The organism is Novosphingobium arvoryzae, from assembly GCF_014652615.1.
Classification (GTDB): Bacteria; Pseudomonadota; Alphaproteobacteria; order Sphingomonadales; family Sphingomonadaceae; genus Novosphingobium; species Novosphingobium arvoryzae.
Window position 1 is genome coordinate 1 of sequence record NZ_BMZD01000002.1, and the last position, 110,688, is coordinate 110,688.

Consider the following 110,688-nt stretch of genomic DNA (forward strand, 5'->3'; position numbering starts at 1 on the left):
CGCAACGAGCAATGCCCATGCGGCTCAGGCAAGAAGTACAAGCGCTGCTGCGCAGCAGCCTGACGCCGCGTCAACGCCGCCTTCCGTCGGCGCTTACCGCTGTTTTTTGGCGTGCACTTTGAAGAAGATGAGTTTTGTGGGTACGAGCAATGCGAGTGCTGCGAGACTGTGAGTGCTGTGTTTACAGTGGACAGGCACACGGACGAGCAAGGGCAAAACGTGCACTACTACATGAAAGTGAACGCAGAATACGTTGTTGAATGCGCATAACGTAACGCTGTGACAGCAGGCAGTGCTAGGCGTTGAGGCTTAGCACTGTTTTGCTGCCCACTCTCCACACACCCCTTGCCGCTGCCTCGCGCAGCTTTTTTTGTGCGCCCAGTTTGACGCCATTTAAGTAAGTTTTTGGGGCGCAGACAATGGCATCAAAAAATCCGTCATGACGTTCGTGCTGTCACTTTCCGACAGTGAACTCGAACACAAGGACGTACATTATATGAACATTATCAATTGCCTAAACCGCCCCATCATCACGCACTTCACCAAACTCGAAAACGTGCCACTCATCCTGCATGATTTTTGCATCACGCTTGAAGGCACTGAAATTGAAAACATCGTCAAGCAGACGCCTGACGATTGCAGTCCGGAGAAATTGCGGACCATGCGCGAGTACTGGGCGTTTATGAAACCACTGTACAAGAAGATCGGGCGCTATGTGTGGCTGACGGAAGAAAATCATGCACATTGCTCGAACGTGAGCACTTACGGCTTCACCTTCTACGCTGACGAAATCGGCGCAATGCCGTGGCCTGAAATGCGCAAGCGTGCGATCGCGAAGAAGGGCAAGCAGGCACGGCGCTACATCGACGTGCTTGAGGAAACCGCATTCGATGCAGGCGACAATGTGGAAAAGTGGTGGGTGTGCAGCGAAGCTGTGAAGCTGGACAACTGGCTGCACAAGAAGGACATTTGGACGCAGTACATTAACGTGTCTGAGCTTGTCACTCGCTGCAAGCACGCCGCCTAATCCGCGCTAAAACCACTCCTACAGCGCCCGCACAGGGCTTGCGCTGGCTTGGGTAGCGAGCACAAGCAGCGGGCGCTGTATGACGCTTAGATTTCGTGCATAGCCTGTCAGCCGCAAGCCCAGGCCGAATGCAGACAGCGAAAAAGCGCACGCGAAAGGTGCGAAAACCAGCGGTTTCGGCACCAAATTATCTCAAGCGCGGTGGCTGTGGACCGACTGGCTTGATGGCTTTGATAAGCTTGATGGGCTTTGGCTTGGTGGGTTTGCGGGCTGGCACGATCGGCTTTGGTGGCTGCTGACGCTGCGACGCCTTAAACGCCGCCTCCAATGCCAGCACCACGTTCAATATCCTGCGTATGTCCCTGACTGCTTCGTTGTTCATGCACATATTTATCAGGCCGAGTTAGACAGCATCAGTGCGGCCACGGTTCTACGCATCGCGTGAAAATTGCAGCGCAATTTTTTTGACCTAGCCGACGCCTTTTCGGCTGACACAATACCTCGCGAATATAATGTGTTATAATCGAAATCTGACCTGATTTTGCCAACCCCGACCCGTTTTCAACTGCCTTTGCCTGCCAAGGATAAATAGCTGCGAAGGAGAACGCAGCTATGACGTGGCTGACAGCAAAAAACAGTGCAGCTTGGGTCGATTGGATCACAGAACATGACTGGAACGTGTTTGGGACGATCAAATTCGCGCCCAACCGCAACCACGTGCACCCAGACCAAGCGCGAAGGTCATGGAGCAAATTCTGGAACAAGTGTGATCGGCTGACATATGGCCAGACTGGCAATCGCATCGAACGAGCCGTGTTCGAGCACTATGGCGCGAACGGGGACGACGCACACAGTCATTTCTTAGCCAAGCTGCCTGTCGATCCAAAGTTCGGCTGCGTCGCCATGAATGCGCTGTGGCGTTCAATGTTCACGCATGCAGCACCGCCCAGCATGAATGAAATTACGCCAATCATCTGCACCGGCGCGGCTGCGAACTATGGATTGCGCGAGGAATGGAAACTGGACAGCGACACGCTCAATCTCAAGCTGTCACACCTTAGCCAACCCGGCACACTTGCCAGCCTTGAAGCACGGCAGCGCCTATTGGCAGCAGCACAGCCACATTGGCTAGCAGATGCTCATAAAAGCCTGCCCAAGCACATTGCGGCAGCAGAGGAACGATACAAGCGACGGCACGGGTAGCGTCTTGCAGCGATGCTGCGACGACTGGATCGTTTGGTTTGAAATGGGTGAAAATGCGCTGACTATGAAAATTCAGCGCATGTCCTTGTTATATCGAAAATAGTTCAAAAAGCTTCGAACAGATAGACAGCACACTTTCAAACACAAACGACGCTTAGGAAAGCGTGACCGAATGTAAATAAGTGTATGACATTGCTTGAAAACACCTATCACATACTGAAAGAAGCAGAGCTGACAACGACATGCGAGGCGTTCAGCCGAGACTATGTAGCAAAAAGCCCAAACTGGTTTGCATGGCAGCGTCACACAGGACGTGATTTTAGCGCAGCAGCTGCCATCCAATGCCTACGCTCCATACGCTTGCAACGACAGCGTGGCCTAGCGTTGAATGGTGAGCAGCACGTGGCATTGGCATTGGCAGAACGACAGCTATTGCAGCACTTGAACGAACGCCACTTTGTTGCTGACGTGCTCTGCTAATCCGTCAATCGCCGTCCCTCACAGCCTTCAACAAATTCTCGACCGAGCGCAGCTTGGGAGCTTTTCCCTTTGCTTTCGCTTTGGCCAATTTGATCCCGGCAAGCTCGTTCTCGATTGCCATGATCTTCACGTCTCGCTTGTCCAACTTACCCTGCAAGATGCCGCCGCCCGGCGTTTTATTGAGGCGACTTTTGCTTGTGACGACCTGTGGAACGCTGTCAGGATCGGGCGCATTCATGCTCTGTAAGCCCCCTGCTGTGTCCCTATCGAACCACACACACAATCCGGGATCGGCAGCCGTGATTTCCTCAAGGCGTTCAAGCAGCCCTTCGTATTCCTTTTCCGCCTGTGCCATCAGCTTCCTCGCCGTCGCATGCTTGCCTTGCTGGCTGTAACGGTCGGCGCGGTTGTAGGTGAAGTTTGCACGCTTCAAGCGGCTTTCGTATTCGACGATCTCAGCAGGTTTATCGCGTAGCTCGTCACGCAACTCCTTTTGTGCAGCCCATTCCTGTTCGTAGTGCGCATATCCGTGTCTTTCGTCCACTCGCGCACAGTTTGGGCAATGAGGGCAAGCGATGGCACGACAAACAGCACACGCTTACCCTTGCCTGCGTAGTGCTCTGCGATCTTCAAAGCCGTGTAAGTCTTGCCCGTGCCACAAGCCATGAGCAGCTTGCCGCGATCATGCACAGCAAAGCCCTGCTCGACAGCTTCAAGAGCCTGCTTCTGGTGCTCAAGCAGCGACTTTTTGGGTTGCAGCTTGATTTCGGCAGTTGCTTCAAACGCTGCCCAGTCAATCGCGCTTTCCCGCAATGCCTCAAGGCCAATGCGAATTACGGGAATGTGCTGGTCGCGTATCGTGTCCTCTGCGTTGCCGCTCCAATCTACCTCTGTTGTGTCGATGAACACGCGGCGCTGGAATGGCGGCTTGGATGACGCAGACAGGAAGCTGTCGATGTCCTTTTTCTGGATAGCGTGCTTGGCTGAGAAGAACTTGCACTGAATAGCAGCAAAGCCATCCTCGCTGCGCAGCTTTGCTACCAAGTCTATGCCTGTGTCGCGCCCATCAACGCCGCGTTCCTTTGCCCAGTCGGCATACGACCAGACTTGGCTAAACTCCTGCGTCTGCACAGGGTCATTGCGCAAGTACGCCACTGCAAGCCGCTCAAAGTACGTCCCCTTCTCCCTCTCTGTCACAGCAGCATCACGATAGGAGGCAAGAAGACGATCAAGTGCGGACATGTAAGCTGCTCATTTCAGGATTTGATTGGCGGACAGGCTAACAGCGAAAAATCGTGCAATCCAGCCCAAAGCCAGCGCCATGCCGAGAATGTTATAGAACACACAATCTATAATATTTCTCCCAAAACCCACGCAACACCAAGACGTTAGCAAAACCAGACAATTCGGTTGCTCTACAAAATGTGTGAAAATATGCTGTCTAATAGTAAAACAGCACATTCGGGGCGAAAATGGCCAAACAAGCCAAGCTGCTGAACGACGCAGAGCAGAAGCGGCTTGCTGCCGTGATCGACAGCTTGCGCTACAGCACACGCAACCACACTGCCGTCGCGCTCAGTTTCTACGCTGGGCTGCGTGCTTGCGAAATGGCAGCACTGCGCATTGGCGACATTTTCGACGAGCAAGGCAAGGCACGCGACACAATCTATCTGGCAGCAGCGCAGACCAAGGGCAGCGAAACAGCGACGGTGCTGGTGAACAAGAAACTGCGCACACAGCTACAGCGTTATGCAGCTGCCTACCCCAAGCAGCTTGCCCAGCCCAACGCACCCTTGCTGTTCAGCGGCAAAGGCGCAGGCTTTACAGCGCAGACGGTGGTGAACATGTTTGCACGGCTGTACAAGCTGGCTGGTATACACGGCGCAAGCAGTCATAGCGGACGCAGGCAGTTTGTAACGGAATTGGCGGACAAGGGCGTGAACGCACGTGTCGTCCAAGCCCTTGCTCGCCACAAGCACCTGTCCACCACCCAACGCTATATCGACATCAACGACAGCAAACTACGCAAAGCGGTGGAGCTGATTTAGAATTATAAAACTTAATTACTTCTTTTCAAATTCAACCATCCAGCCTGGTTCGCTACCTTCGCAGAAAGTAGCTGCCAAGCCGGTCTCAATTTCGCCCATTTTCGTCTCGATGCAGCTTCTCAAACGGTCACTAACAGCACATTCATTTTTTGCTCGAACAAAGTTCGTGCATCTTCTCTTCCATGCGCGCCTAGTTGTTCCAAGACTATCCGTTTCATCATCTCTCGTGACAACAGATTTCTCACTCGATTTTTTTGGATGTGAGTCGATTTCATCACGCCGTCGCGCATCTGCAGCGGGGGCGTTTTCCACAGCAGGGTCTTTTTTTTCGGCCTCTTTCGGACTTTCTGCTGAAGCGGCAGCAAATATCAAAAACGGAAAAAACACCGCCGCTTTTGCGAATTTTTTATTTTCTGCAGAATTTATCTTTAAATAATTCTGAAACATAAATACCCCCCGCCAAGCCAAATGATATGGATATCATATCATATATATCAAAAATTCCTGGCAAAATATAAATCTGACCCAATTCTAGAAATAGGCAAAAAATGATACAAAGGTAAAAATTTAATTTTGAAAATAATGATTTTAATTCGAAATTATTCACCCAAATAACTGAAAAAATGAAGCTAAAGCACCACATCATCATTGGGCCGCTGTAAACAATCCAATAAATAAAGCTACCCTCATTATATTGCAGGTTAGCCGTCTCTCTTATTTTATTGTAAAATGTTGGATTTATAAACTCAAAAGCAATATTAATAAATACACTATCAGGCCTAAACAAAATATAAATTAAAAAACCTACGGATAATGGCGAGCAAACAATTGCTAGCGCAGATATATTTTTTATCCTCTCCTCTCTATTACACATTTTGGTCATATCAAAAACAGCATAAAAGCGTTTAACGTTATAGCTCAAGAACTCAAAAACAAATATAACGGGTAAACAATTTAGGTGGCAGAGAAAGAACTTTTATTGATGTGGTGACCGCCATTTTTTTGACTCAATCCTAGAAGTAACAATAAGCGCAACTTCGTCCTCTGCTTGATTGGCAGTCTAACTCCTTGGCACACGGCCATCAAATGATTCTCATCAAATTTGAAAGCTTCCGTTGACCGCCCAACCCATTGCGCATGCAATCGCGCAAGCCCATGCGAACTTGCACGCCATGGAAATCATAAGCAGCACAAGACGATGGCGCTAGTTAGATGGCGGAAAACTGCACATTTCTGCGCTGTCTGCTGCGCTCTACCAACTCATCCATCCAAAGCCGTCGCCAGCTCAACTGAGGTGGCGTGCTTGCCGTAGTAGCTTTCGATGATCTGCAATGTGTCGCCCATGCTCGCCACAAGCACCTGTCCACCACCCAACGCTATATCGACATCAACGACAGCAAACTACGCAAAGCGGTGGAATTAGTGACGGGTGCTTAAAACGGTTTTATTTCGGTTAGCACAACATTCGACGTGATATTCTCAAGACCGTTAGAGTCGGAAAAAAAGTAATAATGTTCATACATCTGATCTATTCCCGAAAATCTTACCCTTTGACCTTGCTTCATATTCACTAATGAGGAAATTTTTCTGTCTCTGGGATCAAAGTATCTTGTCTGAATCGTAATCTTATTATCAGGATCTATGTATATATGGACAGAGTTTTCAAATTTTTCCTTTATTGTCCCCACCCAATTATTCAGACCTATTCCCACAGCTATATTATTATTCATACTTTGATTCGAGTTAATCGTGCTGATCAAATCCTTTAAATTACGGTTTTTGAAAGCCTCTTCTACAGTGAGGCTCGGCACACCGGTTGGACGCGTTGACGCCAATTTCTTCGGCCCAAATAAGGCGTAAATTTGGTCTCGACCCTCTAGTCGGAGTGCATTTAGGGCCATTCTATCCGAAACGCCTTGTGCCTTTTCATTATATTTATCAAATATTCTTAGAAACGCCTTTTGATCACTCGGTGCAAGTTTGAAATCTGCTTCTGCAGCGCGTTTAATCTTTTCTGCCTTCAGAGCAATTTCCCGCTCCCGGCGAGTTTGTTCGACAGAGCAAGACCGAATTTGCCAAACCAAAAATAAAGCTATAGCAATAAAAATAAATGCTACGATTCTTGTGAAAATATTTTTTTTGCTATTTAATTGACCATTATGATAATTTAAGTTTTCATTTTCATCTAAATCAGATCCGCAGTGCTTACATTTTATAGCGTTTAATTTAATTTCCTCTGAGCAATATGGGCAGATTTTAAAATAATTTTCTTCCATAAAAAAATCCATTTTAATTTTGATGTTTAGTTTATTATTTTATGAAATTCTCATTTATTTTTAGTAATTATTTTCATAAAATACCGGGATTTAAAGCGCAATTTTTTCAATTGCTTATTCGTTCCATTAGAAATGATCGTACCATAGGGCGGATCTTGTTGGGAAGTGGAAAAACTGCACATTTTTTTCTGTCTTTCCACTACCAATGCTTATCCACCCAAAGCCGTCGCCAGCTCAACTGAGGTGGCGTGCTTGCCGTAGTAGCTTTCGATAATTGCTACCGTGCAGCCCATGTTTTTAGCCAGATCGTAAACGCCCAACCCACCGCAAAGCTTCTCGACCGCATATGTGTGCCGCAAGCTGTACAACGTGTAATGCGCGCCAGCCGCGTTCTGCTTCATGCCTGCCTCATTCAGCACAGCCGCAAACTGATCGACAAGAGAGATGATCTTGTTGCCATCGGCCATCCTAAACAGCCAGTTTCCATGCACGGCCTGCTTACGATTTGTTTGTTTTTTGGCTGTCTGTGCAGTCGCAGCCCATTGCTCTCGCATGGCAGCGTTTCGTTGCAGCACTCGATCAATCACAGGCGCAGCAGCAGCTGTTAAAATCACGTCCCGCTTGCCAGTCTTACCATCAACAGCGAGCCTGTAGTTGCGTCTACCCAACTTGTCCCGAAACTCTGTCAAATCCGTTTCGCGCAAGTTGTTCAACTCCCCAACGCGCACCCCGCTTTGATGCAGCACCAGCACGTAATCCAAAAGCATTTCCCGCATGTAGCGTTGCTTGGCAGTGGCTGCTGAAATGCGCTTTTGCAGCGTTTCGACAAGCTTGGCGAAATCGGCTTGGGTGAAGTGTGGACGTGCTGTGGTGCGATCAGCTTTGAAATAAATATCCAGCTTTTTGCTCTCGCTGACGTAGCCCCGTTCCGCTGCCCATTTCAGCACTGACAGCGCGAACACCGTTTCGTCCTGCAAGGTCTTGTCTGCTGGGTTGAGCTTATGGTTACGCGGACGCTGATCAGCAGGCATACGATGATAATAGTCGCGTCGCCAATCCACATAATCCCGCAGCAGCGCATTGGTGATCTTATGCATCTGCGTGCTGCCCATATACTCGTGCCAGAACCGGGCTTTGCGTTTGATCTGACGAAGATTGTGCTCACTGGTCTGTTGTCCGGCAGCTTTGCGCTTGCCCCGGACGTAGTTGCCGCGCTCATACTGCGCTTGCCGCATAGCCACATATTCGTTCAGCACGCGGCTGAATGTTGGGCTAACTAGCGGAATGTTGTTGGCTTTTTTGTAATCGGTTTCAGCTGCGAACTGCATTGCCTTCTGGCGTGCAACTTCAATATCGCGTGTTTTCATGCTCTTCCATACGTAGCCGCGCGTTCCTTCTCCTCTGTAAATGCGCGCATAGAAAATGCTGTTGCGAAGCTGAAGCTGCACCTTGCCGTCAAGCAAACGCTCTTCGTTGCTGTAGGTGTAACTTTGTTTCAACATGTGGTAATAATACCACAAAATTAACACAAACGCAAGAATAAAGTGTTGTTTTAGATCACTTTTTCTTGTCTAAGTAAGTATTATAGACAGATAAAAATCACACAGTTTGTCTAAAACGTAGCAACATCTGTCTAACAACTGCCAAACTGGCAGACATACGAAAACAGCGCGCTAGCCATTACTAACGCGCTGCTTTAGGTCAAAAACGTTCAATTATACGTTATTTTTCAATTATTTAAAGGCGCCATGGCAGTGCTTGTACTTCTCGCCGGAACCGCACGGGCACGGCGCATTGCGCGACAGGCCAAGGTGCGCATAGGGATCGCCCTCGCCCTGTGCCGGCAAGGACGCCGCTGCCGCACCGCCGCCCAGCGCGCCCATCATGGCTTCCGCGCCCGGCAGACGGCCCGCGTCGTTTTCGCCGGTGAAGGGATCGATGTGCGTGGTCAGGAAGTCCGGCAGATCCGGCAGTTGCACCGGCTCAGGCATGCGCAACTCGCTGTTGCACAGCACCCGCGTCACGTCCTCGCGGATCGCATCGAGCATCTTCTCGAACAGCCCGAACGCTTCCTGCTTGTATTCGTTGAGCGGCGTCTTCTGGGCATAGGCGCGCAGGAACACCACCTGGCGCAGCGCGTCGAGCGTGGCGAGATGCTCCTTCCAGTAGTGGTCCAGCCGCTCCAGCAGCACCTGCTTTTCGACCTGCCGCCAGATCGAAGCATCCTCGCCGATCTTGGCCGCCATCTTGTCGTCCACCAGGGCGGCGATGCGCTGTTCGATTTCCTCCGGCTCGATCCCGTCCTGCTCCAGCCAGTCCTGGATCGGAGCGTCGACGCCAGTCGTTTCCAGCACGCGCTGGCGCAGCCCGGCGATGTCCCACTGTTCCGGATAGGAGCCCGGCGGGCAGGCTTCTCCGACCAGCGTGTTGACGGTGTCATGGCGCATGTCGAGCACGACGTCGTCGATCGCTTCGGCATCCATGATGTCGGCGCGCTGCTCGTAGATGACCTTGCGCTGGTCGTTCATCACGTTGTCGTATTCGACCACCTGCTTGCGCACGTCATAGTTGCGCGCCTCGACCTTCTTCTGCGCGGTTTCGATCGCCTTCGACAGCCACTTCGATCCGATCGCCTCGCCATCGGCCAGGTTGCTGTTCATCATGCGGGCGAACAGCGTGTCCGGCCCAAAGATGCGCAGCAGGTCATCCTCTAGGCAGAGGTAGAACTTCGACAGGCCGGGGTCGCCTTGACGGCCCGAGCGGCCGCGCAGCTGGTTGTCGATGCGGCGGCTTTCGTGGCGCTCGGTCCCGATCACGCACAGGCCGCCGGCGGCCAGCACCTGTTCCTTTTCGGCGGCCACTTCGGCCTTGATCTTCGCGATCGCGGCCTCGCGCTCCGGCCCCTCGGGCATATCGGCCAGTTCCGCCTCGACCCGGAATTCGACGTTGCCGCCCAGCTGGATGTCAGTGCCGCGACCGGCCATGTTGGTGGCGATGGTCACTGCCCCCAGTCGCCCGGCCTGCGCCACGATGTGGGCTTCCATCTCGTGGAAGCGGGCATTCAGCACCGCGTGCTTGACCCCTTCCTTCTTCAGGTAGTCCGACAGCAGCTCCGACTTTTCGATGGACACCGTGCCCACCAGCACCGGCTGGCCGATCTCGCTCTTTTCGCGGATCAGCTTGGCAATCGCCTGGAACTTGTCGGTCGTGTTCTTGTAGAACTCGTCCTCCTCGTCCACGCGCTTGACCGGGATGTTGGTGGGGATGGTCACCACGTTCATCTTGTAGATGTCGTAGAATTCCGCCGCTTCGGTCGCCGCGGTGCCGGTCATCCCGGCCAGCTTGGGATACATGCGGAAATAGTTCTGGAACGTGATCGAGGCGAGCGTCTGGTTCTCCGGCTCGATCTTCTGGCCTTCCTTGGCCTCCACCGCCTGGTGGAGCCCGTTCGACCAGCGCCGCCCGTCCATCATGCGGCCGGTAAATTCGTCGATGATGACGACCTTGCCGTCCTTCACGATGTAATCGATGTCCCGCTTGAACATCACATTGGCCTTGAGCGCCTGGTCAAGGTGATGGACGACCTGGGTGTTCTCGATATCGTAGAGGTTGCTGCCGACCAGCAGGCCGGCTTCTTCCAGCAGGCGCTCGGCCTTCTCAACGCCGTCTTCGGTCAGGGTGATGTTCTTGGTCTTTTCGTCGGCCTCGTAATCCTCGGCCGTCAGCTGCTGCACGATGGCGTTGACCGAGATGTAGAGGTCCGACTTGTCATCGGTCGGCCCTGAAATGATCAGCGGCGTACGCGCCTCGTCGATCAGGATCGAGTCCACTTCGTCGACGATGGCGAAATTGAACGGGCGCTGCACCATTTCGCCACGCTCGCGCTTCATGTTGTCGCGCAGGTAGTCAAAGCCCAGCTCATTGTTGGTGGCATAGGTGATGTCCGCGTCATAGGCGGCGCGGCGCTCATGCTCGGGCATGTTCGGCACGATCACGCCCACGCTCAGGCCCAGGAAGCGGTAGATCTGCCCCATCCATTCCGCGTCGCGGCGGGCGAGGTAATCGTTGACCGTGACGACATGGACGCCCTTGCCCTCGATCGCGTTGAGATAGACCGCCAGCGTTGCCACCAGCGTCTTGCCCTCGCCCGTGCGCATTTCGGCGATTTCGCCCCGGTGCAGCACGATGCCGCCGATCATCTGCACGTCGAAGTGGCGCATCCCCAGCACGCGCTTGCCCGCCTCGCGCACGGTGGCGAAAGCTTCTGGCAGGATGTCGTCCAGGGTCTTGCCCGCTTCCAGCTGGTCGCGGAACTTCTGGGTCTGGGCGGTCAGCTCCGCATCGCTCAGTGCCTCGATCGGGCCTTCGAAGGCCGCGATCTGCTTGACGATCTTGTCGAGCGATTTGACGTAACGATCATTGGACGAGCCGAAAATGGCCTTGGCGATGGCGCCGAACATAAGCAGGTTCCTGAAACTGGAAGGTATGGGGATGCGCCGCGCGGGCGCAGCGCACCCGGCACGGCCGATACAGGGCAGAGACGGCGGTCGCGCTATTCCAGCGCGCGGTCAGGCCCGAACAGGACAGAAGGAATGAAAATGCGGCTGCGGGCCGGGCGAACGCGGGTCGCTTCGCGGTCGCGCTTTTCCTGCCGGGCCAATGGCGCGGCAATCGCCTGGGTCGCGGCAGCGGCCGGGCGGGCTGCGCCGCGCACAGTTTCCACTGCACCGATTTCCGTATCGGAACCGCCGCCCATCCGCGCCTGCGCGGGCGTGACTTGCGTCATCATGCCCGTCAGCAGGGCCAGCAAGGCAAGCAGAATGCGGTTCATTGCCAGCGGGATATAGGGTGCGCCAGCGCGCGCGTCCACCCTGCAAAGCACCGCCGGACGCGAAGTGCGCGCCACCATAACGCAAACGCCGCGCCTGCCCTGGGGCAAGCGCGGCATTCACTTGGCATAGCCGCGAGGCGAAGCGGCTGCCGCAGGGCTTAGTTGACGGCGTCCTTCAGGCCCTTGCCGGCCTTGAACTTCGGCTGCGACGAAGCCTTGATCTTCATCGGTTCGCCAGTGCGCGGGTTGCGCCCGGTCGACGCCTTGCGCTTGGCGACCGAGAACGTGCCGAAGCCGACGAGGCGAACTTCATCACCAGACTTGAGCGCACCGGTAATCGCATCGAACACGCCTTCGACCGCCTTGGTCGCGTCCGCCTTGGACAGCCCGCTCGATTCTGCCACGGCCCCGATCAGTTCGTTCTTGTTCATTCTGGAAACCCCCTACCTTTCGCAAATCCGTTGGTGCTTTGAATCGCCTCAAAACATGGGGCGGAATTGAGCGGCTTTTCCTGAACCTGTCAAAGCCAAAGCGCCGAAGAACCCCCTTGTTCCGGGGCTTTTTCCGCCATTTTCGACAAAGCGAGCGATTGTATCGGGCAAGCTGCGCGTTGCTGCATCGCAGCGAATCGGGCGGACCCCGAAATCGCTGCGATGCAGCATGAATCAGTGCGCGGTTGCGGTGGTCCCCACCGGGGTCTGGCCGTTGCCCGGCTGGCTGGCCAGGTCATCTTCCTCGGTCCAGGAAATCGGCTCCGGCATGGTCACCAGCGCGCGTTCCAGCACCTCGTCAACGTGGCTGACGGGGATGATTTCCAGCCCCTCGCGGATGTTGGTCGGGATCTCGACCAGGTCCTTGCGGTTCTCTTCCGGAATCAGCACCGTCTTGATCCCCCCGCGCAGCGCGGCGAGCAGCTTTTCCTTCAGCCCGCCAATCGCCAGCACGCGCCCGCGCAGCGTGACCTCACCAGTCATCGCCACGTCCTTGCGCACGGCAATTCCGGTCAGGGTGGAAACAATCGACGTCACCATGCCCACGCCCGCGCTCGGCCCGTCCTTGGGCACCGCGCCTTCGGGCAGATGGATGTGGATGTCCTTCTTCTGGATCAGCGACGGCTTGATGCCATAGGCGGGCGAACGGGCGCGCACAAAGCTGAAGGCCGCCTGCACGCTTTCGTTCATCACCTCGCCCAGCTTGCCCGTGGTCTTGACCATGCCCTTGCCGGGAACGGTGACGCTTTCAATGGTAAGCAGTTCGCCGCCCACCTCGGTCCAGGCCAGCCCGGTGACCGCGCCGACCTGATGCTCGTCCTCCGACACGCCATGGCGATACTTGCGCACGCCCGCGAAGTCGCCGAGGTTTTCCGGCGTGATGGTAACCGCCGTGGCCTTGCCCTCCAGGATCTGGCGCAGGCTCTTGCGCGCCAGCCGGGCGATTTCCCGCTCCAGCGTGCGCACCCCGGCTTCGCGGGTGTAATAGCGGATCAGGTCGCGCAGCGCGTCGCTTTGCAGCGTGAACTCGCCTGCCTTGAGGCCGTGCGCCTGCACCTGCTTGGCGATCAGGTGGCGTTCGGCGATCTCGACCTTCTCGTCCTCGGTATAGCCTTCCAGCCGGATGATCTCCATCCGGTCCAGCAGCGGCTGCGGCAGGTTGAGGCTGTTGGCCGTGCAGACGAACATCACGTCCGACAGGTCGTAATCCAGTTCCAGATAGTGATCCTGGAACTTGGCGTTCTGTTCCGGATCGAGCACTTCGAGCAGCGCCGAAGCCGGATCGCCCCGGAAGTCCTGACCCAGCTTGTCGATCTCATCCAGCAGGAACAGCGGATTGCTGGTCCCGGCCTTTTTCAGGTTGGAGATGATCTTGCCCGGCAGCGAGCCGATATAAGTGCGGCGGTGACCGCGAATTTCGGCTTCGTCGCGCACGCCGCCCAGCGACTGCCGGATGAATTCGCGCCCGGTCGCCTTGGCAATCGACTTGCCCAGCGAGGTCTTGCCCACGCCCGGCGGGCCGACGAGGCACAGGATCGGCCCCTTCAGCTTGTTGGTGCGGGCCTGCACGGCGAGGTATTCGACGATCCGGTCCTTGACCTTGTCGAGCGCGTAGTGATCGGCATCCAGCACGGCCTGCGCCGCGTGGATATCCTTCTTCAACTTGCTGCGCTTGCCCCACGGCAGGCCCAGCAGGACGTCGAGGTAGTTGCGAATGACAGTCGCTTCCGCGCTCATCGGCTGCATCGACTTCAGCTTCTTGAGCTCGGCATTGGCCTTGGCGCGGGCTTCCTTCGACAGCTTCAGCTTGTCGATCTTCTCCTGCAGTTCGGCGATCTCGTTGGCTTCCTCGCCATCGCCGCCCAGCTCCGACTGGATCGCCTTGAGCTGTTCGTTGAGGTAGTATTCGCGCTGGGTCTTTTCCATCTGGCGCTTCACGCGCCCCCGGATGCGGCGCTCGACCTGGAGCACGCCCAGTTCGCCTTCCATGATGGAATGGGCCATTTCCAGCCGCTTCAGTGGATCGGCTTCGGCCAGCATGGCCTGCTTGTCCGAGACCTTGGCCTGGATGTGCGCGGCGACGCTGTCGGCCAGCTGGCCGGCATCGACGATTTCGCCCAGGTTCTCGCCCGCGTCCTGCGGCAGCTTCTTGTTGAGCTTGGCATATTCGCCAAACGTGTCGACGACACTGCGCATCATGCCCGACACTTCGGTGCCCGACACCGTCACCGGGTCCAGCCGCTGCACTTGCGCGACCGCCATGTCGCCGGTTGCGGCATGCTCCAGCCGCACGGCTTCCAGCCGGGCGCGCTGCTTCGCCTCCACCAGTACGCGCACAGTGCCGTCCGGCAGCTTCAGCAGCTGCAGCACCGCTGCAATCACGCCGACATCGTAGAGGTCATCGCGATCCGGATCGTCACAGCCGGGGTCCAGTTGGGCGAGCAGGAAAATATCCTTGTCGCCCGCCATTGCCGCTTCCAGCGCGGCGACCGATTTTTCACGCCCCACGAACAGGGGCACGACCATGCCGGGGAACACGACAATGTCGCGCAGCGGCAGGAGGGGGAGCAGCGTAGTCATATCAATCCATCCAGTGCAGCGCGCGAATGACGCCGCGATCATAGGCGTTCCGGGTGAATCCCGGCTTTGACTGGGGATATGGGGGTCCCCTGCCCCGCGTGCAATGGGATGCGGGCGCATCGTTGTGGATGGGTGGCATGTCCTGTGCCTGCCCCATTGCGCCAGACGGCCTTTAGCCTAAGCAAAGGGCAAATCCGTTTCGAAAGGTTGCCCGATGAAGCCCGTCACCCTTGCCGCCACGCTTGGCCTGCTGGCACTGGCCGTTCCCGCCAGCGCGGAAACGGCCGACCAGCCGACCGTCATCACGGCTGAACGCTATCTCGATGTCGCCACCGGGCGCTATGTCGATCATCCGGCCATCCTCGTCGACAAGGACGGGCGGATCACCCAGATCGCCGATGCCCGCACCATCCGCCTCTCCGCCGACGTCAGGCGCATCGACCTGCCCGGCAAGACGCTGCTGCCGGGACTGATCGACATGCACGTCCACCTCGACTCCCCCGCCGACATCGGCGGCTTTCGCGGGCTGGAGTTTACTGACAGCTTCTTTGCCATGACGGCCGTTACCAACGGACAGGCGATGCTGAACGCAGGGTTCACGACCGTGCGCAACGTCGGGTCGAAGGACCGCAACGACATCGGTCTCGCCCAGGCAATCGCGCACGGCTATGTCACCGGGCCGCGCATTGTTGGCGCGGGCTATGCCCTGGGGGCAACCGGCGGGCACTGTGACGAGACCGGCCTGCCCCCGTCGATGGAACGACCCGGCAAGATGGAAGGCGTGGGGGATTCGCTGGACGAGCTGCGCTATCAGGTGCGCCGTCAGCGCAAGTATGGCGCGACCGTGATCAAGGTCTGCGCCACGGGCGGCGTCTTTTCGCACAACACCGCCGTCGGCCAGCAGCAAGTGACCGAGCCGGAACTGCGCGCGATTGCCGATGAGGCGCATATGTGGGGCCTGCGCGTTGCCGCCCATGCCCACGGCGCCAGCGGGATCAACGCCGCGATCCGCGCCGGGATCGACACCATCGAACACGCCAGCCTGATCGATGACGAGGGGATCAAGCTGGCGCTCGCGCGCAAGCAGCCAGTGTGGCTGGCGATGGATATCTACAACACCGAATACACCCAGTCCGAAGGCAAGAAGAACGGCGTGCTGGAGGATAACCTGCGCAAGGACCGCGAAATCGCGCAGGCCCAGCGCGACAATTTCCGCAAGGCCTACAAGGCCGGGGTGCGGATGGTGTTCGCCTCGGATGCGGGGGTGATGCCGCACGGGCAGGTTGGCCGCCAGTTCGCGACGATGGTGGAATACGGGATGACCCCGCTCGACGCGATCCGCGCCGCGACGCTGAACGCCGCGCAGGCGCTTGGTCAGGAAGGGGACGTCGGCCAGATCGCCACGGGCCGTTATGCCGATATCGTCGCGGTAGACGGCGATCCGTTGAAGGACGTGCGGCTGCTCGAACAGGTCAGCGCGGTGGTCAAGGGCGGGCAGCAGGTGCGCTGAGCGCGCCTGCCAACCGCCCTCGCACCAGACTTACATACCCGGCAGCTTGAACCCCGGCGGCAGGCCCATGCCGGACTGCATGCGGGCCATTTCCTGACCGGCCACTTCATCGGCCTTAGCGCGCGCGTCGTTGAAGGCAGCGGCGATCAGGTCTTCGAGAATGCCCTTTTCGGACGGCTGCATCAGGCTGTCGTCGATGGCGACGCCGATGATCCGGCCCTTGGCCGAGCAGCGGATCTTCACCAGCCCGCCGCCGGCCGCGCCTTCAACCTCGATCCCGTCCAGCTTGGACTGGCTTTCGGTCATCTGCTTCTGGATGGTCTCGGCGGCAGCCTGGGCGGCCTTGATCATCTCTTCCATCGACTTCACGCTCTGTTTCTCCACTTGTTGCCACCGCCGCGCGCATCGCGGTCTTCGGCGGTATCCTGAACTTGCACCGCATCCGGGAACGCGGCGAGCGTCGCCTGCACCAGCGGCAGGTTCATCATCGCCGCGCGGGCCGCGTTCTTTTCGGCCTCGGCAGCCTCGCGCAGCGTCGGCTGCGCCTCTCCCTCGCCGCGCGTCAGCTGCCAGCGCTCACCCGTGGCGCGCAGCAGCGCATCGCGAATTTCGGGCGCGGGATCGGCCGGATAGCCCGGCGCGACCGAGAAAATCAGCTCACCCGGCTTCAGCGCGATCACGCGGATCCAGTCGCGCATGACCTGCGCCACCCGCAGTTGCCCGGATTGGTCGACCCGGTCGGCCAGCACCGACCAGTCCTGCATCATCCGGTCCGGCCCGCCCGCAGCGGCGGGCGCAGCCGCAACCGGCGCCGCGCCTTCACCACCGCCGCCCGGCGCGCCAGTCGAAACCGCCACCACCCCGCGCGCGGCCATGTCGTCCAGCTTGCGCATCAGCGTACCGGGATCGGGCATGTCGGCAGCGTGCATCACCCGCAGCAAGGCCATCCGCGCCGCCACCAGCGGGTCGGGCGCGGACTTCACCTCGTCATGGCCTTTGAGCAGCAATTGCCACAGCCGGTGCAGCTGCCCGGCGGACAGACCGCCCGCCCATTCCTCGATCGCGGCGCGTTCCTCGGCGGAAATCGCGGCCTCGTCGCTCTTGCCCAGCTGGGCCACGGTGATCCGGTGGGTCAGTTCCAGCGCGCCGCGCAGCAGCGCCATCGGATCGACGCCCAGCGCGTATTGCTGGTCCAGCAGGTCCAGCAGCCCGCCCCCGTCACCCGCCAGCAGCGCCGCGAAAATCCGCCGCTGGGCGGACTTGTCGGCCAGCCCCAGCATGTCGCGCACCTGATCCGCGCTGACTTTGCCGTCTCCGCCAAGGTCGGCATGGGCAATCGCCTGATCGAGGATCGAGAGGCCATCGCGCACCGATCCCTCGGCCGCGGCGGCGATCATGCTCAGCGCCTCCGGCTCTGCCGTCACGCCTTCCTTCACGCAGATGCCGGCGAAGTGTTCGGCCAGCAGGGCGGCGGGAATGCGCTTCAGGTCGAACCGCTGGCACCGGCTGAGCACGGTGACCGGCAGCTTGTCCACCTCGGTCGTGGCGAACAGGAACTTCACGTGCGCGGGCGGTTCCTCCAGCGTCTTGAGCAGCGCGTTGAACGCGTTGCGCGACAGCATGTGGACTTCGTCGATGATGTAGATCTTGTAGCGCGCGGATACGGCGGCGTAGCGCACCGCCTCGATGATCTCGCGCACGTCGTCGACGCCGGTGTGGCTGGCGGCGTCCATCTCGATCACGTCGATGTGCCGCCCCTCGGCAATCGCCACGCAGGGTTCGCACTGGCCGCACGGGTCGATGGTCGGCCCGCCCTGCCCGTCCGGTCCGACGCAGTTCAGCGCCTTGGCGATCAGGCGCGCGGTGGAGGTCTTGCCCACCCCGCGAATGCCGGTCATCAGGAAGGCATGAGCCAGCCGGTCGCGCCGGATCGCATTGGCCAGCGTCTGGACCATCGCGTCCTGCCCGATCAGCTCGGCAAAAGTCTGCGAACGATACTTGCGCGCCAGCACGCGATAGGGCTGCGCTGCCGCTGCAGCCGCCACCGGCGCGGGAGCCGGGGCGGGAGTGGCTACCGGCGGCGGCGACAGATCGCCGAACATGGCCGACTGGCCAGCCGCCTCCAGCTCTGCCGCAGTGGGCGAATCGTCATCGCGGTCGGGCTCGTCGCCAAAAATGTCGGGTGAATCGTCCATTGCTGCCTAGGTAGGCGCTGGCGCGAAAATTGTCAGGAAAAAAGGAGCCGGGCGACCCGCCGCAATCCGTTGTGGCTGCTTCCTTCCGGACCTGACCAAGTTGGCGGACGCAAACGTCCGCCCGGACTCCCGCCGCGCATATGGCGGCGCTGTCGCGTTTGCGCAAGCCCATGTGTGCGATTCGGGTTACGCAGCTGCCATGCCGCAGCTCCGGCAGCGGCGAACAGACCCTCTCCCTCCCCTGGGTAAAGGGTCGGAACGGGCGGGCCGGTTGCTTTACAGCGCGACCCAGGCAACCGGCCCGCCCGTTCCAGTTCTCCGCTCCAGCGGATTATCTGACAACAGAGATCGCCCCGTCACCCTGGCGAGTGCGGTGACAGCAGGCAGGATTGCAATGAAAGCGCGGCGGTGCGCGCCGTCAGCTTAGCGGAAGTTGTCCGCGTAAGCCTGCAACTTCAGGCGGCGCGGCGGCGTGGCATGCACTTCGGCCGCGATGCCGTGCTTGTCGGCATAGGCCTGCGCTTCGGCCTGGGTGTTGAACTTCAGCACGACCTGCACTTGCGTGTCACCCGAGCCGGTCCAGCCCATCAGCGGATCGGGCCGCCGCGCTTCGGCCGGCGCGAATTCAAGGATCCACTGGCCAAGCAGGGCCTTGCCAGACTGCATGGCGTTCTTCGGGCGCTGATAGATACGTGCGGACATGGGCAGCAGCCCTGCGTCGAATCGCGGCTGGAATCAAGTCCGGTTGTATCAGCCCGCGCGGCGATTGAGCGTTTTTACAGCCGCAGCCGCGTCAGCGGCTCTGCGGCCTGGCAAGGAACGCATTCTTGGTTTTCAGGCTGGCCACCTCGTCCCACGGCGCATCGGGCCAGCGGTGCTTGGGATAGCGGCCCTTCATGTCCTTCACCACGTCGCGCCACGATCCGCGCCAGAACGCGGGCAGATCGCGCGTGGTCTGGACCGGCTTGCCGCCCGGATCGGTCAGCTTGAGCAACAGGGGCTGCGGCGGCTGGCCGAACGTGGGGTGCCGATCCAGCCCGAACAGGGCCTGCACGCGCAGTTCCACGCTGGGGCCGCCCGGATCGTCATAGTCGATCGCATGGGTCGTGCCCGCCGCGCTGGTGAACTGCGCCGGGGCGAGCTTTTCAAGCGCCTGCTGCCCCGCATAATCCAGCCGCGCGCGCAGGGCCTCGTGCACTTTGCCGGAATCGAGCTGATCCAGCCGCCGCGTCAGCAGCGGTCCCAGCCAGTCGTCAAGCTCGGCCAGCAAGGCTTCCTCGCCAAGCGCCGCGACACCGGCAAAACGGGCGCGGCGCAGCAGGTTCTCGCTGGCGCGGGACAGCGGGACCAGTCCCAGCCCATCAGCCCGGATCCGGTCCACCAGGAACGCGCGGATCGCTTGCGCATCGGGCGCGGGATCGGGGCCGCGCGTCAGCGTGACCGCGCCCAGCCGTGCTTCCAGCAGCGCTTCGACCCGCCTGTCATCCGCCACCCAGCGCAGCGCGGTGCGGCGTTCGATCCGGTGGGCCAGCCAGCGCGTGACTTCCGCCTCGTCCAGAGCAATCGCCCCGGTGATGCGCGCGCCGGTGGCCGCCCCTTGCGCATCGCCGACCGCCAGCCATTCGGCGCGGGCCAGCGGGGAAGCGGGATCGAGCCGCAGCCCCCTGCCCCCCGCCGTCAGCCACTCCTCGCCAGAGGGAGAGCGGCGGCGGGCGATATTGTCGGGGAAGCCTTCGGCAAGCAGGATGCCAGGCGGCGGCACATCGGCACTTGTCCGCTCCACCAGTCCCTTGGCCTGCCGTGCCCAGCGCTCGGCCAGCTGGCGCGATGCCTCGGCGCGCGCCGAGCGGTCCGCGTTCCAGCGGTCCAGCCGCGCGGCCAGATCTTCCCCCCGCCCGCCAAGGCCCCGCTCCTGGAGCAGCAGCGCCAGCCGCGCGCCCTCTACCGCCGCGCCATGCTGCGCAGCATAGAGCAGCATATGTGCCTCGCGCGGGGCCATCGGCAGCGCCGCCATCTTGCGCCCGTGCGGCGTGATCCGCCCCGCCGCATCGAGCGCGCCGAGCGATTGCAGCACGCCCCGCGCCGCAGCCAGTGCAGCGGCGGGTGGCGGATCGATCCATGCCATCGCCGCCGGATCGCCCGCGCTCCACTGCGCCAGCCCCAGCAGCAACGGGGCGAGATCGGATGTCAGCATTTCCGGCGGATCGAACGGCGCGCGGCCCGGATGCGCGGCCTCTTCCCACAGGCGGTACGCCACACCCGGCCCCTGCCGCGCGGCGCGACCCGCGCGCTGCGCGGCGGCCGCCTGACTGGCGCGGTGCGTGACCAGCCGGGTGACGCCCGCCGCCTTGTCATACTCCGCCCGGCGCGAGAGGCCTGCATCGACCACCACCGAAACCCCGTCCAGCGTCAGCGAGGTTTCGGCGATGGCAGTGGCCAGCACGATCCGCCGCCGCCCCTGCGGATCGCGCCGGATCGCCGCGCGCTGCGCTGCCGGTTCGCACTGCCCGTGCAGCGGCAGCACCAGCGCGGCGGGCAGCTTGTCCGCCAGCCGCTCGCGCACCCGCTCGATCTCGCCCACGCCGGGCAGGAAGGCCAGGATGTCACCCGTCTCTTCGCGCCAGGCGGTCAGGATCGCGCTGGTCATTGCCTCTTCAATTCTGAGGTCCGGCCGCGCGCCCAGCCAGCGGATGGTCAGCGGATGGACCTTGCCCTCGCTCTCCACCACCGGTGCATCGCCGAGCAGGCCGGCGAAGCGCGCACCGTCGATCGTGGCGGACATCACAACCAGCCGCAATTCGGGGCGCAGCAACTGCTGGCTCTCAATCGCCAGTGCGAGGCCAAGGTCGGAATCGAGGTGCCGCTCGTGCGCTTCGTCAAACAACACCGCCGACACGCCCGAGAGCTCCGGGTCGTTCAGAATGGTGGAGACAAAGATCGCCTCGGTCATCACCAGCACACGGGTGCGCGCGCTGCGCTTGCTGTCCAGGCGAGTGAGATAGCCGACCGTCTCACCCGGTGCCTCGCCCAGCAATTCGGCCATCCGCTCCGCCGCCGCACGGGCGGCGACCCGGCGCGGCGACAGCAGGAAGACGCTGCCACTGCACCACGGCTGGTCCAGCAGGGCCGTGGCCACCGAAGTCGTCTTGCCCGCCCCCGGCGGCGCGATCAGCACCGCGCTCGTCCCGCCACGCAGCGCGGCGAGCAGATCGGGCAGGACGGTATGGATCGGCAGGTCGGTCACAGCGGGGGCCTTAGCCGATCCTCCCCGCTCCGGGGAGGGACTTATCCCATCGGATACATGATCTCGCGGCTGACCTTGTCGATGGCTTTCATCACATCGCTCGGCAGCACCAGATCGGCGGCGGCGAAGATGTCGGGCAGATGCTCTTCCTTGCTGACCCCGACGATGGTGGAGGCCACGAAATCGTGCTGCTTCGACCATGCCACCGCCATGGTCGCCACGCTCATCCCCGCTTCGGCAGCGATGGCCATGAACCGTTCGGTCGAGGCGACGGACTTTTCGTTGACGAACCGCCGCCCCATCGCCGCCTGCCGCCCTTCCATTTCCAGATAGCGGGTAAAGCGCGCACCGGCAGGACGCGCACCCCCGGAATACTTGCCCGTCAGCACGCCCCCGCCAATCGGCGAATAGGGAATCAGGCTGACCCCTTCCTTGCGGCAGACCTGGGCGAGTTCGTCCTCGAACCGGCGGTTGTTCAGGCTGAAGTTGTTCTGGATCGTCTGGTAGCGCACGGTGCCAAGCCGCTGCGATGCTTCGATGGATTTCATCAGGCCCCAACTGGTTTCGTTGGAACAGCCGGTGATCCGCACCTTGCCCGCGCGGACCAGTTCACCCAGCACTTCCATCGTTTCGTCATAGGGCGTGTCGTGATCGGGCCAGTGGGTCTGGTAGAGGTCGATATAGTCCGTCCCCAGCTTCTTCAGGCTGTCTTCCACCGCGACCATGATATTGTGCCGGTCCAGCGCGGTCATGCCATTGCGCTTGGGGCTGCGGAACCAGACGTGGCTGGGACCGGACACCTTGGTAGCCAGGATGATCGCATCGCGCGGCTTGGTTTTCAGCCACTTGCCGACGATTTCCTCGGTCCGGCCCACCCATTTGGGATCCGGCGGCACGGGATAGCCCTCCGCCGTGTCGTAGAAGTTGATGCCCTGGTCATAGCACTGGTCGAGGATGCGCAGCGATGTCGCCTCGTCCACCTGGCTGCCGAACGTCATCGTCCCCATGCAGATGTCGGATACGACAAGGGCGGATGTGCCGAGGCGACGATGCTGCATTATGCCAATTCTCCCGTTACGCTGTGTTTGCAGCAGCGTGACGGGTCAGCAGGGCCGGGTCAATACGGCCTGATCAGAACCGGCGGTAAACCGCGAACTCCGCCGCTTCCGCCATGGCCGAGCGGGCCGCGCCAGCCGGGAAGCCGGCAATCGCGTCAATCGCGCGCTGGGCGAAGTGGCGGGCGCGTTCGCGGGTAGCGTTGACGGTATCATGGCGGCCGATCAGTTCCACCGCATGGGCAAGGTCCGCATCGGACGTGCGGTGCCCGCCAATCGCGGCGCGCCAGAATTCACGCTCTTCCTCGGTCCCGCGGGCATAGGCCAGGATCACCGGCAGGGTCATCTTGCCTTCGCGGAAGTCGTCGCCCTTGCCCTTGCCCATTTCGCCGCTGTCGGAATCGTAATCCATCGCGTCGTCGACCAGCTGGAAGGCGATGCCCAGGTTGCGGCCATAATCTTCCAGTGCGCGCTCCTCCGCCTCGCTCTTTTCGGCGACGACGGCGGCAATCCGGGTGGCAGCGGCGAACAGCGCGGCGGTCTTGGCGCCGATGATCGAGAGATAGCGCTCTTCGCTCGTCTCGATCTGGCGCTGCGCGGTCAGCTGATCGACTTCGCCTTCGGAGATGACCGAGCTGGCGTTGGACAGGATCTTCAGCACTTTCAGGCTGCCGTCCTCGACCATCAGTTCAAAGCTGCGAGTAAACAGGAAATCGCCGACCAGCACGGTCGCCGGGTTGCCGAACACCATGTTGGCGGTCGCCTTGCCCCGGCGCAGTTCGCTGCCATCGACCACGTCATCATGCAGCAGGGTGGCGGTGTGGATGAATTCGACCGCTGCAGCCAGCTTGTAGTGGCGTGACCCCTGATAGCCGCACAGCGCCGCCCCGGCGAGCGTCAGCATCGGGCGCATCCGCTTGCCGCCACCCGCGATCAGGTGCCCGGCCAGCGCGGGGATCAGCGGAATGCGGCTTTGCATCCGGTCGAGAATCACGGAATTGACGGCGTTCATGCCGTCGGCGGTCAGCGCCAGCATCGGCTGCAGGGAAGGCTCTTCCGCGCGCGGGCGCAGGGGGATCACGTTGGCGCTCATCGGCTTCGGCCCTTGCCCCCCGGCGCGACCGAACGCAAGTGCATTCAGGGCCATGGAACTGTCCAAAATGACATGCTAACGGCGCAAATATGTCCGAACCGCAACCCGATCCCGTCCTCGCCGGTTTCCGCTCCAGCATCGACAACATTGATGCCGCGCTGATCCACATTCTGGCGGAGCGTTTCCGCATCACCAAGGCGGTCGGCGCCTACAAGGCCGAGCGGCAGTTGCCCGCATCCGATCCGGGCCGCGAGGAACGCCAGATTGCGCGCCTGCGCAAGCTGGCCGAGGATGCCCAGCTCGACCCGGAATTTTCCGAAAAGTTCCTGCGCTTCATCATTCAGGAAGTGATCCGCCACCACGAACAGGCGGCAGGGAAGTAAGCCCGCTCAGGGGGCGTAATCGCGCACCCAGCGGCTGGTGATGATGGCAAAACCGTCCCCGCCCGCAATCGCCTCGCTGCCCGCAGCGGCGCGGCGCAAGGCGGCAACGTCTTTCGCGGTGCAGCCCTCGCCCTTGATGGCCAGCCCCTTGAACGGCTTGTCGGTCACGAACCGGCTGCGCCCGGGTTTGTTCGCCTTGCGCGCCGGTTTCGGGCCGCACAGCACCGGCCAGCGGCGCAGGGCGGTGATGCGGCCTGCATCGTCCAGCGCGACCGGCTGGACTGCGGTATAGATGTAGAACGGCTTGCCTTCGTCCACGCCGTCAACCGGTGGACCGCTGGCGAGCACCGGGCCTTTCGATGCGATCTGGTCAATCTGCGGCCTGCCGTCGGCCAGCACGTGGGCAATCCTGTCCCAGCGCGCCGGATCCAGCCGCTGCGCCGGCGGAAGCTCATCGTCATCAGAGGCCGGGCCAAGGTATTCGCCGCCGCGCGCCAGCACCGGGCGTGCGCAATCGGGCCAGTCCGGCAGGGCGGCAGCGGGATCGACCACGCAGTCTTCGGTATCGACCATCGCCCAGATGCCGTCCTTAAGCTGCGGACCGGAGGCAGCATTGAACCACGGCCGCTCTGACACGACCATGTTGCACCCGCTGAGCCCAAGCGCCGCAAGTCCGGCCAGTAACGTGCGTGTGGCTCCGCCCATCACCCCGCCCCTCGTGCCCGTGGCAGGCGCAGCTTCACTAGCAGGCCGCCAAGGTCCTCGCTCTCTTCCAGCGCGACCGAACCGCCATAAATCTCGGCCACGTCGCGCACGATCGCCAGGCCCAGCCCGGTCCCCGGCTTGCCGGTATCCAGCCGCGCGCCGCGATCGAAGATGCGTTCGCGTTCTGCCTCCGGGATGCCCATGCCGTCGTCCTCGACCCAGATTTCGCACAGCTCGCTGCCCGGCACGGCGTCCAGCGTCACGAACACGCTGCCCCCGCCATACTTGGCCGCGTTCTCGATCAGGTTGCCCAGGATTTCGTCAAGGTCCTGCCGCTCGATCGCCACTTGCGCGTCGCGGTTGCCGTCAAGGTCGAAGCGGGTGCGTTCATAGAGCCGCGTGACCGCGCGCAGCACCGCCTCCACGCTCTCGGCCACGCTGGCGCGCGCCTGCCCCACCGCGCGGCGGCCAACCGCGCGGGCGCGGGCGAGGTGGTGGTCGACCTGGCGGCGCATCACCGCCGCCTCGCGGATCACGGTATCGGGCAAGTCCGGCGCGCGGGCCGTCGCGGCGTTCATCACCACGGTCAGCGGCGTTTTCAGCGCGTGGGCCAGATTGCCCGCATGGGTCCGCGCCTCTTCCGCCTGCTTTTCCGAATGGGCCAGCAGGGCGTTCAGCTCTTGCACCAGCGGCTGCACTTCCAGCGGCAGCGGATCGGTCACGCGGTTGGCCCCGGTGGTGCGCATTCGCTGGATCGCCAGCCGCACCCCGCGCAGCGGGCCAAGGCCATACCAGGTCTGCAGGACCGCCATCAGGAACAGCCCCAGCCCCAGCACCAGAAAGCTCCACGCCAGGATCGAGCGGATCCGGCGGATCTGGCCATCCAGTTCGGTGCGGCTTTCCGCGACCGTGAACCACCATTTCGTGTCGCTGCCCGGCAGGATGATCGAGCGCTCCATCACCCGCAGCGGCTCGCCCGGAAACTGATCGCTGTCATAGATGTGGGGGGCGTTGTCGAAATGGTCGGCGTGGACTTTCAGGCTGCGGTCCCACAGCGAGCGCGAGGGAAAATCCTCATGCCCCTTGCCACTGATCTGCCAGTAGAGACCGCTGTTCGGCTCCAGAAAGCGCTGGTCGCCAAGCGGGCGGTTGAAGAACACTTCCCCGTCCGGGCCGATTTCAGCCGAACCGATCATCGCGGTCAGCATATAGCCCAGCTGGTTGTCGAAATTGCGCGTGACGAGATTGGTCAGCGTCCGGTCGAGCGCGATCCCGCCCAGCAGCAGCAGGATCGCGATCCAGCCCGCCGCGATCACCATCATGCGGCGCGACAACGAACCGATATGGGACCGGGCGTTCGGAGTGTCGGCCACGCCCCTTCCCCGGCTTACCCGCGCGATTGGGCGGGATCGTCCAGGCTATAGCCCAGCCCGCGGATCGTGGTGATCACGTCGGCGCCCAGCTTCTTGCGAATGCGGGTAACGAACACTTCGATCGTGTTCGAATCCCGGTCGAAATCCTGATCGTAGATGTGCTCGATCAGCTCGGTGCGGCTGACGACCTTGCCCTTGTGGTGGAGCAGATAGGACAGCAGCTTGTATTCCTGCGCGGTCAGCTTCACCGGCTCACCGTTCAGCGTGACGCGGCCCGAGCGCGTATCCAGCCGCACGTCGCCCGCAATCAGTTCGCTGCTGGTGTTGCCCGATGCGCGGCGGATCAGCGCGCGCAGGCGGGCAATCAGTTCCTCGGTCTGGAACGGCTTTGCCAGATAATCGTCCGCGCCAGCGTCTAGCCCGGCGACCTTGTCCGACCAGCTATCGCGGGCGGTCAGCACCAGCACCGGGAACTTGCGGCCTTCCTTCCGCCACATCCCCAGCACGGTCAGCCCGTCGATTTCCGGCAGGCCCAGGTCAAGGATCACGGCGTCGTAATCCTCGGTCGAGCCCATGAAGTGCCCGTCCTCGCCATCGACCGACAGGTCGACCGCATAGCCATTGGCTTCAAGCGTGGACTTCAGCTGCTTGCCGAGAGTCGGTTCGTCCTCGACGATCAGGATGCGCATTGGAAATTCCCCTGTGGAAGGCCGATCAAATGGAGCCTAACCCCCATGGCGTCAAGCAATCTGCCCTGCCGCCGCGTCTAGCGCGACTGGCGCAGAATGTCGCCCGAACGGGCATCGATATCGACGAAAATCACCCGGCCTTCGCGGATGAACTTCAGGCGATAGACCATTACCGTCGGGTCGTATTCCGGCCCCAGATATTGCGCGCCGCCCATCATTGGCAGCACTTTCTGTTCCAGCTGGCGCAGCGGCAGGACATTGCCGGCGCGCGCTTCGCGCCGAACCTGCTTCTGCTCACCCGCTGGCTGGGCCACCGCCGGAACAGCCGGCACGGCAAGGGCGAGGAGGATGAGGGCTGTCAGCTTTCGCATAATGCTCGGGTGATAGGCTGCCGGGATTGAACGCGGTGTGAATGACTTAGCCACGCCGGAGCAAGGCTATGTAGCGGTCGCGGATTTCGCCGGTGAGCGGCCCCGGCGTGCCGGAACCGATGGGCTTGCCGTCCACTTCGACTACCGGCAGCACCAGCGATCCGGCGGCGGAAACGAACGCCTCGCGCGCGGCGAACAACTCGTCCGGGGTAAAGGGGCGCTCCTCCACCGCCAGTCCCATCTCCCGCGCGATGGCCAGCGCGTTGATCCGGGTCACGCCCGGCAGCACGCCCGTGTCCACCGGGTGCGACACCAGCACACCGCGCGCATCGATGATGTGGGCGTTGGCGCTGGTCTGTTCGGTAATCACGCCATTTTCCACCAGCCACGCATCGTCCACCCCGGCTTCGCGCGCCACTTCCTTGGCCAGCACGGCATAGAGCAATTGCGTGGTCTTGGCCGAGCGGATCGCCCAGCGTCCTTCGGGGTGCAGGATAATCTTCAGGCCGGTCTTCGCCTTGGGAATATCGACCAGCGCCGCGTCCTGGGTGAAGGCGAACCGCGTGGCCGGGACATTCGGCACGGGCGAGAGGAAATCACGGTCCTCCGGCGCGCCGCCGGTGATCTGGAGATAGACCCGCCCCTCGGTCAGGTTGTTGCGGGCAATCAACTCGGCCAGCACGGCGGGCCAGTCGGTATCGTCGCTGATCCGTGCGGTCGCCTTCGACCGTTCCAGCCGCGCGGCGTGATAGGGCCAGTTGCAATAGTGCCCGTCCAGCACCGGGGACACTTCATAGACCCCTTGGGCGAACAGCAGTCCGCGATCGAAAATCGATACCTTTGCCTCGGTTTCGGGCAGGAATTCACCGTTTAGCCAGACTGTTCGCATCCCCCATCCCTGCCCCCGGCGCTGGCGCCTTGTCAACTTGGCATCCGCCGCCTAGTTGCCGCGCATCATGGCAGCCGCACCGATCCTCAGCTGGGAAGGCCTCAGCCTGCAACAAGGCAATGGCTGGCTCTTCCGCGACCTCGACATTCATGTCGGCCCGCGCGACCGGCTGGCGCTGATCGGACGTAACGGCGCGGGCAAGACCACGCTGCTGAAGCTGCTGGCCGGCAGCATCGATGCCGACAAGGGCAAGCGCTCGGTCCAGCCGGGCACGCGGATCGTGGTGCTGGAGCAGGACCCGTTCTTCACCGGTTTCGCCACGCTGATGGACTTTGCCCTGCACGGCCCGGACGCCCCGCCCCGGCACGAGGTCGAGGCGATTGCCGGGCAACTGGGCATCGACATGAGCCGCGCGGCGGACAGCGCCAGTGGCGGGGAACGCCGCCGCGCCGCCCTTGCCCGCGCGCTGGCGTCGGAACCGGACCTGCTGCTGCTGGATGAACCGACCAACCACCTGGACCTCGCCGCGATCGACTGGCTGGAAGCATGGCTGAGCCGCTATAACGGCGCGTTCGTGGTGATCAGCCACGACCGTACTTTCCTGACCCGGCTGACCAAGGCGACGCTGTGGCTGGATCGCGGGTCGATCCGCCGCAAGGAAGTGGGCTTTGGCGGGTATGAGGCCTGGATGGAACAGGTCTATGCCGAAGAGGCCCGCGCCGCCGAAAAGCTGGACGCCAAGCTGAAGATCGAGGCGCACTGGCTGGAACGCGGCGTCACCGCGCGGCGCAAGCGCAACCAGGGCCGCCTTGAAAAGCTGTGGGAAATGCGCGCCCAGCGGGCCGCGATGCTATCCCCGCAAGGCACGGCCAAGCTGGGGCTGGCGGTGGACGATGCCAAGTCCAAGGCCGTGATCGTGGCCGACAAGGTCTGCAAGAACTTCGGCGATCGCCCGATCATCAAGGACTTTACGCTGCGGATCACACGCGGGGACCGGATCGGGATCGTCGGGTCGAACGGCGCGGGCAAGACCACGCTGCTGAAGCTGCTGACCGGCGAACTCGCGCCCGACAGCGGCACCGTGACGCTGGCAAAGACCCTTCAAGGGGTGCTGATCGACCAGCAACGCAGCCTGATGTCGCCCGAGAAACGCGTCCGCGACGTGCTGGCCGAAGGGGGCGACTGGATCGACGTGCGCGGGGTGCGCAAGCACATCCAGGGCTACCTGAAGGACTTCCTGTTCGACCCCGGCCTGGTCGAGGCGCGGGTCGGCACCCTCTCCGGCGGAGAGCGTTCGCGCCTGCTGCTGGCGCGCGAATTTGCGCGGCTGTCCAACCTGCTGGTGCTGGACGAGCCGACCAACGACCTCGACCTCGAAACGCTGGACCTGTTGCAGGAAGTGATCGCCGATTATGACGGCACCGTCCTGATCGTCAGCCACGACCGCGACTTCCTGGACCGGACCGTCACGATCACGCTGGGGCTGGACGGATCGGGCAAGGTCGATGTCGTCGCGGGCGGCTATGCCGACTGGGAAAAGCAGCGCCAGCAGCGCACTGTTTCGGGCAAGCCCAAGGCTGCGTCCGCGCCTTCCGCGCCGCCGCCCCCTCCCCCGCCACCGCGCAAGGGCAAGCTCTCCTACAAGGACCAGCGCGATTACGATCTGCTGCCCGGCCGGATCGAGGAGCTGCTGGCGCAAATCGCGCGCGACGAGGCCGCACTGGCCGACCCCGCGCTCTACACCCGCGACCCGGCGAAGTTCGCCGCGCTGACCAAGGCCATCGAAGCCGCCCGCGCAGAAAAGGACGCGGCGGAAGAACGCTGGCTGGAACTGGCCGAGCAGGTCGAGGGCTAATCGCTCAACCGATCCGGTAAAACCCGGCAACCCGGTCCAGCGCCAGTTTCAGCACCAGCTTGCCGCTGCGCACCGGCCAGGCCAGCGCGCGTTCGGCATCGGGCAGGGTTTCGCCCGCGCAGACCACGCGCCACAGCACGTCGGACAAGCCCGGCCCCGCCGCCGCGATGGCGCCGTCAAACCGCTGGCGGGCGGCGAGCTGGCGTTCGCCGGGGTTCAGGCCGCGTTCGCCCGTGCCGGTGATGCGCACCGCATCCCAGCGCATCGTCACCCCGGCGGACAGTTGCGCCCGTTCCCAGTCGCGGCGCAGTGCATCACCCGCGGCGAATTGCGCGTCGGACAAGTGGCCGCGCGCGTGGAGCCAGCCGAGCGGGCTTTCGGCCATGTTCACGGTCACGCTGCGGCGTCCAGCGCGCGGGGCGGTGCGCAGCGGGCCGCTGTCGGCCAGTTCCACTTCCTTCAGGATACGCGTCATGCAGGGTCCCTTTGCATCGTTCGAGTCGCGCAAAGACTTGCCAAAACGGCGTTATTGTAGGAAAGCTTTAAAACCATTCTGGTTAAAGGGCGTCCGCCATGATCAACCGTATCCGTGACATTCGCAAGGCGAAGAACCTGACGCTGGCCGACGTCGCCGCGCGCTGCACGCCCCCCACCACCGCGCAGACCATCGGGCGGCTGGAAACCGGGATGCGGCAATTGTCGCTCACCTGGATGAACCGCATTGCCGCCGCGCTGGAAGTGGAACCGGAACTGCTGGTCCGCACCAGCCATGACGGTACCCCGCGCTTCATCGCCCGGATGACCGAGGCCGGGGCCGAGCCGCTGACCGAACCGCGCGACGCGGTCCTGCCGACCGCGCTTGGAGGCGACGGGGCGCTGGTGGTGCTGGCGGTAGAGGCCAGCGCCGGGGAATACCGCGCCGGGGATCAGGTCTGGCTGCGGCAGGTCGGGCCGGAAGGCTTTGGCAGGCTGCTCAACCGCGATGTGCTCGCCCCGCGCGCGGGCGGGCGCTTTGCCTTTGGCCGCATGATCGACCGGGATGGCACGCGCATCGCGCTGTTGCCGCCGGGGCAAGGGACGCGGCAAGTGGTGATCGACCATCCGGCATGGCTGGCCGGCGCGGACATGCTGGTGCGCAAGCTGTGAGTCGTCCGCTGCGGGTGCTGTCGCTCAGCACGCTTTACCCCAATGACCACACCCCCAATTTCGGCGTGTTCGTGGAACGCCAGATGCAGGCCGTGGCGGCGCGCGGTGACGTGCAGCTGACGCTGATCAACCCGATCGGCCTGCCGCCCTTCCCGCTCTCGCTCCATCCGCGCTACCGCGCCCTTCGCGGCGTGGCGGCAGTAGAGCAGCGCGGCGGTGTGCCGGTGCTGCGCCCGCGGTTCACCCTGTTGCCGGGGATCGGCGGGCGCTTCAACGCCAGTGCGATTGCCCGCGCGGTCCTGCCCCTCGCGCGCCAGCTTCACGCCGATGCACCGTTAGATCTGGTCGATGCGCAGTTCTTCTATCCCGATGGCCCGGCAGCGGTACGGATCGGCAAGGCGCTGAACCTGCCGACCTCGATCAAGGCGCGCGGGGCGGACATTCACCACTGGGGCCATGCCCCCGGCACGGCGCGGCAAGTGCGTGAGGCAGGACTGGCCGCGACCGGATTGCTCGCCGTGGCAGGCGGGATCGCGGACGACATGGCCGCGCTGGGCATTCCGCGCGACAAGATCACGATCCACCGCACCGGGCTGGACCGCAGCGTGTTCCGCCCGCTGGACAGGGCCGAGGCGCGTGCGCGACTGAACCTGCCGGCCCATGCGCCGCTGCTGGCCACGGTCGGCGCACTGATCCCGCGCAAGGGGCAGACCTATGCCATCGAGGCGCTGGCGCAGCTGCCGGATGCGCACCTGCTGCTGGCCGGAGCCGGGGCGGACGAGGCCGCCTTACGCGCCCGCGCCGCCGCGCTGGGCCTGGCGGAGCGGGTCCATTTCCTCGGCGCGGTGCCGCATGGCGAATTGCCGTGGGTGCTTTCCGCCGCCGATGTGTTCGTGCTGCCCACCGCCAGCGAAGGCCTGGCCAATGCCTGGGTCGAGGCGCTGGCCTGCGGCACGCCGGTCGTCACCACGCCGATCCCCGGCGCGCAGGAGCTGCTGACCGATCCGGCCTGGGGCCGCATGACGGCGCGCGATGGCAACGCGATTGCCGCCGCCGTGCGGGACTTGCTGACCGTGCCCCCGGCCCGGGCCGAGGTGCTGCGCGGCGCAGCCCCGTTCAGTTGGGAAGCCAACGCCGCCGCACTGGTGGAACACTGGCGGCGGTTGGTCTCTGCGCCGCTGTCCGAACAGCACTGAACCAGACCACACCGCCGGCTGCGGCGATGTGGTCTGGTCACCTGATGCTGACGGCTTAGCGCGGGGCCATGCGGATGGCGCCGTCCAGGCGGATCGCCTGGCCGTTGAAATAGCTGTTGCGCACCAGCTCCATCGCCAGGCTGGCATATTCTTCCGGCTTGCCGAGGCGCTTGGGGAACGGCACCGACGCGTTGAGGCCGTCCAGCACTTTTTCCGGCAGGCGGCCAAGCAACGGCGTGCCGAAAATGCCCGGCATGATCGAATTCACGCGGATGCCCAGGTCCATCAGATCGCGCGCCATCGGCAGGACCAGCCCGTTCACGCCCGCCTTCAGCGAGCCATAGGCGACCTGCCCGATCTGCGCGTCCTGCGCCGCCACCGATGCGGTCAGGGTGATGCAGCCGCGCTCGCCATCTTCCAGCGGCTCAAGGCTGGCCATGCCCAGCGCGGAAAGCGACGCCACGCGATAGCTGGCGATCAGGATGCCTTGCGCGGCGAACTCGTAATCCTCGGTCGAGAAGCGGACGAACTCGCCCGTTTCCTTGTTGCGGCCCACGGTCTTGCCCTTGCGGTTGGCCATGGCGCAGTGCACCAGGATGCGCTCCTGACCGTGCGCCGCGCGCGCCTTGGCAAAGCCGGCGACGACCGAATCCTCGCTCATGATATCGACCTTGCAGAACAGCCCGCCGATGGCCTTGGCCACTTCGCTGCCCAGTTCCTCGTTGAGGTCGAAGATCGCGACCTTCACGCCGGCTGCCGCGAGCGCCTCGGCCGTCGCGCGGCCCAGCCCGGATGCCCCGCCGGTGACGACGGCGGCCGTGGTGTTGTCGATCTTCATGTCGTTCAGTCCTCTCTTCGCGCTCAGCCGATCATGCCGGCGAGTGGCTGGTTGATGATTTCGGTTCAGATTCGTTCGATGATGATGGCCGGGGCCATTCCGCCCGCCGCGCACATGGTGATCAGGCCATAGCGCCCGCCCGCCCGCTCCAGTTCATCCAGCGCCGTGCCGATCAGCATCGATCCGGTCGCGCCGATGGGATGGCCCAACGCAATCGAGCCGCCGTTGATGTTCACCTTGCTGCGGTCAAGGTCCAGGTCCCGCTGGAACTTCTCCGCGACGACCGCGAACGCTTCGTTGATTTCCCAGACGTCGATATCGTCCTTGGTCAGCCCGGCCTTGGCCAGCGCCTTTTTCGCCGCCGGAACCGGGGCGTTCAGCATCAGGGTCGGGCAATCGCCCTGGTTGACGCAGGTCACCACCCGTGCGCGCGGCTTCCAGCCGTTGCGGGCCACCGCATCGGCGGACGCCAGCAGGATCGCCGCCGCGCCATCGACCACGCCCGACGAATTGCCCGCATGGTGGATTGGTTCCCATTCGAGGCCGGGATACTTGCGCTGGATCGCCTCGGCAAACGTCTCGCCGCCTTCGACAATCGGCGAATGCATGATGCCGCCGAATGCCGGGCGCAGCGCCGCCAGCCCTTCGGCCGTGGTCTGCGGGCGCGGGTATTCGTCATGGTCCAGCGCCAGCGTGCCATCCTCGTGATAGACCGGCACCAGGCTGCGGGCGAAGCGCCCCTCCTGAATGGCCATGTCTGCGCGGCGCTGGCTTTCCAGCCCCAGCGCGTCGACATCGGCGCGGGTGATCCCCTCCAGCGCGGCAATCGCATCGGCGCAGACGCCCTGGTTGGACTGCGGATGCAGCGCATGCAGCGCCGGATTACCCATGTCACGCCCCATCCGGGGCAGGCCGCCGGCGGCCTCCATCGCGGTCAGGTGATCGCGGTAGGACATCATTTCCACCCCGCCCGCGATGATGATGTCTTCCAGGCCAGAGCCGATCTGCGCCGTCGCCAGCCCGACAGTCGTGATGCCGCCGCCGCAGAACCGGTCCAGCGTCATGCCCGACACCACCGGATCGAACCCGGCCAGCAGCGCCGACATCCGCCCGATATCCCCCGCCTGCTTGCCGCGCTGGGCCGAGGTAGAGAAGATCACGTCATCGATGGTCGCGGTATCGATGGCATTGCGCTCCGCCAGCGCCTTCAGCACGGTCGCGCCCAGGTGCTGGGGGTGCAGCTGGGTCAGCGCGCCCTTCTGCCACTTCCCGCCCCCGCGCGGCGTGCGCACGGCATCGATAATGAAAGCGTCCTGCATCCTCTGGTTCCCGGCTTCTGGTTAAACGGTGTGGGTTAACCGGCGCACCCTTGTCCGGTCCGGCCCGCACCGCAAGTCAGAAAGCGCACGAAAAGCAACGGCCAGACCAAGAGTGCCAGCGCCTGGGCCAATTCGCTTGTTTGTTCGGGAAAAGTGGTAGCGGAGGAGGGACTCGAACCCCCGACACGCGGATTATGATGCTAATGCTGGTCAAAAGCTGCTTTCATTTTCAATGACTTGCCCGACACATTTTCACACCGTGCGATATGCCGTGTGACTTTATCGTTTAATTTCAGGTGCTTGACCGTAAAAAGCGTGCCATATGGTTTGCCGGGCACAAAACAGCGTGGTTTAAGGGCCCTAAAGCAACCAAACGCCCCTGCCCGCTGCTCGACTGCGCTCACGCTGCTTTGAACGCAGCAAGGGCGGTTGCAGTGCTGATTTGACGCCATCACGAATGGTCGTTTGACACGACTGATGGCGAAGCTCCTCAATCACGTAGCTCACCCCTTGCGATCAGAAGCTCTCTCGCTTCAAACTCATTCTTTTGGGTAAGAACCGGGAAAAGGCCGTAACCGACATATTTGATCAGCCGCTTCGCCACACGCAGGTGCTTGTCCACGACTTTACCAGCCTCATGCCGCCAAACCCCATCGTCATTGTCATCGATATCATTAGGGACACCGGTTAATTCGAGCTCTCGGTATGCTTGGAATGCAGGCTTTTCCTCGATTTTACACAGCCGATAGGCTTCGTAATGGGTGTGGATTGCGCTCAATTCTGGTCTGGCGAAAACAGGGTATCGAGCCTTGCTGGCTTTACGGCCTGTAGGGCCATCAGGCGCATATTGTCTTAGAAGCTCGCGCACTTCGAACAAGGTTCTTTCAACGTCCCCAAGCCCCGTCATTCCTATTGGCACGGTCCACTGGCCATGCCGCAATCGATGCTTTACAAAGACAGCGGTAGGGGCTGGATTTCAGCCCAGAAGCTGAAGATGGGGGATTTGGTGTGAGCAATCGATGCATTCGCGCTGGAATGGCAGCGTTGACGTTGGCGACGTTTTCCAACCCCATCCTTGCCCATGCGCAAAATGCAGATAGCAAACCGACAACGCCAGCTGGCACTGAAAGCGCCTGCGCAATCCATATTGAAAATGATTTTGACATCAAGCGCAGGCTGGACGAGATTGGTTGCACGGCTGGCGACAGCTTGCTGATCTACAACTACTCGTCGCTGGCAAAATGGGAAGTGGTTCTCCCTGTTCGCGTGGCAGCCGCCATGGTTTGTGACATGAACAAGACTATCACGGACATTGGCTCGGTTGGCATGAAGCCCTACCAATCCGTCATATGCACCTATTCCGGCAAGGTTCGCAGGTTCAAATCCAACGATGAAAACCTCAAAGGCTGGGGGCAGGTTTTCTAACCTTGGTCATCGGTGGGCAAACTGTCCGGCAAAGTGTGGAAGTTAAGACACCCTGCGATAGTCCGGTGAGCACTCTTCCATTCAGGTCACGCAGCGTTACATCGACGTGAACCCAGACCAGCTCAGCGCGGCGGTGGAGCTGCTCTGACCGACGGCGAATGGTCGTGTCACACGACTGTTTTCAATGTCGTTGGCGAGGCGTGTCCGGCACGATCCTCCACAGCCGCACTGACGATAGTCCTCAACTGCGCCTCGAAAGCATCTGGAAGCGCCATCAAATCAATAGTCTTGGCTCTCATCGTGTGACCCTGAACCACCATCACTTCATCAACTGCCTCGCCCACTTGGGGATGCAGAAGGATGCCTTCCGAGCAGAGGCTTGCCTTGTCATCGAGACGCTCTTGCGTCCGCAGATAAGCATACATTTGATATAGATAGCCACTTTTCAGCATGGCATCACGATAATCTGACTTCGTGAAGATGCGTGTAAATTTGGTGTCGATGATGATCCTGCGGCCTTGACCGATATGGGTAAGCTCAATGTCCGTCTGCATTCCGGGCAAAATGGCTGCCATGCCTTGAGACAGGCCTTCGTAAGGCCATTGAATTCGTCGGCCTTGCTTTACGGCCCAGCCCAAGCCCGTCAGCTCTAACCGCAGCGCATTACCGACAGCCCTTTCGAACAAACGCCTTACAAGATGCTGCTGCTCCTCCGGTTGCGCACCAGACATGCTGCCCGCAGTTTGCGATGGGATCACCGCGTCAAAAACCATGGTCGCCAATGCGACCATAAACCTATCGGCAGTTTCATTTCTCCCGATCTGATCGACTGCCATCTCGGCACGCGATGGTCGAGAAGCGGACACACCCATCCGACCAAAATCGCCAGAGGCTGACCGGCATAGGTGGGCAACATCAGCGTTCGCAATTCGGCCAGCCAGATAACTGAGAGCAGCACGAACAAGCCGATTGCGGGGAGTGTCCATCGTATGCTCATCAAAGGAGCAAGCGATCTGCCCGCGATCCATCAGCTGTCGCGTTTCAGTCGTGAGCAGGTGAATCCTGCCCCGAACACGCGACAAGGTTGCCGAACGAACTCTATAACCTCGGCTCAAATTCCGACGCAGACGTTGGGCAACCACTGTGGTCAGCAACCGCCCTAGAAGCTCCGGCAAATCGCGGGCTTCTTCAACGTCATGATCAAACCGATCCCGTAGCTGGACCATATCGGCTGCATATAGGAAAAGCAGCCATATGTTCCGTAACGGAATTTGTGCGGCTCCAGACATCAAAATCCGGCCAACAGCCTTGCAGTTGCATCACGAGCACGATCGGGCGCATCGAACCAGTACTCGCTGAGCAGAGGCTCAATTTCCGTCAAAACAATGTCGCGGAACCACTCTTGTGGATTTTTGACAGCTAGCGGGGGCGTGACGAAAGAATGCCCAAAGCTGTCAATCATGGTCTGGTATTCGCCCTGGGTGAAATCCGGCCTGCGCTGCCCATTGCGGCCCTTGTTCATCAACACAGGCACATCGTTCCGAGCCAGCAAGCCACGCACCACAGCCTCATCAAACACCCGGTTCAATGCGCTGTTGTGGGTGTTGAGCGTGGAGCTTTTGGGCTCCCTACCCATCTTCTCACGCCGCCAAGCCCCGAACTTGAGCAACTCCTCGTACCTGATGGATTGGATCGGCAGCGTATCGAAATAGGGGATCAGGTAGCGGTTGATGACGATCTGGTAATCCCGGAACGACTTCTTCCCGACACCGTTCTCCGTTTCCTCCCGCATCCGGTCCATGGCCCACATGGCCACGGTCTTGAAGCTCTTGGTCAACGTGGGAAGACCGTGCTGCTCCATGTAGCGATATTTGTAGAACAGGTCGCGAGCAGCGATGGTGGCTTCTGCCATGTCATGATGGCCAGTGCTGACCCGCACCCAGCGCGATTTCAGCTTGAAGGTGGCTTGCCAGCGCCTGATCCCGGGCCGCTTGTAGAGTTTGAGATCGCCATCAAGCAGAAGGATCGTTGAAGGTTTTGGTCTTGAGCCCATCGCAAATCAGTCGTTTCACACGACTGCTTGCTGTCAGGTGGGGTAGCTGTCAAATACAACCAGACCGCCACTTAAAAAATGATCTAATATTTTCTATAAAATTGAATATTTAAATTTTAAAGACCAACACGCCGATAAAATATCAACCTACAAAAGTAAGATCGGTATTCCCACATTATTTAATGAAACGTGCGACACATTATCTTGAGGCCATAATAACTCCATACTGAGAGGCCTGTTTCTCGAACACAACATTGCCTGCGCGGTCAAAAATTCGAAGGCCTAGTTTCAAATTTCGATTTGAATTCTGTATTTTGATTGAATATGCTGTTCGCAATGGGATCTCGATACCCCGCCCCTGCTGAGGAAAGTTCCCGGCAATTTCGTGTGGCTTATATAGTCGATATGACCCGCCATTATTAATCTCGAGCTCCGTCGCCGCACCTGAGTTTGATCCAGCAAAACAAGCAAGCGTGTTAATGTTCTCCCAGCCTGTGAGGCCGCACGAAATTACTGCAACGAACGGGTACTCACGAGCTATCCTAACTTGCTCTACCTTGCGAGCAGCTGCATCAGCCGCATCTTGTCGTTGACGCTCCTGCTTTTGACGATCGATCGTGGCTAGTCGCTCTTTTCGTATATCCTGAACCGCCCTGCCAGTCCTTCGAGCCTCAACTTCATCCCGCAAGAACGTAACGACTGCTCCGTCGTACAACGAACCAAAGTAAAGCTCTTTCGGGTCAGACGGCGGGATTTGACCGCTAAGGCGCATTCTCTCAACAGCAGCTTTCAAATCAACTGTATTCAAGATTCCAAAATCGCGATAGGTTTCAACTAAACGACTAAGTGAAGAATCTGGAACGTTCAGACTACGAGCAATCGGGTCGCTTTTAAAAAAAATTGCAATACTATCTCTATTTTCGGGAGATACATCCTCTTTTCGGCACACGTTATTGAAAATTGCCTGATTTATACCGCCGTTTCCATCATTAACGGCGTCAACAACCCTTAGGCGTCCATCATATAGACCTAAGCGGCCGAGATACTTTGCGCCCTTGGCATTTGGCTCGTCGAACGCGGTCAGGCTAGCCCACGTTACAGTGCGACCTGAACAGTTTATCACCACTGACACGAGCATGGAAGAAACAGGTTCCTGTTCGCCTCCATGACCAATCCCCTTTTTCGCGAAATTTGCCAGCACAACCCTGTTAATTGATCCGTCAGCAAGAACCTTCTCAGTCGCTTCTGAAATTAACAGATAGGCCGTATAGATGTTGTCTTGATATATTTTTTGAACGGAAACTGCAGCCTTAGTGGTAGCCGCCGCTCTCGGGTAATCAGTTCGAGACGGCTGGACCGCCGATCCTTGCGCATATGACAAGTTTACTGTGGAATCAGCGGACAGCAACAGGGGCCAATTGACTGCAAACAACGCCAACGTCGCTGAGGTGGCTCTGATCATTTTTTTCATACAGCCCAACGTCCTACTAAGCCCTGCCTGACCCTCGGCCAAGTAAGTTCATTCGATGCCCGCGACGATGATCCACTTCCTTGCGCCACACTGCCCTCGCCCGTTGTGGTTGCGCCACAGAATATTTGCAAATTTGAAAATTCCTACCGGAGGCCGAGCGTTCGTTCAAGACAACCAAGAAACTTTTGATAACTCACCGCTCATCAATCATCACCCTTGGCTGCTTGGTGAGCTGCTCAACCCAACGTCTTCACGCTGTAACCACCGTCAAAACCCAAATTTCCAACTAGCGATGATCAGTCGTGTGACACGACCATTCCACAACCGGCGAAACGCCGGGCCGTACCGCCGCAGCACCGTGAGGCGCCTGTCTCCGCTACCAAGTTGCGAACACCTTTTTCACACCGCCACTCACATTGGCTCAGGGCGGAAAACCGGCTTACTGGGAAATGCAATCTCGCAAGCTGTCGTTTTTATTTAAGGAATAGCTTCCACGCAGTTTACTAAGCTTACTCCACTGAGGCAGAGCGATTTGAAGCGATCGTAATTAGTAACCCTCTTCATACGCTATATAGCCACTCAGCTGGTTAGCCCGATTGTTATTCTCTCGAGCCTGGCAATTCGCCTCTGCAGTCTTCTGTTCGGTCGGTTCGGTCGAATACTGCAAACCTTCGACACGGCACGCCGCGTCTTTCTGCTTAATCCATGCCCTTTGTTGCGCCAAAAGCTGCTTTCGCACATCGGCATCGATCGAGTTCCACACAACTCCGATCGCTTCTTGCGAGGCCTTACGCTGCGCTACAGCCGCCTCAAGTCCAGCATTGAGCATGGCCTGAACAGCCTCTTCTTCCTGCTTGCGGGCGAATTCAGCTTCTTGCTTTTCAACCCTTACTTTGTTCTCGATCCGGTCACGCAGGAGAGAAGCGGCAACCACCTCGCCGAATATCTCGAGCTTGCCATCCGAACCCTCGAACTCGGCGAAAACCTTTGCGCCATCATCGGTGGGCTGAACGCTATAGTCGAGCGATCCCTTCAAGTAGTCAGCCCCTTTTTCCAACTCTGCGCCATCAATCGCATTTGCGATCTTGGGCAGCCCAAGCAATTCGCGAGAGGCGTCCGCAGCCTTGAAGGTTTCGGGCGAAAACACGATCTTGAGGGTGCCCGTGCAGAAACGCTTGGTGCTGTCAGGGTCTTCTTTGGTGGTGCGGATATCCTCGAGGATCAACTTAACTTTAGCAATTGACGCCCGAACAGAAGATGAACTGATAAGATAGTTACCTTCGGCGTCTTGCGCCCGCTCAAGGGCCACTTTCTCAAGCCCTTCACGTATCGCATTTTCAAGCGCACCCTTGGAGGCTTCATCTGAACAACTGGTCTCAGAAAAAGCTGAGCAGGACGCAAGCGCAATCGACGCAACTGCTACCATAAACAGATATTTCGCCCGCAGTTCAACCATCGTTCACGCCCCCGTGAAAAATTTGTTCTCTGCTCAACAAGGCAGAGACCGGAAACATAGAGACACGAGGCTTACCGCTGTCAACAGCCAAACGCAGCTTTTCGGCTATCATAATCGGTCGTGTCGCACGACCATTCCAGACCCGCCAAAACACCGCCAAACCACCGCCAAACCACCGCCCCCCACCGTGTCCGCACAGCCCAAAACCGTGCGATAAACCGTGCGGATGGTTTTGCACTGCCCCGGAGGGGCTAAATTATTGATTTCATTGGAAGGAATGGTAGCGGAGGAGGGACTCGAACCCCCGACACGCGGATTATGATGCTAATGCTGGTCAAAAGCTGCGTTCACTTTCAATGACTTGCCCGACACATTTTCACACCGTGCGATATGCCGTGTGACTTTACCGTGTAATTTCAGATACTTGACTACAAAAACCGTGCCATATGGTTTGGCCGGGCACAAAACAGCGTGGTTTAAGGGCCCTAAAGCAGCCAAACGCCCCTGCCCGCTGCTCGACTGCGCTCACGCTGCTTTGAACGCAGCAAGGGCGGTTGCAGTGCTGATTTGACGCCATCACGAATGGTCGTTTGACACGACTGATGGCGAAGCTCCTCAATCACGTAGCTCAGCGTCTCCACGCTGTACAGCCCTGCAAACACGGACTTCCAGCCAATGGCAAAAAGTCGTGTGACACGACCACTCGAGACCGAGCCAAACGAGATTTTATTGTCGAAACCTATTCACCATTCCGGTGGACTGATATTGCCCAGCCGCATTGAAGGATCAGCGGGGCAGGCAGTGGCGGCGAATCAGTACGAGCGACACGGTAAGGCAAGGGCTGTCCTGAAGGCATTGTTCGCCCATCCCGAAAAAGTAAGCGTCATCCACTATTCCTGCGAGAGCTTCTACGATCTGCCAGAGGGCCGTTCGCCAAGGATCACGTCGATTGCGATACGTAAGCTGGACAACGGTCAGACCGAGTCCTTCTCGATCCATCAGATAGCGGAAATAAGTGCCACTGGTCTGTCTGCCGCCGACATCGAACCACATTATAACGCCTATGAGAAGGCTATGCTGGATGCGTATTTTAGCTTCCTCAAGATCAACAGTGAACGCACCTACGTCCACTGGAACATGCGAGATACCAACTATGGATTTCGAGCCATCGAACACCGCTATCGTGTATTGGGCGGCGATCCATACATTGTTCAGGACGACCGAAAGGTAGACCTCTCGCGACTACTCATTGATCTTTATGGCGTCGGCTATATCGGTCATCCGCGGTTGGAAAACCTGCTTGCGATGAACAACATCGCTGCATTGGATTTCATGACAGGAAAACAGGAAGCTGAAGCATTCGAGAACGGAAAATACGTCGATCTGCATCGCTCAACGCTGCGTAAGGTCGATGTTTTTTGCAATATTATTCAGCGGGCTTTCGATAAGTCCCTAAAAAATCACGCAACATGGAAAGAGGCCCACGGCATTTCGTGGAAAACAGCTCTGTATCTTGCAAAAAAGCATTGGATTTACACTACAGTCGTCGTCCTCGGCGGTATCGGCAGTGCCTCCTTCGGTCTGTTCCGTGGCTTCGACGTTCTGTCATCCGTACTCATGAACAAGCCCGGTTGAGAGCAAATCTCGCAAACGCTGCCCATCAACCAACGCAATGCCCTCAGCTTCACAATTTTTGCTTCGGCAGGATTGGCATATGCCCAGCGGCTCAAAAATAGCCCGTCGCCTTAAGCTTCTACTATCCAGTCGCCCTCAACCTATTCATCCTATGAAAATCCAGCCCGCACAGCGCCCCGAACGCTCGCCAGCTTCAAAGTAGCTCAGCTCAGCGTCTCCACGCTGTACAGCCCTGCAAATGCAGATTTGATGCCGAAGCCCGAGCCAGCCCAGATCAGTCGTGTGACACGACCATTCCGTAACCGGCGAAACACCATATCCCACCGTCTCGGCACAGCCCAAAACCGTGCGATAAACCGTGCGAATGGTTTCAGCCCCCGAGATGGAGCTTAGACCAATGATTTTAATGTGAAAAATGGTAGCGGAGGAGGGACTCGAACCCCCGACACGCGGATTATGATGCTAATGCTGGTCAAAAGCTGCGTTCACTTTCAATGACTTGCCCGACACATTTTCACACCGTGCGATATGCCGTGCGACTTTACCGTGCAATTTCAGATGGTTGGCCGTAAAAACCGTGCCATATGGTCGGGCCTGACGCAGCGCATTTTAAGCGCCCTACAGCAGCCAAACGCCCCTGCCCGCTGCTCGACTGTGCTGACGCTGCTTTGAACGCTGCAAGGCCGGTTGTAGCTTGAGTTTGACGCCATCACGAATGGTCGTGTCGCACGACTGATTGGGGTTGGGCACTCGACTGCTTTTTGGCCGCGATCTGAAATTTCCGGCGTGCAACCCACATCCGGTATTGCTCTTCCCAATCGGGCTGCACCGCGTGGGGGCATTTGGCGTAACTGGGAAACACGCCCCGGGCCGCATTTTCAGCGATCATCCGGCCACGATAGATAGCTCGGTTGGTCAGAAATTTAAGGGCAGCTCGGTCCTCCGTCTTTTCTCCGTGACCCGGTTTTTCGGAAGGTTGCAGTCGGCCACTGTAGGTGCTGCTGATATTGGTCAGCACGCCGATCCGCCATAGCCGCTCCTTTGGCAACTTCATTCTGGCCCATGTCACCATGAGATAGCGAAACAGGCTGTGCTTGTCCTGACGCTTGCCCGCCAAAACATATTTTGGCTTCGTGTATCGCAGGACACGCTTCTCGTCTGGGTAGGACGCTAAAAGCTTTTCGATTTGCTTGAAAATTTGCGGCTTGGGCAAGCCAGCGGGGATCGCCACGATCATCGTACGCTGCTGGCCTTGCTGTTGCCATGCTCCATCAATGTACTTGGCGGCTTTATCGGCAATGTCAGGTTTTCCATCCTTGCGGCGGAAAATTTTGGCGATCCCCTGCACCCTTGGCTTCTCACCTTGATAGCCAAACAGGTCGAAGGCCTTTTCGAGCCACCAATGGCGGAATAACCGACGCTGCACATCACCCAGGTCGCGATAGACCTCCAGAACCCGATCAAAGTCTGCCGGACGTTTTCGCTCATCCTCGTCGGTCCACACTCCTTCCACATAACGCCGCGCAAGTTCGTAGCTCGGGCTGATCGCCAAGAACTCGAACCACAGCAGACCGAATGCGACCTGAGCGTTCGGCGCGAACAAGCCGTCCTTCCCGAACATTTCAGCCGGACCTGCCTTTGTCCTGTAAGGGTCTCTCTCGCTCAAAACGTAGTACTCACTGTGAGATTTATACCAAGACAGACGCCATAAAGAGACCACGTAAGTTATGCCAGCGAAACCGGTGATGCACTCCATCGTCGGCCACGCAACAACAGCCGCAGGCTGCATATCGAGCAATGAAAGGTCATTTCTTATGTCGAATACCATCACCATCACCGACGCTCTCAACACCCTCGACGAGCTCGAAGCCGCGCAGGAGGCGTGGTCGGAAGGTTCCTACAAGAAGAGCAATGAGGAGCTCTATGCGATTCTCGACCGCTGCTTCACCCTGCACCAGCAGATCAGCGGCATGCAGGAAGGCAAGCGCAAGCTGATCAAGGCAATCAACCTGCGCCTCTCCGGCATGGGCATGAACCCCGACAAGATCCCCGATCTTGCAACAAAGATCGTGCGCTGCACCTTCAAGGACACTGGCAAGCGTGCCACTTCCTATGCCCGCGTGATCAAGTTCGCACTCACTGACAAGCCCGTGAGCCAGACGATGGCGACCTACATCACCAACATGGGCGGCATCGAAGAAATCCGTCGCACGCCCAAGCCCGGTGCCCTGACGCCGTCCGAGATCAAGGCCAAGCTGGTCGAAACGGCGGAAGCCGAGCTGGTCACTGCCCAACCGCTGATCGGAAAGCTCAAGCTGGTCGATGAACTCCAGCCTGCCAACGACAGCGAGTTTGATTTCTGTGCGGCACTGGTTCGCAAGAATGACGATGGCACCGGAGCCATTGTTTACGGCTCCACCACGACTTCCATCGTGAAGACGCTGTTGGCCGAAGCGGCAAAGAAGCTGGCTGAAGCCAAGGAAGAAGCTGAGGCATACGACAAGCTCGACGATGAGGCCAAGGCGCGGATCGCTGTGATCAAGGAAGCTGCTGCGCAGCGTGCCGCCTAACTCAGCATCAGGGGTGGGCGTGAAACCCGCCCCACCATTCTCGAAAGAACCATCATCATGAATTTCGCCAAGAAGTACGAACCCAAGACCATTGACGATCTGGTCATCGAAAACCAGGACACGTTTCAGCGCATTCGTGACTATGCTGATGGCGAGCGCGGCAGCAATCTGATCCTGTATGGCCCGCGCGGTACGGGAAAGTCGTCGGCTGCCCGTGTCATTTGCGAAACCCGCTGCGGCGATAACAGCCTTTTCAGCACCTACACTGGCGTGGACATCACTGAGGCAACGTTCGACAGCATCCTGAACAGCTGGCAGTGGCAGCAGATCAACGGCGTCGCACAGCCCACGGTCATCATTGACGAAATCGACCAGATTAAGCCGGCGGATCAGCACCGGATGAGCAGTTTCGTTGAGAAATACAAGTTCGGTTCGATCATCGGCACCACCAACAATCCGCACCGGATCGACGGCCCGCTGACTGATCGTTTCGATCAGGTCGAACTGCCGGTGGTCAGCACGGATGCATGGGCAAAGCGGGCAAGCTTCATCTTCACTGCCGAAGGCGTTTCACACACTCCGGCATTTGCACACGCCATTGTGGCCACCAACAATGGCAGCATCCGCGATACGATGCGGGCAATCGAAGACTACGTGATCGCCAAACGCCACGCAGAACAGTCGGTTTAAACGACCATTTCGCAGCGGCTGAAGGGTCGCTGCTCCCCAACAATCCCCGGCCTGCACACCCGCGAGCGAGACGCTTCTCGGGCACGGCGAAGCTTTGCCTGTGCAGGCCGGTCTTCACGAAAGGAAATCACCATGACCACCATCGCAAACGAAAACGATTTCTCCGATTTCACGGAGAAGACCATCGCCATCGAGTTCCTTTTCAAGTTCCTTTCGCCGGAACGTTGCTCTCACATTGCCCAAGTCATCAAGGACAACATCGAATATGGTGGGATCAATGGTTATTGGACTTATGACAACAAGGAAGGACTGACCTCTCTGAAGTCCAGTCACATGCCCCTTGTGTGGGATACCATGAACCCAGACACAGGAATGATGCTGAAGCGCATCAAGCGCGACATGAACCGCATCACCAAGACCTACAACAAGCTTTGCCGCACTGACATCGAGTACGACAGCTTCAAGGTCCACTTCTTCGACACGATGCGGTTTCCCGACATCGACTGACCCCGAAAGTTCCCGACCTGCGCTCTTCGGTCAGCACCCTGCTTTCCGAGGAACGGCGAAGCTTTGTCAGCGCAGGCCGGACAAAATTCAAAGGAATTTGATATGACTGACTTCAAGTATGCGCCCCAAGTCCCTTACATTTTTGGCATCGACTTTTTCTTTTCGAACGCAAGCGTGGGGCACATTCGTAATCTTTCACCGTCACTGAAAACACTGATCGCATATACCGATCTCCATTGCGCCACGTGGAAAATTTATTCGGATGAGTATGGCGTCACTGCAACTGCGATGCACGAACCACACTTTATTGATCCGTCAATTATTTTGCTCCTCGTGGACCTCGTAGCGATGGAAACCACTCGTTGCGTTTCTTTGTACAATCAGACGACGGGCACCCATATCGAAATGGACGGCATCGAGTTCTATTGTCGTAACATGACGGCAGAAGATGCGTTCGGCAGCGCCAACACGCATCAGATTTGGCCGTAAAAACATCACGCAAAACGCCGACATCACACAAAACCCGACCCGCGCAGATCAGTCGCCCCCCCTGCTTTCCGAAGCACGGCGAAGCTTTGCCTTGTGTGGGTCAGGGAAATTCAAAGGATTTAAACATGATCGACATTGATCCGAACCACCTCGAAGCAACGGTCGCTGCCGTCAAATTCGCGCTGCGCCACTTTGTGCCGGAGCGTCAATCCATCCTCCAAACCTATCTGGCCGCTGACATTGCAGACGTTAACTTCAGTTCCGCACTTTGGTCGGCCAAGACGGAGGATGGCCTGACCGTGCTGCAAGCCCGTGTCCGCCCGCTCTACATTCAGAAGGGCGCCATCTCGGCACTGCGCGATGAAATTTGGAAGCAAGGCGAGCGGGCCATTGATGAGTTCAACCGCGTCTGTCGGTATCGCTGCGAGCTCGTCGATGTTCGGCTGTTTGTCGATCTCGGTGACGGCCGCCTCGTGTTGATGCCGAAGAATGCTCCGATCGCTGCGCCCAGCTGCTGACCCCCACCCCTCACTTGTGGAGCTGCATGACAATGTGCAGCTCCACCAAGGAAACCATCATGTTTGACCCTGAAAGCTTGGCCGAAACCATTTCTGTCGTGGGCGTCGATCTCTGCTTTTCTGGCATTGACCCAAATTCGTTCTATGCAACCCGTCACTGCATCAAAGATCAAATTCGCTACACCGACCTTGAACAAGCAGATTGGTTCTGGGCCGGATACGGCCACACCGTCCACATCGTTGCCCTGCATGCCCCTATCGAGCTGCCAGTGACGCTGATCCGGGACTTGGAGGAAATGGTCTATGATGCAGGCATGGATATTGCCCATCTGATCGGCGCGATCCGCAGCACCCCAATGAAATGTGAAGGCATGGAGTTCTATTTCGAAGGTTGCGGGATCACTCATCCGCCAGCACGAATGCATCCCCTTCTGCCACCATGAAAGGCCTGATTTTCCGCCAATTTCGGTAGGAAGGCCATTCTCTCCGACACTACGCTGCCTTCATCAACAACGATGAAAGGCATTGAGATGTCCTCGCTCTCCAAGTTCACATTCAAGACGCTGGCCAAAGCGCAACCAGTCGAACCTATCCAACGACGCCGCGACAAGATCATTGCCGCTATCGAACAGCAGAAGCAGGTTCTGGTAGCTGCATTGAAGGGCGAAACCTTCACCATTCCAGCCAAAGCCGAAGGCAAGCCTGCCAAGGCAGTGCGAGCATGGTGGGTTGCGCAAGACAACGGCCTCTATGTGCAGTGTCGGTACGGCGCTCGGCCCTTGCTGCTCAATGCCACCAACAATTCCGTCTTCGTCAACAAGCTGGACGAAGTAGGCGCTGTCCTCACTGCCTTTGCCGCTGCCGCCAAAGCCGGTGAGCTTGATGCTGCAATGGCCGCCGTTGCCGAGCGCAAGAAGGGGTAATGGCCATGAAGCAGTATCGTCTTTGGGTTCGCGTTAGCCTGTACCAGACCACGCACACCATCATCACCGCCGACAACGACATGGCTGCCAAGCAGCTTGGTGAAGCGATGTTCGGGAAGGGTAATGTCCTGAACTACACGAGGGCCAGCTGATGACAGCGGCCCGGATTGCAGAACTCAACGATGCTGCCCGGACTTCGTTCATTGGCTGCCGTGTCGTGATCACCAAGGGCATTGCAGCCATGGACGATCTCGACGGTCTGTATGCTAAGGTCCGCGCCTTCAACGATTTCACCGACCGCAACGATCCCTATGGCGAGCACGACTTGGGCAGTGTCGAGCACGAGGGACAGACCGTGTTCTGGAAATTTGACTATTACGATGCTGACCTGCTCATGCATTCACCCGACGCCAGCGATCTTGCTGTGACCTGCCGTGTGCTGACGATCATGCTGGCTGAGGAATACTGATCGTCTCAGGCGATAAATACCTCATGAGATTTGTAGAATTTGCCATCAAACCCATCAAGCCCATGACACTGGCACAGGCCCGCATCGCCTCACTCAAGCGTCAGGTGGATCAATCCAAAACAGCCCTGAAGCGCGAACGTGATGCACAGCGGCTGCAAAAAGACCGGGAACGGCAGCGAAAGCAACTCAGCAATCGCGCATAGCCTGTCGCCGCCGCACATGGTCGTGTCGCACGACTGATTATCGCGGGCCAAACCAGCCATCTTTTGCAGCAAATTGCGTCGGAGGCAGTTGCCGCAAAAACTGCCATGGCCAGTTAGATGCAATCACCATTGGTGCGGTTCTCCATACCTGCGATTTTTTGCGCGGCGCAAATTTTACCCGCAGGAGACCCAAATCTTGTTGGCCTTATAAGTTTCTGAAGTTAATATGTTACAATGGAATTCTGACCTCTAAACACCAAGCCAGATCGCCTTGCTCTTAGCGTTGATCTGGGCATGGCATCGCTGGCTCAGGGACAGAAAGCGTCGACCAATCTCTCGGTGCCGGTCGTGCTGGACCAACTGATTGCCGTAGTGGTGCAGTTTGCTTGCGCAGATGGCGATGGTTGCCACACTTGGTTCGCCGCCTTTGAAACGCAAGGTGCGCAGATAGCATTCGCTGCGGCCAAGCCAGTCCCTGCTGAACTCGCTTTCGCTGTCCACGGCCTTGATCGCCTTCAGCAGATCAAAGACCTCATTTATAACCGTTTTCTCCATGTTTTTCCCTCATGTTGCTAAATAACAGTAGATGCAGCCCAGCTACCGACTGTGCTGTATTTATCTGCGCATAGGGCTCTATGTGTGCATCGAGACTGCCAGCTTTGCTGTTGCCGTCGGAAGTTTGCCCCGCCCAGTGCTGCTCCAGCAGAGGCAACACACCAAGCAAAGCCGCAACGGGCTTGGAAAAAACATTATGCGGTGGATCGGGATTGAGGCTGACAGTGGTCAGTACCCCGAATGTACCTGTCGGGCGGTGAGTGGCTCGGCAGGTATTGCGTTGCGATCAACTCCACGCACGTAAAGGCAACAGCGTAACCCTGCCTCCCAGCATTGCTGGTTGTGCGCACTCACTGGCGGACAAGCTCAAAGAATGTCCAGATGCCATCGAGAGCGCGGAAAGCCTCTCTATGGCATCTAAGTCTAAAGAATATCCCGAACAAAAAAACTTCGACGATGATTTCGCGAACCGATAGGAAGCGAAATCAGAAGGCGAAAATGAACGGCGAAGCTGTTCATCCCATGATACTTTCAATCATCCCACATGCCCCATCAATCCCGACAGCTACCTGACTGTTTCGATGATGGCTGTTGGCATCGTCTGGCTGATCGATCAAAACGTCGGTGATGTACCCCTTCAACGACATTGCCGATGACGACGCCGCACTTGCACATTCTCCCGTGCTCAGGGCTGCATTGCTGACATTCGAGTTCATTGCGACCAATGGACCGATTGAGCTGACCAAGGGCAAGGCGCTCAAGCGGTATTTCGTGACGTGGGCAGCCGAGGCATTCAACTGGCCCAACTTCACTGCCGAAGACCTCTATGCCGTCAATCGGGTTCTCAATGAGCAGGACTTTCCGCCATTGGTGATGGTCCACGACCTGCTGCTGAGCACGAAACTGGCGCGGCATTATCGGGGGACATTGCGTATGACAGCTTTGGCGCAGGAATTGCGGTCAAAACCCGGCGAGCTGTGGCGCTTGCTTGCCAATCACCTGCTCTTCGTCATGGATCACACCCGCTACAGCCGCTTTGAAGGGGCGTTTGCTGGCGATTGGCTCACGCACCTCGACGTAATCAATGTCGAAGCAGCCGTGGGCATTTCCGAAGCTGCGCTCTGCGTCAAACTATACGGCGGCGAGGAAGCCTACTACCGGCGCGAAGGCTATGAACGCGGGCTTGAGCTGTACTTGCATGTGCTGCGGCCATTGTGCTGGACGGGCTTGCTGGCAGAACTGGTCACTGGCCGAGGCTTACAGCGCAGCGAGCTCTTCGTAAAAACGCCCTTGTGGGCTGCGGCACTACGATTGCCTTCTGATGAGCACGTCGCGCGGCCCACCATCCAATAATGTCATGAAATTACACATTCATGAGATTTCGCGCTAACCAACTGAAATCATTGATGGCTTTGCAAGCGCCAAATCGGTTGCCCGCTCAATACCTCAGAAAATATACCCATATTATTGATAATATGAGGTTTTTGGGAAATGAAGCAGGCGCGAACGCTCAACGAGGCAGAACTGAAGCTGGTCATGGCGCACTGCGCTACGAGGCGACATGCAGCACGTGACCGGGCCATTGTCATGGTCAGCTTCCACCTCGGTTTGCGGGCCAAGGAGATTGCGGCCCTGACTGTCGGTGATGTGCGTGGGGATGACGGTCAAATTCGCGATCAGTTCACGCTGGACCGATCCCAGACCAAGGGCGGCGTGACGCGAACTGTGTACCTGAACCAGAAATTGCGCCGGGAATTGCGTTCATTTGTGCCTAAAACGGCGGCGGCCACTGATCCGCTGTTTCCCAGCCAAAAGGGCGGTCACTTCTCCGCCAACACCATGTGCCAGCTCTTCCTCGACATATACGGGCAATGCGGGCTCTCAGGTGCCAGCAGCCATTCCGGCAGGCGCTCGTTCATCACTCGGCTGGCCAACAAGGGCATCAATGTCAGGTTGCTTGCCGCCTTGGCCGGACACTCATCAATTCAGGTCACGCAGCGGTATATCGACGTGAACCCCGACCAGCTCAGCGCGGCTGTGGAGCTGCTCTGACTGCTCGCGAATGGTCGTGTCACACGACTGTTCGGTATGAGGTGGTGAAGACAAACAATCCCCCTCAGAGTGATTAGATTACTGACTTATATAGATAAAAAGCCAAATTCGCCGCTGAGAAGATCAACCCGATTATGGACAGGTTTATGATCAAACCAGCCATAAACCCTACCAAGCCCAAATGGTCGTTACTGCTGACGTATCTCAATGGAATCTTGTTTCAAAAACGAAAGCAATCTGCCATACAGTGCATAGAAAATTATGCAGGTGATTGCAGGGCCGCGAGTCGACAGGGGGCATGATGTCGGACAACAATCAATCTGGGCCGCATTCAGACATCAGCAGAGCTAAGGACCTAAGCAGAAGGGTGTTTAAGGTCGTGCTATACGCCATAATGGCTTTCATAGGATTGGTCGCGATTGCAGGAGTTTTAGGAGCGGAATATGCCGCTGGCATGGTCCTTGCTGCCCCTATCGGGTTGGCGGCGTTGTTTTTCCGCCATAAGTTGAACGCCTTTTACAAAACTGCTGCTGTCGTGGCGATGGTGCTCGTTGTTGGGCTAGGCGTATCGACCCAAAATCAGACCGAGAAAGCTTACTCGCTTGGCTTCATATCATCAGATGAGATGGAAGAAGCGGCAGAAGCAGGCTTCTCAGACAAGGCTTCATACGAAAAGCACCTCGCGAATATAGCAGCCACCGAAAAGGCTAAGGCTGATGCTGCTGCTGCCGCTGCCGCCAACCGAGCTAGAGCGAAAGCAGCTGCTGAGGCAGAAAAAGAACGGCGGGAGGCCGAAGATGAGAAGCGTCAATTGGCAGCCATGCTTAACGATGCAAAAGCATTAAATGAAAAATATGACTTTATAGCCGGTTCGCGCTGCGGAAGTGGGGCTGACGATTTCCTTAGATCCATTGCGGCGCATGATTTTGCATGGGACGACGATGCGAAGGGGTTATTCGGAAGAAAATTTCCAGACTACCTTGTACGAGTTGATGAACCCGGTGTTCTCACGATGGTTTCAGACTATGCGAAATTGCAAAATGGCTTCGGAGCCTTCACACGCATAAAGCTCTTTTGCAGATACGATACGCAAGCAGAAAAAGTTTTGGGATATACATTTTCGCAATGATTTCGGCCACACGGATATTTCAAAGATAGAAAAAGAGGGGCGATTTATGATCTCTAAGCGAATCCGCAAGCCTGTTGCCATTGCAGCATCTACGGCTTTTCTGGCATTTCTGGCGGCCTGCGGCCAATCAGCGGAAGAAGGTTTAGATCAACCTACCGAAAACGCAACGGAAGCCACAGCTGCAACTGTGAAACCGAGTTTTGATTGCTCAAAGGCTTCAAAGCCACAGGAGAAACTGATTTGTTCAGATAGTGAACTTGCCGAGCTAGATGTTAAGCTTGCGGACGCATACTCGGCAGCAACTCAAGCGGGTGATAAGGCGGCAATTTTGCAAGCCCAGCGTCAGTGGATTAGTCAGTCATTCAATGCCTGTTCGGATAAGCCTTGCTTGGTAGCTGCTTATCAAAAGCGCCTAACTGACATTAAGACCCCTGCTCCGGTTGCGCGGGACGACACAAGCAACTTGGACCAGTTATTTGAACTCTCTTTGATGTGTGCGTCGGCGACGAGCCTTACGGCGGGCGCACTCAAGGCTCAGGGGGATCCAGAAGGCGATACATACGAGACACTATCAAAGGTCATGGGATATGCCGCCTCTATCAGCGGCATAAAGATGGGTGTGAGTTATGACGAGAGCTCCGATCGTTATGTGCAAGCGTTAGACAATTACCGTAATTCTTTCACAAAAGCAGGACAGGCAGGTAAGGCCGACTTGGATGCATTTATGCGTGAGCATGGAAATATACAAAGCCGGTGCTCTGAACTCATCAAAAATCCTGGAAACTTCAAAAATCTTTCGGCTCTCTCATTCCGAGTCCATGATAATCAGATTGACTTCGACCAAGCTGCAGCTGAGCTTAATCTGCAATAAAATTTTATCATGCAGGTTTTCCTCATTAAATATCGATTTTCCACAGGGGCACAGTGATGGCTAAGAAGTGGTCTGAACGTAGTAAAGGATACAAAACATTTGCGATTTCCGCATGGATTGTAACTTTGATTTTCGTGATTTCTGTATTTTCTGCAACTAGTGAAGATAACGCGGCGAAGGAACAGCTTGATAAAGATGCGGTTGCTGCTGGATTTGCATCGCATGATGAGAAAGTTGCAGCTGAAAAGGCTGGATTTAAAGATAAGACTTCCTATGCAAAGTATCTTGCGGATATCGAGGCAAAGAAGGCTGAAGAACTAGCTGCTCAAGAGCGAGTGCGCCAAGAAGCTGAGAAAGCTTCCGAGGCGGAAAATAGTGCAGCAATAGCGCAGCCTCAGGCAGAGAAGCGTGTGGGGCGAGATCCTGGTACCGGACAAACGATGGATTATTGGCGAAATGCATGTGCGCAGTTTCAAACGTACAGGCAAGAGTGCGCTGTGGCAGATAACCAGGGGTCTTGCCTGGAAAGCAAGCTGGGCCAGCTTCCAGCCTTTCATCTTCACTGGTGCCAAGAAGGTAATTGGAATAATCCAGAACGTTACATATATTGATTTTACCCAGTCAGAGGGCTTGAAAGATACGTGCGTTAACGCCGTTGTCTGCCAATGTCGTGACAGCTATCGGCAAACCCGGCTATTTCTCGCCCACCACAAACAGTCGTGTCACACGACCATTCACGACCGCGTCCCGGCCAGCACATCCTTCCTAAGCCGGGGCGTGAGGTGGCTATAGTGCTTCTCAATCATCGCAATCGAGGTGCCCATCTGGCGGGCCAAAGTGTGAACATCCATGCCATCATTGAGCAAGGCCAGCGTGGCATAGGTATGGCGCAGGCTGTAAAGGGTGCGCTGCTGGCCAGTTCGTGGGCATTCCAGCAAACCCAAATCCGTCAGGAACGCCTTGAAGGTTTGGCGCAGGTTCAACGATACCGTGCCATCATCCAAACGAAACACCGGCAAATCCAGCTTGGCAGCCAACAGCGCATCGAACCTCATCACCGCAATGTCGGCGCAGCGGGCCTGAATGCGTTGCAGCACTTCAATGGTGCCTTCACGGCAAATCAGATCACGCCTGCCAGTTTTGCCTGACACTGACAGTTCGACATACCGGCGGCCAGTTTCCTCAAACACGGTGACATGCCGCCAGCACAGGTTCTGCGTTTCCGTGCCATGCCGCATTCCTGTGTTGGCCAGCATGACGACATAATCGAACAGCAGCTCTCGCATCTGCCGTGATTTGCCCACTCGCCCCTGCTCGATCCAAGCCGGAAAGCTGTCGAGCATCGTCTTGTATTCGCCCTGCGTGAAATCCGGCCTGCGCTGTCCATTGCGGCCCTTGTTCATCAAGACCGGCACATCTTTGCGGGCCAGCAATCCACGCACCACCGCTTCATCGAAAACTCGGTTCAATGCGCTGTTGTGGGTGTTCAGCGTGGAGTTTTTCGGCTCCCTGCCCATCTTTTCTCGCCGCCAAGCCCCGAATTTCAGCAGTTCCTCGTACCTGACCGACTGGATCGGCATGGTGTCGAAATAGGGGATCAGATAGCGGTTGATGACGATCTCGTAGTCCCGGAACGACTTCTTCCCGACGCCGTTAGCTGTTTCCTCCCGCATCCTGTCCATGGCCCACAGCGCCACAGTTTTGAAGCTCTTGGTCAACGTGGGCAGACCGTGCTGCTCCATGTAGCGGTATTTGTAGAACAGGTCGCGGGCAGCGATGGTCGCCTCCGCCATGTCGTGATGGCCAGTACTAACCCGCACCCAGCGCGATTTCAGCTTGAAGGTGGCTTGCCAGCGCCTGATCCCGGCCCGCCTATACAGTTTGAGATCGCCGTCGAGCAGCAGGATCGTTGAAGGTTTTGGTCTTGAGCCCATCGCAAATCAGTCGTTTCACACGACTGTTTGCTGTCAGGTCAGGGTGGCTGTCGACCGGAAAATTCCAACTTTACTGAACTTGCCACGATTTCATCGGCCGAAAACTCGACCTCACTCAGGGCGATATATGTAGGCCGGCCCTGCCGTTCTGCAACTTCATTTGACTTGGACCCGCGCGCGTTGCATCTTGAGGTTATGCAGGCTCAATCAGTTCTGGCACGACTTCGCATTCATGGAGGTCAGCTTCTCGCGGGCAATTAGCCCCGGATCCGGTGCGGCTTGCTCCGGGCTCGGGGCGAACGTTCACTCGTCACCGCGATTTTCCTCGCGGCTAAATTTGCACCTGCCGGAATTCCACAACCATGCCCCAGACCAAGGCCACCCGTCGGCCGCCGATCCACATGATCGACAGCGAAGCCGATGCACTCACCAATCTTGCACTTAGCGCACAGGGCCGAATGCCCGAAGTTAGCGAACAACTGCTCCAGGAAATAGCACGCGCCACCATCCACCCTGCCGACAGGATCTCGGCGGACGTAGTAACTATGCATTCGACCGTCGAATTCATCGACGAGGCCAGCGGCGCCGACCGCACAATTGAACTGGTCTATCCTCGCGAAGCCGACATTTCCGCCGGGCGGGTTTCGATCCTGACCCCGGTGGGCGCAGGGGTTATCGGATTGCGCACCGGCCAGTCGATCCTCTGGCCCGACCGAGATGGACGAGAGCGCAAGCTGACCATCGTCAAGGTGCGCCAGAAGAAGGTCGCAGCCTGATGGCCGGCATAGCGCCCGATATTACGCCCAGCGATTGGGACGCTGCATGATCGATCTGCGTTTCTGGCGCAGCAAGGCGCGCTTTGCCTTCGATTTCGGCACCGCCAACCTGCGCGTCGTATCGTCGGACGGTGGGCTTGTGCTGGAAGAGTCGTCAATCTGCTGTTTCCGGCGCGACCCGCTTGATCAGGCCCCAGTGGCGGTGGGCAGCACGGCCTGGCCGATGTTCGAACGCACACCGAAACAGTTGCACATGAAGCGCCCGCTGGACCGCGGCGTGCTGACCGATATGCAGGCGGCGCGGGCCCTGCTGGATCACGCGCGGCGCAGCATCGTGGGCAATCGCAAGTTGTCGGGACCGGTCCTGTTCGGCATACCATCCGATGCCACGCTGGTGGAGCGGCGCGCGCTCACCAATGCGGCCCATGAAGCGGGCATATACTCGGTCTCCCTCGTTGACGAGCCGATGGCCGCGGCGCTGGGCGCCGGCCTCGACGTCTCCGAACCCAGGGGATCGATGCTGGTCGAATGCGGCGCCGGTACGACCGAGATCGTGGTAATTTCCCTGGGCGGGATCAGCGTGAGCAGGACTGTGCGCATCGGCGGAAATACGCTGGATCAGGCCATCGCCGATTACCTGCATCTGCAGCACAAGTTCTTGGTCGGCGGACATACCGCCGAACGAATCAAGCTTGAACTCTCCGATCTGTCCCGTGCAAACGCCGATGGTATCGCCCCGCTCAGGATCCGTGGACGCGATCTCGTCACCGGGTTGCCCGGCACCCTGTCTCTGCCCCCAACCGCCTTTGACAAGGTGCTGCGCCGACACAACCGGCCGATCGTGAAAGCCGTTCAGGAAGCACTCGCCGCGACCTCGGCCGAACTGTCTTGCGATATCTTCGAACACGGCATCACCCTCACCGGCGGCAGTGCCCATGTGCCACTGCTGGCAGACATGATCGCGGACACCATCGGGCTTGCCGCAATAGTCGCCGACCAGAATGACCTTTGCGTTTCGCTGGGGCTGGAGACAATGCTGTTGTCGTGATGTCCGGGGGTAGCAGAGTGAGTAGCCTCTAGTTTTCTACCCGCCCACGGTCAGTCGTGTCACACGACCATTCCGCACCCGGCCAAACCGAGTCAACCGAGCAGAACCATCCAAAGTCCGCTCATCGGAACTGGTATCGCCAAGCAGTCTGGTGGCGTGATCAGTAGATGCTTGGCGGGGCCAGCTTTCGACAGGAACGGCGAAAGGTCGAACCTTAGCCCGACCTCTGGCTGTTTACCCAAGTAACACACAGCGCCCATAACGCTCAACAGCTTCAAGGATAGCTAATCCCAGCGTCTCCACGCTGTAGCCACTGCCAAAACCCAAATCCGAAGCAAACACCCGCCCCGCCGCGAACAGTCGTGCCGCACGACCATTCCGCAACCGGCGAACACCGCATCCCCACCGTCCCGCACAGCCCAAAACCGTGCGATAAACCGTGTGAATGGTTTCAAGCCCTCAATCTCAGGCTAACCAAATGATATCTTTGCGAAAAATGGTAGCGGAGGAGGGACTCGAACCCCCGACACGCGGATTATGATTCCGCTGCTCTAACCAGCTGAGCTACTCCGCCACACGGCCTGCGCCGGCCATTTCGCCGGGACAGGCGGCGCACATAGGGCCGGTTGCGCGGTTGGTCAACCACCCTCTTTGCCGCGAAAGCGCCAGGTTCCCTGCGCTTGCCAGTGCGGGTTGCAATAATGGTGCAGGCCCAGCCCGGTGAACCTGAAGCGCCGCGATTCGAGCGCCCGGCCAAGTTCGGCCTGCAGCGCCCGGGCCGCTTCGCGCGTGACCTTGTTCTGGATGGTGATGTGCAGGCGCGGCGGGTGCTGATCCTGCGCGGTCAGCGCGCCGTGGAAATGTTCGGCAATGCGCTCTCGAATTGCCAGCATGGGCGGGCTGGCGATGGCCAGCGCCGCCCCCTGCCCCAGATCCATCAGCCCGTCGATTCGCGCGGACGGCGCCGCGTGCTCCGCCGCGATGCGCGCCAGCAGCGCCGGCAACTCCCGGCGGAGCGAAGGCGCGAAGGAATGGAACAGCGTGACATGGGCCTGTAGCCAGTTGCGCTCTGGCGGAAAATGCGTGCGCCGCAGGGCGTCCGCCCACTTGAACAGATCGGGCGGAAGCTCTGCGGTGACGATGAACGGTTGGGAAGCCATGCTCCCCTGATAGTCGTGCGGGCGGCGAACCGGGAGGGGGGAGGGCAAATTGGCCCGCCGCCCGCAACCAAAGCCGGCCGTCAGGCCGCTTCGGTGAACTCTCCGGTCAGGGCGGCCAGCAGCTTTTCCGGCATGGTTTCGCCATAGGGATCGCTGTCCGCGCCGGTATCGTTGATGCCGGGTTCCTCGAACCAGTGGGTGATCGTGTTGTCATCGACGATCATCGCATAGCGCCAGCTGCGCATGCCGAAGCCCAGGTGGTCCTTGTTGATCAGCATGCCCATGCGGCGGGTGAAATCGCCCGAGCCGTCCGGCAGCAGCTTGACCTTTTCCAGGCCGAGGCTCTTGCCCCACTGGTACATCACGAACGCGTCGTTGACCGAGACGCAATAGACTTCATCGACGCCAGCGGCCTTGAACACGTCATAGAGGCGTTCGAAGTTCGGGCACTGCTCGTTGCTGCAGGTCGGCGTGAATGCGCCCGGCAGCGAAAAGACGACGACCTTCTTCCCGGCGAATTCGGCGCGGACCGACAGGTCCTGCCAGCGGAACGGGTTCGGACCGCCCACGGCTTCGTCGCGCACGCGGGTCTTCAGGGTGACATCGGGAATGGTACGGTTGATCACGGCTTGGCTCCTTCAAAAGCGTTGAGCGGCATCTAGGAGCGCCACCTCAATCGATCCAATTGGACAATCTGGACAGTTTGATCGGATTTAACCATCAAACAGCGCGTGACTTGCCAAGCGCCCGCCCGCCCCGCAAAGTGCCCGAAAACGGGAGGAGAGGACCGCACATGCACTGGAATCGTCGCTGCAAGGCCATGCTGGGGTTGATCGCAGCCACACCGCTGGTGCTGGCCAACACGGTCGGTCCGCTCGATCCCAAGCCGGCCTCGCCGGCCACGATCGCGGCCCAGCGCGCCGCAGCGCAGGCCCTGCCCGCAGACGATGGCCGCGACGGCGAATTCGCGGCGCGCGGCTTCATCGCCACGCTGGCCGATCCGGTCATCAAGGATGCCAAAGGCCGTCCGGTCTGGAACCTGGCGGCCTACGACTGGGTGGATGGCCCTGCCCCGGCTTCGGTCAACCCGTCGCTCTGGCGGCTGATGCGGCACCTCAAGCGGCATGGCCTGTTCAAGGTGGCCGATGGCGTGTGGCAGGTGCGCGGATTCGATCTGGCCAACATGACCGTGGTTCAGGGGCAGACCGGCTGGGTTCTGATCGATCCGCTGACCGCGCGCGAGACGGCTGCCGCCGCGCTGGCGCTGGTCAACCGCGAGCTGGGCGCACGGCCGGTCAGCGCGGTGATCTACAGCCACAGCCATGCCGATCATTACGGCGGCGTGCGCGGCGTGGTGGAACAGGCCGACGTCGCGGCGGGCAAGGTCGCAGTGATTGCCCCGGAACACTTCGTGGCCGAAGCCGCTTCCGAAAACGTCATGGCCGGTTCGGCGATGAGCCGCCGCGCGCAATATCAGTTCGGCGCAGGCCTCTCTCCCGGCCCGCAGGGGCAGATGGGCAGCGGTATCGGCATGGCGGTGGCTCCCGGTGAAATCACGCTGATCCAGCCGACCGACACCATCACCCGCAGCGGTGAAACCCGGGTGGTCGATGGCGTGCCGCTGGAATTCCAGATCGTGTCCGGCAGCGAGGCGCCGTCCGAGCTCAACGTGCTGATCCAGCCCAGCCGCGTGTTTCTCTCGGCCGAGATCTCGACCTGCACGATGCACAACATCCTGACCCCGCGCGGCGCGAAAGTGCGCGATGCCCATGCCTGGGCCGGGTTCCTTGACGAGGCCGCCACCCGCTTTGCCCCGCGCGCCGATGTCGTCGTGTCCAGCCACTGCTGGCCGACGTTCGGGCGCGATGCCGGCGTGGCGATGCTGGCGGGCCAGCGCGACAACTATCGTTATCTCCACGATCAGACGGTGCGCCTGATGAACCGGGGCGAGACGATGGTCGAGATCGCCGAGCAGGTCACCCAGCCCCCTGCCCTTGCCCGGCAATGGGATAACCACGGCTACTACGGCACCTTCAACCACAACGCGAAGGCGATCTACCAGTACTACCTCGGCTGGTATGATGCGGTGCCGGCCAATCTGAACCCGCACCCTCCGGTTGAGCGGGCGCGTCGCACGATCGCGCTGATGGGCGGCGCGAACAAGGCAATCGCCGCCGCGCGCAAGGCGATGAAGGCGGGCGATTATCGCTGGTCGTCCGATCTTCTGAGCCAGGTCGTGTTTGCCGATGCCGCCAACCAGACGGCCCGCGCTCTACTGGCCGACAGCTATGAACAGCAGGGCTATCAGGCCGAAAGCGCGATCTGGCGCAACCAGTTCCTGGCGGCGGCGCGTGAACTGCGCGCGGGGAAGATGGTGAACTTCAGCAACCAGAGCGCTGACATGATCGGCGCGATCCCCACCCGTCTGCTGCTCGATTCCGCCGCCACGCGGTTTGATCCGGCCAAGCTGGGCGGGCGCCAGCTGGCGATCAACCTGGTCATGCCCGACCGCCGCGAAACCGCCGGGGTAGAACTGACCGGCGTGACCATGCTGCCCCGGATGGAGGCCCATCCCGCCCCCGCCGCAACGCTCACCGGGCCGCGCCAGATGATGCTGGCGCTGCTGTTCATGAAAGTGCCGCTGGCCCAACTGGAGCAGCTTGGCCTGAAAGTCAGCGGGGATCGGGCCGCGGTGGAAGCCTGGCTGAATTCGATTGATCCGGTGGGCGCAACGTTCAATATCGCCGAACCCTAAGCGGCGCGCGATCCGGCGACAAGGAAGTCAGTTGATGCAACATCCCATTGGCCGCGTCCTGCTTGGCGCGGCCTCGGCCGCCGCGCTGCTGGGCGCGGGTTCTGCGCACGCCCAGACTGCCAGCGAGTTGTTCAATCCGGCGCAAGTGCTTCGCGCGGCACTTGCCGCCCCGGACAGCGGCATTACCGCCGCCACCGAAACCCGTACGAAGGATGGCAAGCCCGTCGTCCGTTTGGCTGGCGCCAATGGCCTGACAGTCTGGGTCCAGGGCGGCCATTGCACCGCGGCCGGGTGCCCTTCCGCATGGTTCTGGGTCAAAGTGACCCCGCCCGCCGGGACAGACCGGCAAGCGCTGGTCGATCGCTATAACGAAAGCCCGCGCTGGGCCTCGGCCCATGTCGCAGGCGACGCGGTCGAACTGCGCGGCGAGGTGATGCTTGCGGGCGGGATCAGCGACGCCAACCTGGCGCAGTATGTGCGCTCGATCACGCACCACGCGGCGCGGCTATCGGCGGGGCAGGCCTGATGCGGCGCGCGGCCCTGATCATCATCGCCATTGCGCTTGGCTGCACCGGCAGCGCACAGGCTAAACGCAAAACCGCACCCGCGCCCGCTCCGGTCGTGGTTGCCCCGCCGCCCCTCCCGACCAGCGTCGACCGCCTCGATTTTGAGCAAATGAAGGTGATCCTCAAAAGCTTTGGCTGGAACGCGGAATTCACCGGCGGCGGCAAGGACCCGTATCTGGGGGTCTGGAGCAAGCTTGGCATGCCCTACACCATTACCGGCGTGCAATGCCCTGACGATACGGGTCGCAATTGCGAGGCGATCCGGTTGTGGTATCGCAACCCGGTCCAGCACCCCGATGCGGCGGGCATTTCGCGGCGGATCAACCAGAGCCAGTTCTTCCTGCGCAGCCGCTTTCAGCCTTCGCACGATGGCAGTCCGCCCTATCTGTTTCCGGAACGAACCATCATCCTGAAAGGCGGGGTCACCCCCGCGCAGATCGCGGCCAACCTGATCGAATTCGACCGCTGGATCATCGATCTCGTGCCGAATGTCGGTTACGCGCTGCCTGCTTCCTATACCGGCCCCCGTACGGCGCCGGTCGCCCAGTCCGCCTCAGCCGCCCCCAGCGGCTCTGGCCTGGTGCCGGGGCGCTATCGCACCACGATCAACAACAGCAACGGCACCTTCAGCGAAGACATCTGCATGACTGCGTCCGATATGCGCGAGCCAATCCACAAGATCGCCGCGGATCTGACCAACGGCGGCAGTGGCTGTTCGATTTCGGGCGGCGGCGGCTCGGTCAGGATGCAGTGCACCGGACGGATCGTGGACGGCAATATTTCGGCCAGCGGGATGAGCACCAGCCTTCGCTGGTCCGGCAATGCCCTGATCAACACCGATGGTTTGGGCGGACGCGACCGCATCCAGTTTCAGGGCAGCGCCAGCCGGATTGGGGATTGCTAGCGCGAAGCGCTCAGAAATCCCCGCGCGCCTTGCGGATCGCGTACCAGCGTTCGACGTTGGCGTTATGCTCCGGCAGGGTTTCGGCGAACAGGTGGCCGCCCGTGCCATCCGCGACCATGTACAGTGCCCGCGTTTCCGCCGGGTTGAGCACGGCGGCGATGGATTCCTTGCCCGGATTGGTGATCGGTCCGCGCGGCAGGCCAACCATGCTGTAGGTGTTGTAGTCGTTCACCGCCTGAATCTCGCTCTGGCGAATGCGGCGGCCCAGCGGTTTGCCCTTGGTGATCGGATAGATGATCGTCGGGTCGGCCTGCAGCATGATCCCCTGCCGCAGCCGGTTGGAATAGAGCCCGGCCACCACGCGGCGCTCGGAAGGCTTGCCGGTTTCCTTCTCGACGATGGAGGCCAGCGTCAGCGCCTCCTCCGGGGTCTTGACCGCAATGTTGCTGCCCCGCCCGGCCCACAGTTCGGCCAGCGTGCGGCGCATCGCCGCCTGCATCCGCAGCAGCACGTCCTGCCGGGATTCCCCGCGCTTGATCTCATAGGTGTCAGGCAGGACCGAGCCTTCCTCGGGCACCGCGATGTCGCCGGTCAGCAGCGGCTGGGCCATCAGCCGCTCATAGACCATGATCGACGGCATCCCTTCCGGGATGGTCACGAACCGGCGCAGCACCGCATCGCCTTGCAGGATCGACAGGATCTTTGACGGGCTGGCGCCATGCGGCAGCAGGAATTCGCCCGCCTTGATCGGCGCGCCGCCGCCAAAGATGCGGGCGCGCAACCGGAACGATTCGGCCGAGGCAATCGCCCCTTCGTCTTCCAGCTTGTCCGCCACCGTGCTCAGGCTGGAGCCATCGGGCACGGTGAACGGCGTGTCCTTGACCAGCGGGCCAGAGCCGTACCAACCCGAAACGAACCAGCCCAGCAGCAGCAGGACCGCCAGGACGGCGGCCAGCGCGCCGCGACGGATCATCAGTCTTCCACCGCCTTCACGATGACGCTGGCATTGGTCCCGCCGAACCCGAAGCTGTTGTTCAGCGCCGCGCGCACGACGCGCTTGCGGGCAACGTGCGGCACCAGATCAACGCCTTCGGTGCCTTCGTCCGGGTTATCGAGGTTCAGCGTCGGCGGCACGATCTGGTCGCGGATCGCGAGGATGCAGAAGATCGTCTCCACCGCGCCCGCGCCGCCCAGCAGGTGGCCGATGGCGGACTTGGTGCTGCTCATCGAGGCGCCCGACAGGTCATCGCCCAGCACGCGCTTCACCGCCGCCAGTTCAATGGTGTCGGCCATGGTCGAGGTGCCGTGGGCGTTGACATAATCGATGTCGCCCGGGCCCATCCCGGCCTTCTTCAGCGCCATGCGCATGGCCAGTTCCGCGCCCTTGCCTTCAGGGTGCGGGGCGGTGACGTGATAGGCATCGCCCGACAGGCCATAGCCGACCACTTCGGCATAGATCTTCGCACCGCGCGCCTTGGCGTGCTCGTATTCTTCCAGCACGACCACGCCCGCACCTTCGCCCATGACGAACCCGTCGCGGTCCTTGTCATAGGGGCGGCTGGCCTGTTCCGGGCGGTCGTTGAAGCTGCAGTTGAGCGCGCGGGCCTGGGCAAACCCGGCGACGCCCAGCGGATTGATGGTGCCTTCCGCACCACCCGCCAGCATCACGTCGGCATCGCCGTCCTTGATCATGCGCGCGGCATCACCGATCGAATGCGCCCCGGTGGAGCACGCCGTGACGACCGCGTGGTTCGGCCCCATCAGGCCATACTTGATCGAAACCTGACCCGAAATCAGGTTGATCAGGCGGCCATGCACGAAGTGCGGCGACACGCGGCCCGGGCCCTTTTCATGCAGGACAATCGATTCGCTTTCGATCCCCGGCAGCCCGCCAATGCCCGAACCGATCGAGCAGCCGGTGCGCTGCTTCAGATCGTCGTCCATCTCGGCAAGGCCGGCGTCTTCGAGCGCCTGCCCGGCGGCGTCGATGCCATAGACGATGAACGGATCGACCTGGCGCTGGATCTTGTGGTCGACGCGCTTGTTGGGGTCGAAACCATATTCATGGTCGGCCGGCTTCACTTCGCAGGCGATGTGGCACTTCTGGTTGCTGGTATCGAACCGGGTGATCTTCCCCGCGCCCGACTTGCTGGCGAGGAGGTTCTTCCAAACCGTTTCGACATCCGCACCCAGCGGCGTGACAAGGCCCAGTCCGGTAACGACAACACGACGCATAGAAAGCTCCGAAAATCCAGCATTCAGGCCTGAAAGTGACCACGCCGGGACTGAAAACGCAACAGGCCCGGAAAACACAACAGGCCCAGTCCCTTGCGGGCTGAGCCTGTCGAAGCCCCGTCCTTCACTTCGCGCAAACCGGGAAGAAAGGGCAGCCCATCGACACGCTCAGGGCAAACGGGGAATGGTTGGGCTATACAGCCCGTGATCAGCCCTTGTGATCGTTGATGAACTTGATCGCGTCCGAGACGGTGGCGATCTTTTCAGCCGCATCGTCAGGGATTTCGACGCCAAATTCTTCTTCGAAGGCCATGACGAGTTCGACGATGTCGAGGCTGTCGGCACCCAGGTCGTCGATGAAGCTCGCGTCCTCAGTCACCTTTTCGGCTTCGACGCCGAGGTGCTCGACGACAATCTTCTTAACCCGATCAGCGGTGTCGCTCATTATTGTGCCCCTTCTCAAACGGAGGATGGAATATCGAAAGTCGCCCTAATGCCCGCATTGCCTGCTGGCAAGAGCAATGCGGCGCGGCGCATACCACTTCATGCAGCGTTATGCGCAGCTTTCAACGCGTTTGGCGCAATTCGGAACCGGTCGGCCGCAACGAGAACGCCCCCGGACTGTCCGTCCGGGGGCGTTGCCAAGCTTCAAGCTGGAATTGCCGCGCTTCACTGCGCCTTGGGCGGTTCCACCACGCGCAGGTGCAATTCGCGCAGCTGCTTGTTTTCCGGCACCGAAGGGGCGCCCATCAGCAGGTCTTCGGCGCGCTGGTTCATCGGGAACAGCGTGATTTCGCGCAGGTTCTGCGCGCCGCACAGCAGCATCACGATGCGGTCCACGCCCGCGGCCATCCCGCCATGCGGCGGTGCGCCGTACTGGAACGCGCGGTACAGGCCGCCAAAGCGTTCTTCCACGTCCTGCCGCGACAGGCCGGTCAGCTCGAACGCCTTGACCATCAGGTCCGGGTGCTGATTGCGGATCGAGCCGGAGGCGATTTCATAACCGTTGCAGACCAGATCGTACTGGTACGCCTTGATCGTCAGCGGGTCCTGGTTTTCCAGCGCATCCATTCCGCCTTGCGGCATCGAGAACGGGTTGTGCGCGAAATCGACCTTCTTGTTGTCCTCGTCCCATTCATAGAACGGGAAGTCGACGATCCAACACAGCTCGAACCGGTCCTTGTCGATCAGGTCCAGCTGCTCGCCCACGCGGATGCGGGCCGCACCGGCCAGCTTGGCGGCCTGCTCTTCCTTGCCGGCGGCAAAGAACGCCCCGTCGTCCGGGCCAAGGCCCAGCGCATCGAACAGCGCGGCCATCTTGTCCTCGCCGTGGTTCTTGGCGATCGGCCCGCCGAACACGCCGCCCTTGCGGGTGACATAGCCCAGCCCCGCATGGCCCTCGCTGCGCGCCCATTCGTTCATGTCGTCAAAGAACTTGCGGCTCTTGTCCGCGGTGTTCGGGGCCGGAATCAGCCGCACGACGCCGCCGGTGCCGACGATCTTCTCGAACAGGCCAAAGCCGGATGAGGTGAACTCGCTCGTCACATCGCGGATGATCAACGGGTTGCGCAGGTCCGGCTTGTCCGAACCGTAATCCAGCATCGCCTGGGCATGGGGAATGCGGCGGAAGCTGCCCGCCGGGGTCACGGGGCGGCCGTCGGCAAAGGCTTCGAACACGCCCGCCAGCACCGGCTCCATCGTTTCCCAGACTTCTTCCTGGGTGACGAAGCTCATCTCCAGGTCGAGCTGGTAGAACTCGCCGGGCAGCCGGTCGGCGCGCGGGTCTTCGTCGCGGAAGCACGGCGCAATCTGGAAATAACGGTCGAAACCGGCAACCATCAGCAGCTGCTTGTACTGCTGCGGCGCCTGCGGCAGCGCATAGAACTTGCCCGCGTGGATGCGGCTGGGCACCAGGAAGTCGCGCGCGCCTTCGGGGCTGGACGCGGTCAGAATCGGGGTCGAAAACTCGGTGAAGCCCACCCCTTCCATCCGGCGGCGCATGTCCGAGATGATCCTGGTGCGCTTGACGATGTTGGCGTGCAGCGTTTCCCGGCGCAGATCGAGGAAGCGATAGCGCAGGCGGATGTCTTCGGGGTATTCCTGTTCCCCGGCTACCGGCAGCGGCAGTTCCTCAGCCCGGCTGAGGACCGTGGCGGCGCGCGCGAACACTTCGATCTCGCCGGTCGGCAGGTTGGGATTGACGGTGGCGGCGCTGCGGGCCTTCACCTCGCCGTCGATGGTCACCACGCTTTCGACGCGCAGCGATTCGAGCACGGCCAGCGCCGGGCTGTCGCTGTCGGCAACGATCTGGGTAATCCCGTAATGGTCGCGCAAGTCGACGAACAGGACGCCGCCATGATCGCGCTTGCGATGGACCCAGCCCGACAGGCGGATGGTCTGGCCAACATCGGCTGCGCTGAGCGCGCCGCAGGTGTGCGAACGATAGAGGTGCATCGAAACTCTTTCCAATCGGCTGCCAATCAGGCAGGGGGAAGCCGCGGCTAACAGGCGATAGCCGCGTTTTTGTCAAGCCGCGGGCTCGCACGGGCCCACTTACAGAAAAGTCACATGAAGATACATCCACTGATTACGACGACCGATGCGCTGGCCGAGCTGTGCGAACGCCTGTCCATGGCGCAGTTCGTGTGCGTCGATACCGAGTTCATGCGCGAGAACACGTATTGGCCGGAACTCTGCCTGATCCAGATTGCCGACAATCAGGAAGCCGCTGCGATCGATCCGCTGGCCAAGGGCATCGACCTCTCGCCGCTGCTCGACCTGCTGGTCGATAACGAGGACGTGCTGAAAGTGTTCCATGCCGGCGGGCAGGACGTGGAAATCATCTACAACCTGACCGGCAAAACCCCGCACCCGATCTTCGACACGCAGATCGCGATGATGGCGGTCAGCCAGTCGGAACAGATCGGCTATTCCAACCTGGTCGAAGCCTGGCTGGGCCTGACCATCGACAAGGGCGCTCGCTTCACCGACTGGTCGCGCCGCCCGCTGACCGAGCGGCAGATCGAATATGCCATCGGCGACGTCACCCACCTGTCGAAGATCTTCCCCAAGCTGCTGGCCCGCCTGATCAAGACCGGACGCGGCGAATGGCTGGACATCGAGATGGAAAAGCTGGCCGATCCGGCGAACTATCGCAACGATCCCACCACCGCCTGGCAGCGGATCAAGGCGGCCGGGCGCAATCCCGCGATGCTTGGCCGCCTGAAGGCGATGGCCGCATGGCGCGAATACGAAGCGCAGGACAAGAACATCCCGCGCGGCCGGATCGCCCGCGACGAGACGCTGGCCGACCTTGCCTGTCATCCGCCCAGGCAGCAGGCCGATCTGGCCAAGGTGCGCGGCCTGTCTGCCGCCTGGAAGGACAACGAAATCGGCAAGCGCCTGATGGCGACGCTGGACGGCGCAAAGCCCCTGACCGATGCCGAGCTGCCCCCGCGCACCCCGCGCGGCGCGCCGCTGGGCAAGGAAGGCGCGCTGGTCGCCGACCTGCTCAAGCTGCTGCTGAAAATCCGCAGCCGCGAGATCGATGTCGCCGCGCGGCTGCTGGCCCGCAGCGAGGATCTGGAACTGCTGGCCGCCGGGGTGCGCCAGCTGCCCTTGCTGGAAGGCTGGCGGTTCGACCAGTTCGGCAAGGATGCGCTGGACCTCGTGGAGGGAAAGCTGGCCTTCGCCGTGGTAAACGGCAAGCTGAAGATGACCCACATCGACGACGCCCCCGCTCCGGCCGCCGCAAGCGCCGTCGCTGAAGCGGTGATCGCGGACGAACCCGTAGCGGAACCAGCCGAGGTAACCGAATGAGCACCTATCTGCCCACGCTCAAGCAGCTGCAATACCTCGTCACGCTGCACGAACATGGGCATTTCGGGCGCGCGGCGGATGCCTGCTTCGTTTCGCAATCCACGCTCTCGGCGGGGCTGCGCGACCTGGAAACGCTGCTGGGCGTGGTGCTGGTGGAACGGACCAAGCGCGCGGTGCGCTTTACCCCGCTCGGCAACGCCGTCGTCGCCAAGGCGCACCGCCTGCTGCGCGAGGCGGAGGAGCTGTCGGACATGGTCCAGTCCGCCGGGCAACCGCTCTCGGGCGAAGTGCGGATGAGCGTCATTCCCACCATCGCCCCGTTCCTGCTGCCCCGGATGCTGCCACGCCTGCGCCGCGAGCGCCCGGCGCTGAAGCTGTTCCTGCGCGAGGAGCCGAGCGGCGCGGCAATCGAATCGCTGCATCACGGCCGCTCGGACTGCGTGCTGCTCGCCCTGCCCTATGCCACCGGCGAGGTGGAAAAGGAGACGATCGAGCTGGACGCGCTGTTCGTGGCGTTCCCCAAGGACGATCCGCGCGATCCCCCGCTGGAAGTCTCGCCCGAACTGATCGACGAGAACCGCCTGCTACTGCTGGAAGACGGCCACTGCCTGAAGGAGCACGCGCTGGCCGCGTGCAACCGCCCGGAGCTGCGCGCCTCGGCCACCATGATCGGCACCAGCCTGCACACGCTGGTGCAGATGGTCGACAACGGCCTGGGACTGACGATGCTGCCGGAAATGGCACTGGATGCGGGCATTCTCAACGGCACCAACGTGGTCGCCCGCCCGCTGAAATCCGATACTGCCAACCGCGAGATTGCCCTCGTCTGGCGCAAGAACAGCCCGCGGGCCGAGGAATTCCGCCTGCTGGCCGAGGAACTGCGGGCGGGCTGATGCGCCCCCCCTTGCGCCTCAATCAGCGCCTCGATCTGCGCCTCAATCCATGTGCTTCAGGCCGACCCGCAGGTAATCCCAGCCGGTAATCACGGTCAGGATCGCTGCCGCCCACAGCGTGGTCAGGCCGACCGTGTGGGGGATGTTGATCACCTCGCCCAGCACTTCGACGTTCCAGCGCGGCAGGGCGCGGCCCAGGATCAGGGCGCCCAGTGCGACCATCTGGAACGTGGTCTTCCACTTCGCCAGCCGCGACACCGGCACCGACACTCGCAACCCGCCCAGGAATTCGCGCAGGCCCGACACCGCGATTTCGCGAATCAGGATCACCAGCCCCGCCACGACATGCAGGTCGCCCACGTAGGGCCCGGTCAGAATGCCCTTGGCTGCCAGTGCCAGGATCACCGCCGCGATCATGATCTTGTCGGCAATCGGATCCAGAAACTGGCCCAGTTTCGATACCGCGCCCTGCGAACGGGCCAGATAGCCATCGAAGTAGTCGGTAATGCCCATCAGGCAATAGAGCGCGAAGGCCCAGATATACCCCCCTTCCCAGCGCGGCCACCACAGCAGCGCGACAAGCAGGGGGACCGCGACGATGCGCGAAAGCGTAAGCAGGTTGGGCAACGTCAGCATGGCGCCCACGCATAACCGCCCTTGTGCCGTGGCAAAAGGGTCTGATTGGGGGTTGCTGCGTCATAATTCACGGCTAGGGTCCGCGCCGACATCGACGGCCACAAAAGCGAACGCATGACCTCCCAGACCCACCTGATCCGCAGCCGCCGGTTTCTGCCGCTGTTCATCACCCAGCTTTTGAATGCCTTCAACGACAACCTGTTCAAGAACGCGATGGTGCTGTTCGCGATCTACAGCATCTATGAGACCGAGGAGCAGGGCGCGGCGTTCAGCGCGCTGGCCTCGGCGGTGTTCATCCTGCCGTTCTTCCTGTTGTCGGCACTGGCCGGGCAACTGGCCGACGGCCGGGACAAGGCGCGGATCATCCGGATCGTGAAGGCCTGCGAAATCGCGATCATGGCCGTCGGCGGCGGCGGATTGCTGCTGGCCTGGATGGGCGTGGGCGTGGACCTGCTGGCGATGCCGCTGCTGATGCTGGCGCTGTTCGCGATGGGCGTGCACTCCACCTTCTTCGGCCCGATCAAGTATGCGATCCTGCCCCAGCACCTGCATCCGCAGGAAGTGCTGGCCGGCACCGGCCTGGTCGAAGCCGGCACCTACATAGCCATCCTGACCGGCACGATCCTGGCCGGCTGGCTGGAAGTGGAATGGGCAGCGCTGGCCGTGTTCGTCACGGCGATCGTCGGTTACCTCGTCAGCCGCCATGTGCCCGACGCTCCGCCGCTGGCCGTGCCGGAGCCGCTGGATTACAACGTCTGGCGCTCTTCCATCGCGCTGGTTCGCAACACGGTGCACGACCGCCGGGTATTCCTGGCAATCATGGCAATCAGCTTTTTCTGGACCATCGGTTCGGTGCTGTTCATCCAGTTCGGCCCGCTGGCCAAGAACGTGCTGACCGCCAGCAAGGAAGTGGCCAGCCTGTTCCTGGTCATTTTCTCGGTCGGGGTGGCGATCGGTTCGGTATCGGTCAACGCGCTGCTGAAAGGCACGGTTTCCGCGCGCTACTCGCCCGGATCTGTGATCGTCATGGGTCTGTTCGTGGTCGGCTTCTTCATGGTCTGCCGCCACTGGACGCCGCACCCGGACGGCGAACTGATGAACGCGGCCCGCTTCATGGCCGAACCGCTGGCCGCGCCACTGCTGCTGATGCTGCTGGGCATCGCGATTTCGGGGGGGATGTTCGTCGTGCCGCTCTATGCGTTCCTGACCACCTTCGTGGACAAATCGCAGACCGCGCGGACCGTCGCGGCGAACAACATCGTCAATTCGGGGGCCATGGTCGGTGGGTCGCTGCTGGCGTTCGGCCTGTCGGCAGCGGGCGTGGCGATCATCACGCAGCTGCTGCTCAGCGCGGCGATGTGCCTGGTATCGGCCTGGCTGGGCCACCTGCTGGTCAAGGCGGAGCGCGCGGCCGCCGCCTGAGGTGCGGATCAGGCGATGAACGCGCTGACCGCCACGAAGCAGGCGCAATAGGCAATCAGGAATTCGCGGACCGAATCCAGCGACAGCCAACGCGGGCGGCGCAGCAGCTGCAGCGGCTCCGTGCCGCGCCGCACGTGCGGGGGCAGGCTCGCCAGGAAAGGATGGCGGGCAGTTTCATCAGTAAGGACCAGCGACCGTCGTTTCATGTTTTTCATGGGGATGGCTTAAGAAGATATTTACCACCGTTCCACCCGCAAAATCGCGGTTAACGGGGCCCTTCCCGAACTGGGACAGTAACCATTCCTGTTGGTTAAACCCGCCCCCGCACGCGCCGCGCGTTGCCGAGCGCCAGCGGCGCGGCTAGCATCGCGGCATGACCGAACCCCAGACCATGACCGGCGGCCGCCTGCTGGTGGATTGCCTGATCGCGCAGGGCTGCGACCGCATCTTCACTGTCCCGGGCGAGAGCTTTCTTGCCGTACTCGACGCCCTGCACGATTCGCCCGAAATCGACACCGTTGTCTGCCGCCAGGAAGGCGGGGCGGCATTCATGGCCTGCGCCGACGGGACGATGACCGGCAAGCCCGGCGTCTGCTTCGTCACGCGCGGCCCCGGCGCGACGAACGCCAGCATCGGCGTCCACGTGGCGATGCAGGATTCGCAGCCGATGATCCTGTTCATCGGCGATGTCGATCGCGGGATGCGCGACCGCGAGGGCTTTCAGGAAGTCGATTTCCAGGCGATGTTCGCGCCGCTGTGCAAATGGGCCGCCCGGATCGACGACCCGGCCCGCATCCCCGAATATATCGCGCGGGCCTGGTCCACCGCGATTTCCGGCCGCCCCGGCCCGGTCGTGCTGGCCCTGCCCGAGGACATGCTGCTCGAAGCCGTGAGCGGCCAGACCCCGCGCCCCGCCGTGACCCGGCCCGCACAGGCCGTCTGCCCGGATGCCCTCGCCGCCGCGATCGACCTGATCGGCGATGCCGCCGCTCCCGTCGCGATCATCGGCGGCGCGGGCTGGAATGCCAAGGCCCGCGCGCATTTCACCCGGTTTGCCGAAAAGATCGGCCTGCCCGTGGCGGGCGCGTTCCGGCGGCAGGATGCGATTGCCAATTCCAGCAAGGTCTGGGCGGGGAATCTGGGTTATGGCCCCAACCCAAAACTGGTCGAGCGGATCAAGCTGGCCGACGTGGTGCTGGTGGTCGGTGCGCGACTGGGCGAGGCGACGACCGATGGCTACACCCTGATCACGCCCGACCATCCCGGCCAGACCCTGATTCACATCCACCCTGATCCGGAGGAACTGGGCCGCGTCTATCGCCCGGACCTGGCGATCTGCGCCGACATGGCCGAATTTGCCGAGGCCGCCGCGCTGTGGTGCGACGATGTGATCCCGTTCGATGCGGGCGAGCAGGCCCACGCCGAATGGCTGGAATGGACCACGGCCAAACCCGCGGATTTCCCGCTCGACATGGCCGCCTGCGTCACCGCGATGCGCGCGGCGCTGCCGGATGACAGCTTTATCTGCAACGGTGCGGGCAACTTTTCCGGCTGGTGGCACCGGTACTGGCACTACAACGGCTTTCCCTGCCAGTTGGCGCCAACTTCGGGCGCAATGGGCTATGGCGTCCCCGCCGCTGTCGCCGCCGCGCGCCGGTTCCCGGACCGCACGGTGGTCGCGCTGGCCGGGGACGGCGATTTCCTGATGAACGGACAGGAACTGGCCACCGCCGTGCAATATGGCTGCGACCTGCTGGTCGTGCTGGTGGATAACGGTGCCTATGGCACGATCCGGATGCACCAGGAGCGCGAGTTTCCGGAGCGCGTGTCTGCCACCACGCTGGCCAACCCGGACTTTGCCGCCCTCGCCCGCGCCTATGGCGGCTGGGCCGAGCGGGTCGAAACCACCGCCCAGTTCACCGCCGCCCTCGCCGAAGCCCAGGCCCGCAAGGGGCTGCGGCTGCTACACCTGGTGATCGACGTCGAACAGCTCAGCGCTGGCGGTGCGACGGTGTCAGGGCTGCGGGCGAAAGCGCGAAGTTAGCCCTCAGCCAGCTTCAGGATGTAGTCCCATTCCGACGGCTTTACGCCGCTGACGGAGAGCCGGAACTTGGTCAGCAGGTCCATGTCGGCCAGCGCGGGATCGGCCTTGATTTCCTTGAGCGTCACCGTGCGCTTCAGCTTGCGCACCGGCTTCAGCTTCACGGCGGACCAGCGGCCGGTGTCGTCGGTCGGGTCGGGTATGTTCGATTCGGTGATTTCCGCGATCCCGACGATCTCCACCCCGATGTTGGAATGATAGAAGAACACCTGATCGCCCGGCTGCATCGCGCGCATGTTGTTGCGCGCGGTATAGTTGCGCACCCCGTCCCAGGTGCCCTCGCCCTCGGCCACCAGGTCGTCCCAGCTGTAGACGTCGGGCTCTGATTTCATCAGCCAGTAGGAATTGATTTTGGTCATGCCAGCACTCGCGAAAACGACTATGGGCGGGCCATAGCCACAGATTTTCGGAAACGTCCACTTATGCCACTTACCACTTTGCCCGTCCTGTCGCTGGCCGACGATGCGACGGCGTTCTCGCAAGCGATCGGGGACAGCTTCAAGACTTTCGGCTTTGCCATGGTCAAGGATTTCAACATCGACCGCGCCCTGATCGACCGGGCGTGGAAACTGTCGGAAGAGTTCTTTGCCCTGCCTGAAGCCGAAAAGCGTTCATATCACGACCCCGCGATCGCCGGTGCGCGCGGCTACACCCCGTTCGGCACCGAAATCGCCAAGGGCGCCAAGGCGCATGACCTGAAGGAATTCTGGCACATCGGCCGCGATCTGCCCGCCGGCAGTCCGCTGGCCGATTCCATGCCGCCGAACGTCTGGCCGGCCCGCCCCGCGGGCTTCCAGGAGGTGTTTCAGGAACTCTACGCCCAGTTCGACCGCACCGGCGCCACGATCCTGTCGCGCATCGCCACCTATCTGGGGCTGGATGAACACTGGTTCGATGCCGGGATCGAGGATGGCAACTCGGTCATGCGGCTGCTGCACTATCCGCCGCTCGACATCACCGATGGCGAGGCAATCCGCGCCGGGGCGCATGGCGACATCAACCTGATCACCCTGCTGCTGGGGGCCGAGGAAGCCGGCCTGGAACTGCTGGGCAAGGATGGTGAATGGATCAGCGCCTCGCCGCCCGAAGGCGCGATGGTGATCAATGTTGGCGACATGCTGGAACGGCTGACCAACCACGTCCTGCCCAGCACGATCCACCGCGTGCGCAATCCCAACCCGGAACGCGCGCGGTTCAGCCGCTATTCGATGCCGTTCTTCCTGCACCTGCGCAGCGATTTTCCCATCGCCACGCTGCCCCAGTGCGTGACTGCGGAAAATCCGGATCGCTATCCCCAGTCGATCCTGGCCGACGACTTCCTGCAGCAGCGCCTGCGTGAAATCGGCCTGAAGAAGTAAGGAATTGAGCGGCCTGTCCTGCCCTCCACCCGGGCCGGACAGGCTGGATTCCGGGCATTAACGCAATCTTCAGCACGCTTTGCGAGTCTACCCCGGACCACTGGCTTGGGGGGTAACGCCAGCAATGCACGCGAAGGGGCCCAGTTCCGGCGAAACCAGCCGCCAGCGCAAGGTGCGCCTTGGCGCGGCGGAGCGGGATATCGTCACGCTGGGGATTGCCCTGGCCGCCATCCTGATGTTCGTCGGCACTGGCAGCGACGTGCTGCCCGATGTCATCCGCTCGTTCAACGGACACGGACACGGGCCAAACCAGACGCTGGTCACCGCCCTGCTGCTCAACATCGCGCTGATCATCTTCGGCTGGCGGCGCTACAACCAGCTGACCAGTGAAGTCAGTGAACGCCGCAAGGCTGAGGAGCAGGCGCGCATCCTGGCGGAAACCGATCCGCTGACCGGGTGCCTCAACCGGCGCAGCGTGGCGCCGGCCACCGACCGCCTGATCGCCCAGGCCCGCCAGCGCGGGCAGGCGATTGCGTTCGTGATGCTCGATCTCGACAACTTCAAGATGGTCAACGACCTGAACGGCCACGCCACCGGCGATGTCCTGCTGCGCGCGGCGGCGGAACGGATTGCCGCGCAAGTGCCCGCCGATGGCCTGCTGGCCCGGATCGGCGGCGACGAGTTCGCAGTGGTCGCCCCGTTCGATCCGGCCGATCCCGCCGTGGTGGACCGGCTTGCCACCCGCCTGATCGACGCCGTCGCGCAGGCCGTGTTCGTCAACTCGCTGGAAATCGAAAGCACCGTCTCGGTCGGGCTCAGCCGCAGCGACGACGATGACGCCCCGGTCGATGCCCAGACCCTGATGCACATGGCCGATATCGCCATGTACCACGCCAAAAAGCGCGGGCGGAACCGCTATTACTGGTTCGAGCATTCGATGGAGAGCGAACTGCGGTTCCGCAGCGAACTGGAATCGGGCATTCGCCGGGGCATTCCGGCAGGCGAATTCGTGCCCTATTACGAAAAGCAGATCGACCTCGCGACGGGTGAGATCGTCGGCTTCGAAATGCTGGCGCGATGGAATTCGCCCTCGCTGGGGCTGGTCAGCCCGGACCTTTTCATCCCGGTGGCCGAGGAAATCGGCGTGATCGCCGACCTGTCGGAAAGCGTGATCCGCCAGGCCTTGCTCGACGCGCGGCACTGGAACCCGAAACTCACGCTGTCGGTCAACATCTCGCCGGTCCAGCTGCGCGATCCGTGGTTCGCGCAAAAGCTACTGAAGCTGCTGGTCGAAGCCAACTTCCCGCCCAACCGGCTGGAAATCGAGATTACCGAGAACAGCCTGCACGAGAATATCGGGCTGGTCCGCTCGATGATCACCAGCCTGAAGAATCAGGGCATCCGGGTCAGCCTCGACGATTTCGGCACCGGCTACAGCTCGCTCTCGCAGCTGCGCACCCTGCCCTTTGACCGGATCAAGATCGACCGCAGCTTCATCACCACGCTGCCCGACAGCAAGGATTCCGCCACCATCGTCCAATCGATCGTCGCGCTGGGCGAAGGTCTCGGCCTGCCGATCACGGCAGAAGGCGTCGAAAGCGAGGAAGTCTTGCACGAGCTGCGTAAGTTCAGCGGGCTGAAGGCACAGGGTTACCTCTACGGGATGCCCGAAACCGCGCGCACCACGGCGGAGGAGCTGGCCCAACTGGACCTGCTGCTGGAACGCGCCGAGGCCGTGGCCGCAACCGCGCCGACCCCGCCGATCGCCCGCCGCCAGGCCTGACGCACAGGCTGGACCTGCCCCCGCGCAGGCCCTAAAGCGCGGCCATGCGCGTTCCGTTCGTCAAGATGCATGGCCTGGGCAACGATTTCATCGTGCTGGATGCGCGCGTTCAGGACGTGCCGCCGATGACTGCCGCACTGGCCGCCGCGCTGGCGGACCGGCACACCGGGATCGGCTGCGATCAGCTGGTCCTGCTGGAACCCTCCACCAGCGCCGATTTCCGCATGCGGATTTTCAATGCCGACGGCGGCGAAGTGGAAGCCTGCGGGAACGCTACCCGCGCGGTTGGCGTGCTGCACGGCGCGGCCGCCCGGATCGAGACGCTGGGCGGCGAATTGCAGGTTTCCCCGGCAGATGGCGGCATCGCGGTCGACATGGGCGTGCCCCGGTTCGAATGGGACCAGATCCCGCTGGCCTACCCGATGGACACGCACACGATGCCCGTCGCGTGGGAAGAGCTGGACCAGCCAACCGCCGTCAACGTCGGCAATCCGCACGTGATCTTTTTCGTGCCCGATACCGATGCCCTGGAACTGGACCGGCTGGGGCCGGAGATCGAGCATGACCCGCTGTTCCCCCAGCGCGTCAACGTCAACGCTGCCACGGTTGTCAGCCGCACGCACATCCGCCTGCGGGTGTGGGAACGCGGCGTCGGGCTGACCCGCGCTTGCGGCACCGGGGCTTGCGCCACCGCGATTGGCGCAATGCGGCGCGGTCTGGTAGAGCGCAGCGTCACCGTATCGCTGCCCGGCGGGGACCTGCGGATCGACTGGACCGACGAAGGCCGCATCCGCATGACCGGCCCGGCCGTGGAAAGCTTTCGCGGCACCTTCGATCCGGCCACCTATGGGACTGACGGGTGACGGTGGAAGTCATTTCGCTGGGTTGCCGGCTGAACCTCTCCGAAAGCGAGGACTTGCGCCGGCTGCTGGGGGCGGAACGCGATCTGGTCGTCGTCAATTCCTGCGCCGTCACTTCGGAAGCTGTGCGCCAGACGCGCCAGGCAATCCGCCGCGCCCGTAAGGCCCATCCTGCCGCGCGCCTGCTCGTGACCGGCTGCGCAGCGGATGTGGAGCGCGCAGCGCTGGGTGCGATGCCCGAAGTTGACGGGTTGATTGCCAATACCGCCAAACTCGATCCGCGCAGCTGGAACGTGCCGCCTGCTCCGGCTCCCGTTTCCAGCCAGCACACCCGCGCGTTCATCGCGGTGCAGAACGGCTGCGACCATGCCTGCACGTTCTGCGTGATCCCGCAGGGGCGCGGCCCCAGCCGCTCGGTCCCGGTGGCCGAAGTGCTGCACGATGCGGAACGGCATCTGGCGGGCGGCGTGCAGGAACTGGTGCTGACCGGCGTGGACCTGACCAGCTGGGGCCATGACCTGCCCGGCGCGCCGGGCCTGGGCGTGCTGGTCGCGGCGCTGCTCGATGCCTTTCCGGCCCTGCCCCGGCTGCGCCTGTCCTCGCTCGACGGGGTGGAGATCGACGCGCAACTGTTCGAATTGCTGGCGGGCGAGCCGCGCGTGATGCCGCACGTCCACTTGTCGCTCCAGCATGGCAACGACCTGATCCTCAAGCGGATGAAGCGCCGTCACAGCCGCGCCGATGCGGTGGATCTGGTCGCCCGGCTCAAGGCCCGCCGCCCGGACGTTGCGATCGGCGCAGACCTGATCGCGGGCTTTCCGACCGAGGATGAGGCCGCGCACGGCGACAACCTGTCGATCATCGCCGCGCTGGGCGTGGTCCACGGCCACGTGTTCCCCTACTCCCCCCGCCCCGGCACGCCCGCCGCGCGGATGCCGCAGCTGGACGCCGCCACGATCCGCGCCCGCGCCGCCGCTCTGCGCGCTGCCGTGGCCGACGAACGGGCGCGCTGGCTCTCCAGCCTGATCGATGTGCCGCAACAGGTGCTTGCGGAGCGCGACGGGACGGGCCATGCGCAAAACTTCGCAAGGGTGCGCCTCGCGCCCGATATCACAGCCGGAACCATCGTGACCGTAATTCCCCACCGCATTTCCGAAGGCCTGCTGGCATGAGCGCCGAAAGCTGGAGCGACCGCGTCTTTGGCGGCCTGCGCAAGACCTCCGAACGCCTGTCCGAAAACCTGGCCGGCATCGTCACCAAGGCGAAGCTGGACGATGCGCAGCTGGACGACATCGAGGACGCGCTGATCCTGTCCGACCTTGGCCCGCGCGCCGCGGCCCGCATTCGCGAGCGACTGGCGGGCGAGCGCTTCGAGCGCGGGGTAGATGAAGCCGCCGTCAAGGAAGCCGTAGCAGAGGAAATCGCCGCGATCCTGCGCCCCGTCGCCAAGCCGCTGGAAGTGGTCGCCTTTCCCCGCCCGCAAGTGGTGCTGGTGATCGGCGTGAACGGATCGGGCAAGACCACCACCATCGCCAAGCTGGCGCACCTGTTTCAGGAACAGGACTATTCGGTGATGCTGGTCGCGGGTGACACGTTCCGTGCCGCCGCCATCGGCCAGCTGGGCGTCTGGGCGGACCGGCTGGGCGTGCCGATCATCAAGGGACCGGAAGGCGGCGATCCTGCCAGCGTGGTGTTCGACGGGGTCAAGGCCGCGACCGACAAGGGCAGCGACGTGCTGATCGTCGACACCGCCGGACGGCTCCAGAACAAGCGCGAGCTGATGGACGAGTTGGCGAAGATCCGCCGCGTGCTGGGCCGCCTGAATGTCGAGGCGCCGCACGACGTGGTGCTGGTGCTGGATGCCACCAACGGCCAGAACGCGCTGCAGCAGATCGAGATTTTCAAGGAAGTCGCGGGCGTCACCGGCCTGATCATGACCAAGCTGGACGGCACCGCGCGCGGCGGCGTGCTGGTCGCGGCGGCGGAGCAATATGGCCTGCCGATCCACGCCATCGGCGTCGGCGAAAAGATTGACGACTTGCGCCCGTTCGATCCCGATCTGGTCGCGCGCGTGATTGCGGGAGTGGCCTGATGAGCGATGCGGAAACCACGCCGACTGCCGCCAGCAAGCCCAAGTCGGGCTGGCTCAACCTGGCGGTCGATTATGGCCCGGTGCTGGTGTTCTTTGCGGTCTACCGCATGAGCTCCCCCGCTGATCACAACAATTCGGTGGCCGAAGTGCTCGCGGTGATCAAGGGCACGGCCAGCTTCATGGTCGCCGCCGTGATCGCGCTGCTAGTGTCGAAGTGGAAGCTGGGCCGGATCTCGCCGATGCTGTGGCTTTCCACGGGGCTGATCGTGGTGTTCGGCGCGCTGACCATCCTGTTGCAAGACAAGGTGTTCATCCAAATCAAGCCGACCGCGATCTATCTGCTGTTCGGCGCGGCGTTGCTGATCGGGGCATGGCGCGGCAAGGCGCTGCTGAAGATCCTGCTGGAAGCCGCCTTCGAAGGGCTGAACAACGACGGCTGGATGAAGCTCTCGGTTCGCTGGGGCTGGTTCTTCCTGGCGCTGGCCGGGCTCAACGAAGTGCTGCGTCACACGCTGGAGTTCGGCGACTGGATCGCGGCCAAGCTTTGGCTGTTCCTGCCGCTGTCGTTCCTGTTCACGTTTGCGCAGCTGCCGATGCTGATGAAGCATGGACTGGCGCAGGAGGCCGAGGACGAAGTGCTGAGCGATCCGCCGCACGAGTAGTGACAATCGCTCGCAAAAGGGCAATAACCCGGTTGTCGGCCCGTTCGGGCTGGGGACCATTACGATAAAGACGCTTCAATAAAGGGGGAAGCAATGGCCAAATTTTTCGGAAACCTGCATCTGGTGCTCGTCGCCGGGCTCGTGTTCGCTATCGCAGTGATGATGCATTTCGGCGAAGCCGTTACGGTAGATACCAACTCGGTGTTTCGCTGGCTGCACGTGTTCTTCGGCATCCTGTGGATCGGGCTGCTCTATTACCTGAACTTCGTGCAAGTGCCGACCATGCCGGCCATTCCGGCCGAACAGAAGGGTGCGATCACCGGGCACATCGCGCCGAAGGTGTTCTTCTTCTTCCGCTACGCCGCGCTGCTGACGGTCATCACCGGCCTCGTCGTCGCCTATGTTGCGGGCTACGTTCACCAGGCGCTGGCATTCCAGGGTGAAGCCCAGGTCCAGCTGATCGGTCTTGGCATGTGGCTGGCGCTGATCATGGCTTTCAACGTGTGGTTCATCATCTGGCCCGCCCAGAAGAAGATCCTCGGCATCGTCGAAGCCACGGCTGAGGAAAAGGCTGCCGCTGCACCGCGCGCGCTCTATGCCAGCCGCACCAACACGCTGCTGTCGCTGCCGATGCTCTACGCGATGGTCAGCGCGAACCTCGGCTAAGCCGCACTTCGCGAACCAGACAAGCGCGGCGTCCCAACCGGAGCGCCGCGCTTTTCTTTTGGGCGCGCCGTGCTAACCCACCGCGCATGACCGCACAGATCGATCCGTTCTACGCCATCGCCGTTTCCGGCCTCGCCCACCGCCTCAAGGCCGAAGGGCGCTCGATCATCCACATGGAGTTCGGCCAGCCGTCAACCGGCGCCCCCGCCGCCGCCATTGCCGCCGCGCACCGCGTGCTGGACAATGACCCGATGGGATACTGGGAAAGCCCGGCGCTGAAGGCCCGGATTTGCCAGCACTACGCCGAAACGTACGGGGTCGAAGTGGACCCGTCCCGCATCCTGCTGACCTGCGGCGCATCCCCGGCGCTGGTGCTGGCGCTGAGCATGAGCTTTGCCCCCGGTGCGCGGGTTGCCATCGCCCGGCCCGGCTATGTCGCCTATCGCAACACGCTGAAGGCCATGCACATCGAGCCGGTCGAACTGCCCTGTGGCGAAGCGGAACGGTTCCAGCTCACCGCCGCGGCCCTGGCCGCGCTGGAACCGGCCCCGGATGGCGTCATCATCGCCAGCCCCGCCAACCCCACCGGCACGATCATCCCGCGTGACGAATTGCAGGCTATCGCCGACGTCTGCGCTGAGCGCGGGATCACGGTCATCTCCGACGAGATCTATCACGGCATCAGCTATGGCCAGCGCACGCCCTCGATGCTGGAAGTGCTGCCCGACGCGCTGATCGTGAACAGCTTTTCCAAGTATTTCAGCATGGCTGGCTGGCGGCTCGGCTGGCTGCTCGTCCCGCCATCGGGCATCGATGCGGCGCGGGCGCGGATGGGCAACCTGTTCCTGACCCCGCCCAGCCTGGCCCAGCACGCCGGGCTGGTGGCGATGGATTGCCGCGAGGAACTGGAAGGGCACTTGCAGACCTACGCCCGCAACCGCGAGCTGCTGCTGGCAGCGCTCCCGGGCATGGGCCTGGGCCGGATCGCTCCGCCCGACGGCGCATTCTATATCTACGCCGACATTTCCGAGTTTACCGACGACAGTCTGGAATTCTGCCAGCAACTGCTGCGCGATACGGGCGTTGCCACCGCACCGGGGATCGATTTCGACCCGGTGGAAGGCCGCCATTTCATGCGGATCAGCTTTGCCGTCTCCACCCCGGAAGTGGAGGACGCCATCCAGCGCATCGGCCCGTGGTTCGCCAGCCGCAACCGGCGACCATCGGCCTAGATCTCGACCTGGCTGCCCAGTTCGACCACGCGGTTGGTGGGCAGGCGGAAGAATTCCATCGCGCTGGCCGCATTGCGCAGCATCCACGCGAACAGCTTTTCCCGCCACAGCGCCATGCCCGGATTGCGCGCCGCGATCAGGGTCTGGCGGCTGAGGAAGAAGCTGGTCTTCATCACCTCGAACGGTTCGCCGCACATCTGCACGTTCTTGAGCGCGGTGGGGATGTCGGTTTCTTCCAGGAAGCCGAACTTCAACGTCAGGCGATAGAACCCCTGGCCCAGATCCTTGCCGCTGCACCGGTCGTTCGGATCGACGTAGGGCACGTCCTGGATCGCCACAGTCAGGATCACGACCCGTTCGTGCAGTACCTTGTTGTGCTTGATGTTGTGCAGCAGCGCCGACGGCACACCCTTGTTGGTCGAGGCCATGAACACCGCCGTTCCCGGCACCCGCGCCGCGCTGGAATGCGCGCTCTTGGCGAAGACTTCGATCGGGATCGAGCCTTCGGCCATGTTCGCCCGCATCAGCGCCCGCCCGCGCGACCAGGTGGTCAGCAGGGTGAAGATCGCCAGACCGATCACCAGCGGCACCCAGCCGCCGTCCGGCACCTTGATCAGGTTCGCGCCAAGGTAGGCCATGTCGACCACGATGAACGCAAGCACCAGCGGCACCGCGCGCCACAGCGGCCAGCGCCACAGCGTGATCAGCACCACGGCCAGCAGGATGGTGTCGATGAACATCGCCCCCGTCACCGCGATGCCATAGGCCGCCGCCAGCTTGCTCGACGACCCGAAGAACAGCACCAGGAACAGGACCATGATCATCAGGCCCCAGTTAACCGCGGGGATATAGATCTGCCCCGCCGCCGACGCGCTGGTATGCTTGATCTGCATCCGCGGCATGAAGCCCAGCTGGATCGCCTGCTGGGTCAGCGAGAAGGCGCCGGAAATCACCGCCTGGCTGGCGATGATCGTGGCGAACAGGGCCAGGATCACCACCGGAATGCGGACCACGTCCGGGATCATCAGGAAGAACGGATCCTTGATCAGCGCCGCCGCCGCTTCCGGACTGGCCTGCGAGAGCACCATCGCGCCCTGCCCCATGTAGTTGAGCATCAGCGCGGGCAGCACGAACGTCATCCAGCTGACGCCAATCGGCTTGCGCCCGAAATGCCCCATATCGGCATAGAGCGCCTCGGCCCCGGTCACCGCCAGCACGACGCTGCCCAGCGCCACGAACGCCCGGAACCCGTCAGTCACGAAAAAGTTCAGCGCGTTCAGCGGGTTCAGCGTTTCCAGGATGATCATCGGCATCCGGACCAGCTGCATCGTCCCCAGCACGGCCAGAGTGATGAAATAGACGATCATGATCGGCCCGAACAACCGGCCGACCTTGTCCGTGCCGCGCGCCTGGATCGAGAACAGGGCGACCAGAATGGCGACCGCAATCGGCACGATCCACTGCTTGAAGCCGGGATGCACGTATTGCAGACCTTCCGTGGCGGACAGCACCGACATGGCCGGCGTGATCATCGAATCGCCATAGAACAACGCCGTCGCAAAGACGCCGAGCAGCACGAACGGAGCGGTCCAGCGGGCGTTTTCGGACTTGCGGTTGATCAGGGCCAGCAGGGCAAGACTGCCCCCTTCGCCCTTGTTGTCAGCGCGCATGATGGTGAGCGCGTATTTGAACGTCACGACCATCATCATCGACCAGAACACCAGGCTCAGCACGCCGTGGATGTGGACCGGATCGACCTGGATGCCCGGCACGCCGTGGTGCGAGGCGAACGTTTCGCGGAAGGCGTAGAGCGGGCTGGTCCCGATATCGCCAAAGACCACGCCCACCGCGCCGATGGCCAGCGCGACAACCCCGGCCTTGCGATGGCCGTGATCGCCGTGGGCTGCCCCGCCCGCCTGACTCGGCTGATCGCCCCCGCCGTCGCTAACCGCTTGACTCATCAGACCCGGAGCCCCTCAAAATGGTCCACGGCGCGGCGATTAGCAGCGAAGCCGCGTGCCAGCAAACGAATCAGCGCGGCGGCATTGCCGTGGCTGGCTGGCCGTCCTGAGCCGCGATGAACGCGTCGAGCCGCTTCAGGCGTGCTTCCAGATCGGCCCGCCACGGCGCGTCCTTCGGCGCGCGCGCCAGCAGGTCCGCCCACATCGCGCGCCCTTCCGCCAGACGCCCGTTCTGCGCCAGCGCCAGCCCCATGAAAAAGCCCGGCCCCGGATGCAGCGGATCGGCCTCTGCCGCGCGGCGATAGGCATAGAGCGCGGCCGGGGAGAGAACGCCTTCGGTATGCCCCATCAGGTAATTGCCCAGCGCCAGCCAGGCATCGGCATTCTTCGGGTCCTTCTCGACCGCCCCCAGCACGACCCCGGCGGCATCGCTGTATTGCCCATTGCGGGCCAGCGCATCGCTGATCATCACCCAGCTGCTGGAATTGGCCCCGCCATCGCGGGCCAGTTCCTGCCGCGCGGCAACCAGCGCCGCTGCGCCTTCGCGGGTCTGCACCGCGGCTTCCTTGGGCGCGCCAGGCTGTGCCGGGCTGCCTTGCAGGGCATAGCCGGCAATACCCAGCATCAAGGCGGCGCCAATCGCTTCCCAGCCCTTGCGCGGGGCCTTGAACAGCCACGCCAGCGCCGCAAACGATGCCACTGCGAGCGCACCAACCAGAACCCAGCCCATCACGCGCTCCTTGCCGTCAGGCGCCGCCGCAGCACCAGGGCGATCACCACCAGCAGCAGCACCGGGATGGCGAACAGCGGCCAGGTCAGCTTGTTCACCACAGGCGCATAGCTGACATAATCACCATAACTTTCGATCAGTTGCTGGCGAATGGCCTCTGGCTCCTCACCCGCCTCGATCCGCGCCCGCACCTGATGGCGCATGTCCCCGGCAATCGGCGCGTCGGAATCGGCAATCGACTGGCCCTGGCACTGCAGGCAGCGCAGGGTCTGCATCAGCGCATGGGCCTTGGCCTCCTGCGCCGGATCGGCCAGCTGGCGATAGGCATAGGGTGCGGGCGGCAGCTTGTCCTGCGCGGTTGCCGGCAGGGCCAGCAGCGTGGCCAGCGCCAGTAGCAGCACACGAATCATCGGCCCGCCTCCTGCAACTTTTCAAGGATTACCGGCACATGCTCCGGCCGGATTTCGCCGATGTGCTGATAGCGGATCACGCCCTTGCCATCGATCACGAAGCTTTCCGGCACACCGGAAGAACCGATCGCGAACTGGATCGCGCTGACGTTGTCGGCCCCGATCCGGGCGAACGGGTTGCCGTGGCGGGCCAGGAACGCTTCCACGTCCTCGCGCTTGTCGCGGATCGCGACGCCATCGATCTGCACGCCGGCCTGCTTGAGCGCCAGCAACTGCGGCGCTTCGACCGCGCAGGGGATGCACCAGCTGGCAAAGATGTTGAGCAGGCGCGGCTGGCCGGTCGCCATGTCGGCGCGGGCGAAGCCGGGCCGGTCGGCAATGGCCGGTTGCAGCGAAAATTCGGGCAGCGGCTTGCCGATCATCTTGCTGCGCACTTCGCGCTCCGCCGGGCGCAGCAGCCCGAACAGCACCAGCACCACAAAGGCCCCGAACAGCACCAGCGGCAGCCACAGCGCCCAGCGCGCGGTCTTGACCTGCGCAGAGGTAACCGGATCGCTCATCGGCCCTGCCTGCTCTTGCGATAGGCGATCTTGTCGCGGGCGATGAAGCGCCGCAGATCGCTCGCCACCCGGCCAAGCAGCGCCAGCAGCCCGCCCAGCGCGATCAGGACGCCGCCATACCAGATCAGCGTCACGAACGGCTTCCACCACAGCCGCAACTGCCAGCGGCCATCCTCGGCGCGTTCGCCGAGCACAGCATAGAGCTGGCCGTTCCAGCGGGTTTCCAGTGCGGATTCGCTGGTCTGCTGCGGCGGGGTCCAGAAACTGCGCGCCTGCGGTTGCAGCTTGACTGCCGAGCCGCCGTCATAACGGGCCGACAGCGTGGCTTGCAGCGCGGTCCAGTTCGGTCCGGCCACCGGCTCGATCGCGACCAGATCGATCTGCCAAGGACCGACAGCCACGGTTTCGCCTTCACGCAGGGCGACCAGCTTTTCGGTGGTATAGGCACTGTCGCAGGCCATCCCGAACAAGGCCACCGCCACGCCGAAGTGGGCGACGACCATGCCCCACAACGGCAATTTCACCTGCCGCAGCTTGCGTCCGCGCAGCGGCAGCAGCGAAGCGACCACCAGCCCGGCGGCCAGCGCCATGCCCAGCACCGGCAGCACCGCAACGCCCTTCAACGCGAACGCCGCCCCGGTCAGCAGCATCAGCGCCAGCGGCACGATCACGCTCCACCGCACGCGCGCCAGCGAATCGCGCCGCCAGCGCAGCAACGGGCCGATTCCCATCACCACCAGCATCGGCACGACGAACACCGCGCTCATCGGGTTGAAATACGGCGGGCCGACCGAAACCTGCGCACCCAGCGCTTCGGCCAGCAGCGGATAGAGCGTGCCGAGCAGCACGATCCCCAGCGTGGCGGAGAGCAGGACGTTGTTGAACACCAGCGCGCCTTCACGGCTGGTCAGGGCAAAGCGTTCCCCCTCGGTCACGGTTCCGGCGCGCAGGCCGAACAGCGCCAGCGCGCCACCGATATTGATCAGCAGCAGCGCCAGGATGAAGCTGCCGCGTTCGGGATCGACCGCGAAGGCATGAACGCTGGTCAGGATGCCGGAGCGGACGAGGAACGTCCCCACCATCGACATCGAGAAGGCGACCACCCCCAGCATCACCGTCCAGGCCCGCAGCGCATTGCGCGCGGCCAGCACGCTGACCGAATGCAGCAGTGCCGTTGCCGCCAGCCAGGGCATCAGCGAAGCGTTTTCGACCGGGTCCCAGAACCACCAGCCGCCCCAGCCCAACTCGTAATAGGCCCAGTATGATCCGGCCACGATCCCCAGGGTCAGGAAGATCCATGAGCCCAGCACCCACGGCCGCATCGCGCGGGCGAAGGCCGGGCCGACTTCCCGCGTGACCAGCGCCCCGATCGCGAAGCTGAACGCCACCGACAGCCCGACATAGCCGATGTAGAGCGTGGGCGGATGGAACGCGAGGCCGGGGTCCTGCAACAGCGGGTTGAGCCCCTGCCCTTCCGGCGCGGCGGGGTTGAGCCGTTCGAACGGGTTGGAGGAAAACAGCAGGAAGGCATAGAAGCCGAGGCTGACGAACGCCTGCCCCGCCAGGGTCGCCAGCATCGTCGGTTCGGGCAGGCGGCGCTCCACCAGCGCCACGAAACTGCCAGCCAGGCCCATGACCATGACCCACAGCAGCATCGAGCCTTCGTGGTTCCCCCAGGTCCCCGCGAGCTTGTAAAGCAGCGGCTTGGCCGAATGCGAATTCATCGCCACCAGCTTCACCGACAGATCCGTCTGCCAGAACAGCACCATCAGTGCCAGGAACGACAGCAGCGTCAGCACGCCCTGCACCACGGCGAGCGGGCGCACGATCTGGCCCAGCTCGGCGCCGCGCGCGGTCAGGCCCAGCACCCCTGCCAGCAGCTGCAACGCCGCCAGCGCCGCCGCCAGCCACAGCGCGGCGAGTCCGAATTCCGCGATCACTGCGTTTCCGCCACGGCGGCGCGCGCCTGTGCCTCCGTCATGTCCTTCATTTCACGCGGCACGTACTTCTCGTCATGCTTGGCGAGCAGGTTATCGGCAATGAAAGTACCATCGGCGCCAAGCTTGCCTTCGGCGACCACGCCGGATCCTTCCTGGAACAGGTCCGGCGCGATGCCCTTGAACGACACCGGCACACGGGCCTTGCCATCGCCCACGACGAACTGGATGGTCACGCCGTCAGCCGCCGTCTTGATCGAGCCGCCTTCGACCATGCCGCCCAGCCGCACGGCCCGGTCGGGCGCGGGCGGGTCAGCGGCGATATCGGCCGGCAGGTAGAAATAGGATGCCTGGCTGCGCAAGGCCCAGGCGGCCAGCAATCCCGCCCCGATCAGGGCGACGACCGCGATCAGCACCAGCACCAGGCGCTGGTGCTTGGGCTTGACGAATTCACTCATTGCTCTCGGCTCCGGTCACGGCGGGCTTCTGCGCGGCGCATTCCCCACCACGACCACGCAACCAGCCCCAAGGTGCCGATCACGCCCATCGCATAGGCCGCGAAAACGAATGGCCAATGGTCCAGCCCCTCACGCATCGGCGGCCTCCATCGCGCGGCGGCGCAGACGGGCCTCGGCCTGGTTGTCGGCCAGGATCATCCGCATCCGGGCCAGAACCACACCGCCGAACAGCAGCGAGAAGCCGACCGTTGCGGCCAGCAGCGTCCAGAGAAACTCGGGCGCCATTTCAGACTTGCCCAGCGTGATGCTGGGGGGTTGGTGCAGGCTGTTCCACCACAGCACCGAATAATGAATGATCGGGATGTTAACCGCACCGACCAACCCGAAGATCGCCGGGATGCGCGACTGCCCGTCGCCATCCTTGCTCGCCGCGTCCGCCAGCGCGAGGTAGGACAGATAGAGGAAGAACAGCACCAGCATGCTGGTCAGGCGCCCGTCCCATACCCACCAGGTGCCCCATGCCGGACGCCCCCAGATCGAACCGGTCACCAGGCAGAGCAGCGCGAAGAACGCCCCCGGCACGGCAGCAGCGCGCGCGCCGATCCCGGCCAGCGGATGCCGCCACACCAGTTCGACAAAGCTGGCCACCGCAATCGCCGTCCATCCGCCCATGCCCAGCCAGGCGGCGGGGACGTGGATGAACAGGATTCGCACGGAATCGCCCTGCAGGCGCTCGGCCGGGGCATGGACCAGACCCCACCACAGCGATGCGGCCACCAGCAAGCCGCCCACGATCAACAGCGGAGCGGTCAGCGGCCGGGCCAGGCGAAGAAAACGGGCAGGATTTGCGAAGGCGTGCATGGGAGCCATCAAGCGAGTTCCCGCGCCCTTTGGCATTGCTTGCGAGCCGGAGCAAGGCAATTGCGCGGGCCACATCTGCAAACCGGCATCGGCAATCGGCAAACGCCACGAACGGCACCGCAGACCCGGCGGGACGCATGGCGATGTGCAGGAGATTTGGCAGTTCAGGAATGGGGCGACCGATGGGGTTCGAACCCACGACCTCCGGTACCACAAACCGGCGCTCTAACCAGCTGAGCTACGGTCGCCACATTCTGAAAGGCCGGATGCGATCCGCATCGCTGGCCGTGCAGCGGACCGGCGGCAAGCCGCGTTCCGTGCAGGCGCGGCCCTTTGCACAGGCCGCGCGGAATGGGAAGCGAAAATTGCGCGGCAAAGATGCCGGCGGCTGATTTCGACCCGGTTAAGGCCGAGTCGACGCGGCGCGAAATCATGGTTGAGATTCTTTTGCGCGGACGCGCCGCCACTGGCGAATCCTTAACCATCCCGCGTTACCCCTTGCGGAGAGACACCCAACGAGTCGCCAAGAAAATGCCAGCCAAAACAAAACAACAACAAAGACTTGCCGAAACCACCCGCCCCCTGACCCGCAAAGCGTCGCGGCGCCCCGCCCGCGGCGAGGTGGCCGTCCGTTCCTCGCATGGCGACCGGACCCAGGCCGGGCTGCATGACTTTTCGGCCTTCGGGTGCAACATCATCAGCGATGCGGCATGGCTGCGGCTCGGCTCGTTCGTGACGCTCACGCTGAGCGAGGACATTTCCACCCAGGCGATCGTGCGCTGGGTGCGCGACGGTTCGTGCGGAGTCGAGTTCCTGCGCCCGCTGCCCTACGCCGATGCGGAGCTGCTGGCCGCGCAGTTCTGACGCGGCCGATCTGGCAGCCGCCGCTATGCAAAACGAAAAAGGGCGGCCAAACGGCCGCCCTTTTGCATTGTGGCAGGTTGCCGCCGCTCACTTCTTGAGCGTGAGGCCACCAAAGCGCTTGTTGAACTGGGCAACGCGGCCACCCTGGTCAACCTGACGGGTGCCGCCGGTCCATGCCGGGTGCGACGCCGGGTCGATTTCCAGCGCCAGCGTGTCGCCTTCCTTGCCCCAGGTGGAGCGGGTTTCGAACACGGTGCCGTCGGTCATCTGCACCTTGATCATGTGGTAATCGGGATGGATATCGGCCTTCATCGTTCAACTCTTTCGCTAGGGCCGGTTCCGACCGGCCTGAAAAGGAAGCGGCGCGCATAACCGCGCCGCCGGGATTTGTCCAGCTTTCGCTGCGATCAGGCGTCCGCGATCATGGCGGTGAACTGCACGTCGCAGGTCACCTTGCCCTCGATCGAGGCCTTGCCCCAGAACTTGCAGACCCGTGCGCGCTTCTGCACGAAGCCAACTTCCAGGTCGAGCAGCACGCCAGGTTCCACCGGAGCGCGGAACTTCGCCTCGTCGATCGACATGAAATAGACCAGCTTGCCCGACCCGGCGAGGTCCAGCGATTCAATCGCCAGGATCGCCGCCGTCTGGGCCAGCGCCTCGATCTGCAAGACCCCCGGCATGATCGGGCGGCCCGGAAAGTGGCCCTGGAAGAACTGTTCGTTGAAGGTCACCGCCTTCACCGCGTGGATCTTCTCGCCCACTTCCAGCGCCTTCACCCGGTCCACCAGCAACAGTGGATACCGGTGCGGCAGCGCGTTCAGGATCTTGCGGATGTCATAGTCCAGCACGGCGGCCGCAGCCGCCGCGCTTTCACCTTGGGTCGTCTCGCTCATCGCTGCCCCCAACGATTTCGCTTAGCGGCCTTCGGGCTGCGGACCGGCCGGGGTCACCGGACGCGGGGCCGGAGCCGGAGTGCCAGCGGCAGGCGCGGCGGCAGCCGGAGCCGCACCGCCCTGTGCCGCAGCAGCCTGGGCAGCCTGCTGGGCGCGGGCTTCGCGCACCTGGCGCGGTTCCCACCCAGCCGGCGGAACCAGCTGCGCGCTGGGGATCAGCACGTTGAGTTCAGCCACGATTTCGTCGGTCAGGTCATAGCTGACCGAGCGGGCGATCACGGCGTTGGGCTGCAGCAGCAGCGAAACCTTCGCCTTGGTCATCGCCTGCTGCACGGCCTGATCCAGCTTGGCTTCGATCTGTTCGGCGACATAGGCTTCCGACAGCGCCACCGGCATCAGCTGCTGCTGGATTTCCTGCTTGCCGCGTTCCTGGATCTCCTGGATCACCTTGGCCTGCTGCTGCAGCGCAGGCACGTTCGGCTTGGCGGCGCGGCGATCGGCCTCGAACTTGTCGACCAGCGGCTTCAGCTGGTTTTCCAGCGCCTGACCGCGCGCGTTCGCGCCGTCGAAGTTCGGCTTGTAGGTCACCGGGCGCTGCTGTTCGGCCACGCGGAAAGCGTCCGAGTTGGCAATCGCGGCGTCCAGGCTGGCCACGGCGATACCCTGCACGGCCACCGGACCGGCGGCAGCGGCGGGGGCGGCTTCGTCGCCCTTCTTCTTGTCCTTGGCGGCGAGCGCCGGCTGCGCGGTGGCGGCGGCGATAAGGAGGCTGGCGACCAGCGCCGGCTTGCTGAACTTGGTCATCAGAATTGGGTTCCTACGTTAAAGGTAAAGCTCTTGGTGTCGTCGCCCGGCCGCTTCATCAGCACCTTGGCAAAGTCGATGCGGAACGGCCCGAACGGCGAGTTCCAGTTCACGCCGACGCCGACGGAAATGCGCGGCTTGATCGAATCGCCCACGAACACTTCCTGGAACGGCGAAACGCTGCTGCCCAGCGCGGTGTTGGCGTTGCCGGTCAGGCACGAAGGCGGATTGGGGTTGGTCGGGCTGGTCACCTGCGACGTCGAAGTGGCGTTGCAGCTGGCGTCGACCGCATCGATCTGCAGATAGAGCGGATTGCCGGCCGTATCGCGCGACGGGATGAAGATGCCGTTCGGGAACGGGCTGGACTGCAGCAGCGGCTTGCGCACGCCCCAGACCGAACCGATATCCATGAACACCGACGGGCGCAGACCCATTTCGCGCGCACCCGAGCCGAGCGGAATTTCCAGCTCGAAGTGCGTCAGGTAGTAGTACTTGCCGCCCAGCGCGTCATCGACCACCTGGTTGCGGTCGGTGATGACCACGGGGTTGCCCGCACCGTCATCGACGATCGGCTGACGGATCACGCGCGGGCCGACGCCGCGAATGTCGAAGCCGCGCATTTCCGGCTCGCCCAGGTAGAACCGGTCGGTCAGACGCACATCGTCGATGCCCGTCGCCGCGCCGCCCCGGTTTTCCAGCGACTTGATCGCGCCGGCTTCGCCGCGGATCGAGAAGATGAAGCCCTTGCCCAGCGGCCAGTACTGCGAGGCATTGGCGCGCAGGCGGGCATACTTCACCGACCCGCCCAGCCCGGCGAATTCCGCCGTGACCGACGCCGCCCGCCCGCGCGAGGGGCGCATGCGGTTGTCGAGCGTGTCATAGATCAGCGACATGCCCAGGATCGAGCTGGTCCGCTTGCCCAGCGCCTCGCAGAGATAGCGGCCCGCCAGCAGCGGATCGCATTCATTGAGGGTCGGGTTGACGCGGTTGGTGAAGAACTGGCTCTTGTCGAGCGAGATGTCGTCGATGTTGAACGTATAGCTACCCACCGCCGAGATATATTCGGTCAGCGGAATGCCCGCGCGGACCTGGAAGCCGGTGGTCGCCTGCTTGTAGGTCGTGTTGCGCGAATTGTTCAGGTAGTTGAACGAGTTGTAGTCACGCCGATAGACGTTGACGCCGAGCGAGATGTTGCGATCGAACACATAGGGTTCGGTGAAGCTGACTTCGGCGCTCTTCGAATAGTTCGAATACGACAGCGAGAGGCCGATGGTCTGCCCGCGCCCCCGGAAGTTGCGCTGCTGGATCGAGCCCTGGAAGATCAGCTTTTCAAGGCTGGAATAGCCGGCCGAGAGCTGAAGTTCGCCGGTCGGCTTTTCCTCGACGTTGGCTTCCAGCACGATCCGGTCGGGAGCGCTACCGCTCTTCTGCTCGACTTCGAACTTTTCCTGGAAATAGCCGAGCGAGTTGATGCGGTTGGTCGACCGCTTAACCTGCAGCGAGTTGAACGCATCGCCTTCGGCCAAACGGAATTCGCGGCGCACCACCTTGTCCTGGGTGAGCGTGTTGCCGTTGACGTCGATCTTCTCGACATAGACGCGCGGTGCTTCGGCGATCTGGAAGGTAATCCCCATCGTCAGGTCGTCCTTACTACGGTCGTAGCTGGGACGGACATCGGCGAAGGCGTAACCGAAAGTGCCGGCGGTTTCGTTCAGCTTGTCGATCGTGTCCTCGACCAGCTTGGCGTTGTACCAGTCACCCTTCTTCATCGGCAGCTGGCGAGCCAGCACTTCGCCGTCGAAATCGCGCAGCTGGCTTTCCACCTTGACGTCGGCGAACTTGTAGCGCTGCCCTTCCTCGACCACGTAGGTCAGGATGAAGTCCTTCTTGTCCGGCGTCAGCTCGGCCACGGCCGACACGATGCGGAAATCGGCATAGCCCTGCGTCAGGTAGAACTGGCGCAGCTTCTGCTGGTCGAACGCCATCCGGTCCGGGTCATAGCTGGTGCCGGAGCTGAAGATGCGGGTCAGCCCGGTTTCCTTGGTGACCATTTCATCCTTCAGATCGCCATCGTCGAAATTCTCGTTCCCGATGATGTTGATCTTGCGGACCTTGGACTTGGGGCCTTCGCTGATTTCATAGACGATATCGACGCGGTTCTGGTCGAGCTGGACCATCTTCGGTTCGACCAGCGCGGCGAACCGGCCCTGGCGCTTGTACAGCTCGATGATGCGGGCCACATCCGCGCGGACCTTGGAGCGGGTAAAGATCTGGCGCGGGGACAGCTTGATTTCGGGGAGGATCTTCTCCTCCTTCAGGCGCTTGTTCCCTTCCAGGATGATCCGGTTGACCACCGGGTTTTCCTTGACCTGAATGGTCACCGCGCCGCTGTTGTTGCTGATCTGAACGTCAGAGAACAGCTCGGTTGCGAACAGGTCCTTCAGCGCCATGTCGGCGGCGACCTGGGTATAGGGCTGGCCCAGCCGCAGCTTGATGTAGGAGCGGATCGTATCCGGCTCCAGCCGCTGCGAGCCGATCACGCTGATCGAGGTGATCGTTTCCACCACGGCGGGCGCTTCGGCGGGGGCAGCGGCGGGCGCAGGCGCCGCACCGGTCTGGGCCAGCGCCGCAGCGGGCAGGCCGGCCAGGATGGTCGTACCCAGCAAGGCCGCGGTCAGGCGGAAGTTGGCAGTGCAGTCCATAGGGCGTTGGTCTTTCGGCACGGCTGTTCCCGTCAATTGTGCATTTCGCCTGCCGCCCACCCCCGTGCGGGGCGCCAAGCGCACTGCAGACACGTCGCCGCCCTCTGCCCGATGCGTCACCGCCAATCAAGCAGGGTTGGCCAAACCGTCCGCAGTTAATTTCCCATCCAGTCCCGCCTACTTGCCGAAAATCGGCAACGAGGCGAGGTCGTTCAAAGTCACGAACAGCATCAGTCCCAGCACGAAGGCCAGTCCGGTGCGGAACGCCCGTTCCTGACTGCGCGCACCCAGCGGTTTACGGCGGACTGCTTCCGCGGCGTAGAAAACCAGGTGCCCACCGTCGAGCGTCGGGATTGGCAGGAGGTTGATGAATGCCAAGTTAATTGAAATCAGCGCCGCGAAGGACACGAATTCCAGCCAGCCGAGCGACAGCCGCTCGCCCGAATACTTGGCAATCTTGATAGGTCCGCCCAGCTCCTCGACCGAGCGTTCGCCGGTGATGATCTGGCGCAGGCCCTCCACCATCGTCCGCACGATCCCCAGCGACTGGTCGAACCCGGCCGTGACCGCGCCGACCGGCCCGACGTCCTCGAACTTCATGCCTGCAGACCGCACGCCGAGCAGCCCGCGCCGCAATTCGTTGCCGAACTGGTCATGCTGCACATCGGTCAGCAGCGTGATCGGCACCGAGGTTTCGATGCCGCCACGCTGATACGTCACCGTCACCGTCTTGCCGGGATTGAGCGTCACCCGCTCGGCAATGTCGAAGAACGTCTCGATCCGGTCGCCATCGATGGCAACGATCCGGTCGCCCTCTTTCAGCCCCGCAACTTTCGCGGGCGAGTTGTCGGAAAATCCGCCCACTTCGGGGCTGGCCGTGGGCACGCCGTAAGCGAGGTTGAACGCGGCGAAGATCGCCACCGCGACAAACAGGTTCATCAGCGGCCCGGCCAGCACGATCAGGCTGCGTTGCCACAGCTTCGCGCCCTGGAAGGTGCCGCGCAGTTCCTCGCGGCTGGCATCGGCCAGCGCCGGATCGGGCACCGAGGCCGCGTTCATGTCGCCCGCGAACTGGACATAGCCGCCCAGCGGCAAGGCGCAGAGTTTCCAGCGGGTGCCGCGCTTGTCGGTCCACCCGGCCAGTTCCTTGCCAAAGCCGACCGCGAACGCCTCTGCCCGCACGCCGAACAGGCGGCCGACCAGGTAGTGGCCCAGCTCGTGCAGCACCACCAGCGGCCCCAGCACCAGCAGGAACGCGCCCATCATCATCAGCACCGACGGGGAATTGTCCAAGTTACAGCGTCTCCAGCAATTCGCGCGCCCGCACCCGCGCCTGCGCATCGGCCGCGATCACCGCGTCGAGCGTCAGGGGCGCCGGCAGGGCAAGCTGCTCCAGCATCCGTTCCACCACTACGGGGATCCTGGTGAACCCGATCTGACCGGCGAGGAACGCGGCCACGGCCACTTCATTCGCGGCATTGAGCACCGCGGGGGCGGCCCCGCCCGCCTCTGCCGCCTGCCGCGCCAGGCGCGTGGCAGGAAAGCGCACTTCATCGGGCGCTCGGAAGGTCAGCTCGCCAATCGCGGCAAGGTCCAGCGGCGCACACGGCGTGTCCATCCGTGCGGGCCAGGCCAGCGTCGAGGCGATCGGCACGCGCATGTCGGACGGGCCAAGCTGCGCCAGCGTCGATCCGTCACGGTATTCCACCATCGAATGGATGACCGATTGCGGATGGACGATGATCCGCAGCCGCTCCAGCCCGACCGGGAACAAGTGCCAGGCCTCGATCAGTTCAAGGCCCTTGTTGAACATCGTCGCGCTATCGACGCTGATCTTCGCACCCATATCCCAGTTGGGATGCTTGATCGCCTGCGCGGGGGTGGCGGCGTGCAGCTGATCCAGCGACCAGTCGCGGAACGGACCGCCGCTGGCCGTCAGGGTAATCCAGCGCACATCGGCCAGATCGTTGCCCTGCAGACACTGGAAGATCGCGTTGTGTTCGGAATCGACCGGCAGCAGCGTGGCGCCGTGGCGCTCCACCGCCTGCATCATCACGTCCCCGGCGGAAACCAGCGCCTCCTTGTTGGCCAACGCGACGGTCTTGCCGCACTCGATCGCGGCCATCGCCGGGGCAAGGCCCGCGCAGCCGACAATTGCCGCCACGGTCACGTCCGCCCCGCGCGCTGCCGCCTCGACCAGCGCCGCCGCCCCGCCTGCCGCCGCGATGCCGGTTCCGGCCAGCGCCTCGCGCAGCGCGGGCAGGCTGGCCTCGTCTGCCACGACCGCGATTTCCGCGCCAAATTCGCGGGCCAGCCGGGCAAGGTCTGCGGCATTACCATTGGCCGTCAGCGCCACGACCCGCCAGTCCTGCGGCGCGCGCCGGATCAGGTCGAGCGTCGATGCGCCGATGGAGCCGGTTGCCCCAAGGACCGAGATCGTGCGCATCGGCCTCAGCCCCCGGTCCGGCCCAGGATCGATACCAGCGCCAGTGCGAACAGCACCGCCAGCAGGCCATCGACCCGGTCGAACAACCCGCCGTGGCCGGGGATCAGCCGCCCCGAATCCTTCACGCCCGCACGGCGCTTCATCCAGCTTTCAAAGAAGTCGCCCGCCTGCGCGATCACCGCCACGGCGGGGCCCGCCAGGATGATCAGCCGCCACGGGATCAGCAGTTCCGGCGCGGCCGAACTGACCGTCACGCCGTTCACCGTCGTCACCGCGATGTCGTCCGGCCCCAGCACGTCCGCGAATTTCCAGCTGAGCCAATAGGCCAGCGCCATACCCCCGCCCGCGCCCAGCATCCCGCCAGCCAAGCCGGTCCAGGTCTTGGACGGGCTGATCGCGGGCGCGATCTTCGGCCCGCCAAAAGTGCGCCCGGCAAAGTAGGCGCCAATATCGGTGCCGATCACCGCCAGCACCACCACCAGCACCGTCGCCACGCCATAATCGCCCAGCCGCAGGCCGAACAGCACCAGCGCCGCCATCCCGACATAGATGAACCCGCCCAGCAGCCATGCCGCCAGCCGCGTGCCGGTTGCCGCAAAGGCCTTGGCCAGCGTGGCAAATTCCCAGAACGTGCCGAGCGCGACCAGTGCCACGAACCCGGCCCAGACCGCCCCGCCCAGCCCCAGCGCCGTCCCCGCCACCGCGATCATCACCACGGCGGATGCGGCGCGCACCGGCAAGTCGGACTTCTTCACGTCAGCGTCCGCCATAGCGCCGCTCCCGGTTGGCAAACTGCGCCAGCGCCTCGGCCAGGTGGGCCGGCTTGAAATCGGGCCACAGCACGTCGGTGAACCACATTTCGGCATAGGCCGCCTGCCACAGCAGGAAATTCGACAGCCGCACTTCGCCCGAAGTGCGGATCATCAGGTCAAGCGGCGGCAGGCCCGCCGTGTCCAGCTCTGCCTCGATGGATTCGGGCGTGATCGGCCCCTTGGCAGCCGCTTTTGCAGCGGCACGGGCGATTTCATCCTGCGCGCCATAATTCAGCGCGATGACCAGCGTGGTGCCGTCATTGTGGGCAGTCTTGCCCAGCGCATCCTCGATCAGCGCGACCAGATCGGGCGCGAGGGCCTGATAGTTGCCGATGATCCGCAGCTTGACGTTGTTGGCCACGAATTCATCGAGGTCGGCGATGATGTAGCGCCGCAACAGCCCCATCAGCGCCGAGACTTCATCCTCTGGCCGCCGCCAGTTCTCGGTGCTGAAGGCATAGAGCGTCAGCGCCTCCAGCCCCATTTCCCGCGCCGCGCGGACCAGTTCGCGCACGGCCTCCACGCCCCGCTGATGGCCCACCACGCGCGGCAGGTGGCGCTGCTTGGCCCAGCGCCCGTTGCCATCCATGATGATCGCGACATGGCGCGCGAGCGGAGCCGGACTGGTCATGACGCCAACTGGGAAAGGCGGCCCGCAGGCCTCACTTGCCCAGGATTTCCTTTTCCTTGGCCGCCGCCGCCTCGTCACAGGCCTTGATCTGCTCGTCGGTCATCTTCTGGACTTCGGTTTCGCAGCGCTTGCGATCGTCTTCCGAGATTTCCTTCTTGGCCTCGTCCGCCTTCAGCGCTTCCATCCCGTCGCGGCGCACGTTGCGGATCGCGATGCGGGCGTTTTCGGCATACTTGCTGGCCAGCTTGGCCAGTTCCTTGCGGCGTTCCTCGGTCAGGTCGGGGATCGGCAGACGGATGTTGTTGCCGTCGTTGATCGGGTTCAGCCCCAGCCCGGCGGAGCGGATCGCCTTTTCCACCGGGGTCACGTTCGACTTGTCCCACACCTGCACCGACAGCAGCCGCGGTTCCGGCGCGGACACGGTCGCCACTTGGTTCAGCGGCATGTGCGCGCCGTACACTTCCACCACGATTGGATCGAGCAGCGCGGTGTTCGCGCGCCCGGTGCGCAGCCCGGCCAGATCGCCCTTCAGCGATTCCACCGCGCCCTTCATGCGGCGTTCCAGATCGGCCTTGTCGTACTTGGCCATGGCTCAGTTTCCTTTTGTCACAATGGTCTGCGTCCCCTCGCCCCGCAGCACACGGGCCAAGTTGCCCTGCTCGCGGATGGAGAAAACGACGATGGGAATCGAATTGTCGCGGCACAGCGCCACCGCGCTGGCATCCATCACCTTCAGGTTCTGGGCGAGCACTGTGTCGTAATCGACTGTATCGTAACGGATCGCGGCCGGATTGGTCTTGGGATCGCTGTCATAGACCCCGTCGACGCTGGTGCCCTTGAGCAGAGCATCGCAGCGCATTTCCGCCGCGCGCAGCGCCGCGCCGCTGTCAGTCGTGAAGTAGGGCGCACCCACGCCGGCGGCAAAGATCACCACACGGCCCTTTTCCAGATGGCGCTCGGCGCGGCGGCGGATCACCGGCTCGCAGACCTTGTCCATCTCGATCGCGGACTGCACGCGGGTCGGCACGCCGAGCTGTTCCAGCGCGTTCTGCATCGCCAGCGCGTTCATCACCGTGGCGAGCATGCCCATGTAGTCGGCCTGCGCGCGGTCCATCCCCTTGGCCGCGCCGGCCATCCCGCGAAAGATGTTGCCGCCGCCGATCACAAGGCAGATTTCCAGCCCGCTGTCCTTCGCCGCCTTCACTTCCTTCGCCAGTTCCGCGACGAATTCCGGGTCGATCCCGAACTGCTGGCCGCCCATCAGGACTTCTCCGGACAGTTTCAGCAGGACGCGCTTGAAGGGAGGCAGGCTCATGGGGTTTGTGATCGCTCTCGCAAGGGTTTGTGGGGCCTTATACCGATGCCCCGGCAATGCCAAGTATGGCCGGGCCAAGAACTGCACCGGAAATTCATGAGAAAAGGGCGCGAAGCTCTCGCCCCGCGCCCCTTATCCCTGAAGCGTCCCCCCTCCATTGCGGAGAGGATCAGGCCAATCAGTTCAGACCGGCAGCCGCCGCGACTTCTGCCGCGAAATCGGTTTCGGCCTTTTCGATGCCTTCGCCCAGCTGGAAGCGGACGTAGTCCTTCAGGACGATCTTGGTACCGGCAGCTTTGCCGGCCGCTTCGACGACCTGGGCGACCGGGGTCTTGTTGTCCATCACGAACAGCTGGCTGAGCAGCGCGTTTTCCTTGGCATACTTGGCCACGGCGCCGTCGACCATCTTGGCCTGCACTTCGGCGGGCTTGCCCGATTCCGCCGCCTTTTCAGCCGCGATCTTGCGTTCGCGGGCGATCAGTTCGGCATCGAGATCTTCGGCGGTCAGCGCCAGCGGGAAGGCAGCGGCGATGTGCATCGCCATCTGCTTGCCCAGCGGCTCCAGCACGTCAGCGCCAGCTTCGGATTCGAGCGCGACCAGCACGCCGATCTTGCCGAGGTTCGGCGCGGCGGCGTTGTGCATGTAGGGCACGACCAGGCCGCTGCTGACCGAAACGGTCTTCATGCGGCGGACCTGCTGGTTTTCACCAATGGTGGCAACGTTGCTGGTCAGCTTGTCGGCCACGGTGCCGCCATCCGGATAGGCAGCGCCCTTGAGCGCTTCGACGTCGTCCGAGGCGGCGCCCAGCGCGACTTCGGTGGTCTTGCGGACGAAATCCTGGAACTGTTCGTTCTTGGCAACGAAGTCCGTTTCCGAGTTCACTTCGACGGCAACGCCGCGAGTGCCCGAAACGGCCACGCCAACCAGCCCTTCGGCGGCGGTGCGGCTGGACTTCTTGGCGACAGCGGCCAGACCCTTGGCGCGCAGGGCGTCCACGGCGGCTTCGAAATCGCCGCCGGTTTCGTCCAGCGCCTTCTTGCAATCCATCATGCCGGCGCCGGTGCGCTCGCGCAGGTTCTTCACGTCAGTGGCGGTGTAGGCCATTGCGATGATCCTTTTTCTGTAAGGTGTGACGCGCCAGGCCCGTGGACCCGGCGCGTTACGCGTTTGTGACGGCAGGCCGTGGGGCCCGCGCGGCAATGCTTATTCGGCAGCGCCTTCGACGACGGCTTCTTCAGCCACCGGCTCGGCCATGGCGCCGATGTCGGCACCCGAATCGACGATCGCTTCGCGGCCGCCCTTCTGCGCGGCGGCAGCAACCGCTTCGCAGTAAAGGCGGATGGCGCGGCTGGCGTCGTCGTTCGCCGGGATCGGGAACGCGATGCCATCGGGCGAAACGTTGGAATCGAGGATCGCGACGACCGGGATACCCAGGACGTTGGCTTCCTTGATCGCCAGTTCTTCCTTGTTGGCGTCGATCACGAACATCACGTCCGGGATGCCGCCCATGTCGCGGATGCCGCCCAGCGACAGTTCCAGCTTGTCACGCTCACGCGTCAGCTGGAGCACTTCCTTCTTGGTCAGGCCGGTGGTGTCGCCCGCCAGCTGCTCTTCCAGCGCCTTGAAGCGCTTGATCGAACCCGAGATGGTCTTCCAGTTGGTGAGCATGCCGCCCAGCCAGCGGTGGTTGACATAGTGCTGGCCGCAAGCGCGCGCGGCCTGGGCGATCGGCTCCTGCGCCTGGCGCTTGGTGCCGACGAACAGCACCTTGCCGCCGCGCTGCACGGTGGCCGACACGAAGTCGAGCGCGCGGGCGAACAGCGGAACGGTCTGCGACAGGTCGAGGATGTGGATTCCGTTGCGGGCGCCGAAGATATACGGCTTCATCCGCGGGTTCCAGCGGTGGGTCTGGTGGCCGAAGTGGGCACCGGCTTCGATCAGCTGATTCATCGTGACGACAGGAGCCGCCATAGGTAATTCCTTTCCGGTTTGAACCTCTGGGAAGCAGGCACCGTGCGGCATCTCCGCTGCGGAACCGGTATGGGTGCTTCCCATGTGGATTTGCCCGGATCCCGGACCCGCACAGCGCGAATCCCTTTCCGGACGGGGCGGCCCCTAACCCATGAAAACCGGGAAATCCAGCCTTTAACGCTGCCCGGTCACGGCAAAAATCGCGCTGGTCGGAAAAAACCGCTTGACGCGGATAGAACAAAAAGAGAACATTGTCCTATCAAGCGAGTGGCTGAAACAATCTAAGCACAAAGCGAAGTTATCCACAAGCCCTCCACAGCGAGTTCACAGGTGTGCGAACACCCCTGCCAAGGATGCCAGCGTGATGACCGGACTGATGCTGATCGCCCTGTTTTCTGCCACTGCCCTGATCGTGGCCGGGGCCATGCGCGCCACCTGGCGCGCTCATGGCCGCCAGGCGCTGACCATCCGGGCGCAGCTGAACGCCTGCCCGGCCCGGCGCGAAGTGCGCTGGACGATCCGCAATGTCGGCGTGCCCAGCCGGATCAACGTGCTGGACTTCCCCGTCAGGCAGTCGGCGGTGCTGGCTCCGCAGCCGCGGCCCGCCGCCGCCTGACCCGGCCATACAGGATGATCGCAACCGGCAGCAGCGCCAGATAGACCGCACAGATCGCGATCAGGGTCCACCACGGTTCGGTGAGCAGCGCGGCGGCGACCAGCCCGAACAGCGCCAGCACTTCAAGGCGCACCGCGCGGCGCGGACGGAGCTTCCCCCAGGTCAGCGTCGGCAAGGCCGAAATGAGCAGGAAGCCCACGAACACCAGCCATCCGCCAACCAGCAGCGGATTGCGGAACACTTCGCTGTCGACCGCCGGCCAGGCAGCAGTCGCGGGCGCACCGCTGCCCGTCACGATCCACAGGTACATCGGCAGGAACGCCAGGCCCGCGCCCACCGGCGCGGGAACGCCGGTCAGGAAGCCAGCCGCCTTGCGCGGCTCGTCGGCCATGTCGATCCGGGCATTGAAACGCGCCAGTCGCAGGGCGCAGCCGATGGCAAAGGCCAGGGCGGCAAACCAGCCCAGGCGCGGCAGATCCTGCAACGACCACAGGAACAGGATCAGCGCCGGAGCGACGCCGAACGAGACATTGTCGGCCAGGCTGTCGAGCTCGGCCCCGAAGCGGGACTGGGCCTTGAGCAGCCGGGCAATCCGGCCATCGATCCCATCGAGCACGCCCGCGGCCACCACGGCCAGGATCGCCTTCTCCCACTCCCCCGTCACGGCAAAGCGGATGCCGGTCAGGCCCATGCACAGCGCGGCGGCGGTAATCGCGTTGGGCACCATTGCCCGCAGGGTCAGCCCGCCCGGCAGCGGGCCGGGTTCGGGCGACGGCGCGGTCACTGGCACACGCCCTCGATCAGCGGCTGCTGGCCGACTTCGGCCAGGATCGTTTCACCGGCCACGATCTTTTGCCCCATCAGCACTTTCGGCTCGGTCCCGGCGGGCAGATAGACGTCGACCCGGCTGCCGAACCGGATCAGGCCGACGCGCTGCCCGGCGGCGAGCAGGTCGCCCGGCTTCACGAACGGCACGATCCGGCGCGCGACCAGCCCGGCAATCTGGGTGAAGCCGATCTTGAGGCCATCCCCACGCTCGATCAGGAAGTGCTGGCGCTCGTTCTCCTCGCTCGCCTTGTCGAGATCGGCGTTGAGGAAGCGGCCCGGAATATAGACCACGCGGCGCACCGTCCCGCCAATCGGCGCGCGGTTGATGTGCACATCGAACACCGACATGAAGATCGAGATGCGCGTGACCGGCTCGGGCGACAGCCCGGCGGTGCCGCTGCCATCGTCGAACACCAGTTCGCGCGGCGGCTCGACCTTCTGGATCAGCGTGACCAGGCCATCGGCCGGCGCGACGATGAAGGCATCGCCCTGCGGCGTCACACGCTTGGGATCGCGGAAGAACGCCAGGATGCACAGCACCAGACCGGCGAGCGGCCAGGCCAGCGTTTCCCACGCGAAAGTTGCCGCCAGCCCGCTGAGGATCGCGGCAAGCGCGGCGAACTTGTGGCTTTCGGGATGGAACGCGGGCCAGTTCCAGCTCGCCTCGCCCCGTCCCCGGTTATCGAGCACTTCGTTCGCCATTACGCCACCTTCCGCACGAAAACGGTGCCGGCGGAATAGCCCGCACCGAACGAGCAGATCACGCCCGTATCACCGACGGCAAGGTCGGTATTGTTGAGATGAAAGGCAATGATCGACCCGGCGGACGACGTATTGCCATAAGTATCCAGCACGGTCGGACTTTCGTCCTCGTTCGCCTCGTGCCCCAGCACGCGCTGCGCGATCAGGCGGTTCATGCCCTGGTTGGCCTGGTGCAGCCACAGCCGCCGCAGCCCCGCCGGATTCAGTCCCAGGTCGCCCGCGTGCTCGACGATCATGGTCGCGACCATCGGCACCACTTCCTTGAACACCTTGCGCCCTTCCTGGACGAACAGCTTGTCCGGCGTGCCGATGGTTTCGGGCGTCGCGCAGTTCAGGAAGCCGAAGTTGTTGCGGATGTTGTTGGAAAACACCGTCTTGAGCCGCGTCCCGACGATTTCCCAGTGCGGGTGCGGCGCGACATCCTTCGCCTCCACCAGCACGGCTGTCGCCACGTCGCCGAAGATGAAGTGGCTGTCACGGTTGCGCATGTTGTTATGGCCGGTGCAGATCTCCGGGCTGACCACCAGCACCGAACGGGCATTGCCCGCGCGGATGAAATCCGCCGCTGTCTGGATGCCGAACGTGGCGGAGGAACAGGCGACGTTCATGTCAAAGGCGAACCCTTCGATCCCCAGCGCCTGCTGGATCTCGATCGCCATCGCCGGATAGGGACGCTGCATGTTCGATGCGGCGCACAGCACGGCATCGACATCCTTCACATCGCGCCCGGCCGCTGCCAGCGCTGCCTGGGCCGCTTTCACGCCCATTTCGGCCATGACCGACAGTTCCTCGTTCGGCCGCTCGGCCCAGCGCGGGGCCATCACGTCCGGATCGAGCAGCGACTCCTTGCTCATCACGAAGCGCGACTTGATCCCGCTAGCCTTCTCGATGAATTCGGCCGAGCTGGGAGCCAGTTCCGCCACGGTTCCCGCCGCGATTTCCGCTGCGTGCGCCGCGTTGAACCGCGCCACGTAGGCGTTGAAGCTTTCCACCAATTCATCGTTGGAGATCGAATCGGGCGGCGTGTAGAGGCCGGTGGCCGAAATGACGGGGATGATTTCGCTCATCGCCGCCGTCTAATGCCCAGCGCCGCGCGCGACAAGTCTGGATGGCGGCCCAGCCGGGTCGGGATCACCGCTGCGAAGGAAGTTGGTGGTGGACAGGGCTGGATTCGAACCAGCGTACGCTCTCGCGGGCAGATTTACAGTCTGCTGCCATTAACCACTCGGCCACCTGTCCACACCAGTTGCCGGTGCGGGGCGAACCCCGTTTGCATGGTCCCCGCGAAGGGACCGTCCGGCCGAGAGGCGGCCCCAATGGCGAAGGGAAATCACTCTGTCAACAGTTGCCTGAAATCCGCCCCGCTGGCAGGGGGGACGAATGCAACAGGAAATCATGTCATGACCCGCAAGAGCGATGGAAAACCGGCCAGGGCCCTGCGCGGACGCGCCGGGCGGATGCAGGGTGGGCGCGGTTCCGGCCGGGCCAGCACCGGTGCGGTGCGGCTGTGGGGCCGCCACGCGGTGGAAGCCGCGCTGAAGAACCCGGAACGCCGCCACCGCAAGCTGTGGGCCACGCGCGAAGGCGTCGCCTCGCTCGACGGCGAACTGCCACCCAACTTCCCCCTCGAATACGCCCAGGGCGCGGATCTGGCGCGACTCGTCGCCCGTGATGCCCCGCACCAGGGCCTGGTGCTGGAATGCGACGCGCTGGAAGACATCTTCCTGGAAGACGTGCTGGACGGTGACGCCGCGCGCCCGCTGGTCGTGCTCGATCAGGTAACCGATCCGCACAACGTCGGCGCGATCCTGCGTTCTGCCGCCGCGTTCAATGCCGCCGCGATCATCACGCAGGACCGCCACGCCCCGCCCGAATCGGGCACACTGGCAAAATCGGCCTCCGGCGCGCTGGAAGTGGTGCCGTGGGTGCGGGTGGTGAACCTGGCCCGCGCGCTCGACGAAATCGCCGAGGCCGGATACTGGCGGATCGGGCTGGACGGCGATGGCCCCTCCAACTTCGGCGACGCGCTGCCCACCGGCCCGGTCGCATTGGTGCTGGGCGCGGAAGGCGAAGGGATGCGCCACAACATCGCCCAGCATTGCGATGCGCTGGCGCGCCTGCCGATTTCCGATGCAATTGAAAGCCTTAACGTATCGAATGCCGCCGCGATTGCGCTATACGCCATCGCCACCCGTAACTGACCGCGCAGGAGATTCGTCCATGGCCACGCCCCGTTCCTTCCGTCGCATGGCCATGGCCGGCCTCGCTGCCGGGCTCAGCCTTCTGCTCAGCGCCTGCCTGATCTCGCCGGGCAAGTTTGCCTCGACCATCGACCTGCGCAAGGACGGGACGTTTGCTTACGGTTATCAGGGCGAAATCCACATGCTGGGGCTGAGCAAACTGGCGGAAATGGGCTCCAAGGCCAAGGCTAACGAGGAATTCGTCGCCGTGCCCTGCTACAAGGACGATGGCGATTTCGAGGAGCGCAAGTGCACCAAGGACGAGATCGCCCAGCAGAAGACCGACTGGGAAGCCGAACAGAAAGGCGCGGTTGAGCGCGACAAGAAGAACGCCGAAATGATGCGCGCGATGCTGGGTGGGATCGACCCGACCAGCCCGCAGGCAGCAGAGGAGCTGGCGGACCGGCTGCGCCGCCAGGCCGGCTGGAAAACCGTGACCTACAAGGGCAATGGCGTGTTCGTGGTCGATTTCCAGCTGGCGGGCCGGATCGACCATGACTTCATCTTCCCCACTATCGAACGCTTCCCCGCCGCCAATCCCTTCGTGATTCTCAACCGCCGCGCGGACGGCGCGGTGCGCATGGAAGCGCCCGGCTTCGGCCCCTCGTCGAGCGGCGGCGGGATGAGCAATTTTGCCCAGCTGATGGCGATGGGCGCGGCGATGGACGAGAAGAAGGACGGCGAAACCGCCCCCGAACTCCCCCAGCTGGAAGGCACGCTGACGCTGACCACGGACGGCGCGATCCTGGCCAACAACACTGATGAAGGCCCGGCCCCGACGACCACTGGGCAAAAGCTGGAATGGAAGATCACCCCCCGCAGCACCGCCGCGCCGACCGCGCTGGTCAAGCTGGGCAGCTGATCACATCACGGCGCGGACGGCGCGGGCGCGGCGATAGCTTCGGTCATCACTTCGATCCGCATGGTCACGCGCTTGCGTACGGGTTTGCCGTCCGGCCCCTTGTAGGGGTCCATTCGTGCCGTGCTGGCGCAGGTATTGCCCAGCTTCGACAGTTGCCGCGCGGTCGCGCCGGTCAGGTTGACACTGCAATCGCTGATGCTGCCATCCAGCTCGACAATGAAGGTGGTGAGCGCCGTGCCCGGCTCCGGCGGGGTAACTGCTGGCAAAACCCAGCGGATTCGGTTGGCGTATGTGCCTTCGATCGGGTTGTTCTGTTCATCGACCGCCGGGAAGAACCGCGCGCGTTGGGTGACCAGCCGGCAAGTCGCTTCATCGAGCGGGGCTGATCCGCTGCTGCTGGTGATGCGGCATTCCTTGACCCGCCCGGCTTTGTCCACAATCACCGAAAACGCGCTCGTCCCCTGTTCGTTCGCGCGCAGTGCCGCAACCGGATAGTCCGCTGTGGTGGTCCAGTTGCCCGGATAGTCCATCGGTCGTGCAGCGCCTTTCTGCACGGGCAGCGGGAACGGCGATGCAATGACGGGCGGCCCGGGCGGCGGAGCAACCGGCGCGGCGGAATCGACGGTCGCGGCCTGCGCCAGCAGGATAATTGACAAGCTGATCATACACTTAGGCATAACAGAGCAATCCATCCGCGCAATCCCCTGCGTTGCCGGACCTTGCCCCCTCGGCAAAGCGGACATAAGGCGTTCGCCATGTCTGACGCCGTTTCTCCGCTCGCCCGCCCCTTCCCCGCCATGCCCGCGATTGCCGGGGTCACGCTGCGCGTGGCGCGCGCGGGTTACAAGGACTGGGGCCGCTGCGACCTGACCTATGCCGAGTTCGCCGAGGGCACGGCCGTGGCCGGCGTGTTCACCCGCAACGTGTGCTGCTCGTCCGAGGTAGAACTGGGCCGTGCCAACGTGAAGCAGGGCCGCGCGCGGGCGCTGGTGGTCAATGCCGGAAACTCCAACGCCTTCACCGGCTATCGCGGGCGCGAGGCGGTTGACGCGATCATGGCGCAAGTATCCGCGCACATCGGCTGCCCGTCCGAGCAGGTGTTTGTCTCCTCCACCGGCGTGATCGGTGTGCCGCTGCCCAAGGACAAGGCCCGCGCCGGGATCGAAGCCGCGCTGGTGGCCGCCCCGTGCGGCTGGGAAGATGCCGCCAACACCATCGGCACGACCGATACTTTCGCCAAGGGCGCGATGGCGACCGCCGTGGTCGATGGCCGCACGATCACGCTGACCGCCATCATCAAGGGCAGCGGCATGATCGCGCCGGATATGGCGACGATGCTGGGCTATATCTTCACCGATTGCGCGATCGCGCCGGATTACCTGCAGGAACTGCTCTCCGCGGCGGCTGACAAGACCTTCAACTGCATCACGGTCGATAGCGACACGTCCACCAGCGACACCGTGCTGGCCTTTGCCACCGGCAAGGCCGGCAACCAGCAGATCAACTGCTCCGGCTGCCCCGGCGCGGATGCTTTCGCCGCCGCGCTGGAGGACGTCTGCCGCCAGCTCGCCCATCTGGTCGTGCGCGATGGCGAAGGCGCGCAGAAGTTCATCGCCGTCAGCGTCACCGGCGCGGTCAGCGATGCCAGCGCGCGGCGGATCGGCCTCGCCATTGCCAACTCGCCGCTGGTCAAGACGGCCATCGCGGGCGAGGACGCCAACTGGGGCCGCGTGGTGATGGCCGTGGGCAAGGCCGGGGAACCGGCCGACCGTGACAAGCTGTCGATCGGTTTCGGCGGCACCTGGGCTGCGCGCGATGGCCAGCCCCTGGCCGATTACGACGAAGCGCCGGTCGCTGCGCACCTCAAGGGGCAGGACATCACCATCGAAGTCGATCTGGGCCTGGGCGAAGGCCGCGCCACCGTGTGGACCTGCGACCTGACTCACGGCTACATCTCGATCAACGCCGACTACCGCTCATGAACCAGAGCCTGAGCCGCGCCGTCGGGGCGATCATGCGCGACGCGGCGCAGCGCGCGATCCTGCCGCATTACCAGACCCTGCGCAGCGACCAGATCGAGGCCAAGGCCGCAGACGATGCCGTAACCGTGGCCGATCACGCCGCCGAGGCCATCCTCTCCGAACGCCTCGCCCAGCTGCTGCCCGAAGCCGCCATTGTCGGCGAGGAAGCCGCCCATGCCGATCCCGCGGTGCTGGACCGGCTGGGCGATGCGCTGTGCTGGATCATCGACCCGCTGGACGGCACCAACAACTTTGCCAATGGCAAGCCGCCGTTCGGCATTCTGGTGGCGCTGGCCGAGCGCGGGGAAACCATCGGCGGCTGGATCTACGATCCGTTGCGCCAGCGGTTCTGCCATGCCGAGCGGGGCAGCGGCGCGTGGATCGGGGATGAGCGGATCACGGCGCGCGCCAGCGGGGCGAGCCCGCCGATTGCCGCGATCTCACTGGTGTTTGCCGATGCCGACAAGCGCGAGGCGCTGAAAACGCACATCGCCCCGCACTACACGCTGGTCGACATCCCGCGCTGTGCGGCGGAACAGTATCCGCGCATCGTGCTGGGTGAAAACGACATCACGATCTTCGAACGCACGCTGGCGTGGGATCACGCCGCCGGTGTGCTGTTTCTGAACGAGGCGGGCGGGAAAGTCTGCCGCCCGGATGGCTCGCCCTACCGCGTGGACGAACACATGCGCCCCAGCCTGATCGGCGCGGCAACTCCGGCGTTGTGGGACGAACTGGCGGAGCGGATGGCCGAAATCTGAGCCTCACCCGCGCGGGGCAAGGCTCAGATTTGTTGCCGGATTAAAGGACGCTTTCCAGCCAGCCCTTGAGCTGGCTTTTGGGCGCGGCGCCCAGCTTTTGCGCGACGGGTTCGCCGTTCTTGAACAGCACCATCAGCGGGATCGACTGCACGCCGAACTTGGCGGCGGTGTCGGTGCTATCCATGATGTCGACCTTGGCGATGGTAACCTTGTCGGCCAGTTCCTCGCTGATTTCTTCCAGCGCGGGGGCGATCATCTTGCACGGGCCGCACCAGTCAGCCCAGAAATCGACCAGCACGGGCTTGTCGGAATTGAGCACGTCGTCGGCAAAGCTGGCATCGGTTACGGCGATAGTGGCCATGGGAATCTCCTGTCTGTTGCTTGCCAATCTAGGACGCGCGGGCCGCTTGGCAATCGGGGCGCGTCAAAAGGATTCCTGCGGCGCGGTCAATGCCTGCTTGTGGACAGCCAGCAAATCCGCCGGGATCGCCAGCAGTTTCGGCACCTGCGTATAGAGCAGCGCGGCA

The 110,688-nt window shown here is 62.2% G+C and carries 115 protein-coding genes, 3 tRNA genes and 1 other RNA gene (1 of these 119 only partly in view); 49 read left to right on the forward strand and 70 right to left on the reverse strand.

The features are described 5' to 3' along the window. The 4 genes from IE113_RS16430 to IE113_RS16505 all read left to right on the forward strand — a co-directional run. The coding region (locus IE113_RS16430; protein WP_189539603.1) for an SEC-C metal-binding domain-containing protein at positions 1-63 on the forward strand (63 nt) is incomplete at its 5' end. A gap of 376 nt (positions 64-439) precedes the next feature. Beyond that, positions 440-1,027 carry a hypothetical protein gene (locus tag IE113_RS03205; RefSeq protein WP_189538996.1) on the forward strand — a complete coding sequence of 196 codons (588 nt, stop codon included), beginning with the start codon at positions 440-442 and terminating at the stop codon, positions 1,025-1,027. Between the two features lie 612 nt (positions 1,028-1,639). Further along, on the forward strand, positions 1,640-2,230 hold the full coding sequence (locus IE113_RS03210; RefSeq protein WP_189538997.1) for a hypothetical protein: 591 nt from the start codon (positions 1,640-1,642) through the stop codon (positions 2,228-2,230). Between the two features lie 186 nt (positions 2,231-2,416). Continuing rightward, a complete protein-coding gene (locus tag IE113_RS16505; protein WP_505822660.1) occupies positions 2,417-2,710 on the forward strand; it encodes a DUF6626 family protein in 294 nt (97 codons plus the stop codon). A gap of 4 nt (positions 2,711-2,714) precedes the next feature. Here IE113_RS16505 and IE113_RS03215 read toward each other — a convergent pair whose 3' ends face one another. Together IE113_RS03215 and IE113_RS03220 are read right to left on the reverse strand one after the other, a co-directional pair. Further along, entirely contained in the window at positions 2,715-3,143 is a 429-nt protein-coding gene (locus IE113_RS03215; protein ID WP_189538998.1) for a hypothetical protein, read from the reverse strand. After that, positions 3,140-3,952, reverse strand: a complete 813-nt coding sequence (locus IE113_RS03220) for a restriction endonuclease (RefSeq protein WP_189538999.1) — start codon at positions 3,950-3,952, stop codon at positions 3,140-3,142. Before IE113_RS03220 ends, IE113_RS03215 begins: the two co-directional genes overlap by 4 nt. Positions 3,953-4,182: 230 nt before the next feature. Here IE113_RS03220 and IE113_RS03225 point away from each other — a divergent pair, with 230 nt between their 5' ends. After that, on the forward strand, positions 4,183-4,758 hold the full coding sequence (locus IE113_RS03225) for a tyrosine-type recombinase/integrase (protein ID WP_189539000.1): 576 nt from the start codon (positions 4,183-4,185) through the stop codon (positions 4,756-4,758). 15 nt (positions 4,759-4,773) lie between these two features. Here IE113_RS03225 and IE113_RS03230 read toward each other — a convergent pair whose 3' ends face one another. The 7 genes from IE113_RS03230 to lon all read right to left on the reverse strand — a co-directional run bounded on the left by IE113_RS03230 (position 4,774) and on the right by lon (position 14,936). Beyond that, a complete protein-coding gene (locus IE113_RS03230) occupies positions 4,774-5,205 on the reverse strand; it encodes a hypothetical protein (protein WP_189539001.1) in 432 nt (143 codons plus the stop codon). 986 nt (positions 5,206-6,191) lie between these two features. Further along, positions 6,192-7,034, reverse strand: a complete 843-nt coding sequence (locus tag IE113_RS03235; RefSeq protein WP_189539002.1) for a hypothetical protein — start codon at positions 7,032-7,034, stop codon at positions 6,192-6,194. Between the two features lie 209 nt (positions 7,035-7,243). After that, positions 7,244-8,536, reverse strand: a complete 1,293-nt coding sequence (locus IE113_RS03240; RefSeq protein ID WP_189539003.1) for a site-specific integrase — start codon at positions 8,534-8,536, stop codon at positions 7,244-7,246. Positions 8,537-8,767: 231 nt separating this feature from the next. Then, positions 8,768-11,494 (reverse strand): preprotein translocase subunit SecA, encoded by a 2,727-nt coding sequence (gene secA / locus IE113_RS03245; RefSeq protein ID WP_189539004.1) that lies wholly within the window; start codon positions 11,492-11,494, stop codon positions 8,768-8,770. A gap of 92 nt (positions 11,495-11,586) precedes the next feature. Then, positions 11,587-11,865 (reverse strand): hypothetical protein, encoded by a 279-nt coding sequence (locus IE113_RS03250; RefSeq protein WP_189539005.1) that lies wholly within the window; start codon positions 11,863-11,865, stop codon positions 11,587-11,589. 158 nt (positions 11,866-12,023) lie between these two features. Then, entirely contained in the window at positions 12,024-12,296 is a 273-nt protein-coding gene (locus tag IE113_RS03255) for an HU family DNA-binding protein (protein WP_189539006.1), read from the reverse strand. Positions 12,297-12,530: 234 nt separating this feature from the next. After that, positions 12,531-14,936 carry an endopeptidase La gene (gene lon, locus IE113_RS03260; protein ID WP_189539007.1) on the reverse strand — a complete coding sequence of 802 codons (2,406 nt, stop codon included), beginning with the start codon at positions 14,934-14,936 and terminating at the stop codon, positions 12,531-12,533. A gap of 214 nt (positions 14,937-15,150) precedes the next feature. Between lon and IE113_RS03265 the strand changes: the two genes are divergently transcribed. Further along, a complete protein-coding gene (locus IE113_RS03265) occupies positions 15,151-16,446 on the forward strand; it encodes a Xaa-Pro dipeptidase (protein ID WP_189539008.1) in 1,296 nt (431 codons plus the stop codon). A gap of 30 nt (positions 16,447-16,476) precedes the next feature. On the opposite strand, the gene IE113_RS03270 is transcribed toward IE113_RS03265, so the two are convergent. From IE113_RS03270 to IE113_RS03300, 7 genes are all read right to left on the reverse strand, one after another. Further along, positions 16,477-16,815: a YbaB/EbfC family nucleoid-associated protein gene (locus IE113_RS03270; RefSeq protein ID WP_189539009.1), complete on the reverse strand. Its 339-nt coding sequence runs from the start codon at positions 16,813-16,815 to the stop codon at positions 16,477-16,479. After that, positions 16,812-18,641, reverse strand: coding sequence for a DNA polymerase III subunit gamma/tau (locus tag IE113_RS03275; protein ID WP_189539010.1), 1,830 nt, complete (start codon positions 18,639-18,641; stop codon positions 16,812-16,814). Before IE113_RS03275 ends, IE113_RS03270 begins: the two co-directional genes overlap by 4 nt. Before the next feature lie 37 nt (positions 18,642-18,678). Continuing rightward, positions 18,679-18,774: signal recognition particle sRNA small type (ffs, locus tag IE113_RS03280), an RNA gene on the reverse strand. Positions 18,775-19,064: 290 nt separating this feature from the next. Next, the gene (locus tag IE113_RS03285; protein WP_189539011.1) at positions 19,065-19,343 is read right to left on the reverse strand and encodes an ETC complex I subunit; all 279 of its coding nucleotides are present in this window, start codon (positions 19,341-19,343) and stop codon (positions 19,065-19,067) included. A gap of 91 nt (positions 19,344-19,434) precedes the next feature. Further along, positions 19,435-21,885 carry an ATP-dependent helicase HrpB gene (gene hrpB, locus IE113_RS03290; RefSeq protein WP_189539012.1) on the reverse strand — a complete coding sequence of 817 codons (2,451 nt, stop codon included), beginning with the start codon at positions 21,883-21,885 and terminating at the stop codon, positions 19,435-19,437. A 41-nt stretch (positions 21,886-21,926) separates the two neighbouring features. Next, the gene (locus tag IE113_RS03295) at positions 21,927-22,943 is read right to left on the reverse strand and encodes an aldo/keto reductase (protein ID WP_189539013.1); all 1,017 of its coding nucleotides are present in this window, start codon (positions 22,941-22,943) and stop codon (positions 21,927-21,929) included. A gap of 73 nt (positions 22,944-23,016) precedes the next feature. Further along, on the reverse strand, positions 23,017-24,033 hold the full coding sequence (locus IE113_RS03300) for a polyprenyl synthetase family protein (protein WP_189539014.1): 1,017 nt from the start codon (positions 24,031-24,033) through the stop codon (positions 23,017-23,019). Between the two features lie 89 nt (positions 24,034-24,122). Here IE113_RS03300 and IE113_RS03305 point away from each other — a divergent pair, with 89 nt between their 5' ends. Then, positions 24,123-24,416: a chorismate mutase gene (locus IE113_RS03305; RefSeq protein WP_189539015.1), complete on the forward strand. Its 294-nt coding sequence runs from the start codon at positions 24,123-24,125 to the stop codon at positions 24,414-24,416. Positions 24,417-24,422: 6 nt separating this feature from the next. Here IE113_RS03305 and IE113_RS03310 read toward each other — a convergent pair whose 3' ends face one another. The 5 genes from IE113_RS03310 to IE113_RS03330 all read right to left on the reverse strand — a co-directional run bounded on the left by IE113_RS03310 (position 24,423) and on the right by IE113_RS03330 (position 28,443). Beyond that, complete coding sequence (locus tag IE113_RS03310) at positions 24,423-25,121, reverse strand: hypothetical protein (RefSeq protein WP_189539016.1); 699 nt, start codon at positions 25,119-25,121, stop codon at positions 24,423-24,425. Further along, positions 25,121-26,443, reverse strand: coding sequence for a sensor histidine kinase (locus IE113_RS03315; protein WP_189539604.1), 1,323 nt, complete (start codon positions 26,441-26,443; stop codon positions 25,121-25,123). The genes IE113_RS03310 and IE113_RS03315 overlap by 1 nt, the downstream gene beginning before the upstream one ends. Before the next feature lie 65 nt (positions 26,444-26,508). Further along, positions 26,509-27,183: a response regulator transcription factor gene (locus tag IE113_RS03320; protein ID WP_189539017.1), complete on the reverse strand. Its 675-nt coding sequence runs from the start codon at positions 27,181-27,183 to the stop codon at positions 26,509-26,511. Positions 27,184-27,260: 77 nt separating this feature from the next. Continuing rightward, positions 27,261-27,497: a PepSY domain-containing protein gene (locus tag IE113_RS03325; protein WP_308430034.1), complete on the reverse strand. Its 237-nt coding sequence runs from the start codon at positions 27,495-27,497 to the stop codon at positions 27,261-27,263. A gap of 103 nt (positions 27,498-27,600) precedes the next feature. Beyond that, positions 27,601-28,443: an aminotransferase class IV gene (locus tag IE113_RS03330; RefSeq protein ID WP_189539019.1), complete on the reverse strand. Its 843-nt coding sequence runs from the start codon at positions 28,441-28,443 to the stop codon at positions 27,601-27,603. Between the two features lie 67 nt (positions 28,444-28,510). Between IE113_RS03330 and IE113_RS03335 the strand changes: the two genes are divergently transcribed. Beyond that, a complete protein-coding gene (locus IE113_RS03335) occupies positions 28,511-30,298 on the forward strand; it encodes an ABC-F family ATP-binding cassette domain-containing protein (protein ID WP_189539020.1) in 1,788 nt (595 codons plus the stop codon). A gap of 4 nt (positions 30,299-30,302) precedes the next feature. Here the strand turns inward: IE113_RS03335 and IE113_RS03340 are convergent, their stop codons facing one another. Next, complete coding sequence (locus tag IE113_RS03340) at positions 30,303-30,773, reverse strand: DUF6456 domain-containing protein (RefSeq protein ID WP_189539021.1); 471 nt, start codon at positions 30,771-30,773, stop codon at positions 30,303-30,305. A 98-nt stretch (positions 30,774-30,871) separates the two neighbouring features. On the opposite strand from IE113_RS03340, the gene IE113_RS03345 reads away from it, so the two are divergent. Next, complete coding sequence (locus tag IE113_RS03345; RefSeq protein WP_189539022.1) at positions 30,872-31,444, forward strand: helix-turn-helix domain-containing protein; 573 nt, start codon at positions 30,872-30,874, stop codon at positions 31,442-31,444. After that, positions 31,441-32,640 (forward strand): glycosyltransferase, encoded by a 1,200-nt coding sequence (locus tag IE113_RS03350; RefSeq protein WP_308430035.1) that lies wholly within the window; start codon positions 31,441-31,443, stop codon positions 32,638-32,640. Before IE113_RS03345 ends, IE113_RS03350 begins: the two co-directional genes overlap by 4 nt. 55 nt (positions 32,641-32,695) lie before the next feature. Here the strand turns inward: IE113_RS03350 and IE113_RS03355 are convergent, their stop codons facing one another. The 3 genes from IE113_RS03355 to IE113_RS03365 form a co-directional block, all read right to left on the reverse strand. Then, positions 32,696-33,478: an SDR family oxidoreductase gene (locus IE113_RS03355; RefSeq protein WP_189539024.1), complete on the reverse strand. Its 783-nt coding sequence runs from the start codon at positions 33,476-33,478 to the stop codon at positions 32,696-32,698. Positions 33,479-33,543: 65 nt separating this feature from the next. Continuing rightward, the gene (locus IE113_RS03360) at positions 33,544-34,797 is read right to left on the reverse strand and encodes an acetyl-CoA C-acetyltransferase (RefSeq protein ID WP_189539025.1); all 1,254 of its coding nucleotides are present in this window, start codon (positions 34,795-34,797) and stop codon (positions 33,544-33,546) included. A 490-nt stretch (positions 34,798-35,287) separates the two neighbouring features. Next, positions 35,288-35,704: a hypothetical protein gene (locus IE113_RS03365; RefSeq protein WP_189539026.1), complete on the reverse strand. Its 417-nt coding sequence runs from the start codon at positions 35,702-35,704 to the stop codon at positions 35,288-35,290. A 128-nt stretch (positions 35,705-35,832) separates the two neighbouring features. Here IE113_RS03365 and IE113_RS03370 point away from each other — a divergent pair, with 128 nt between their 5' ends. Then, entirely contained in the window at positions 35,833-36,222 is a 390-nt protein-coding gene (locus tag IE113_RS03370; RefSeq protein ID WP_189539027.1) for a hypothetical protein, read from the forward strand. A 167-nt stretch (positions 36,223-36,389) separates the two neighbouring features. Here the strand turns inward: IE113_RS03370 and mcrC are convergent, their stop codons facing one another. From mcrC to IE113_RS03390, 4 genes are all read right to left on the reverse strand, one after another. Then, positions 36,390-37,511, reverse strand: a complete 1,122-nt coding sequence (gene mcrC, locus IE113_RS03375) for a 5-methylcytosine-specific restriction endonuclease system specificity protein McrC (protein WP_189539028.1) — start codon at positions 37,509-37,511, stop codon at positions 36,390-36,392. Then, the gene (locus tag IE113_RS03380; protein WP_189539029.1) at positions 37,511-38,275 is read right to left on the reverse strand and encodes a 5-methylcytosine-specific restriction endonuclease subunit McrB; all 765 of its coding nucleotides are present in this window, start codon (positions 38,273-38,275) and stop codon (positions 37,511-37,513) included. Before IE113_RS03380 ends, mcrC begins: the two co-directional genes overlap by 1 nt. A 199-nt stretch (positions 38,276-38,474) precedes the next feature. Then, positions 38,475-39,746, reverse strand: a complete 1,272-nt coding sequence (locus tag IE113_RS03385) for a hypothetical protein (RefSeq protein WP_189539030.1) — start codon at positions 39,744-39,746, stop codon at positions 38,475-38,477. A gap of 547 nt (positions 39,747-40,293) precedes the next feature. Further along, positions 40,294-41,202, reverse strand: a complete 909-nt coding sequence (locus tag IE113_RS03390) for a lysozyme inhibitor LprI family protein (RefSeq protein ID WP_189539031.1) — start codon at positions 41,200-41,202, stop codon at positions 40,294-40,296. A gap of 675 nt (positions 41,203-41,877) precedes the next feature. Between IE113_RS03390 and IE113_RS03395 the strand changes: the two genes are divergently transcribed. Then, positions 41,878-42,837 carry a hypothetical protein gene (locus tag IE113_RS03395; protein WP_189539032.1) on the forward strand — a complete coding sequence of 320 codons (960 nt, stop codon included), beginning with the start codon at positions 41,878-41,880 and terminating at the stop codon, positions 42,835-42,837. Positions 42,838-43,546: 709 nt separating this feature from the next. On the opposite strand, the gene IE113_RS03400 is transcribed toward IE113_RS03395, so the two are convergent. Further along, positions 43,547-44,458, reverse strand: a complete 912-nt coding sequence (locus IE113_RS03400; RefSeq protein ID WP_189539033.1) for a hypothetical protein — start codon at positions 44,456-44,458, stop codon at positions 43,547-43,549. 124 nt (positions 44,459-44,582) lie between these two features. Here IE113_RS03400 and IE113_RS03405 point away from each other — a divergent pair, with 124 nt between their 5' ends. The 9 genes from IE113_RS03405 (at position 44,583) to IE113_RS03445 (ending at position 49,003) form a co-directional block, all read left to right on the forward strand. Continuing rightward, positions 44,583-45,407, forward strand: a complete 825-nt coding sequence (locus IE113_RS03405) for a hypothetical protein (protein ID WP_189539034.1) — start codon at positions 44,583-44,585, stop codon at positions 45,405-45,407. A 57-nt stretch (positions 45,408-45,464) separates the two neighbouring features. Next, positions 45,465-46,097, forward strand: coding sequence for an ATP-binding protein (locus tag IE113_RS03410; protein ID WP_189539035.1), 633 nt, complete (start codon positions 45,465-45,467; stop codon positions 46,095-46,097). A 132-nt stretch (positions 46,098-46,229) separates the two neighbouring features. Continuing rightward, positions 46,230-46,604, forward strand: coding sequence for a hypothetical protein (locus IE113_RS03415; protein ID WP_189539036.1), 375 nt, complete (start codon positions 46,230-46,232; stop codon positions 46,602-46,604). A gap of 102 nt (positions 46,605-46,706) precedes the next feature. Then, positions 46,707-47,093, forward strand: a complete 387-nt coding sequence (locus tag IE113_RS03420; protein ID WP_189539037.1) for a hypothetical protein — start codon at positions 46,707-46,709, stop codon at positions 47,091-47,093. A gap of 125 nt (positions 47,094-47,218) precedes the next feature. Next, positions 47,219-47,611, forward strand: coding sequence for a hypothetical protein (locus IE113_RS03425; protein ID WP_189539038.1), 393 nt, complete (start codon positions 47,219-47,221; stop codon positions 47,609-47,611). A gap of 59 nt (positions 47,612-47,670) precedes the next feature. Then, positions 47,671-48,054 (forward strand): hypothetical protein, encoded by a 384-nt coding sequence (locus tag IE113_RS03430; RefSeq protein WP_189539039.1) that lies wholly within the window; start codon positions 47,671-47,673, stop codon positions 48,052-48,054. Between the two features lie 72 nt (positions 48,055-48,126). Next, positions 48,127-48,534 (forward strand): hypothetical protein, encoded by a 408-nt coding sequence (locus tag IE113_RS16275; protein ID WP_229822129.1) that lies wholly within the window; start codon positions 48,127-48,129, stop codon positions 48,532-48,534. Positions 48,535-48,539: 5 nt separating this feature from the next. Next, entirely contained in the window at positions 48,540-48,686 is a 147-nt protein-coding gene (locus IE113_RS03440) for a hypothetical protein (protein WP_189539040.1), read from the forward strand. Further along, the gene (locus IE113_RS03445) at positions 48,686-49,003 is read left to right on the forward strand and encodes a DUF3768 domain-containing protein (RefSeq protein ID WP_189539041.1); all 318 of its coding nucleotides are present in this window, start codon (positions 48,686-48,688) and stop codon (positions 49,001-49,003) included. Before IE113_RS03440 ends, IE113_RS03445 begins: the two co-directional genes overlap by 1 nt. Before the next feature lie 89 nt (positions 49,004-49,092). On the opposite strand, the gene IE113_RS03450 is transcribed toward IE113_RS03445, so the two are convergent. Both IE113_RS03450 and IE113_RS03455 read right to left on the reverse strand, forming a co-directional pair. After that, complete coding sequence (locus IE113_RS03450) at positions 49,093-49,266, reverse strand: hypothetical protein (RefSeq protein ID WP_189539042.1); 174 nt, start codon at positions 49,264-49,266, stop codon at positions 49,093-49,095. A gap of 189 nt (positions 49,267-49,455) precedes the next feature. Further along, positions 49,456-49,761, reverse strand: coding sequence for a DUF6626 family protein (locus IE113_RS03455; RefSeq protein ID WP_189539043.1), 306 nt, complete (start codon positions 49,759-49,761; stop codon positions 49,456-49,458). A 627-nt stretch (positions 49,762-50,388) separates the two neighbouring features. Between IE113_RS03455 and IE113_RS03460 the strand changes: the two genes are divergently transcribed. From IE113_RS03460 to IE113_RS03480, 5 genes are all read left to right on the forward strand, one after another. Then, positions 50,389-51,114: a hypothetical protein gene (locus tag IE113_RS03460; RefSeq protein ID WP_189539044.1), complete on the forward strand. Its 726-nt coding sequence runs from the start codon at positions 50,389-50,391 to the stop codon at positions 51,112-51,114. A 138-nt stretch (positions 51,115-51,252) separates the two neighbouring features. Further along, a complete protein-coding gene (locus tag IE113_RS03465) occupies positions 51,253-51,813 on the forward strand; it encodes a tyrosine-type recombinase/integrase (protein ID WP_189539045.1) in 561 nt (186 codons plus the stop codon). Positions 51,814-52,267: 454 nt separating this feature from the next. After that, complete coding sequence (locus IE113_RS03470) at positions 52,268-52,942, forward strand: hypothetical protein (RefSeq protein WP_189539046.1); 675 nt, start codon at positions 52,268-52,270, stop codon at positions 52,940-52,942. 46 nt (positions 52,943-52,988) lie between these two features. Continuing rightward, positions 52,989-53,813, forward strand: coding sequence for a lysozyme inhibitor LprI family protein (locus tag IE113_RS03475; RefSeq protein WP_189539047.1), 825 nt, complete (start codon positions 52,989-52,991; stop codon positions 53,811-53,813). Positions 53,814-53,869: 56 nt separating this feature from the next. Beyond that, positions 53,870-54,424, forward strand: coding sequence for a hypothetical protein (locus IE113_RS03480; RefSeq protein ID WP_189539048.1), 555 nt, complete (start codon positions 53,870-53,872; stop codon positions 54,422-54,424). 123 nt (positions 54,425-54,547) lie between these two features. Here IE113_RS03480 and IE113_RS03485 read toward each other — a convergent pair whose 3' ends face one another. Beyond that, the gene (locus IE113_RS03485) at positions 54,548-55,747 is read right to left on the reverse strand and encodes a tyrosine-type recombinase/integrase (protein WP_189539049.1); all 1,200 of its coding nucleotides are present in this window, start codon (positions 55,745-55,747) and stop codon (positions 54,548-54,550) included. Between the two features lie 362 nt (positions 55,748-56,109). Here IE113_RS03485 and rnk point away from each other — a divergent pair, with 362 nt between their 5' ends. Next, positions 56,110-56,523, forward strand: a complete 414-nt coding sequence (gene rnk / locus IE113_RS03490; RefSeq protein WP_189539050.1) for a nucleoside diphosphate kinase regulator — start codon at positions 56,110-56,112, stop codon at positions 56,521-56,523. Between the two features lie 46 nt (positions 56,524-56,569). Then, on the forward strand, positions 56,570-57,571 hold the full coding sequence (locus IE113_RS03495; RefSeq protein ID WP_189539051.1) for a rod shape-determining protein: 1,002 nt from the start codon (positions 56,570-56,572) through the stop codon (positions 57,569-57,571). 497 nt (positions 57,572-58,068) lie between these two features. On the opposite strand, the gene IE113_RS03500 is transcribed toward IE113_RS03495, so the two are convergent. The 3 genes from IE113_RS03500 to IE113_RS03510 form a co-directional block, all read right to left on the reverse strand. Next, a tRNA-Met gene (locus tag IE113_RS03500) sits at positions 58,069-58,145 on the reverse strand. Between the two features lie 64 nt (positions 58,146-58,209). After that, complete coding sequence (locus IE113_RS03505) at positions 58,210-58,731, reverse strand: 2'-5' RNA ligase family protein (protein ID WP_189539052.1); 522 nt, start codon at positions 58,729-58,731, stop codon at positions 58,210-58,212. Between the two features lie 80 nt (positions 58,732-58,811). Further along, a complete protein-coding gene (locus tag IE113_RS03510; protein WP_189539053.1) occupies positions 58,812-59,357 on the reverse strand; it encodes a peroxiredoxin in 546 nt (181 codons plus the stop codon). 167 nt (positions 59,358-59,524) lie between these two features. Here IE113_RS03510 and IE113_RS03515 point away from each other — a divergent pair, with 167 nt between their 5' ends. Genes IE113_RS03515 through IE113_RS03525 form a run of 3 tightly spaced genes read left to right on the forward strand, consistent with a single transcriptional unit; the run spans position 59,525 to position 62,956 of the window. Continuing rightward, positions 59,525-61,486 (forward strand): alkyl/aryl-sulfatase, encoded by a 1,962-nt coding sequence (locus tag IE113_RS03515; RefSeq protein WP_189539054.1) that lies wholly within the window; start codon positions 59,525-59,527, stop codon positions 61,484-61,486. A gap of 34 nt (positions 61,487-61,520) precedes the next feature. Further along, positions 61,521-62,012 carry a YbjN domain-containing protein gene (locus IE113_RS03520; protein ID WP_189539055.1) on the forward strand — a complete coding sequence of 164 codons (492 nt, stop codon included), beginning with the start codon at positions 61,521-61,523 and terminating at the stop codon, positions 62,010-62,012. Further along, positions 62,012-62,956, forward strand: coding sequence for a type III secretion system chaperone family protein (locus IE113_RS03525; protein ID WP_189539056.1), 945 nt, complete (start codon positions 62,012-62,014; stop codon positions 62,954-62,956). The genes IE113_RS03520 and IE113_RS03525 overlap by 1 nt, the downstream gene beginning before the upstream one ends. A gap of 10 nt (positions 62,957-62,966) precedes the next feature. Here IE113_RS03525 and mltG read toward each other — a convergent pair whose 3' ends face one another. The 4 genes from mltG to aspS form a co-directional block, all read right to left on the reverse strand. After that, positions 62,967-63,929: an endolytic transglycosylase MltG gene (gene mltG / locus IE113_RS03530; RefSeq protein WP_189539057.1), complete on the reverse strand. Its 963-nt coding sequence runs from the start codon at positions 63,927-63,929 to the stop codon at positions 62,967-62,969. After that, on the reverse strand, positions 63,929-65,191 hold the full coding sequence (gene fabF, locus IE113_RS03535; RefSeq protein WP_189539058.1) for a beta-ketoacyl-ACP synthase II: 1,263 nt from the start codon (positions 65,189-65,191) through the stop codon (positions 63,929-63,931). The genes mltG and fabF overlap by 1 nt, the downstream gene beginning before the upstream one ends. 208 nt (positions 65,192-65,399) lie before the next feature. After that, on the reverse strand, positions 65,400-65,636 hold the full coding sequence (locus IE113_RS03540) for an acyl carrier protein (protein WP_189539059.1): 237 nt from the start codon (positions 65,634-65,636) through the stop codon (positions 65,400-65,402). 224 nt (positions 65,637-65,860) lie between these two features. Further along, complete coding sequence (gene aspS / locus IE113_RS03545; RefSeq protein WP_189539060.1) at positions 65,861-67,645, reverse strand: aspartate--tRNA ligase; 1,785 nt, start codon at positions 67,643-67,645, stop codon at positions 65,861-65,863. A gap of 114 nt (positions 67,646-67,759) precedes the next feature. Here aspS and rnd point away from each other — a divergent pair, with 114 nt between their 5' ends. Both rnd and IE113_RS03555 read left to right on the forward strand, forming a co-directional pair. Then, positions 67,760-69,010 carry a ribonuclease D gene (rnd, locus tag IE113_RS03550; RefSeq protein ID WP_189539061.1) on the forward strand — a complete coding sequence of 417 codons (1,251 nt, stop codon included), beginning with the start codon at positions 67,760-67,762 and terminating at the stop codon, positions 69,008-69,010. Continuing rightward, complete coding sequence (locus tag IE113_RS03555) at positions 69,007-69,903, forward strand: hydrogen peroxide-inducible genes activator (RefSeq protein WP_189539062.1); 897 nt, start codon at positions 69,007-69,009, stop codon at positions 69,901-69,903. The genes rnd and IE113_RS03555 overlap by 4 nt, the downstream gene beginning before the upstream one ends. 42 nt (positions 69,904-69,945) lie before the next feature. Here IE113_RS03555 and pgsA read toward each other — a convergent pair whose 3' ends face one another. Further along, complete coding sequence (gene pgsA / locus IE113_RS03560) at positions 69,946-70,539, reverse strand: CDP-diacylglycerol--glycerol-3-phosphate 3-phosphatidyltransferase (RefSeq protein WP_189539063.1); 594 nt, start codon at positions 70,537-70,539, stop codon at positions 69,946-69,948. Between the two features lie 114 nt (positions 70,540-70,653). Between pgsA and IE113_RS03565 the strand changes: the two genes are divergently transcribed. Continuing rightward, entirely contained in the window at positions 70,654-71,961 is a 1,308-nt protein-coding gene (locus IE113_RS03565; protein ID WP_189539064.1) for an MFS transporter, read from the forward strand. 8 nt (positions 71,962-71,969) lie between these two features. On the opposite strand, the gene IE113_RS03570 is transcribed toward IE113_RS03565, so the two are convergent. Then, positions 71,970-72,167: a hypothetical protein gene (locus IE113_RS03570; protein ID WP_229822130.1), complete on the reverse strand. Its 198-nt coding sequence runs from the start codon at positions 72,165-72,167 to the stop codon at positions 71,970-71,972. Positions 72,168-72,334: 167 nt separating this feature from the next. Here IE113_RS03570 and IE113_RS03575 point away from each other — a divergent pair, with 167 nt between their 5' ends. After that, positions 72,335-74,005, forward strand: coding sequence for a thiamine pyrophosphate-binding protein (locus IE113_RS03575; protein WP_189539066.1), 1,671 nt, complete (start codon positions 72,335-72,337; stop codon positions 74,003-74,005). On the opposite strand, the gene IE113_RS03580 is transcribed toward IE113_RS03575, so the two are convergent. Next, entirely contained in the window at positions 74,002-74,421 is a 420-nt protein-coding gene (locus IE113_RS03580) for an EVE domain-containing protein (protein ID WP_189539067.1), read from the reverse strand. The two genes, IE113_RS03575 and IE113_RS03580, sit on opposite strands and share 4 nt — an antisense overlap. A 63-nt stretch (positions 74,422-74,484) precedes the next feature. Here IE113_RS03580 and IE113_RS03585 point away from each other — a divergent pair, with 63 nt between their 5' ends. The 8 genes from IE113_RS03585 to IE113_RS03620 all read left to right on the forward strand — a co-directional run bounded on the left by IE113_RS03585 (position 74,485) and on the right by IE113_RS03620 (position 82,715). Then, positions 74,485-75,420, forward strand: a complete 936-nt coding sequence (locus tag IE113_RS03585; RefSeq protein WP_189539068.1) for an isopenicillin N synthase family dioxygenase — start codon at positions 74,485-74,487, stop codon at positions 75,418-75,420. Between the two features lie 124 nt (positions 75,421-75,544). After that, positions 75,545-77,203 carry a putative bifunctional diguanylate cyclase/phosphodiesterase gene (locus tag IE113_RS03590; protein WP_189539069.1) on the forward strand — a complete coding sequence of 553 codons (1,659 nt, stop codon included), beginning with the start codon at positions 75,545-75,547 and terminating at the stop codon, positions 77,201-77,203. Positions 77,204-77,247: 44 nt separating this feature from the next. After that, positions 77,248-78,066 (forward strand): diaminopimelate epimerase, encoded by an 819-nt coding sequence (gene dapF / locus IE113_RS03595; RefSeq protein WP_189539070.1) that lies wholly within the window; start codon positions 77,248-77,250, stop codon positions 78,064-78,066. Beyond that, complete coding sequence (locus tag IE113_RS03600; RefSeq protein WP_189539071.1) at positions 78,063-79,235, forward strand: MiaB/RimO family radical SAM methylthiotransferase; 1,173 nt, start codon at positions 78,063-78,065, stop codon at positions 79,233-79,235. Before dapF ends, IE113_RS03600 begins: the two co-directional genes overlap by 4 nt. Beyond that, positions 79,232-80,155: a signal recognition particle-docking protein FtsY gene (gene ftsY, locus IE113_RS03605; RefSeq protein WP_189539072.1), complete on the forward strand. Its 924-nt coding sequence runs from the start codon at positions 79,232-79,234 to the stop codon at positions 80,153-80,155. Before IE113_RS03600 ends, ftsY begins: the two co-directional genes overlap by 4 nt. Further along, the gene (locus tag IE113_RS03610) at positions 80,155-80,817 is read left to right on the forward strand and encodes an inner membrane-spanning protein YciB (RefSeq protein WP_189539073.1); all 663 of its coding nucleotides are present in this window, start codon (positions 80,155-80,157) and stop codon (positions 80,815-80,817) included. Before ftsY ends, IE113_RS03610 begins: the two co-directional genes overlap by 1 nt. 93 nt (positions 80,818-80,910) lie before the next feature. Next, positions 80,911-81,483 carry a urate hydroxylase PuuD gene (locus tag IE113_RS03615; protein ID WP_189539074.1) on the forward strand — a complete coding sequence of 191 codons (573 nt, stop codon included), beginning with the start codon at positions 80,911-80,913 and terminating at the stop codon, positions 81,481-81,483. 86 nt (positions 81,484-81,569) lie between these two features. Next, positions 81,570-82,715 (forward strand): pyridoxal phosphate-dependent aminotransferase, encoded by a 1,146-nt coding sequence (locus IE113_RS03620; RefSeq protein ID WP_189539075.1) that lies wholly within the window; start codon positions 81,570-81,572, stop codon positions 82,713-82,715. Here IE113_RS03620 and IE113_RS03625 read toward each other — a convergent pair. The 8 genes from IE113_RS03625 to IE113_RS03665 form a co-directional block, all read right to left on the reverse strand. After that, positions 82,712-84,676, reverse strand: a complete 1,965-nt coding sequence (locus tag IE113_RS03625) for a potassium transporter Kup (RefSeq protein WP_189539076.1) — start codon at positions 84,674-84,676, stop codon at positions 82,712-82,714. The genes IE113_RS03620 and IE113_RS03625 overlap by 4 nt on opposite strands. Before the next feature lie 70 nt (positions 84,677-84,746). Next, positions 84,747-85,406, reverse strand: a complete 660-nt coding sequence (locus IE113_RS03630; RefSeq protein WP_189539077.1) for a tetratricopeptide repeat protein — start codon at positions 85,404-85,406, stop codon at positions 84,747-84,749. After that, the gene (locus IE113_RS03635; RefSeq protein WP_189539078.1) at positions 85,406-85,816 is read right to left on the reverse strand and encodes a cytochrome c-type biogenesis protein; all 411 of its coding nucleotides are present in this window, start codon (positions 85,814-85,816) and stop codon (positions 85,406-85,408) included. Before IE113_RS03635 ends, IE113_RS03630 begins: the two co-directional genes overlap by 1 nt. Next, entirely contained in the window at positions 85,813-86,376 is a 564-nt protein-coding gene (locus IE113_RS03640) for a DsbE family thiol:disulfide interchange protein (protein WP_189539079.1), read from the reverse strand. The genes IE113_RS03635 and IE113_RS03640 overlap by 4 nt, the downstream gene beginning before the upstream one ends. After that, a complete protein-coding gene (locus IE113_RS03645) occupies positions 86,373-88,316 on the reverse strand; it encodes a heme lyase CcmF/NrfE family subunit (RefSeq protein WP_189539080.1) in 1,944 nt (647 codons plus the stop codon). Before IE113_RS03645 ends, IE113_RS03640 begins: the two co-directional genes overlap by 4 nt. Further along, a complete protein-coding gene (ccmE, locus tag IE113_RS03650) occupies positions 88,313-88,771 on the reverse strand; it encodes a cytochrome c maturation protein CcmE (protein ID WP_189539081.1) in 459 nt (152 codons plus the stop codon). The genes IE113_RS03645 and ccmE overlap by 4 nt, the downstream gene beginning before the upstream one ends. Before the next feature lie 129 nt (positions 88,772-88,900). Further along, positions 88,901-89,632 (reverse strand): heme ABC transporter permease CcmC, encoded by a 732-nt coding sequence (gene ccmC, locus IE113_RS03660; RefSeq protein WP_189539083.1) that lies wholly within the window; start codon positions 89,630-89,632, stop codon positions 88,901-88,903. Positions 89,633-89,803: 171 nt separating this feature from the next. After that, positions 89,804-89,880 (reverse strand) — tRNA-His (locus tag IE113_RS03665). A 103-nt stretch (positions 89,881-89,983) separates the two neighbouring features. Between IE113_RS03665 and IE113_RS03670 the strand changes: the two genes are divergently transcribed. Beyond that, the gene (locus IE113_RS03670) at positions 89,984-90,496 is read left to right on the forward strand and encodes a PilZ domain-containing protein (protein ID WP_189539084.1); all 513 of its coding nucleotides are present in this window, start codon (positions 89,984-89,986) and stop codon (positions 90,494-90,496) included. Positions 90,497-90,583: 87 nt separating this feature from the next. Here IE113_RS03670 and rpmE read toward each other — a convergent pair whose 3' ends face one another. The 12 genes from rpmE to rpsB form a co-directional block, all read right to left on the reverse strand. After that, positions 90,584-90,808, reverse strand: a complete 225-nt coding sequence (rpmE, locus tag IE113_RS03675) for a 50S ribosomal protein L31 (protein WP_189539085.1) — start codon at positions 90,806-90,808, stop codon at positions 90,584-90,586. 95 nt (positions 90,809-90,903) lie between these two features. Further along, positions 90,904-91,389 (reverse strand): 3-hydroxyacyl-ACP dehydratase FabZ, encoded by a 486-nt coding sequence (gene fabZ, locus IE113_RS03680; protein ID WP_189539086.1) that lies wholly within the window; start codon positions 91,387-91,389, stop codon positions 90,904-90,906. Between the two features lie 21 nt (positions 91,390-91,410). Then, positions 91,411-92,193, reverse strand: coding sequence for an OmpH family outer membrane protein (locus IE113_RS03685; protein WP_189539087.1), 783 nt, complete (start codon positions 92,191-92,193; stop codon positions 91,411-91,413). Next, a complete protein-coding gene (gene bamA, locus IE113_RS03690) occupies positions 92,193-94,895 on the reverse strand; it encodes an outer membrane protein assembly factor BamA (protein WP_189539088.1) in 2,703 nt (900 codons plus the stop codon). The genes IE113_RS03685 and bamA overlap by 1 nt, the downstream gene beginning before the upstream one ends. Positions 94,896-95,072: 177 nt before the next feature. Further along, complete coding sequence (gene rseP / locus IE113_RS03695) at positions 95,073-96,188, reverse strand: RIP metalloprotease RseP (protein ID WP_308430037.1); 1,116 nt, start codon at positions 96,186-96,188, stop codon at positions 95,073-95,075. Position 96,189: 1 nt separating this feature from the next. Next, on the reverse strand, positions 96,190-97,341 hold the full coding sequence (locus IE113_RS03700; RefSeq protein WP_189539089.1) for a 1-deoxy-D-xylulose-5-phosphate reductoisomerase: 1,152 nt from the start codon (positions 97,339-97,341) through the stop codon (positions 96,190-96,192). Between the two features lie 5 nt (positions 97,342-97,346). Continuing rightward, positions 97,347-98,111: a phosphatidate cytidylyltransferase gene (locus tag IE113_RS03705; RefSeq protein ID WP_189539090.1), complete on the reverse strand. Its 765-nt coding sequence runs from the start codon at positions 98,109-98,111 to the stop codon at positions 97,347-97,349. After that, a complete protein-coding gene (gene uppS / locus IE113_RS03710; RefSeq protein WP_189539091.1) occupies positions 98,098-98,784 on the reverse strand; it encodes a polyprenyl diphosphate synthase in 687 nt (228 codons plus the stop codon). The genes IE113_RS03705 and uppS overlap by 14 nt, the downstream gene beginning before the upstream one ends. Before the next feature lie 31 nt (positions 98,785-98,815). Continuing rightward, a complete protein-coding gene (frr, locus tag IE113_RS03715; RefSeq protein ID WP_189539092.1) occupies positions 98,816-99,373 on the reverse strand; it encodes a ribosome recycling factor in 558 nt (185 codons plus the stop codon). Between the two features lie 3 nt (positions 99,374-99,376). After that, on the reverse strand, positions 99,377-100,099 hold the full coding sequence (pyrH, locus tag IE113_RS03720) for a UMP kinase (protein WP_189539093.1): 723 nt from the start codon (positions 100,097-100,099) through the stop codon (positions 99,377-99,379). A gap of 178 nt (positions 100,100-100,277) precedes the next feature. Next, positions 100,278-101,204, reverse strand: a complete 927-nt coding sequence (tsf, locus tag IE113_RS03725; protein ID WP_189539094.1) for a translation elongation factor Ts — start codon at positions 101,202-101,204, stop codon at positions 100,278-100,280. A gap of 99 nt (positions 101,205-101,303) precedes the next feature. Then, positions 101,304-102,071: a 30S ribosomal protein S2 gene (gene rpsB / locus IE113_RS03730; RefSeq protein ID WP_189539095.1), complete on the reverse strand. Its 768-nt coding sequence runs from the start codon at positions 102,069-102,071 to the stop codon at positions 101,304-101,306. A gap of 364 nt (positions 102,072-102,435) precedes the next feature. Here rpsB and IE113_RS03735 point away from each other — a divergent pair, with 364 nt between their 5' ends. Beyond that, positions 102,436-102,687, forward strand: a complete 252-nt coding sequence (locus IE113_RS03735; RefSeq protein WP_189539096.1) for a hypothetical protein — start codon at positions 102,436-102,438, stop codon at positions 102,685-102,687. Here IE113_RS03735 and IE113_RS03740 read toward each other — a convergent pair. The 4 genes from IE113_RS03740 to IE113_RS03755 all read right to left on the reverse strand — a co-directional run bounded on the left by IE113_RS03740 (position 102,638) and on the right by IE113_RS03755 (position 105,516). After that, complete coding sequence (locus tag IE113_RS03740) at positions 102,638-103,414, reverse strand: CDP-alcohol phosphatidyltransferase family protein (protein WP_189539607.1); 777 nt, start codon at positions 103,412-103,414, stop codon at positions 102,638-102,640. The two genes, IE113_RS03735 and IE113_RS03740, sit on opposite strands and share 50 nt — an antisense overlap. Before the next feature lie 53 nt (positions 103,415-103,467). Then, complete coding sequence (locus IE113_RS03745; protein ID WP_189539097.1) at positions 103,468-104,217, reverse strand: phosphatidylserine decarboxylase; 750 nt, start codon at positions 104,215-104,217, stop codon at positions 103,468-103,470. Next, the gene (locus IE113_RS03750; RefSeq protein WP_189539098.1) at positions 104,217-105,344 is read right to left on the reverse strand and encodes a beta-ketoacyl-ACP synthase III; all 1,128 of its coding nucleotides are present in this window, start codon (positions 105,342-105,344) and stop codon (positions 104,217-104,219) included. The genes IE113_RS03745 and IE113_RS03750 overlap by 1 nt, the downstream gene beginning before the upstream one ends. A gap of 86 nt (positions 105,345-105,430) precedes the next feature. Then, positions 105,431-105,516, reverse strand: a tRNA-Tyr gene (locus IE113_RS03755). A 161-nt stretch (positions 105,517-105,677) separates the two neighbouring features. Between IE113_RS03755 and rlmB the strand changes: the two genes are divergently transcribed. Both rlmB and IE113_RS03765 read left to right on the forward strand, forming a co-directional pair. Next, complete coding sequence (rlmB, locus tag IE113_RS03760; RefSeq protein ID WP_189539099.1) at positions 105,678-106,478, forward strand: 23S rRNA (guanosine(2251)-2'-O)-methyltransferase RlmB; 801 nt, start codon at positions 105,678-105,680, stop codon at positions 106,476-106,478. Positions 106,479-106,497: 19 nt separating this feature from the next. Continuing rightward, positions 106,498-107,379 carry a hypothetical protein gene (locus IE113_RS03765; protein WP_189539100.1) on the forward strand — a complete coding sequence of 294 codons (882 nt, stop codon included), beginning with the start codon at positions 106,498-106,500 and terminating at the stop codon, positions 107,377-107,379. A 5-nt stretch (positions 107,380-107,384) separates the two neighbouring features. Here IE113_RS03765 and IE113_RS03770 read toward each other — a convergent pair whose 3' ends face one another. After that, positions 107,385-108,044 (reverse strand): energy transducer TonB, encoded by a 660-nt coding sequence (locus tag IE113_RS03770; protein ID WP_189539101.1) that lies wholly within the window; start codon positions 108,042-108,044, stop codon positions 107,385-107,387. A 90-nt stretch (positions 108,045-108,134) separates the two neighbouring features. On the opposite strand from IE113_RS03770, the gene argJ reads away from it, so the two are divergent. Together argJ and IE113_RS03780 are read left to right on the forward strand one after the other, a co-directional pair. After that, on the forward strand, positions 108,135-109,361 hold the full coding sequence (gene argJ, locus IE113_RS03775) for a bifunctional glutamate N-acetyltransferase/amino-acid acetyltransferase ArgJ (RefSeq protein ID WP_189539102.1): 1,227 nt from the start codon (positions 108,135-108,137) through the stop codon (positions 109,359-109,361). Continuing rightward, positions 109,358-110,161, forward strand: a complete 804-nt coding sequence (locus IE113_RS03780) for an inositol monophosphatase family protein (protein ID WP_189539103.1) — start codon at positions 109,358-109,360, stop codon at positions 110,159-110,161. The genes argJ and IE113_RS03780 overlap by 4 nt, the downstream gene beginning before the upstream one ends. 40 nt (positions 110,162-110,201) lie before the next feature. Here IE113_RS03780 and trxA read toward each other — a convergent pair whose 3' ends face one another. Beyond that, the gene (trxA, locus tag IE113_RS03785; RefSeq protein ID WP_189539104.1) at positions 110,202-110,522 is read right to left on the reverse strand and encodes a thioredoxin; all 321 of its coding nucleotides are present in this window, start codon (positions 110,520-110,522) and stop codon (positions 110,202-110,204) included. A gap of 63 nt (positions 110,523-110,585) precedes the next feature. Then, positions 110,586-110,688, reverse strand: the 3' end of a protein-coding gene (gene addA, locus IE113_RS03790; protein WP_189539105.1) for a double-strand break repair helicase AddA. Its footprint extends 3,362 nt past the window's final position; the window shows 103 of its 3,465 coding nt (coding positions 3,363-3,465); its start codon lies beyond the right edge, outside the window; the stop codon is at positions 110,586-110,588.

What these genes read in the sequence shown, in the direction of transcription:
- IE113_RS03205 (WP_189538996.1), top strand. Translation starts at nt 440, where the DNA reads ATGACGTTCGTGCTGTCACTTTCCGACAGTGAACTCGAACACAAGGAC.
- IE113_RS03210 (WP_189538997.1), top strand. Translation starts at nt 1,640, where the DNA reads ATGACGTGGCTGACAGCAAAAAACAGTGCAGCTTGGGTCGATTGGATC.
- IE113_RS16505 (WP_505822660.1), top strand. Translation starts at nt 2,417, where the DNA reads ATGACATTGCTTGAAAACACCTATCACATACTGAAAGAAGCAGAGCTG.
- IE113_RS03220 (WP_189538999.1), bottom strand. Translation starts at nt 3,952, where the DNA reads ATGTCCGCACTTGATCGTCTTCTTGCCTCCTATCGTGATGCTGCTGTG.
- IE113_RS03225 (WP_189539000.1), top strand. Translation starts at nt 4,183, where the DNA reads ATGGCCAAACAAGCCAAGCTGCTGAACGACGCAGAGCAGAAGCGGCTT.
- IE113_RS03230 (WP_189539001.1), bottom strand. Translation starts at nt 5,205, where the DNA reads ATGTTTCAGAATTATTTAAAGATAAATTCTGCAGAAAATAAAAAATTC.
- IE113_RS03235 (WP_189539002.1), bottom strand. Translation starts at nt 7,034, where the DNA reads ATGGAAGAAAATTATTTTAAAATCTGCCCATATTGCTCAGAGGAAATT.
- IE113_RS03240 (WP_189539003.1), bottom strand. Translation starts at nt 8,536, where the DNA reads ATGTTGAAACAAAGTTACACCTACAGCAACGAAGAGCGTTTGCTTGAC.
- secA (WP_189539004.1), bottom strand. Translation starts at nt 11,494, where the DNA reads ATGTTCGGCGCCATCGCCAAGGCCATTTTCGGCTCGTCCAATGATCGT.
- IE113_RS03250 (WP_189539005.1), bottom strand. Translation starts at nt 11,865, where the DNA reads ATGAACCGCATTCTGCTTGCCTTGCTGGCCCTGCTGACGGGCATGATG.
- IE113_RS03255 (WP_189539006.1), bottom strand. Translation starts at nt 12,296, where the DNA reads ATGAACAAGAACGAACTGATCGGGGCCGTGGCAGAATCGAGCGGGCTG.
- lon (WP_189539007.1), bottom strand. Translation starts at nt 14,936, where the DNA reads ATGACTACGCTGCTCCCCCTCCTGCCGCTGCGCGACATTGTCGTGTTC.
- IE113_RS03265 (WP_189539008.1), top strand. Translation starts at nt 15,151, where the DNA reads ATGAAGCCCGTCACCCTTGCCGCCACGCTTGGCCTGCTGGCACTGGCC.
- IE113_RS03275 (WP_189539010.1), bottom strand. Translation starts at nt 18,641, where the DNA reads ATGGACGATTCACCCGACATTTTTGGCGACGAGCCCGACCGCGATGAC.
- IE113_RS03285 (WP_189539011.1), bottom strand. Translation starts at nt 19,343, where the DNA reads ATGTCCGCACGTATCTATCAGCGCCCGAAGAACGCCATGCAGTCTGGC.
- IE113_RS03295 (WP_189539013.1), bottom strand. Translation starts at nt 22,943, where the DNA reads ATGCAGCATCGTCGCCTCGGCACATCCGCCCTTGTCGTATCCGACATC.
- IE113_RS03300 (WP_189539014.1), bottom strand. Translation starts at nt 24,033, where the DNA reads ATGAGCGCCAACGTGATCCCCCTGCGCCCGCGCGCGGAAGAGCCTTCC.
- IE113_RS03305 (WP_189539015.1), top strand. Translation starts at nt 24,123, where the DNA reads ATGTCCGAACCGCAACCCGATCCCGTCCTCGCCGGTTTCCGCTCCAGC.
- IE113_RS03310 (WP_189539016.1), bottom strand. Translation starts at nt 25,121, where the DNA reads ATGGGCGGAGCCACACGCACGTTACTGGCCGGACTTGCGGCGCTTGGG.
- IE113_RS03315 (WP_189539604.1), bottom strand. Translation starts at nt 26,443, where the DNA reads ATGATGGTGATCGCGGCGGGCTGGATCGCGATCCTGCTGCTGCTGGGC.
- IE113_RS03320 (WP_189539017.1), bottom strand. Translation starts at nt 27,183, where the DNA reads ATGCGCATCCTGATCGTCGAGGACGAACCGACTCTCGGCAAGCAGCTG.
- IE113_RS03330 (WP_189539019.1), bottom strand. Translation starts at nt 28,443, where the DNA reads ATGCGAACAGTCTGGCTAAACGGTGAATTCCTGCCCGAAACCGAGGCA.
- IE113_RS03335 (WP_189539020.1), top strand. Translation starts at nt 28,511, where the DNA reads ATGGCAGCCGCACCGATCCTCAGCTGGGAAGGCCTCAGCCTGCAACAA.
- IE113_RS03340 (WP_189539021.1), bottom strand. Translation starts at nt 30,773, where the DNA reads ATGACGCGTATCCTGAAGGAAGTGGAACTGGCCGACAGCGGCCCGCTG.
- IE113_RS03345 (WP_189539022.1), top strand. Translation starts at nt 30,872, where the DNA reads ATGATCAACCGTATCCGTGACATTCGCAAGGCGAAGAACCTGACGCTG.
- IE113_RS03355 (WP_189539024.1), bottom strand. Translation starts at nt 33,478, where the DNA reads ATGAAGATCGACAACACCACGGCCGCCGTCGTCACCGGCGGGGCATCC.
- IE113_RS03360 (WP_189539025.1), bottom strand. Translation starts at nt 34,797, where the DNA reads ATGCAGGACGCTTTCATTATCGATGCCGTGCGCACGCCGCGCGGGGGC.
- IE113_RS03365 (WP_189539026.1), bottom strand. Translation starts at nt 35,704, where the DNA reads ATGACGGGGCTTGGGGACGTTGAAAGAACCTTGTTCGAAGTGCGCGAG.
- IE113_RS03370 (WP_189539027.1), top strand. Translation starts at nt 35,833, where the DNA reads ATGGCAGCGTTGACGTTGGCGACGTTTTCCAACCCCATCCTTGCCCAT.
- mcrC (WP_189539028.1), bottom strand. Translation starts at nt 37,511, where the DNA reads ATGTCTGGAGCCGCACAAATTCCGTTACGGAACATATGGCTGCTTTTC.
- IE113_RS03380 (WP_189539029.1), bottom strand. Translation starts at nt 38,275, where the DNA reads ATGGGCTCAAGACCAAAACCTTCAACGATCCTTCTGCTTGATGGCGAT.
- IE113_RS03385 (WP_189539030.1), bottom strand. Translation starts at nt 39,746, where the DNA reads ATGAAAAAAATGATCAGAGCCACCTCAGCGACGTTGGCGTTGTTTGCA.
- IE113_RS03390 (WP_189539031.1), bottom strand. Translation starts at nt 41,202, where the DNA reads ATGGTTGAACTGCGGGCGAAATATCTGTTTATGGTAGCAGTTGCGTCG.
- IE113_RS03395 (WP_189539032.1), top strand. Translation starts at nt 41,878, where the DNA reads ATGGCAAAAAGTCGTGTGACACGACCACTCGAGACCGAGCCAAACGAG.
- IE113_RS03400 (WP_189539033.1), bottom strand. Translation starts at nt 44,458, where the DNA reads ATGTTCGGGAAGGACGGCTTGTTCGCGCCGAACGCTCAGGTCGCATTC.
- IE113_RS03405 (WP_189539034.1), top strand. Translation starts at nt 44,583, where the DNA reads ATGCACTCCATCGTCGGCCACGCAACAACAGCCGCAGGCTGCATATCG.
- IE113_RS03410 (WP_189539035.1), top strand. Translation starts at nt 45,465, where the DNA reads ATGAATTTCGCCAAGAAGTACGAACCCAAGACCATTGACGATCTGGTC.
- IE113_RS03415 (WP_189539036.1), top strand. Translation starts at nt 46,230, where the DNA reads ATGACCACCATCGCAAACGAAAACGATTTCTCCGATTTCACGGAGAAG.
- IE113_RS03420 (WP_189539037.1), top strand. Translation starts at nt 46,707, where the DNA reads ATGACTGACTTCAAGTATGCGCCCCAAGTCCCTTACATTTTTGGCATC.
- IE113_RS03425 (WP_189539038.1), top strand. Translation starts at nt 47,219, where the DNA reads ATGATCGACATTGATCCGAACCACCTCGAAGCAACGGTCGCTGCCGTC.
- IE113_RS03430 (WP_189539039.1), top strand. Translation starts at nt 47,671, where the DNA reads ATGTTTGACCCTGAAAGCTTGGCCGAAACCATTTCTGTCGTGGGCGTC.
- IE113_RS16275 (WP_229822129.1), top strand. Translation starts at nt 48,127, where the DNA reads ATGAAAGGCATTGAGATGTCCTCGCTCTCCAAGTTCACATTCAAGACG.
- IE113_RS03440 (WP_189539040.1), top strand. Translation starts at nt 48,540, where the DNA reads ATGAAGCAGTATCGTCTTTGGGTTCGCGTTAGCCTGTACCAGACCACG.
- IE113_RS03445 (WP_189539041.1), top strand. Translation starts at nt 48,686, where the DNA reads ATGACAGCGGCCCGGATTGCAGAACTCAACGATGCTGCCCGGACTTCG.
- IE113_RS03450 (WP_189539042.1), bottom strand. Translation starts at nt 49,266, where the DNA reads ATGGCTGGTTTGGCCCGCGATAATCAGTCGTGCGACACGACCATGTGC.
- IE113_RS03455 (WP_189539043.1), bottom strand. Translation starts at nt 49,761, where the DNA reads ATGGAGAAAACGGTTATAAATGAGGTCTTTGATCTGCTGAAGGCGATC.
- IE113_RS03460 (WP_189539044.1), top strand. Translation starts at nt 50,389, where the DNA reads ATGTACCCCTTCAACGACATTGCCGATGACGACGCCGCACTTGCACAT.
- IE113_RS03465 (WP_189539045.1), top strand. Translation starts at nt 51,253, where the DNA reads ATGAAGCAGGCGCGAACGCTCAACGAGGCAGAACTGAAGCTGGTCATG.
- IE113_RS03470 (WP_189539046.1), top strand. Translation starts at nt 52,268, where the DNA reads ATGGTCCTTGCTGCCCCTATCGGGTTGGCGGCGTTGTTTTTCCGCCAT.
- IE113_RS03475 (WP_189539047.1), top strand. Translation starts at nt 52,989, where the DNA reads ATGATCTCTAAGCGAATCCGCAAGCCTGTTGCCATTGCAGCATCTACG.
- IE113_RS03480 (WP_189539048.1), top strand. Translation starts at nt 53,870, where the DNA reads ATGGCTAAGAAGTGGTCTGAACGTAGTAAAGGATACAAAACATTTGCG.
- IE113_RS03485 (WP_189539049.1), bottom strand. Translation starts at nt 55,747, where the DNA reads ATGGGCTCAAGACCAAAACCTTCAACGATCCTGCTGCTCGACGGCGAT.
- rnk (WP_189539050.1), top strand. Translation starts at nt 56,110, where the DNA reads ATGCCCCAGACCAAGGCCACCCGTCGGCCGCCGATCCACATGATCGAC.
- IE113_RS03495 (WP_189539051.1), top strand. Translation starts at nt 56,570, where the DNA reads ATGATCGATCTGCGTTTCTGGCGCAGCAAGGCGCGCTTTGCCTTCGAT.
- IE113_RS03505 (WP_189539052.1), bottom strand. Translation starts at nt 58,731, where the DNA reads ATGGCTTCCCAACCGTTCATCGTCACCGCAGAGCTTCCGCCCGATCTG.
- IE113_RS03515 (WP_189539054.1), top strand. Translation starts at nt 59,525, where the DNA reads ATGCACTGGAATCGTCGCTGCAAGGCCATGCTGGGGTTGATCGCAGCC.
- IE113_RS03520 (WP_189539055.1), top strand. Translation starts at nt 61,521, where the DNA reads ATGCAACATCCCATTGGCCGCGTCCTGCTTGGCGCGGCCTCGGCCGCC.
- IE113_RS03525 (WP_189539056.1), top strand. Translation starts at nt 62,012, where the DNA reads ATGCGGCGCGCGGCCCTGATCATCATCGCCATTGCGCTTGGCTGCACC.
- mltG (WP_189539057.1), bottom strand. Translation starts at nt 63,929, where the DNA reads ATGATCCGTCGCGGCGCGCTGGCCGCCGTCCTGGCGGTCCTGCTGCTG.
- fabF (WP_189539058.1), bottom strand. Translation starts at nt 65,191, where the DNA reads ATGCGTCGTGTTGTCGTTACCGGACTGGGCCTTGTCACGCCGCTGGGT.
- IE113_RS03540 (WP_189539059.1), bottom strand. Translation starts at nt 65,636, where the DNA reads ATGAGCGACACCGCTGATCGGGTTAAGAAGATTGTCGTCGAGCACCTC.
- aspS (WP_189539060.1), bottom strand. Translation starts at nt 67,645, where the DNA reads ATGCACCTCTATCGTTCGCACACCTGCGGCGCGCTCAGCGCAGCCGAT.
- rnd (WP_189539061.1), top strand. Translation starts at nt 67,760, where the DNA reads ATGAAGATACATCCACTGATTACGACGACCGATGCGCTGGCCGAGCTG.
- IE113_RS03555 (WP_189539062.1), top strand. Translation starts at nt 69,007, where the DNA reads ATGAGCACCTATCTGCCCACGCTCAAGCAGCTGCAATACCTCGTCACG.
- pgsA (WP_189539063.1), bottom strand. Translation starts at nt 70,539, where the DNA reads ATGCTGACGTTGCCCAACCTGCTTACGCTTTCGCGCATCGTCGCGGTC.
- IE113_RS03565 (WP_189539064.1), top strand. Translation starts at nt 70,654, where the DNA reads ATGACCTCCCAGACCCACCTGATCCGCAGCCGCCGGTTTCTGCCGCTG.
- IE113_RS03570 (WP_229822130.1), bottom strand. Translation starts at nt 72,167, where the DNA reads ATGAAACGACGGTCGCTGGTCCTTACTGATGAAACTGCCCGCCATCCT.
- IE113_RS03575 (WP_189539066.1), top strand. Translation starts at nt 72,335, where the DNA reads ATGACCGAACCCCAGACCATGACCGGCGGCCGCCTGCTGGTGGATTGC.
- IE113_RS03580 (WP_189539067.1), bottom strand. Translation starts at nt 74,421, where the DNA reads ATGACCAAAATCAATTCCTACTGGCTGATGAAATCAGAGCCCGACGTC.
- IE113_RS03585 (WP_189539068.1), top strand. Translation starts at nt 74,485, where the DNA reads ATGCCACTTACCACTTTGCCCGTCCTGTCGCTGGCCGACGATGCGACG.
- IE113_RS03590 (WP_189539069.1), top strand. Translation starts at nt 75,545, where the DNA reads ATGCACGCGAAGGGGCCCAGTTCCGGCGAAACCAGCCGCCAGCGCAAG.
- dapF (WP_189539070.1), top strand. Translation starts at nt 77,248, where the DNA reads ATGCGCGTTCCGTTCGTCAAGATGCATGGCCTGGGCAACGATTTCATC.
- ftsY (WP_189539072.1), top strand. Translation starts at nt 79,232, where the DNA reads ATGAGCGCCGAAAGCTGGAGCGACCGCGTCTTTGGCGGCCTGCGCAAG.
- IE113_RS03610 (WP_189539073.1), top strand. Translation starts at nt 80,155, where the DNA reads ATGAGCGATGCGGAAACCACGCCGACTGCCGCCAGCAAGCCCAAGTCG.
- IE113_RS03615 (WP_189539074.1), top strand. Translation starts at nt 80,911, where the DNA reads ATGGCCAAATTTTTCGGAAACCTGCATCTGGTGCTCGTCGCCGGGCTC.
- IE113_RS03620 (WP_189539075.1), top strand. Translation starts at nt 81,570, where the DNA reads ATGACCGCACAGATCGATCCGTTCTACGCCATCGCCGTTTCCGGCCTC.
- IE113_RS03625 (WP_189539076.1), bottom strand. Translation starts at nt 84,676, where the DNA reads ATGAGTCAAGCGGTTAGCGACGGCGGGGGCGATCAGCCGAGTCAGGCG.
- IE113_RS03630 (WP_189539077.1), bottom strand. Translation starts at nt 85,406, where the DNA reads ATGGGCTGGGTTCTGGTTGGTGCGCTCGCAGTGGCATCGTTTGCGGCG.
- IE113_RS03635 (WP_189539078.1), bottom strand. Translation starts at nt 85,816, where the DNA reads ATGATTCGTGTGCTGCTACTGGCGCTGGCCACGCTGCTGGCCCTGCCG.
- IE113_RS03640 (WP_189539079.1), bottom strand. Translation starts at nt 86,376, where the DNA reads ATGAGCGATCCGGTTACCTCTGCGCAGGTCAAGACCGCGCGCTGGGCG.
- ccmE (WP_189539081.1), bottom strand. Translation starts at nt 88,771, where the DNA reads ATGAGTGAATTCGTCAAGCCCAAGCACCAGCGCCTGGTGCTGGTGCTG.
- ccmC (WP_189539083.1), bottom strand. Translation starts at nt 89,632, where the DNA reads ATGCACGCCTTCGCAAATCCTGCCCGTTTTCTTCGCCTGGCCCGGCCG.
- IE113_RS03670 (WP_189539084.1), top strand. Translation starts at nt 89,984, where the DNA reads ATGGGAAGCGAAAATTGCGCGGCAAAGATGCCGGCGGCTGATTTCGAC.
- rpmE (WP_189539085.1), bottom strand. Translation starts at nt 90,808, where the DNA reads ATGAAGGCCGATATCCATCCCGATTACCACATGATCAAGGTGCAGATG.
- fabZ (WP_189539086.1), bottom strand. Translation starts at nt 91,389, where the DNA reads ATGAGCGAGACGACCCAAGGTGAAAGCGCGGCGGCTGCGGCCGCCGTG.
- IE113_RS03685 (WP_189539087.1), bottom strand. Translation starts at nt 92,193, where the DNA reads ATGACCAAGTTCAGCAAGCCGGCGCTGGTCGCCAGCCTCCTTATCGCC.
- bamA (WP_189539088.1), bottom strand. Translation starts at nt 94,895, where the DNA reads ATGGACTGCACTGCCAACTTCCGCCTGACCGCGGCCTTGCTGGGTACG.
- IE113_RS03700 (WP_189539089.1), bottom strand. Translation starts at nt 97,341, where the DNA reads ATGCGCACGATCTCGGTCCTTGGGGCAACCGGCTCCATCGGCGCATCG.
- IE113_RS03705 (WP_189539090.1), bottom strand. Translation starts at nt 98,111, where the DNA reads ATGGCGGACGCTGACGTGAAGAAGTCCGACTTGCCGGTGCGCGCCGCA.
- uppS (WP_189539091.1), bottom strand. Translation starts at nt 98,784, where the DNA reads ATGACCAGTCCGGCTCCGCTCGCGCGCCATGTCGCGATCATCATGGAT.
- frr (WP_189539092.1), bottom strand. Translation starts at nt 99,373, where the DNA reads ATGGCCAAGTACGACAAGGCCGATCTGGAACGCCGCATGAAGGGCGCG.
- pyrH (WP_189539093.1), bottom strand. Translation starts at nt 100,099, where the DNA reads ATGAGCCTGCCTCCCTTCAAGCGCGTCCTGCTGAAACTGTCCGGAGAA.
- tsf (WP_189539094.1), bottom strand. Translation starts at nt 101,204, where the DNA reads ATGGCCTACACCGCCACTGACGTGAAGAACCTGCGCGAGCGCACCGGC.
- rpsB (WP_189539095.1), bottom strand. Translation starts at nt 102,071, where the DNA reads ATGGCGGCTCCTGTCGTCACGATGAATCAGCTGATCGAAGCCGGTGCC.
- IE113_RS03735 (WP_189539096.1), top strand. Translation starts at nt 102,436, where the DNA reads ATGACCGGACTGATGCTGATCGCCCTGTTTTCTGCCACTGCCCTGATC.
- IE113_RS03740 (WP_189539607.1), bottom strand. Translation starts at nt 103,414, where the DNA reads ATGGTGCCCAACGCGATTACCGCCGCCGCGCTGTGCATGGGCCTGACC.
- IE113_RS03745 (WP_189539097.1), bottom strand. Translation starts at nt 104,217, where the DNA reads ATGGCGAACGAAGTGCTCGATAACCGGGGACGGGGCGAGGCGAGCTGG.
- IE113_RS03750 (WP_189539098.1), bottom strand. Translation starts at nt 105,344, where the DNA reads ATGAGCGAAATCATCCCCGTCATTTCGGCCACCGGCCTCTACACGCCG.
- rlmB (WP_189539099.1), top strand. Translation starts at nt 105,678, where the DNA reads ATGACCCGCAAGAGCGATGGAAAACCGGCCAGGGCCCTGCGCGGACGC.
- IE113_RS03765 (WP_189539100.1), top strand. Translation starts at nt 106,498, where the DNA reads ATGGCCACGCCCCGTTCCTTCCGTCGCATGGCCATGGCCGGCCTCGCT.
- IE113_RS03770 (WP_189539101.1), bottom strand. Translation starts at nt 108,044, where the DNA reads ATGATCAGCTTGTCAATTATCCTGCTGGCGCAGGCCGCGACCGTCGAT.
- argJ (WP_189539102.1), top strand. Translation starts at nt 108,135, where the DNA reads ATGTCTGACGCCGTTTCTCCGCTCGCCCGCCCCTTCCCCGCCATGCCC.
- IE113_RS03780 (WP_189539103.1), top strand. Translation starts at nt 109,358, where the DNA reads ATGAACCAGAGCCTGAGCCGCGCCGTCGGGGCGATCATGCGCGACGCG.
- trxA (WP_189539104.1), bottom strand. Translation starts at nt 110,522, where the DNA reads ATGGCCACTATCGCCGTAACCGATGCCAGCTTTGCCGACGACGTGCTC.